Raw genomic sequence first — 115,343 nt, 5'->3', positions numbered from 1 at the left:
ACACAGTGATGATGATGATTCCTATGGAGCTTAAAAAGGGCTTGGAAATTAAGGAATTCCGGGAGCAGAATACGTTGCTCATTTCCGGGGCTTCTCCTCAGGTTGCCGAAGTGGAGGCTTATGTAAAGGAGTTGGACAAACTGGTTCCCATGGTGTTGATGGAGATCACATTGCTGGATGTGAGAAAGGGCCATACAGTGAAAACGGGTATCGAAGCGGGGATCGCAGACTCTACGGTGAGAACCCGTGGACAGGTACTCTCAGGTTTGGACATGACTTTGGGTGCGGGTTCAATCAATGAGTTTTTGGGCAGGATAGGAACCAACCAGACTTTTAACATCGGCAAGGTGACGCCTAATTTTTATATGAAACTGAGCGCGCTAGAAGCAAACAATAATGCCGAGATCAGACAGGTCCCTAAGCTGAGTACGCTGAATGGCCATGCGGCTACACTGAGTATAGGTACAACGAGATATTATGTAACCAAGACGCAGAATGTATTTTCATCTGTGAACACGCAGACGGTATTTACTGAGCAGTTTAATAAAGTGGATGCGAACCTTGCCATTACGGTAAATCCGGTGGTTTCCGGGGATGATCAGGTGACCATGCGCATCAAGGTAGAGATTTCTGACTTCATCGGGACACCCCCGGCCAATGCCCCACCTCCAACCTCGACGAGCAAGTTTGAGAGCATCATCAGGGCACACAACGAGGATATGATCGTGCTTGGTGGGATGGAAAGAATCGAGAAAAGCGAGACTGGAAGCGGTGTTCCATTCTTATCACGGATACCGGTGCTCAAATGGCTTTTCAGTTCCCGGGAACGTACACGCAGCAAGGTGGTTACGCTGGTATTCATTAAACCTACTATCATTTATCAATAATATGAAAAAACTAATCTTTAAAGACCTGTTTCGCTTGCGTCGGCTTATCGTGTTGCAGATCCGGCTGGAAAACGACAGGCTTGCCACGTATCACGTCTATGAGCTAAATCTTTCTGGTGAGAGGCTGCAGGTGACCGACAGAAAGAGTGGCTTTAAAAATATTGCACATTTCCGCCGTCAGTTCAGACCTGGCCCACTGATGCTCTGCCTTTCTGGACGAGGCGTGCTTAGCAAGCAGATCAACGGACATAGTTTAACGGATGAGCAGGTATTTGCTCACGCCTTACCAAACGCAAGATCGGATGATTTTTACACGCAATGGATAGCAGCAGAAGAACTCACCACAGTTTCAGTAGTTAGAAAGGAGGTTGCGGATACTTATATTGAGGAACTGACGGAAAGTGGCTTTAAGGTTCTCGCGTTAAATCTTGGCCCTGAAACGGTAGAACAGCAGGAGAATGCAATAAAGCTGTTGCTCGGTGCGGAAACGGTAAAGGCAGGATATTCGGGATTGCAGGAAAACTATGATCAAGTGGTGGCCAAGGCCAGGTTTCAGGGGATGCTGATGCTTTCCAGCCTGGTGTTATTACTGGTTTTGCTCATCAATTTTATCTTCTTCAGCGTTTATTCTGATAACACTGAAAAGTTAATGCGGCAAAACAATATTACCGGGGCCCAAGTAAAAAAGTATCAGGAGATGGAACAGACACTGCAGCAGAAGACTATGCTGATCAAACATGCGGGCTGGACAGGTGGCTATCCTTGCGCTTGGCTGACCGACAGGTTGATGGAATCTAGGCCTTTTGATATAGGCATTTTGGGCTTTACCATTAATCCTCTACGCTTATCTCCACCATCATCTACTGTCGCTGATGAAGTATACGAAGCGGGAAAGATCAGGATCAACGGTTATAGTGGGGATGCCTCTGCACTGAATAACTGGCTGCACAAGATCAGGGCGATGAACTGGGTTAAGACCTGTGATATAGCAAGCTATGGGTTGAACAGTGATACTAGCAGGAGTGAATTTGTGATCGAAATTAGTATCAGTGATTATGAGGGGAGGAATGCAGATGAAGGTTAAAGGGATCAATTATAAAATGCTGATGAAGTTCAGCCCATTGCTGGCAATCCTGCTCTGTGTTGTGGTTTGGCAGCTGGCCCTGAAAAATACTTGGGAAAGCTACCGGAAATATTTGTTATTGCAAAACGCAGTCACACAGTCCAGTGAGCTGACTATTAGTCCAGGGTATACTGCAGATAGAGCATGGTTTATTGGTAGTGTGTACCATAAGTTTGAAGTAGATACCATGCTATGGAAGAACCGGCTCTGGAACTATTGCGCTACACTGAGCCAGAAAAACAAGCTTTCAGTAAAAGCATTTCCAAGGTGGACAAATGTGCATTTAGGTAATACAAGGGGACTGAATCAGAAGATAGAGTTTACAGGTAATTTCCACGATCTACTCAGGATGCAACGTGAATTGGATACAGTAAGTGCTGTAGGCCGTATTACGAGCCTCAGCTATAAAAGAGCATCTAGAGATACACAGACTACACTTATGTTGATATTAACAGGGATACCTGTGAAGAAAGGACATCACTATGAATAAGAACATTACGTATGGCTGCTGCTTACTGCTTGCAATGACTACTTCCTGTAAGGACTTTATTGAACCTTCATTGGAAAAACGTGAGGTGAAGCTACTTGCGCCTGCAGACGGCACAGAAACCAATAAATATCAAGTAGGCTTTGCCTGGGAGCCCATGGAGGATGCACTGCGTTACCGGTTGCAGATTGCGAGCCCTGATTTTGACAGGCCGGTTTCCATAGCTGCCGATACGCTTATTAGCAAAGGCACACGACTGGAACTTACCCTCGACCCGGGAAACTATCAGTGGCGGTTGCGTGCGGAGAACGGGAGTAGTGCATCTATTTACCGACGCAATTCCTTTATCGTACATCCCTCTAGTCTGGACGAGCAGAAGGTGACGCTGATCGGTCCGGCAAGCGGTTATTTGAGTAATCAGCCTCAGGTATTATTGAACTGGAATGTATTGTTTAGTGCAGAGCAATACCGTTTGCAGATCGATACGCTGAACTTTACAGACGAGGCTAAACTGGTATACGATAACACGATAAGTGGTAATCAGTTTAGCTTTAGCTTCCCCAAAGATCAGAGCTACCGATGGCGCGTTAGGGCAGAGAACCGGACACAGAGTAGCAAGTGGTCTGAAGCCAGGATCATGAACTTTGACAAGACTCCACCAGGGAAGCCAGAAGTGATCGGCCCGGCAAACGGAGCAATACTTCCTTTGCCTGTAATACTATCTTGGAAGCCGGTAAGTACGGCCAGGAAATATAAACTGTATATGTACAGAAGCGACGGTAGCACGCTTTACAATTCTTCTTTTCCGCTGACGTTGAACGGAACGAGCTATTCCTTTGGGCTAGGCCTGGTGCAGGGCGAGGTAATTTTCTGGCGTGTACTTGCGATAGACGAAGTCGGGAATGAAGGATCGCTGACCGATATACGCAATTTTAGCCTGCAATAAGATGAATACTAAAAAGCCACTGGTGTATGTATTGGGGGTTCTGGTGCTAGGCATCTGGGGGCTAGTGCTGTATCAGATCTTTCTTTCAGGAGGTGATTCTGTTGATATGGATGTCGTAGCGCAAAATGACCGCCCTGAAGACAAGACGGTCTTACCAAAATTGTACCCAGATACTTTCAAGTTACTGCCGGAATATTCGGATCCTTTTACAGGAGAGAGGTCAAAGGTGCCAGACACAATAAAAAGGCTGACTACTAGGCAACGGATTGATGTTATCCCTGTGGCACCTTTTTCTGACCCTGCAAAGGAAATGAAATATCTGGGTTTTGTAGCCGACAGCAGGGGAGTCCGCAGAGTCGCTATCATTAGTTACCAGGGACAGGAGAGAATGCTGAAGGAGGGCGATACGATTAACAGGGTCAAAGTAAAAAAGATCGGAAAAGATGCGGTAATGGTCAGCTATATGGGCAAAACCAGACTACTTAAAACAGAATGACATGAAAAGAACTGTACAATTATTATCAATACTACTCTGGCTGGCTTCCTGTAAGCCGGTAGAGTTGAAATACATGGATAACCTGGGGACACACGTTGTAATACAGACCGATACAGTTACCATACAGGCGGAAGTACAGCGTAAGGGACTGCTGGTACTGCCTAAAACGGAAAATACTTATTATTGGTTTGAAAATGGTAGGGTAAATAGCTCGCAGGGTGCCTATTCAGGCAAAGTGCTACATGGGCAGTTCAGGAGCTACAGCATGGAAACCAAAAGACTGCTGCTATCGGGCCGATTTAACAGGGGGCTTAAAAGTGGTAGGTGGCATTTGTGGAATACCTGGGGGCAATTGAAGCAAAGCGAAGTCTATAAAAACGGGCATCTGAATGGGATGGTGATAAAGTATGACAGTCTGGGTAGGCCGATAGATACACTGAAATATAGGAAAGGACTGTTGGTAATGAAAAAGGCCTCAGTAGATACCACGGGGTTGTTTTCAAGAGTTAAGAAATTCTTAAAATTCAGCAAGTAATGATACGTTCTTCAGCTCTTTATATTTCTCTGATTATTTCCATCCTCATCGTACTAGTCTGCGGCTCCTTGCTGCTGATCGGCTATACGTATAAAATGGAGGAACGAAAGTATGAGCGTATGGATCTGCTGAATAGGAACGCAGGTTCAGCTAAACTGATTTTAATGGGGGATGACTTTATAAAGGATTCTGTTCAGCGAACTGACCTTTTTGGAAATGGTCACGACAGTGTATTGCTGGAGAAGAGGCAATGGGGTGCTTACGAATTGGGACTGGTGAAAAGCTATGCGAACACAGATACTGTAAGGAATGCATTTCTGATCGGGGCCTTGCTCACAGATACCTTAAAGGTGCTGTACCTAACTGACGAGGACAGACCTGTGTCCATTAGCGGGAAAAGCAAAATAAGCGGTACTGCATACCTGCCGAAATCAGGGATTAAGGCCGCCTACGTAGATGGAACTGGTTATGAAGATCGAACACTGATTTACGGAGCTATAAAAGATAGCGAAAGGACTATGCCATTGCCGGATAAGACTGTGCTGAAATACCTAAACGCTTTACTGGAAACAGAAAATCTGGTAGAGGAAGTTTTGCCCGACAAGCTTAGCAATTCATTTTTTTATGCTGTAAAAAAGATCCATCAACGCAGGGAAACCGTAATATCGGCGACGTTTAAGGCTCAGGGAAATGTGATCATCTCTTCTGACAGCCTGATTGAGGTAAGCGCAGGCAGTATGCTGGATCAGGTGATCTTGGTAGCGCCTCAGGTAAGGATTGGGGCAGGTTTTAAAGGTCGATTGCAGGTGATCGCATCAGATTCTATTGTAGTTGGAGATTCAGTGAAACTGGCCTATCCTTCAGCGCTGATGGTGCTTAAAAATGATGCTGCGGAGTTTCAGACTGGGATAAAGATTGGAAAGAATACCGAGATAAGGGGGCAACTTTTTGCCTGGGAAAAGGAAAAATCGCTGTTAATGCCACTAATCTCTATGGGTGCAGGTACAATCATTAAGGGAGAAGTTTGGTGTAAGGGATACGTAGCGTTGAGTAAGACTGTCAGAATATATGGTTCGGTATCTGCTATCCGACTGATGGCTAAAGTGTCTTCCGCCATCTATGAAAACTACCTGATCGATGTAATGTTGGATAAAACCCGTCGGTCGAGATACTATTTGAGTTCTAGGCTAATGAATATCGAAACAAAAAGAGGGAGGTTGCTGTGCAAGGTAAACTAAGAGAAGGAATGATCAGGTCTGCAACGATAATTGAAACTGTGGTAGCGATGTTGCTGTTGCTGATCACTTTTTCCGCGGGGATGGTGATCTTTCTTCGGGTAACCAGCACAGGGATAAATGATCAGCGATCAAAGGTGAGGAACCTGGCAGAGCTGGTAGCGGACAGTCTTTCTGCAACGAGAAATAGGGAGGATCTGTGGCTGGAGAGTGCGGGATTGCAATTTCAGATAAGCTATAAAGCCGACCCCCAAAGAAGAGGTTTAATTATTATGAAGGTGAGTTCAACAGGCAGTACAGGTCTTTATGAATATACCAAACTCTTAACCACAGATGAAACAGCGAAGGATTAAGGCATTTACGCTAATTGAAATGGTGCTGGCTATGATACTGGCAGCTATTGTAATGGGCATGGCTTATACGGCATTTACAATTTTTAGTAGGTTATATAGTGATTACAGGCTAAAGAGCCTGGATCATGCCGATGTGCAGCTCATCATGCAGGCGGTGGGTAGGGACATGGAGCGTACTTTTCTGGCGGAACTAGATGAAAATGGATTGCATCTTAAGGACTCATTGGGAAGGGAGGAGGTCAGCTATACGCCCAGGCGGGACTACCTGCTGCGCAGGGTCGGTACAGTGACAGATTCCTTGAAAATGAAGGATTTGATAATGTACTGTTCATTTGAGGGGTCGGAAGTCTCAGAAGGTATTACAGATTATCTGGTATTGAAGTTTATTTACCATAAAAAGCCCATGGTGATCAGCGTACACAGGGATTATTCGTCCGCTGAGCTATTTACTTATCAAGATCCTGATACGGACTATTAAAACAAATATCTTCAGATGGAAACGATAGACATTTCAAAGTATAGAAAGGAAAAGAGGACGGATCGGGTAGAAGCCCGCGTGAGAACTAGAAAACCCTCAAAGCTGATGGAACTGATGTCCAAGGACATCAGTTTCGGATCTTCAGGGTTGAATGATCAGAAGAAGGAACATTTCTTTTTTGAGCTCGGTACGTTGCTGCAATCGGGTATAGACCTGAAGAATAGTCTGGACCTGGTTACGCTGGAAAGTTTGAAAGACAAGCATCTGAGCATTTATCGTGAGATTAAGACCAAGGTGATCTCAGGTGCCGCACTGGCTAAGGCGGTAAGGGGTACCGGGAAGTTTTCTGATTATGATGAGTTCAGTATACAGATCGGAGAAGAGACAGGTAACCTGGCTGAGGTACTGAAAGACCTGGCATTATTCTACAAACGCAAGGTGGAGCAGCGGAGGAAGATATTGGGTGCACTGACCTATCCTGCTGTTGTGCTCTGTACCTCTGCTGGAGCGGTGTTTTTCATGCTCAGGTTTGTAGTCCCGATGTTCAGTGATGTATTTAAAAGGTTCGGTGGTAAGCTGCCCTGGATGACAGAGATGGTGATAAAGGCTTCCTCGTTAATAGGTGTCTTGTTTGTACCATTTGTTCTGATCAGTGCTGTTGTAGTTTGCCTTTTATTCAGATATCGCAAGCATGAGCGTTTTAGGGACATTTCCAGCCGGCTGGTGCTAAGGATTCCCCTGGTTCGGGAACTGGTGGTGAAGATCTATCTGGCCAGGTTCTGCAACACCATGCGACTGCTGATTAGCACCCGAATCCCTTTGCTGAGGGCAATTAGTATGTCCAGAAAGACGATCGGCTTCTATCCGATGGAGGTTTCTCTAAAAAAAGTAGAGCAGGACATTATGGAGGGAAAGTCATTGCATTTGAGCCTATCTGCTTTTCCCATTTATTCCGCGAAGATGATTCAGCTAGTGAAGGTGGGGGAAGAGATCAACAAACTGGATTATTTCTTTGAGAATATCGCCGGCCAGTATCTGCAGGAAGTTGAACATCAGACGGGAACAATCAGTAAGCTCATAGAGCCCCTAATCATTATCTTTTTAGGCTTGGTGGTCGGATTTATACTGATCTCTATGTACCTACCAATGTTCCAAATGAGCAATAGTTTTTGAATTTTTTAATAGTAATATGGAAGATAAAATCTACTTGGAGCTTGCGGAGCTGATCCGCACAAAACGGAGGATAAAGAACCTCACGCAGGATTATATGGCAGCGAAGTTAGGTATTACCCAAACTGGATACTGCAAGATCGAATCGGGTAAAAGCAAATGTTCAGGACATAGATTGTTTCAGATTTTTGAACTGCTTGAATTCAATCCACCTGATTTTTTAAAACCGGATAGAAATTATTAGGTAAAATGAATTGTTTTAGCTCGATTTTTTAAAATATGACTGAAGGTCATATTTTATGACTATTGATCATGCTTTATGACTAGAGGTCATCCTTTTTTACTGGATTGATAAAAGTCTGATGATTAGGTTTGTAATAAGGTGAATGTAAATATCTAAATGATGAAAAAGCTCAAAATTATATTACCGGTAATACTATCGTTATGCACTTTTGCCTGTTTGGGTTTAAGTGCACAAGAGACTGATAAAAGCATGCAAAATTCGCGAGCAAACTTTTTAAGTAAAAAGTTTAGTTTAACTGCAACTGAAGCAATGAGCATAGTTGTATTTATGGATTCCACAACACAGGCTATGAACAAGGTTTTTCACGATTCTACCCTGACTTCTGAAGTGAAAATAATGCGGCTGAAAAATCTGGAAAAAGCCAGAAGAGCCAAAATGAAGCGAATTATCTCCAAAAACCCTGATGCACTTCTCTCTCAGGATCAGAAAAGACGAGGAGATTATTAATAACAATTAAATATCTGAATTAGCTATGAAAGTTTTGAAAAGTCCGTTTCTGAATCTGGCCCTGTTACTCCTGGTTTTGATTTTGTTTTTTAACAGTTTTTTTCAAGGTGAGAAAATTGCCTATGTGGAATCAAACAAGCTCCTTACTGAATATAAAGCATCAGAGCAAGCAAAGAAGGTGTATGAGGAAAAATCCAAGGCCTGGCAATCCAATATCGATACGCTGACTAAGGAGATCCAACAGGAAATAAAGAACTATGAAAAGACTGTGTCTAAAATCTCAAGTGCTGAGAAAGTTAAGTCGAGAAAACTTATTGATGAAAAAAGGAAACAGTTATATCAGTATCAACAGAGTATACAAGGAAATGCTCAGCAGGAATATGCTAAGGCAACGCAGCCCGTGGTCACTAAGATTAATGACTTCCTTTTGAAATATGGTAAAGATCACAATTACACGATGATCCTGATTGCGAATCCTTCCGGCACTATTGCTTATGCAAAAGACCATTTGGATATCACCGATGCAGTTTTAAAAGAAATGAACGATCAATATCAAAAAGATTTAAAGAAATGAAAGGACTGGTGACTTCAAGCCTTATTCTCTTGATGAGTTTCGTAAGTGGCTGTACACAGGATATCCATAGCAGAGAAGGATTCTTTAAGTATGTCAAAGACAAAGATAACGGTTTGTTGCAAGAGGTTAAGAAATTTGATGTTCTTACCTCTGCCACCTATGTTCCTGCTCGAATTATCTACAATAATAATCGGAATCTTCAAAAAAATAGTGATTTGAGCTCAGGCAAATCTTCTAAGATTTGTTTCATTATAAGTTTTTCGAGGAATGGAAAAGAATTATTGAGTCAGCTGGACTTGAATGTTTACAGCGATGTACTTCAAACGTTGTCATTTCAAATGATGCCACTGGTATCCTTAAAAATGGATGACGAACATACTATTTCTCCAGCCGATTGCTTGTTTCAGCAAACTTATGGTCTTTCACCTGCGAACGAACTCCTTCTGGTTTTCGATTCCGATGAAATAAAAGCTTCAAAAAAATATAGTTTAACAATTGAGGACTTCGGTGTAGGATTAGGAGAACTGGAATATAATTTTTTAAGAAGTGACATTGATCGACTTAATAAAGCACTGAAAATTTAAATACATGCGCTATGAAATTTAGGTATAAATCAAAAATAAGCCGGATAGTTTCTCTATCTCTGCTCTTCTGTTTTCTGAACCAGGTGTTTACACCTTCTGTGGTGTATGCGCTTACGTCAGGGCCGACATCACCTGAAGCAACGAGTTTTGAGCCAGTGGACACGACTGATATGGTAAATCCTTTAACTGGCGATTTTGTATATAACCTCCCTTTAATGGAAGTGCCTGGACCTGAAGGAGGGTATCCATTAACATTATCATATCATGGAGGTCTCCAACCAAATGAAGATGCAAGTTGGGTAGGATTAGGATGGTCCTTAAATCCTGGTGCTATAAACAGAAGTGTAAATGGTTTTCCTGATGATTGGCTTGGAGCACAAGCGAGCAGACGTGATTATTGGGTAGGGGGTGTCAAAAAGAAAACTAGCATAGGTGTAAATATACCAATATTCGGCAATATTGGTTCAGCTTCATTTGGTTTGTCATTTTCAAACGATACTTATGCCGGGAGAAGTTGGGGCTGGAACGCTGGAGCCGGCATCGGGTTTGAAGGTTCTCCGTTTTCCATAGGTGCGGGAATAGGTGTTAGTGCTGATAACGGTGATTTTTACGCTTATGGTCAAGTCGGTGCTACAAAAGGGCCCTTTTCATTGGCGATAGGAATAAGTACACAAGGCCCGTATGCCAGTGCATCTTTGACAGCAAGTACAAATGGCAAGGGTTTTAATGTATCAGGTGGATTGAACTTATCTACGAATTTTCAATCTCTAAATGTTGGGATTGGTGCAAATCTGAGCTACAGCACTCAGGACATCTCGAAGTCATCGAATGGTCCGACTCCAAGCATGAATGTTGCAGGTTTTACGGCATCAGTTAACAGTTCGAAACAAGGAAATATCAGGACAAGCACCAGTTCAGTATCAGTTGATCTGCTTTTAGTATCTTATAGCCGAGAGAAAACGCGGTACTGGTCTGACGAACAGCAGGAATCTGAGATTTTTGGCGGCCTGCACCAAGTAACTTCTTCCTATCAAGAGGTGCCGGACAATTATGCCTATGATAACTATTCTTTTGCAGACGAGAATCTAAATGGTATCGATAATCCTGATCCTAATAAAATACAAGGAGGGGCACTACCTAGCTATGATTCATACCAGGTTACTGCTCAAGGTCTCGGTGGTACAATGAGGCCTTATGCCTTTGAAGCTATTACGATTAACCAAAACCGTTGGGAAATGGTTAATCCTACAACAAATGTTCAGACTGTCAAATATTACTCTAATTTTTATGGTGATTACCCGGAATTCAGATTTGATAATGATTTTTCAAATAATTATTTGCAAAGCTATGGAGACTATCCAAACGTGAATAATGAAATCTATATTTGGGACCCTCCTTTTTCTGGACCAACCCCAATAGACGGCGATTGGTACAATGGGGGAGGTTCTAGTAATTTGCTTGCAGGATCCAGAGATATAAATTACTATGTCACCACTCCTAGCGGTACAGTACATAATTATGATAATAAATTTATAACACCAGTTGTAATGGGCTTAAACCGAAGGGCTCACACTTATCAATCTGAATTAAATAATCACATTGCTGGATTTTCTATTACCAATTCCAATGGAATTACTTATCATTATAACTTGCCGGCTTACGCTTACGATGAAGAAATGTATCAAGAAAATACGGCATATTCTCCTGGAGATATGTTCAACCGGCAGAGGAAGCGCGAGGGGTATGCATATACCTGGCATTTAACGGCGATTACGGGCCCGGATTATGTGGACCGGGGTACGATTGGACAGGTTGATGCATCTGATTATGGCTATTGGGTTAGTTTCGAATACGGAAAGTGGTCGGATCAATATTGCTGGAGAAACCCTTCCGAAGGCTATCAAACTGATGACGACAGTCAGTTTAGAACGGTGGGCATGGGCAAAAGAGAAATCTATTATCTCAATACCGTTCGAACAAGATCTCATGTCGCACTATTTGAAAAGGACATCAGAAAGGATGCAAAAGGCGCCTCTTCTGAAATTTTTAATACAAACAGTGACAAAAATTATACGAACAATGGCCTTTATAATATCAATTCCACCATTTCTATGCGGTTGGATAAAATTTATTTACTTAATGCCTCAGACGCTAGTTTTGTCACTACGTCATCTGCTTCCAACAATTATATAACCAATGGACGAACAGTAGCTTGCACCGGGTGCGAATTAGAAAATAATATCTTAGATAGGTATGATGTCGGTGTCGTTGGTCGGGCAAATCTGGAAGCGAAAGCCATCAGGGTTATTGACTTGAACTATGATTATTCGCTCGCAAAGGCTACAGCTAATAGCTTCGAGATGTATTCTACTGGTACCAAAGAGGGGAAACTGACATTAAAGTCGGTAAAATTTAGGGGAAAAGGGGGTGTTAGTTTATTGCCATCAACTGATTTTGACTATGAACTGGATCCTTCTGAAAGCAAATCTTTTACAGGAACACTATCGTCGAATTCATTTACCGGATCCAGTACAGCTTTTAACGTCGGTGACTTATTAGCTAATGCTAGTACTGGGGCATTTTACGGGGTAGTCATAGCTAAAGGTAGTCCAGCTGGGGGGAATTCGACTTATACCTTAAAAAATAGTACCTATAGTGGAGGTGCTATAACTGTTACATTAAAGACTACTAAGAATCCGCCATATAATAAAGAATTTTACGATTTGTGGGGGATGTATAAGGCTGATTATAGCTACACCAACAACAACAATCTAGACAGGTTAACTACACCTGTTTCAAATATGTCTTCCGATGTATGGTCACTTAGGAAAGTCACTACAGGATTGGGAGCAGAAGTGAAAATAAAATATGAAGGAGATACTTACAGTAAGAGCGTACTAAATGAATCGAGGCCATTTCAGATTAGTAATTTCACAAATGTGGGTAGTTATGATTACCAGTTTAATATCACTAATTCGAACATCCCAAATTTAAATGAGCTGTTTAGAATCGGGGATAACATTAGCCTAATAACGATGATGTGGAGTACACCAGGATATTCACCTTTAAATTCAGATGATTATCCTGCTCCTGTTGTTACAGCGATAAATGGTAACCAACTAAGTATAAGGGTTTCTCCTGCGCATCATCAAGCCTTAACTGGCCACACGAGTTTTATTGCGGGTAATGTTGGCTTTTCTGCGATGACCAGGAAGTTCGGTGGTGGTGTCAGGGTTAAGAGTTTAGTAATTGATGATTTGTTTGGTGTCAGGGCCTCTACAAATTACAATTACAATCAAATTAATAATGGGATTGACAGCCAGATATCGTCAGGAGTGACTTCTTATGAGCCAGTTTCTGTCGATAAGACCAGTTCCCTGCCATCGGGAAGCGAGAATAGCTACCGGATAAAACTGTATCAGGACATGAATCGGCTGCTATCCTTGTCCAGAGAAGTTCCAGGTCCTGGAGTAATGTATGAAAATTTAAATGTTGAGACTGAAGTATTTGATAATGCAGGTATTTCAAATGGTAAAATTGCTGGGAGTAAGACAATGGAATTTGAAGTCTTTAGGGATAATATGATTGGAAAGCAGGATGTGACTGCGCCAAGATCTGCAGTCAGGTATCCCGGTGCAAATTATTATACCAGAAATCTTGTTTTGAAAAAACTTGTTTCAGGTATAGGTTCTTTGAAACGTGTTATTAGCTATGATGATAAAGGTCAGAAGATCAATGAAACCATTAATCATTATCTGAGTGACGGATTAGAACATTTAAAACATGCTGATTTTATGAAGGCATATGAGAATAGATTAGTTAACTATAAAAAACAAGGGTTGCTAAAAGAAAGGTATGCTGAGGCAAAGTCAGTTTGGACGGGCAGCGGAGCCAATTATCATGTTAAGGCAACACTTACCGCACGTGAGAATTTTCCGAATGTGCAAACTGGTCAAACTGTTATTGATTACGTTACAGATGTTAGACGTAGCACGGTGAATGAGGAATTTGATTTTTACAGCGGAGCTGGAGTAAAAACAGTAACTACAGATTCCTATGGAAATCGCTATATGGACGAAACAATTCCAGCCTACAAAAAGTATACCGAAATGGGACTCAAAACCTTTGGCGGTACTAATAAACATATGCTTGCACAAGAAACGGCATCCTATAGGTACAAAGTTGATGCAACGAATCAGAAACAGGGGCTGATTGGAGCAAATGTGTCAACCTGGGCAGTAGATGTTCCAGTCCTAGATCCGGTAGGTACGGCAATAGTTCAAAACAATGCATCAACAAATGGTAAAGTCTGGCGGAAGAAGGCGATTTATTCATGGATGCCAGCCGGTCAGTCTGCAAACGGCATTACGCCTATTGGAAGTGTTACGGCCTTTGACTGGACTACGCCGGGTTCTTCAGGTTTAGGGTGGCTGAAGATTTTTGAAAACACCTTGTTTGATGTGTACTCAAAACCACTGGAAGATAAGAACATGAATAATTTATATTCTGCTTTGCGTATGGGATTCAATAATACTAAAATTGTCGCAACTTCAAGTCCGGCAAGTTATTATGAGATGGCTTATTCAGGCGCTGAAGACAGTATGTCTGGATCCGGAATGACAGTAGGCGACGGGTCTATTTCCTCAAGCTTTGCGCATACAGGGACGAAAAGTATTGCGTTGCCTTCTAATGGTGGCCAGATATTTAAATATACAGCGCCTCTTTCTAAGTTGGATCCAGTACGAAGGGATTACTTTATTTCTGCCTGGGTAACGGGTGCAAATATTACTCAAATAGGTAAAGCAAGATTATATTACAGCATTGATGGGGGATCGCCCGTTTATGGCGGCACAACCCTTCAAAAGGTGGCTGCTGGATGGTATCTGATCGAAATGCAGATCCCTGCCTCTATCATCACCACTGGTATGACTAGCATCTCTGTTGGATGTTCCAATTTAACCGGTGGGGGTACATTGTATTTTGATGATTTCAGGTTCCAACCTTTTAATGCGGGAATGGTTTCTTATGTATATGATACATTTAGTGGCGAACTAACGCATATATTGGATAACAACAATCTCTACGTGAAATACGAGTATGACGCTGCAGGAAGATTGATTAAAGTCTATAGAGAAACGCTGGGTAAGGCTGTTGTACCTAAGGTCAAAGATATACAATACAACTACAGAAGAACTAATCTTTAAATATACATGCCATGATATATCTAAAAGCTTTATTGAGCATAGTAATAGTTGGGTTTGCAGTAAATGGCTTCGCTCAAGGGCCAAAAAAGCAAAATCAAACCAAACTCTACCGTACAATGTTACAGATCGATTCTTCTAAGGCTGATACAGTATGGCAAATTCAGGACAGCTATAAAGCTAACTTAAGCTTGATAATGGCGGATACAACTTTACATGGAATAAGGAGAGAAAGGAAAATTCATGCACTTATGAATAGTAGAAATGAAAAGTTAAAAAGGCATTTAAGTGAAGTACAATTAAAAAAGATCATTTCACCTACGGAACGTATCACTGATAACAATAGGTAAGAATTAGTACAGGAAAAATTTAAATCATATGCTATGAAAAGATTAATGCTAAGCATTTCACTAGGATTTGTAATGGCTTTATTAAGCATGTCTTCCCTTGCGCAAACCGGTGCCTCATTGTCGACAGCCATTTATATTGGCAGTTACAACTCTATTGGCGGGCCTACTTTTAGCAATGTTGGGAATAATTTGAGTTATAATGGTATTACATACACGAATAGTATGGGGCAAACGAGCCCTGAAGTGTATTATCGTTTTGTTGTCACGAGTCCGGCTATGCTGGATTTCTCGCTTTGCTCCAGCACCTTCGACACTTACATACATATTCTGAATTCCGTTGGTGGTATCATCACCTATCAGGATGATTCTCCAGATTGCGGCACAAAATCCCATTTGACATATACTTTAAATCCGGGTACTTATTACTTAGTTGTTGAAGGATATGGTAGCTCTACCGGAGATTTCAATTTGGTTGTTAATTCTCTCAACTCGGGTGGAAGTAACTCAGCTCCATCAATTAATTATCCTGCTACAAATATTTTAGCCGTTGGTTCTTTAGCTAGTATTGTTCCTGGTAATACAGGTGGAACTGTTGGAGGAAGTAGTGCAGTTACCTCAACGTTTGCTACAGGCATGTACAATCCATTAAATACTGCCTGTGATGCTTCTGGGAATGTGTATGTTGCTGATGCAGGAAATCATCAGGTGAAGAAGATCAGCTCACTTGGTGTCGTAACTGTATTGGCGGGCGCTGGGTATGCAGGATACGCAGATGGGACAGGTACTTCTGCGGTCTTTCAGCATCCTTCTGCACTAACATTAGATGCTTCTGGAAACGTTTATGTGTCCGATCAGCAAAACCACAGAATTCGTAAAATTACTCCTGCAGGTGTAGTAACAACACTGGCGGGTAGCGGTAGCGCCAGCTTTGCTGATGGCACAGGGACGGCCGCGAGTTTTAGCAGCCCGACAGGTCTGGCATTAGATGGAACAGGCAATTTGTATGTTGCAGACTATTCCAATAACAGAATTAGGAAGATTACGACGGCGGGAGTGGTAACAACATATGCCGGAACTGGTACAGCAGGGATGACCAATGGTGCAGCGCTATCTTCTACATTTAGAAATCCGATGGGACTGGCCTTTGACGCAGCGGGTAATTTATTTGTGGCGGATCGTATAAATCATGTTGTAAGAAAAATCACTACCTCAGGTGCTGTTTCAACTCTTGCGGGTAGTGGTACGGCTGGGTTTGCAGAAGGCACTGGTACTTCAGCCATGTTCAATGAGGCAAATGCTGTGGCGGTTGACGCTGCTGGAAGTGTATACCTCGTGGATCGGATGAATAACCGGATCAGGAAGATTACTTCAGCTGGCGTTGTTACTACCTTGGCTGGAAATGGCACAGCAGGTACAGTAAATGGCTCAGGATCTGTTGTAAGTTTCAATTCACCTTATGGAATTAGCATAGATGCTGCAAAAGCAAATCTATATGTAGCGGAGAACGGCGCAAATGTAATTCGCAAAATATCCTTGTCTGGTGGCGGATATACAATTTCTCCATCGCTACCTGCGGGTTTGTCTTGGAATGCAAGCACAGGGATCGTTAGTGGAATTCCCACTACTGTAACTGCTGCAACTACTTATACCGTGACCGCTACAAATTCGGAGGGTAGCAGTACAGCAACTTTTACTATTCGGGTTGTATCCAGCTTAGACCCGTACATCAACTCTATACAAACAAAATCTTACGATGATGATGGGGTCCAAACAGGTGAGAGTAAATCGTACTTTAGTGATAACGGAAAATCAATCCAATCGCAGGTTAAAAATATCTCAGCCAATCAGGTTCTTGCTTCTGAAGCTTTATATGATGCTTTAGGCCGTTCTACAGGTTCCACACTGGCTGCGCCTATTAACGGTACCCAATTGAGTTACAAATCAAATTTTATCACCAGCACCAATGGTAACAAATATAACTACCGGAATTTTGATGGGAGTAAGACTAATGCTCCCGATGCAGTCGGCAATACAACGACTGGTACATTAGGTTGGTATTACAGCAACAATAATACGTTAGAGCCTTATGTGCCGGCAACCTCATATCCTTATAGTCGGACAACCTTTTACAATGACGGAACAGGTGGTGCCAAAAAGCAGGCTAATGTTGGCGAAGTACATAAAATGGGTACTGGATATCAAAGTTCATCGAATACTACAGGGGTGGTAAATGAACTGGATTTTTACAATCAGTTGCGGATTAAGTTTTTCCCGGAGTCTCAGGTGGGAACCCGAAATTCATTGATCGGTAATGGAATGCTGGAAGTAGCGCAGGACGTAAACGGCGTACAAATAGTTAGTGTTACAGATCTGGAAGGAAGATTGTTAATGACCGCAAAACCAACCACAAACGGCGGATTGATTGTCACCAATACAGTGACGATCTCTAACCAGGCTGGTTACGAATATGAAATCAATTGGAATGAGAATGGGGTTACGCCTTCTTATGCCCCATATATACGTGTAAATGGAGGTTATATCGAGGTTCTTAAAAGTACCAATAACTGGGTTTCTTCGACATCTGTTTATAGTGGCACTGCAGTGGGGTATAACTCGGCAGGCAGTACTCAGGGAAAATACAAGGTTCTATCATCTGCACCATTTAAAGTTACTTTCCAGGTTCCGGCGAATAACATAGAGACCTCTGTTTGTAAAGCATGTAATGCCAAATTGTCGTCTGATACAAAAGATCCGATCCATTATTTCCGATTACTCAATCCTAATACTACGATAAACATATTGGGAACAGGTTGGAAAATTTACAATATGTCTGGTGACGAGCAGGAAGTGGGGACAATGGGTTCCCCAGTATTGCTTCCTTCCGGTTATTATAAGGTAAGTATCCCTGAGACAGGTAATTCTACTATTAGTTATTCTAATGCCTACTCAGATATTAGCTATAATTTTTATAACCAGCTTGGGCAATTGATAGGAAGTATTGCTCCTTCGGGTGTCAATGCGGTTCTAGCCAATGGCGTGAATGGTTATCCTACGTTCGCGAATATTCCTTTTAGTACTACTTATGAATATGATCTAAAAGGGAGACAAATAGCCAACACTCAGACGGATGCCGGCAGAACCGAATTTATTTATAGACAAGATGGCAACATTAGATTTAGTCAAAATACTTTACAGCGTAACGCTAGTCCTAAACGGTTTTCTTATTCTAATTATGATAGATGGGGAAGACCTATAGAATCTGGGGAGTTTGTGGAAACTGCGACCATTACTTTCGCCCTGGCTAAAACAAATGTAACGTTACAGGAAAGCGTTGCTACCGATGGAGGGCTTACTGGTGGTACAAAACAAGGGTGGGTCAAGTCTTACTATGATGTTGCCAATAGTACCCATGGGATTTCGGGATATACACAAAATGTAGCACAATTAAGGGGGGGAGTAAGCTGGACAGAAAATGCCGGGGGTAGTAAAATCTGGTATAACTATGACGGAGAAGGTAGGTTAGCATGGACAATTCGCGCTGTTCCTGGCCTGGGAAATAAGACTATTGATTATAGCTATGATGGCAAAGGAAATGCATCTGTAGTTGATTTTCAGAAAAATACTGCCGCTGAACGATTTACGCATGAATATAGTTACGATGCCGATAACCGACTCATCACTGTTTATACGACCGCTGCGACATCCGGACGAAAACTACAGGCTAAGTATTATTACTATTTGCATGGGCCGTTGAAGCGGGTAGAATTAGGGAATAATCTGCAGGGGATTGATTATGTATACACCGCTCAAGGTCTTTTAAAAAGTATTAACCATTCAACAGAGGCAAACGATCCTGGTAAAGATGGAGTGGTAAACAGTTTCAGTACAGACGTATTTGGCGAAACTTTAGAATACTTTAACGGAGACTATACGCGGAGCAGTACAAACATAACCAGTTTATCAACAGGAGGAACGGCAGATTACAGCAGTAACATTATGGGGCAAAGCTGGCGGAGCCAGAAACCCAATGCAGTTGTAGCTACTTATGGTGCTGCGGTTAATAACCCTGCAATGGCTACCTATGCATATAATGATAAGTATCAGTTTAGTAGCAATAAATTTGGAGCTCCAAATTTCGGGTCGAATAGCTTTACAGAGACGGTTAATGCGAATAAGGAATATGACCTGGCGTATGATGCAAATGGTAACATAACTACATTGAAACGTACTAACTCTGCGGGGACAAATACAGCTAATTATACTTATACTTATCTGACTAACACAAACAAATTGAGTTCTATCGGTGGTTACGCTACCTATACCTATGATGCTTTAGGTCAGATGGCGAGCCAGGTTCGTACGGCCGGTAGTCAGGGCTATTACGTAGATTACGATCTGAGAGGAAAGGTTACGGCGATCTACTCTAATGCAGCCAAGACTACACTTAGGGTATCTTTTGCATATGACGAGTCGGGCAATCGCGTAAGGAAGACAGATCATATTCTAAATCAGATTACTTACTATGTTTATGATGGCGCGGGGAATGTGCTGGCGGTTTATGATAATAAAGGCACTGCTATGCAGCAAAAAGAATTGCCCGTATATGCTGCATCAAGGCTCGGGGTTTATATGAAGGTAGCCAATAATTACCAATACGAGTTCACAGATCATCTGGGGAATGTCAGGGCGGTGATTAACGAGGTGAAACAAGGCAACGGTAAAGCTGATGTTGTTTATTATTCAGATTACTATCCGTACGGTAGCCCGCTTACTTTGGCAAACAATGATTACCGTTATGGATATCAGGGTCAATATGCAGAAGTAGATAAGGAAACTGGCTGGAACAATTTTGACCTAAGGATGTATGACCCTGCGATCGGCAGGTGGATGAGTACGGACCCATACGGGCAATATTATTCTCCCTATTTGGGAATGGGCAATAATCCCGTATCTTCAGTAGACCCGGATGGGGGGTATTCCTTATTTGGAGCAATAACCAGAAAATTTGGTGCGTGGATACGGGGTGAAAATCCTGGTGAAATATATCACAACGGAAATACTTGGGGTTTCCATACGGATGGTGATAAAGGCTTTGTAGGTCACTTTGCTGACGCCAAACCACTAAAGACACAATCGCAGATCGACCGGGCATACAATCTATTGTGGTACAAGAAGATGGGATACCCAATGTATAATGGGCAGCCCAAAGCTTCTGGTAGGGCAGAACCAAATTATTTCTTTGAAGAAATAGCAATTGGAGGAGCTGTTGGACGAGGTGTAGGTGCAGCGTATGAGGGGTTGACAAGCCGAACAATCTACCGTGTTGTAAGTAATGATGAAGCGATAGATATTTTCGCGCACGGATTTAGGCAAGCGCCAATAAGTACAGGCATTTCTGCTTATGAAGGAAAGTTATTTTGGACAAATATTGACGATGCCCGTTGGTTTCATAATTGGGCTGGAGAAGGTAATCAAATACTTAAAATTAAAGTAAATAAAAGTTTTATATTTGAAAACGGGACTGATGTTGGTAGACCATTTTATTTTGTATCGCCCGAAAAGTTGCCGAATTTTAATTCAGCTGTTAGGTCAATAAAATAACAATTTATAATGAATTTAACTAAAGGATATATCATTTGGGAAAGCTCTACAGTTCTTTTAAAAGAGCGCATTTTCTTATTCTGTTTTGGTGATAAATGTATGTCGGGTAAGGTAAGTAACATTGCAAAGTTGGATGGTAGGAATGAGTTTGAAATTGAGGTAGAGTTTATTCAACCGGATTATTTTTCAAATGAACTTATATCTGGAAATACCTTTACTATTAGGGAGGCTTCAAAGATTTTGGGAACAGGTAAAATAAAATGAAAATTGATTTGACATTTAAAAGGACTTATGAACTTGAAGTACTGAATGGGATAGGGTCAGAAGAAAGACATTATTTCCAATGGGATAACTGAAGGGTGGAAAAGATGAGTCGATTTTTAAAATAGTAGCGCATTATTGGAAAACTTGGGTCGGAATTTCGCATTTGGCGAGATTAGTAATAGAAGACTTCTGGAGTTTATACGACTCCAGATCCAGATAAATTTTGCATCGTTTCAAGGGGCAGCGGTTATGTTGTTTCTTTTAGAGACTCAGAGAATTTGTAGTTGGTAGATATAATACTAGTGATGAATATTCATTCAAACTAAGCACAAAATGTTTTGGTTTTTGACAATTTTAAAGGTTTATTGGCCTAGAATAAAAAAACTAATTAAATGATGTACTGAACAATTAACGTGTATATTTCGGAGATGGTGGTTCTTCCCCACTTTTTGGTGGCAAATAAATTTTAACGAAGGCTTTCTCAGAAAATAGACTTCAATAGAATGCTTATACATTGTCTGACGTTACCTAAATTTGTCAATCTCTGGTCTACCGCTGACCTAAGTCCGGGGATCACCCCCCGGACTTAGGTCAGCGGTTTTTCAAAATGAAGTGAGTAATGTAAAATCAATGGATTAAGTGTTCATTAAGGCTTGCTGGTGATTAAAGCCGTAGGATCCACTAATATATAGACAAGAATCTTGATCAATGTTAGCTCTAGCAAAAAACACAAAGGCACTACCGATATAATAAGATTGTATCAATTTAAAATACAGTTGCTTACAACAACAAATTATTTGTCTCTCGTATTTTTTTACCACCAAAAAGTGGGGAAGAACCAGATGGTAGACACTCCATTCCGGGCCAAACTGTGCACCCGAACTTCTGCCTTTAATTTCGGGAGGGATCTTAGCCTTTAGGCCAAATATATTCAAATCCCGAAGATTCAATCCTGCTCACTTCTTGGACAAGCTTTTTTGTTTTTAGCATTTTGATTGACAAGGGATAGCTCTTAAGGCAGTTTTTGTGATCTGAAGGGAGATTGTAACACCAATTTTTGATAAATCTGCTTGTCTGAAGAAGTATTCATATATGTGCTTCAGAATTTTGCAACGAAACGCAATTAGAGGCGCGCTAATTAATTTTGATGATCAAAATGGGATTCGGTCCATATCGGTTTTCGTGAAGTTAAAAACCGCTTAAAATGAGCCGAGAGGCCGTTTTTCAGCGAAATCGACTGATCATTTTGGACCGTAATATGAGCCCACATCCCTGGATATCAGACCCAAACCCATCGGTGGCAAAACTGAAGCACGTTTTATGGTTTTTAAAAGAAAAGAGATAGAAATTAAGTCTCATAAGAAAACACCTGTTTCTTTTTACACTGATACAGCTAATTTCAAAGTACGTTGATGTAATGAGTGGTAATTGTCCAACCGACGTTCGAAAAGTTATAAACTAAAAAGTGGCTTCAATCGTCAATTTAAGCATCCGTGTGTATATATACATCTAAAAAATTTTTCGTGGAGGTTCCCGTAAATGGTATGAAACATAATGATCAGGGCAGGGCTCTTAGAGGCGGGCCTACGCCTTTGCGGGAATTGATTTCAGGTAATGGATAAATTCTGTGTTGTCTGTAAATGCTGAAGGTGACTTCCAGCACTTGGTTTAATTTCCTTATACAAGGAGTAATAAGCTTATTATTTCTTAACCAAGCGGAAATATTGCCCATATAACTTTGCCGGAACAAAAAATCTAAGCGCAAGCAAATATGAATTATTTACTTCTACCATTTCACTTAACGAAAATGTCCAAACAAGAACGAACTTCAAAACTCAGCTCAATTCTAACTTGTTTAGCCTTGTTGCTTTTTACATCAATGTCAGCTTGGGCACAAGGTACCGAAGCTAACATTATAGGAAAAGTAACGGATGCCGACAAGCCGGTCCCTGGAGCATCCGTTTTAGTCAGAAACGAATCGACCGGTTTCAAGGTGAATACCACAACCAATGAAAAAGGGAGTTTTGTTTTTCCGCAGTTACCATTGGGTTCCCCTTATTCCATCACCGTAACTTACGTCGGCTATACCGAGCAAAAGAAAGCTGGCTATACGCTTAACTACGGTGACGAGCTGGTGGTGAACTTTACCCTGACATCGGCTGCAAACGGATTGCAGGAGGTGGTGATCCAGGGCAGTAGTAATTTAAAAAATGCCATTAAAAATCTAGGCGCATCTACATCCGTTACTGCGACAGAACTAACCAAATTGCCCGTAAATGGAAGGAATTTTTCTACGCTGATCGACTTATCGCCCGTAAGTAATGGCAGTAGCCTGGCGGGCCAGCTAGCCTCTTCTACCAACTATACCGTAGATGGAATGACCTCCAGAAGTACCATCGCCGGGGGCAATAGTGGCGGCGCCTATTCCATTTCCATGGAAGCCATCCGCGAGTTTAAAGTCGTAACTAACGAATACGATGTAACCAACGGAAGAAGCGGTGGTGGTAGCATTACCACGGTAACGAAATCCGGTACAAACACCCTCACGGGAAGCGCATTTACTTTTGCACGTACCAACTGGTTGTCGAGCAATTATAACCTGAACGGTACAAAACGCAGCCAGGAATTCTCGACTACGCAATATGGTTTCTCTTTAGGCGGACCGATCATTAAAGATAAAGCGCACTTTTTTGTGGTTTGGGATCACCAGGCCGATTCACGCCCGCTATACATTGCCGACATTCAAAATGCAGTAGATGTGGGCCGGTACAAAGTGACGCAGCAAACCCTGGATGAATTCACCCGGATATCCAGAGAAAAGTATGGATTTAGCGGCAACGCACTATTTGGTGCTTTTGATAAAAAGAAAGCCACGGATGCCGCATTTGCCCGTTTCGACTGGCAAATTAATCCTAAAAACCTGCTTACCATTCGTAACAACTTCATCTATGATCTGGATGATCAGCAGGAAGGTGACAATACCGGCATCAATGCCTTCGAATCTTTTGTGAACCGGAAAAACGTAAACAACAGTCTGATGGCCTCTCTTCGTACTTCCATCAATTCGAAGCTGACTAACGAATTAAAAGTACAGCACTTTTATGAAAGTACGGATGTAATGCACAATGTGGAGGGCATTGGAGCCAATCAAAGTATTCCCCGCGCCATTGTAGAAAACGTGGCGTCGAAAGATGGGGAAAGCACTTACTTCAATTCCATTCAAATGGGTGGTCAGCGTTTTGCCCCGGAATGGTTTAAAGGGAACGTCGTTCAGTTGGTGAATAATATTTACTACAACACGGATAAAGTTAAATACACCCTTGGCGCAGACATCATGTATACGGATATGAACTTCCGTTACGGTAGCGAGATGAATGGCCGTTTTTACTTTGCCGGCTTGGAAAACTATGAAAACAAGACGCCATACCGTTATGCACGGGATGTGTATATGACTGATGAAGAAAATACGAAAGTAAATAACCTGGCTACCGGCTTGTATGGACAAATGGAAACCAGACTGGCCACAGGACTGGATCTGGTCGCGGGTATCCGTCTGGACAATACACGCTATCTTCGGAAAGCAAACTTTAATCAGGTGGTATATGATGAGCTGGGCATTTCTACCGAGAATGGCATCAACACTTTTCAGATTCAGCCACGCGTGCAGTTCAACTGGAATGTAGGTGATCAAGGAAAAAACATCATCCGCTTTGGTGGTGGTATTTTCGGATCGAACCTAAACCCTTACTCCATGTTAAACAACATGTTGTTTGATGGAACACGTATTGCTGGTGTTGATATTACTGACCCGGCACTAATACCGGCTGCTGACTTCGCAAAATTCCGTAATGATCCAACAACCGCACCAGGCCGCGATTTGATCAACAATCCCAACATACAGCAATTGGTAACCATCAATACCAACAGCGCTGATATTAAAGTACCTACTGCTTATAAAGCTAATTTTTCCATCAACCACTTCTTTAGTCCGGCACTACGTGTTGGCATTAGCGCTTATGGCACCTGGGGCCGCAACAACTACATGTATGTCGACAAGAATATGGTGGATGAACCCTATTTCAGAATTGCTGCAGAAGGTAACAGAGGCGTATATGTACCGGCAAGCTCTATAAAAGCCTCTAACGGTGCTGCTAACTGGGTAAATGGACGTAAGACAAATAAGATAGGCCGTGTGCTGGAAATGAACAGCGAGGGCAGGGTGAACTCTTATACATTTGTGGTAGACGGAACCTACCGCTATTACAAGGATGGACAAATTTCCGCTTCGTACACCTGGAACGACACACGCGACAATACTTCCTATAATGGAAATGTGGCCAATTCCGCTACACTGTCACTAATGGTAAAGGATGATCCACGGAATTTAAGCACCATGAGTTATGCAGATAACCAGTTTCGCCATAAAGCAGTATTTTATGGTACGGCACCAAGTTTTTATGGCGTTACGGTTGGGCTTCGCTTCAGTGGTATTGCAGGCACAAGATACTCGCTTGCTGTAGGTGGAAATATGAATGGGGATTTTGTATCTTCCAATGACCTGGCCTATATTTATAATCCTAATGACCCAAATACGCCTGCCTACTTGAGTAATGGCATCAAAGCGATTTTGGATAACCCGGAAGCAGAGCAAAGTGTTAAAGACTATATAAATAATAACTTAGGTAAGGTTGCAGAACGTAATGGTGGTGAGAACAGCTTCTACGGTGTTTTCGACCTGCGCCTGGCTAAGAAATTCAAGATGTACAAATCGCACGGTATTGAAGCTTCTGTTGATATTTTCAACCTGGCCAATATGCTGAAGAAAGATTGGGGTGTTGGTCACAATTTAGGCAAACAAAATATCTATAGCTTGAAAAGCTTCGATCCGCAAGCCTTGCAATACACCTACAACATGAACGCGACTACCGGCGTGTCTAACCTGAATGGTAATCCTTACCAGGTGCAGCTGGGTCTACGTTATTCATTTTAATAACCAAACACTTTAATTGGAATTTTATAATATCAATCAAAATATGAAAAAGGTGCTTATTGCATTAGGTTTATTCATTGCCAGCGTATCTGCTTCACAGGCACAGCAGGCGCATGTCGTATTAATCACTGTAGACGGGTTTCGCCCCGAATTCTATAAGGACCCCTCCTGGGGAATGGTACACTTGCGCCAGGCGATGGCTAATGGAAGTTATAGCGACGGTGTACGTGGCGTATTTCCTTCAGTAACTTACCCATCCCATACCACCATTGTAACCGGTGTAAAACCAATTAAACATGGTATTTACTATAATACACCGCCTGAGCCTCAAGGAACTACGGGCCGTTGGAATTGGGAATATGATTCCGTAAAAGTGCCTTCGATCTGGAGCGCAGCAAAGGCTGCCGGACTGAGCACTGCCTGCGTGATGTGGCCGGTAACAGTAAACGGCCCCATAACCTACCGGATTCCGGAATACTGGTTTTTACCGAAAGAAAAAGGGGGTAAAAATGACTATGCAGGCGGCATGGCAAAAGAGGCTTTTCCTGCTGGTTTGTATGAGGAGATACAAGAAAATGTTGGTGGGAAAATGGCCAACGATTACTTCAGTTCAGATGTAAACAACGCAAGGATGACCGCTTACCTGCTTATGAAATACAAACCAAGCTTTACCGCAGTACACCTTGCCGATGTAGACCACTATGAACATGAACAGGGCCGGGATGGTGATAAGGTTCGCTCAGCAGTAGCATTGGCAGATCAGGCCATAAAGACCATCCTTGACGCTGTAGAAAAGGCCGGAATTAGTGAGAGCACGACAGTTATTGTAACCGGTGATCATGGCTTTGTAGACATCCACACGCAACTAAATCCAAATGTATTGCTGGCGAAAGCAGGCTTACAGGACAATGCCAATAAAGCAAACTGGAAAGCATTTTTTCATAGCAGTGGAGGTTCTACCTTTTTACACCTAAAGGACAAAAATGACAAACAAAGTTTGGCTAAGGTAAGAGCGGCATTAAAAGCTATGCCAGAAGGACAACAGAAACTCTTCAGAATCGTGGACCGCGCGGAACTGGATGAAGTAGGTGCCGATCCGACAGTGGCGCTCGCGCTTGCTCCGGTGCAGGGCGTAACCTTTGGTGGCAGTACTGAAGGAGAAGTGATGCGCGCAGTAAAAGGTGGCACACATGGTTATTTTCCGGATTTTAAGGAGATTGAAACAGGTTTTGTGGCTTTTGGAAAAGGCATTCAGAAAAATGTGGTCATACGCCAAATGGGGTTGGAAGATATAGCACCGCTTATTGCGCATTTATTAAAGATCAAATTTCCTTCGGCTGATGGGGTTCTTTACCCAGGGTTATTGGAAAAAGAGTAATAGTTGTTTTTTTAAAAGAGGCGATCACACGTGAACGCCTCTTTTTTAAGGATTAATATATCACCTTTTGCAACAGCCACAACTGATTTTACAAAAATAATACAGAAAGTTTGGCCTGAAAGCAGCTCCTAACCTAAAAACTGCCCCTTTGCCCGAAATCAAGGGGCAGTTTGGTGTGGAATAAGGTGTTAGTTTAAGGAAGATTGAAAAAGGATTACATCAGGCGTTGCACCATATCCTTTTATGCATTAACGAATAAACAGAATATTAATGAAATAAAAATTGCATTTTTGCAACCAGAAATGCAAGTGAAAAAAGAGACAAAAATCATAAAAAAAGAGACAAAATGTATCTTTTAGAAAAGATTTTGGAATTTACAAAAGCCATTTAGGTGTATTTTAACGCGGTTTTTTCTTTTTTTATTGCCTTTTTAAGATAAGCATTTTTGCTAAGTTACAATTTATTGCAAGAGGTTGAATACAGAATATTTCATAGCAGGGCGCATAGCAGTAAAATCTGAGCGCACATTCTCAAAACTAATAGTTCGTATTGCTATAGCAGGGGTAATGCTCAGTCTTGCTGTAATGATGCTTTCTGTTGCGATTATTAAAGGCTTTAAAAGCGAGATACAGGAAAAAGTAAGAGGTTACATTGGCGATGTAAGGATCTTTAAGTTCGATCTTAACAATTCATTTGAGCTGTCGCCCTTTGTACCTGAACCAGAAACTATAGCCAAGCTCAAAAGCAATCCCGATATCGAATATTTTCAAGCCTATGCTACAAAACCAGCCATCATTTCTGCTAATGATGAAGTTGAAGGCATAAACTTTAAAGGCATAGATAAAACCTTTAACTGGGATTATATACGTAAACATCTGGTAAGCGGAACAGTTATAAACTTTGCCGATAGTGCAGCCGCCACAAAGCAGATCATGATATCTCAATTTACTGCCAATCGCCTTAAACTAAAAACAGGTGACGACTTTATCATGCACTTTGTACAGGATCCTCCCCGCAGGCGACCATTTAAAATAGTAGGAATTTATGATATCGGTGTAGAAGAGATCGACAAAGGCTTTGTAATGGGCGACCTTAATCTGATCCGCCGTTTAAACAATTGGAAACCTAATGAAATAGGAGGGATAGAGATCCGAATTAAGAATTTTGCCAATCTAAAAACCGTTTCAACAAACATTTACACAGAACTGGAAACAAAGCTGAAGTCAGAATCCGTTCAAGACTATTTTCCGGCAATTTTTACCTGGCTATCCCTATTAGATGTAAACACAAAAATTATCCTTGCATTAATGATGGTAGTAGGCGTAATCAATATGATTACCGCTTTATTGATCATGATACTGGAACGGACCAATATGATCGGTATGCTAAAAACTTTCGGTATGACTGATTTTAGTGTGATGAAAATATTCCTCTATAATGCCCTTTACCTGGTAGGAATCGGGGTTATACTGGGCAATGTTCTGGGGCTGGGCTTAGCTTATCTGCAAACCCATACTCATATTTTTAAATTAGATCAAACGTCTTATTACCTCGCATATGTGCCAATTGAAATACAATTTACCGATGTGCTGCTACTAAACATCTCTACAATTGTAATCTGCTTTGTGGTACTTATTATACCATCATTGTTGGTGAGCAGGATAAGTCCATTAAAAGCAATCAGGTTTAAATAGAAACGATTACTTCCAGCCTAGCCGCTTTTTTAACTCTGTAATATGAGCAAGATGATGACGGCAATGCCAGTCATACAAACCGGTATTTTCGTTGATTTTTATACTTCTGCCTCGTTCAGGATGTATAAAATCCCTTTCCAGTTCTTCTGCACTAAGTGAATTCAGTAGAAACACCCACCGCTGATGCAGCCCTTCTAATATCCTCAGGCTCGATTCAATCGACAACCCCTCGCTATCTGCAAGTTCAGCCCATCTTTCTTCATAATAGGCTTTAATTAAAGGACTATCTTCCGTCAAAGCCCATTTAAGTCTTATCTGGCTGTTCATATGGCTGTCGGCACAATGATGAACCACCTGCCTGACAGTCCAGCCTCCGGGTCTGTAAGGAGTGTCTAGCTGTGCATCGGTAAAATGAGCTACCTCTTTCCTTAAAACTTCAGGAAACGAAGCAATAGTAGCAATATAGCCATCCAATAAAGCTTTAGTGATTTGAGCAGGTAGCTCAAACTTTCCAATCGGGTAACGTAGTTTTTCTAACTCAGTTGAAGTCATTTTTGTGGTCTATTTATATCTAATGCAAATCATTCACTACTGTCGGTAAACTTAACAAATCTGTCTACCGCTTTCTTAACGGCCTCTGATTTTACTTTACTTAATTCCCTAAAAAGATACGTCTCAACAATTACAGATTTGCCTTTTATAGTCCTTTTCCACGTTCCCTCAATTATGCCATCAACAATAACCATTCTGTCGAACACAGGGTTATTCTTCCTAAACTCAGTGGTTAACTTTATCGGATTAAATATCGCAGCGCGATCAATGTATCCTATACCATACTCATCGTAATCGGGCATAAGGAAACTCTTTTGAACCTTTTTGGCTAAGGAAGTATCCAAGGCTAGTTCTAATGTTTCCCTTTTTAGCAGGTATTCATTACTATGAAATACCTCTTTGATAAATACTTTACTATCTAGCATGGCACCAGCCTTTTTCGCATCGGTAATGGTTAGGCCAGACCACACTGAGAAATCTTTAAGCGTTGCAGGCCCTCTGCTTGTAAAGTATCGTTCGGCTAGCAATAATAAAGCCTCATCTTTATCTATAGATATCGCGGTTGATGCTCTTTCATCAAACAAAGCATAAGTAAATTGTTTGCCTTCCCGCCTGCCGCTACATACCAAACAGTCCATTTCTGCATTCATCATTACGTGGCCCATTTGTCTTCCATTTAAACTGATCTCATTATTTTGAAGCAGATCACTTAATGCAAGCCGGGTAAGCTGATGGCCACCGGTTAATGCCTTACCAATAATATCATTGCATCTGTTAAAAAGTTTACCGTCAAGTTCAAGCTCCCTTTCGTAATAAGCCATGGCTTTACGAATTCTGGGGGCAGTAAGCTCAAGCAACCATCTAATGTCTTCTGGAGTTGCAAAATGCCAGGTAGGTCGAAGCAAATGAGTTCTTAATATCTGGCCATCATTAAAGGCTTTTTCTACGTCCGCATCAGTAACATTGTTTAACCGCAAACCGATTGCCCATTTCGACATCGCATATTCCTGCGCCTGCATGGCCACCATCCAGCTTACAATTTCCTGAGGAGTAGTAAACGAAGTTTTGGCAATCTGCTGATTAAAGAGCCGGTAATTAATAATATCAGAAACATTCATATAGTGACGTGTACGATGTTAATTCTCGCAGGCCAATAAATTAGATTGCCCTAAACGCTGACAACCCCTGCTTGCAGGCACGGCAACCATACCAACAGGCATATAATTTACAGTTGCAATTGTTTTAGGAACATAGATAACCACTTCCGTTCTGGTATAAGAATGAGGCAGGTATTTAATATAATAACCATCAGGATGCAAACCCCATATCCCTCTCGGGAAATCTGTATCTGGAACAGCACTACCACTAAGCATGGCCAATTGTTCAATCTGATCGTACGATGAATTGGCTTGATATAACAACCCTCTCATCTTATTCTCAATCTCTACAATAGTTTTGGCAGGCTCAGGTAGGTTGGCAGTTATTTTTAGCATCGCTTCGCTTGATAAATAGTCCATTATGCTGCTGCTTAAGCCCGACAATTCATTTTTGTTAAGCAATTTAGCCGCTACCAGCTGAAGATCAGGCGAGAGCTTGCTGAAGTTAGTTTTTGCAATTATCGCCCATAAAAGCAATTGCACTTTGCTTTGTTCAATTTCAGGGTGCTGCTCCCAATTTGCGATAAGGGTTCTGGCAATCGTTTCTTTTGGGCCCGCCAAAGGTGCATACAAATAGCCATCTCCATTACCCGGGCCATGAGTACCCGCTTTTAAGCAAAAGCTTTTAAAAGTTCCGGTATAAAAGCCCGGTTTTAAAGTAAAGCCCTGTGCCGATGTATAGCTTGAGGTTAAGTCACAAAGTTTCTTTTTTACAGAGTCGGTGCCAAAGTCTACAGGCATTGTTTCCTTCTTGTTGCAGTCGTCAAAGTTGGTGGTTATAGGATCGCTTTGAAGTAGCTTAAGTTGTTTGTTATTAAGGATGTTACCTGCGGCGTTGTTTAACGCATCTTTTAATTTGCCGAATTGCGCATTGGCATTAACACAACAAACCAGCAATAGCAAGGTCAGGATTGGAGAGGTCTTTTTCATATAGATGTAATTTAAGATAGATGGTAAATCTACTATCAAATTTAACAACTATTTCTTGCCACCCAAACTTAATTTCAGGTTCAGACCAGCAGTATTTATTTTGATGTTTTTGTCGCCATAACCGCGCAGCGAGGGTTTAAAGAAAGGCTCAAAAGTTAACGTAGTGCTTTTTCCAAGCGACTGATTAATCCCTATGGCAAAAATGGCACTATTAGCAAAGTCAAATCCCTTAAAATTGCTTTCTTCAGTTTTTCCTTTAAAGTCTGAATAACTATTTGAATAAGGGTTAAAGCCACTTATGGAACTGGAATATTTCTGATTGAGGTAGGTGCTTGAATTTAGGCCTGTAGAAAGATAGTACTTGCCGCTTTTTCCGGGGTAAAATTTAACAGCCACAGGAATATCTATATTTAGAAATCGTGCGTCTAATTTAGTACCATTTGCCCCCACTACATAACCGTTCATAAGGGCAGCATCTGCTGCACCGCTCGACAAGTTAGATAATGATGAGGGCACGGAGCTCTGATAAGTAATGTTGGTTTCACTAATGCCGGCGCCCATAGAAACGTATACATTCTTATTGATCCGAATGTTAGCATTGAAACCCGCACCTGCATTTACTTTTACCGGATTATCTGCGTAATAATTTAAAAACGTAGCTGTATAAACATCAAACAATGCATTTTTTTTATCTTCTCTGGCTTTTTTACCAGCCGATGCTAGTACAGATTTGTTTTCTTTTTCGTTCTCTTTTTGTAAAAACTCAAGTATTGTAGGTTTAGTGTTTTTTACACTATCGGGCTTAGCGCTAACAACATTTGCAAGCAGATTGATGCTGTCTCTGTCAGGCTCCTTGCTGTTTAGGGTTGTATCGGTAATCTTAACAGGTATTAGCTGTTTTTCCTCCAAGCTGACTGGTGCAATTCCTTTAACAATTTTTGCAGATACAATGCTTTTATCAAAAGAATTAATCTCCTTATTGGCGGCCGTATCTAAATTGCTGTCGGGTTTTTGAGGTGCTACAGGATTGGCTTTTGTGATATTGTTTTGCTCCGTAACATCCTTTACAGAATCATTATTATAAGTGTTAAATAATAACATCCCAGCTATCAATAAAGATGCAGCGATACCCGATAACCAAAGGTAAAGCGGTTTATGGCTGCTTTTTGGAGGGAAATCTTTTCTAAGTTCAGCCCAGCCATAATCTGCCCCTTCAGTATCAAATTCTTCGAAAACTGCCTTAATATGATTGCTGAATTTATCGTCTAACGTGTTCATATTTTTATAAGGTCACTTTGTATTAATTTTTGCAATGCCTGTTTCGCCCGGGTAAGGTAAGTTCTCGATGAGCTTTCGGGTATATTTAGCATCAGACCAATCTCTTTATGTGAATAGCCATCAATTTCATACAGGTTAAAAACTACATGATGCGTTTCCGGAAGTTGTTTCATTAAGTTCAAAATGTCAGCTGCCGAGAGTTTTTCAATGGCAGATGGATACATAGTTTGCTGAAACACCTCTGGGATTTCGCTATCATGAATGTATTTTAAGTTCTTTCTTTTACTATCGAGAGCGGTATTAACCAATATTTTTCTAAACCAAGGTTTAAATTCTAAATCATCTTTAAAAGTATAGAGCGCGTTAAATGCTTTAATAAAAGCGTCATTTACCACCACCAAAGCATCATCTTTATTAATAAGGTAGCGCATGGCAACGCCCATTGCATAGGCGTAAAAGCGCTTATACAACATTTCCTGGTGCTTTAGGTCGCCCTTTTTACACTCCTTAATTAACTCAGCATCTGAGGCGTTATGTTTGATAGACATTTATTATTTCATTCGCTTTAATCTATATTGATTTTTGTAACTAATAGTGTTTGTTAAGGTGTAGTGGTGTTCTGTAGAAGGAGATATCTTATCTAAGATCAAACTGTCGCCTTTAATCACATAGCTATAATCACCATTCAAAACTTTGTTACCCACATAATCCATTGATGCTATGTAAGCCATAGAAAATTTAATCTTTGATGAATTATCAACTTTAAATATACCAGTACCATTTGTAGCTTCATACCCGTCGCCACTAAACTTAACTTCTGTGTTAACAGATACAAGCTGATTGATTGGCCCTTCAATAAATTTTCCTGTATATGTGCCGCTAAAAACTACTTTGTCATTACTTTTTTTACAGCTCATAAATAAGCATAAGCTTAATGCAATTGGTAGTATTTGTTTGATAGACATAATAGTTGGTTTATATCTTACTATTACGCAGGGGCGATGAGAAACGCTACAAGACTACAGATATTTTTTTGATTTCTATTGGAAACAATTGAGAAATACCGAAGAAAGACTTGAAAAACACTTGAACTTAAATATGTTATAGAGATGTTTAAGCAATGTTTAAGAGATCGTTGAAATATCCTCATACATATTTCAACGATCTTCCAACCCAAGTGTTTCTCAAGCATTTCTCAATACTTTTTCAAGTGTTTTTTATGGTACTCGTCATCTCGATAGGAGAGATCTCTTGAACTTGCACAACCAAGAGATCTCTCCTATCGAGATGACGAGGGAGGTAAAGATGAAGGGGTGATGGGTTATTAAACCAAATGGCCCATTAGCGGATCGGTAAAGCTTTCTTTTAAATGTTCTGCATGCCCGGCAAATTGCTGACTATAACCCACATGTTTTTCTGAAGTTACAGTCAAATCATACCAGCTATGGCTTGATTTCAGGTCAATAGGGATAAAAATCTCTTCCTGATTTTTCTTTAAAACCGCTTTAACAGGTACTTTTTTGTAGCTGTTGTCTTTTACAGTTAAGCTAACTTGCTCACCACTGGTTATACGTTTAACGTTTAACAATACATTGCCATTCCCCCTGCTGCCATCTTTTTTACTTTGGTACATTAAAGAAACCGCAATTTTAGGATCGTTGGCACTGCCTTTATATCTGCGGTAAAAACCGTTAGCACTGTACACTTTTAAATCATAAATATCATTGTTTAATGGCCAGTTATAGTCTATAGTATCACCTGCATCAACAGTAAAGTTCCAGTTGTTATCATTAGCATATACTATAAAACCGGCACCTTTTGCCTTGTCGCCAAAGAATTTCTTCCCTGCAGTAAAGCCAATTTTAAACTGATTGTTTGCTGGGTCTAATGCGCCATGGGCATACAGCTCATATGGGATTGCGTTTGCAGGTTTAATTCCAGGTTCCTGCTTAGGTAAGTTAGGGTTGCCTTTAGGGTTTTTAATGATGCCTGCAATGGCAAGTTGATCCAGGTTTTTGAAGTTATCAGGTAGTTTGGCGAATTTCGCTTTATGGATGCTTTCGAGAAAAGGTAATCTTTCGACTGCTTTTGGCAATGGAATTTTCTCTCCATTGTATGGTCTAAATACGGAAGTTAAATCGCCGCATAGGCTTCTTCTCCACGAACTGATGTTGTCTTCGTATATCTTCTGACCGGTCTTGTGGCTTAAAAACTGCTCTAAAAACTGAATAGAAGAGGTATGGTCAAATACTTGTGAGTTTACATAACCACCTCTTGACCATGGCGAAACCACTACCATTGGAACTCTAAAGCCTAAACCTAAAGAACTTTCTCTCTCACTGTTTTTACCTTTGTAAAGATACTCAGAGCTGTTGTCTAATGATTTTGAAACAACTCCAGTTTCGGGGTTCTTTGGATCCGGAGATACAAATGGAGGCAGGTGATCAAAATATCCATCGTTTTCATCGTAAGTAAGAATAAAGATGGTCTTTTTCCATACTTCGGGGTTCTTGGTTAAAATGTCTATGGCTTCTGAAAGATACCAGGCGCCATACCAAGGCGCTCCGGGATGATCAGAGAAGTTGCTTGGTGCAACTAGCCAGGAAACGGTGGGTAATTTGCCATCGTCAACATCTTTTCGGAATTGATGCAGTACATCTCCTTTAGGGATTTGGGCAGTTCTTTTAGTGCCTTTATCATCGTAAGCGATGGTTTCAAGACTATGGAAGTCTGGATCATTTCGATTGGTTACAAATGCTCTTTTATGTAAGTCTTGCTGCTCAGGAGTTAATTTGTCAAGAGTGTTTACTTCTAAAAACTCAATTTCCTTGGTTACAAAATCAAGCTTCTTTTTTAGTTTTTCGTCTGGTTTGTCTTTTAATTTAGCTTCCAATTCGGTTTTCGCTTTACGAAGGTAAATCAGGTGTTCTGGATGTCTTTTTACATGATATTGTTTAAAAAACTCCATATCATTATCTGTGAAATTAGCCAGCCAATCGTCTTCTTCATTTTCCAGACCAACACCTACACTTAGCTCGTTTTGGTATATTTTCCAGTCTACATTGTGTTTAGACAAACGCTCCGGGAATGTGCTCCATGAAACATTTTCAGAACCGTCGATATATCCGTTAGAGTGGTGTGCGGTAGAGGTTGCGTTTTGTTCTTCACGGACTTTGCCTGTCCAGAAGAAGCAGCGGTTTGGGCTGGTTCCTGTTAGTATAGAGCAGAAATTATGGTCGCAAACTGTAAATGCATCGGCCAGGGAATAGTAGAAGGGGATGTCCTCACGATTGTAATAACCCATGGTTAATGGCATATCAGCATATTCTTTATTGCCTGATCTTTTGGCTTCCAGCCACCCGTCGTATTTGCCGTTGTTACGGGCATCTACCTGGTTTTCCCAGGAGTGTGGAAGAGCGCTCATCCAGGTTGCTTTTGTATCTTTAATGTTTAATCTGAATGGGGCATAGGTTTGGCCTTTTTTATTGCTTTGCAACCATACAGGGTATTGGTTAGGCAGGGCAATGGCTCTGGGATCGTTAAAGCCCCTAACACCTTTAAGTGTGCCAAATGCATGGTCAAAAGACCTGTTCTCTTGCATCAAAAATACCACATGTTCTGCATCTAAAAAGGTACTGCCCACTTTAGGGTCTATTGCCATAGCTCTTTGTATTGATGGCGGTAAGATGCCAGCTATGCCTAGCGCACCGGTTAGTAAGGTTGCTTTCTTGATAAAGTCTCTTCTGGTTTCCATTTTAGTGTGTTATAATAAAAGGATTGGTTAGCCTAAACTAATCAATCCTTTGAATAAATTATAAAGAATATGAGCTTATTTTACCCACCAAACTTGTTGGTTAATCTTATCGTTTCCGGCACCAAACTGGGTTTCAATTGCTTTTGAAACATTGTCTCTGTTGTTGTCGTATTCCGATTGAGGATAAATCCAACGGTAAGGAACGGTAACACCAGCAGGGCGACGGAATTCAGGATATCCTGTTCTAAGGTTGTCGTAAAATGCACTCCATCCCGATTGGAAAAACGTTCTTAAATACTTTTGAGTAATTATCTGCTCCATTTTCTGGGCAGTTGTGGTGCTCAATGCAAAGTTGTTTACCGGCAATGCTAAGTATTCATTTGCTTTTTCTTCTGTTAAGTAAGCTTCGTAGCCTTTAACATAGGTTTGGTAGAATTTAAAGGATGCCTTTACGCCATTTTTATAATGTTGGTTGGCATCGCCCGAAATCCAGTTTCTTACAATTCCTTCGGCAATAATAAATTCCTGTTCCGAGTAGCCCATTAGTACTAATGGCTCATTTGTAGGATTGCTTGGAAAGCGGTCGTTCACTTTAGATACCTTGCCTGCTGCGGCTTTTATACTGGTTTCTGCATATGGCGCTGCAGGATCTCCGCCTTCGTATGAAGTAAAATCATTAATTGGTTTACCCGCCTCTTTACCAATTTTTGTTTGCGTACAATACAAGAATAAGCGCGGGTCTTTTCTGTTCTGCAAGTGCTCTATAAAAGTAGATGCCATGAACATACCAGATCCGAATCCGCTTGAGTTGAACTCTGGATAGCGGTTTCCTTCCTGATCTAAAAAGATCAGTTGGCCATCGCCATCGGCTTCAGTATTGCCTAAAATAGGCTCGCTTTGTACAATCTGAGCAAAGGTTTCCTTAACTTTCAGGTCGTTGTCGCTTTCTTTTTTCGATAAGGTCATTAACACCTTTAATCTGAAAGAGTTAACTAGTCTGCGCCATTTAGCCGCATCGCCTTTGTAAATGATATCGCCGGCAATGATCACGTTTAAGCCTTTAAGCATGTTGTTTGCCTCATCAAGTTCCTTAAGGATACCTTGAAACACGGTTTTCTGGCTGTCGTAAACAGGTGGCATATAACCTGCCTGATCTTCTCCTTTCAGGGCTTGATTGTAAGGGATATCACCGAAAGTAAGGGTCAGGTTGTAAAAGTAGTAAGCTCTAAAAAATTTGGCTAAGGCGATGTAAGAGTTGTCGTTAATACGACCGGCTTCTTCTATCATCTTGGTCACATTTCTAAGAGAGGAGTAGGGTGCAAAATCACCTCTTCCCCATTTAAAATACTGGCCTTCACTTTCGCCGTCTGTTTGCACAAGCATACGGGTTGCGTACAAAGGCGAGGTACCGCTGTAGGCACGGAAGGTATCCCATTCAATTTTGGTAAGCAAAAGCTGCGGGTGGGTTTGGGTAGGTTTGTTAGGATCTATGTTCATCAAATCCTGGTCCTTGCAGGATGAGAGAAGGATTGCCCCAGCTATTAAACTATATATTAATTTTTTCATTGTTCTGTTGTTTTAAAGATGTTTGCTGTTAAAGTTTTACGCTTAATGAGAAACCGATAAATCTTGCAGATGGATCTTGCAGGTTATCGTCATTACCGTAATCAGGATCTAGTAATGGCATTTTCTTCCACATTAAAGGGTTGTAGCTGTAGGCCGATACGTGAACTGATTTTAAGCTGCCCATTTTTATAACCTTTGCAAGGTCGTAGCCTACAGATATTCTTCTTAACTTGAAGAATGAGCGATCAAAAACGTTAGCAAATTTCTTGTTCTCTTCTTCAGTAACTCGAGCCTGGTATGGATAGATCTGACTCCAGGTTTGCCAGTTTACCGCAGTTGTGTTTTTCTTATAAGTACGTGTATCAGAAAGTACATTTCCGTTTACGTCTCTTTTAAGCTCTCCACCAGTAATTACTACACCTTCGGGGATGTAGATTGCTTTTCCGGCTGCGTATTCTGCATCTCTGAATTCAACAGAGCTTGGATGTTTACCACCCCACCACATTTTTTCGATGGTTACAGAGCGCATAACTCCGCCCCATGCTCCATCGATATCGATGTTTACATCAAAACCTTTTATCATGAACTTGTTTTGTAAGCCCAGACGCCAGCTCGGATCGCTATGGCCAAGGTTTACGTTGAAGTTATCTCTGGTAGGCAAACCAGTATTTGGATCAAGAATTACCTCGCCTGTGGCGCTTTTTTGCCATACTGTTCCGTAGAAGCTATCTGCTCTTTCGTTTAATTTCAGATCGCCAAACTTAGCCTGGTTGTTATAGATTTCCGTTAATTTCTTTACAGAAGTACTCCAGTTTGCGGCAATATCCCAGCTAAAGTTCTGGCTTTTTACAGCGCTATAATTAGCCATTATTTCCAAACCCTGAGTTTTGTATTTGTTGCCGTTTACCTTACGTGTTTTAAAGCCGGATGCCTCTGATGTACTTAAATCTATAATCTGGTTTTCATCAATCACATTATAGTAAGTAAATTCTAAGCCTATTTTTTTTACCAGTGAGGTTGATAGACCAACTTCGTAAGATGTAGATTTTTCTGGATTGATATTAGGGTTGATGATCCCGTTAGGGTAAGTAACTGATGGTGTTGATCCGTAGGTTACGTCTTTTGTGTAAGTAGAGCTGACGCTATACGGAGCAAGATCGTTTGATACTTTGGCCCATGAGGTATAAAGTTTAAGATAATCTAAGGCTTTAGGCATTTTAATATAATCCGAAACCATAGTACTTAAAGATGCAGATGGGTAGAAGTATGATCTGTTTTCTTTTGCAAGGGTTGATGACCAGTCATTTCTGCCGGTTACGTTTAAGTAAACCGCATTAAACAAATCGAAATTTGCTGATCCGTATACACTTCGGATAGATTTCTTTTCGAGGTAGTTTGTTGCTTGTACGGGGCCCTGGGTATTGTTTAAGCTATAAACAAAAGGTACAATTAAACCATCACTTGATGCGTATTCTTGTTGTATGTCTCTATTGAAAGTGGATGCACCCGCATTTAAAGTGAAGTTTAGATCTTTAGAGATCTCTTTATTATATGAGGCAAGGAAATCCAGATCGACATTCATTTGTGAATTGTTCCACATTTTGTAATCGCCATTTCTTGAATCGCCGTAGTTCATGTACGATTTAGGGCTTTTCATGTTATCGAACGATTTGTTTTCACGGCCCGAAGCTCTTGCCTGCAAACTCAACTCAGGCGTTACCTGCCATCTAAGTTTTGCCTGTGCATTTAATACATTTCTATCTGTTGCTTGTGTAAGTTCTTCTGAAGCAAAATATGGGTTGTTGTACCAGGCGTAGTTATAGTTTGCCTGTCTGTAACCTTCCATGCCTGGAACATACATATGGTCTCTAAGGTCTTTGCCGTTTACGTCGTCGCCCATCCATATCAAAATGGTGTACATATGGTTTTTAGGTCCGTATCCGTAACGTGGGTAGTTTGGAGAGCTAACTGTGTTGTAAGATAGGGTAGCGTCTAATTGAAGATTACTGGTAAGGTTAAATGAAGAGTTAAAGTTCATACCACCTGTTGTAAGTGAGGTATTTGGCACCTGACCTCTTTGATATGAATATTTACCTGAGGCATAAAATTGTGCTTTGGCACCTTTATAGGCTACCGAGAAATCGTTATTGGTTACTATACCGGGTCTAAGAAAATCGTTTAGGTTGTCGTGTCTAACCCAATCGGTAGGTACTCTTTCGTATTTAGATTTATCGTCATAAATAGTTCCTTTAACATTTCCGTACCATTGTATGGTTTCTCCGGTTTGCTTGTTTCTGATAGGGCTGTTCCATTGTGCTATTTTAACCCCTGGTTGAAATTTAGGCCCCCAAATCATATCACCATCAGAGATACCGCCATCTTCACCATCCCAGAATTCGTATTTACCGTTAGAGCCGTTTCCGTATTCGGTTTGTGTTTTCGGGAATACAGTGAAACCAGCAGTAACCATATTGTTGGTGTTGATGTTGATTTCAAGCCCGTCTTTTTCAGCATTTTTAGTAGTGATTAAGATCGCACCATTTTTACCTCTGGAACCGTACAAAGCTGATGCAGTGGTACCTTTTAATACGTTTATATTGGCAATGTTATCACCAGAAACATCAAAAAAGTCTGTTTCGACAGGGACGCCATTAATTACAATAAGTGGGTTTTTACCTCTTAAAGAAAAGCCTGGTGCCTGGAACATCCCCGTAGGGTTATTTACCGTTAAACCGGCAACTTGTCCGGATAGGGCATTACCGATGTTCATTGTTTTTGATTCTGACAATACATCTAATTTTACCTCCTGCGTGGCATAACCAATTTTTTTCTTTTGTTGCTTAATACCAATTGCAGTTACTACTACCTCGCCAAGTGTTTTAGAATCTTCCTGTAAGGTAATATCGAGCTGAGTTTTACCTGCTACATCCGCGTTTTGAGAAATATAGCCGAGGTAAGTAAAAATAAGTGTAGCATCGGCAGCTGCCGGAATGCTGTATTTCCCTTCGAAATCTGTAACTGTTGCTTTTTTTGTATTTGCTACACTTACACTAACGCCTGGTATGCCTACGCCCCTGGTGTCTTTTACGACCCCCTTAATTAAATTTTGTGCTATGGCTGCCTGAGCGAAGAAGAGGCATATAACACTAAATAAAAGTAGTTTTCTTTTCATGTTTGAGTTTGATTTTTACAGCGCAAAGCTAGATCAGTGCTGTAAAATCAATATGAAAATGGGATTATGGTTTTGTGATTTTGATATGCAGGAGATGCGTTGCTTATAACTTAAAGATTATGGATTAAACTAATTGTTAACTATGTATTAGCTTTCTGTTTTCTATGAATAGCGATGTTGTTTTATTTCCGTAAATTTGCGCCATTATAATTTAATATTAGGAAACTGTGTCGTTAGATAAATTAAAACTAAGCAAGTCGCTGGTAACAGCAATGAATGATGCCGGATATATATCTGCTAAAGAAATTCAGGCAAAAACGATGTCCAGGATAATTGGCGGACAAGATATTATTGCTGTTGGACCTGAAGGCTGTGGCAAAACCACAACCTACGTGCTTGGCGTTTTAATGCGTTTAAAATACAGTACTGATGAGGCTCCTAAGGTATTGATTCTGGTTCCGGATCAGGAACGTGTGCTTGCAGTAATTGAAGAGTTCAGGCTTTTAAGCAAAAACCGTAATCTGCGTATTATTGGTTTGTACGGTACAGGGGGCATGGATGAGGTGATTCAGGAACTGCTTGATGGTATTGACATTGTTGTTGCCACCCCTACCAGAGCACGTGCGGTATATTTAAAACTTGGCCTTAACTTAAACAGGTTACAGATGCTGATAGTTGATGATGCTGAAGTGATTGTAAAGCAAGGCATGCAATTGCCGGTTTGTGAATTGGCAAGAAGTGCGGGTAAAGTTCAGCATTTGATTTTTACTACAGTAGTTCACGATAAATTAAACCTGATGATTGATCAGTTTATGAATTTTCCTACTACTTTGGAGGTTGAAGATCTAGGAGAGAGTAAGGCAATAACGCATGAGCTTTTGCTATATCAGGTGCCTAATTTTAAAACCAAGGTGAACTTACTGAACCTGTTGTTGCGTGATGATGAGGTGTTTGATAAGGTTGTAGTTTTTGTGAATTCGAGATTAACGGCACAGAAACTGGGTAAAACTTTACACTCGGCCAAACCAGGTGAGGTTTCTGTATTGAATCCGTTGTTTTTTGATGAAGAGGGTTTTGATCATATAGAAGATTTTAAAGAAACCCCTGAGGCAAGGGTTTTAGTTATAGCAAATGAGGGATCTGCAAATGTAGACTTATCGGGCATTCCATTTTTATTCCACTTTGAGGTTCCTGAACAAAAGGAATTGTTTTTAAGTAGGGTTGTAAAATCGGGACCGGAAGAGATTGTGGCCATTACTTTTGCTACTGATATGGAACTGGTAGATTTAAGGAAGATTGAGCAGTCGTTAGGAGCTAAAATTCCGGTTATGGATTTGCCTGAAGATTTGGTGATTGATAAAGTTGCTAAAGCCTCTACTAAAATTAAAACAGTAAAAGAAACCGTTGAAGCTCCCAAAGGTGGTGGTGCTTTTCATGATAAAAAAGAAAGCAACACGAAAGATTACAACTACGGAATAGGGCAGAAAGCTAAAATGACAATGAAAAAGAAACACGGTTAATTATACCGTGTTATTCTATATAGGGTGCTAACTTTTCTTTAGGTATAAACTCTACACGATAAGGCATAATACTACTTTTGAGCATCCAAAGGAAAGTTCCTTTAAAGTTGGTAAGTACTACAGTATGTCTTTTTGAGGTACATTGTAAAATTGTAGTATCAGCTATCAGGTAAGAGCTTCCCATGCGATCGTTATAGATTTCCTGTGGAAGTTTTGTTTCGGTAACCAGTTGAGCTGTCTTATTGCCTTCGTTTAACTTAAATATCAGTGTTCGGGATAGTTTTTTACTGGTGCCATTATCGAACAGCATCAGGTTACCCTGATTGTTCATGTGAACGGAATGACCCTGGTCAAAGGTGCTTCCTTCAGGCATTTTAAAGTCGCCATCTTTACCGAATTTCCAGATCACTTTACCGGTTTTGGCGTCTATTTTCCAGATTTGTCCATTGTTATAAAAGGAGATGATGTAATTGCCATCCTTATCGAAGTTTAAGCTGTTTGCATGCATCCAGTCTTTCCTATCTCTCATTAAATTTTTGTCCTTTAAAGGATCAAGCTCGTCAAATACTTTCCAGCTCCATACTTTCTTGCCATTCCTGTCCAGTACTAAAATACCATCGCTCTTAACGGTATCTTGTTTACTGCCACCATATTTACTAAGGTCCATTATCTTTTGTTCTACACACAAGGTAACTACCTGATTTTGCTTGTTTAATATAATTTCGTGATGTATGGTTTGCTTAAAATCCTTTTCACCTTTTTTGAGATGAAGCAGGGTATCGCCATTTAAAGATACCTCCAGTATTTCATTGCCATAACTGGTTGGGTACTCATCATTACCAAGAATAGAAAGCAGGGTTTTGTTTCGGGTAAAATGAGTGGTTTTAAAGCCTGTTCCATCTACCTGATGGTACCATTTTATTGTGCCTTTGGCATCTATGATGAAAATGATGCCGGGTATTTCTCTTCTGTAAATGAGCATATAGCCTTCTTTGAAAGAGGTAGGGATTACTTTAGGATCAGGGGCGTAAACTTTAAAGAAGTCCTGTATCCACATTGGGAAGTCCGTTGTTTTAAAGTCGTAGGTTTTGCTTTTGGCTTCGCATTTACTGGCCTGTGTAATTACACGATATTGATATTCTTGTTTGGGATTTAAGTTGGTCATCACGATGCGATGATGCTTTTTGTTGACCGAAACAGGAGTTCTTGTTATTTGCTTTTCTTTTCCCTTTGGCCAATATTCGATGGAAACATTTAAAGAGGTTTTGAGTTCTACATCGGCATGTACCTTTAAGCTATTCCTATCTGGAGCGCTGAGTTTTATCTCTATAATTTGTTGCTCGCACTGGTTAGAACAGGCACTTAACAGAAATAAAAAGAATAGGGGAATCAGTCTCTTTATGAATTGCATATGAATAGTTTTTTAGCTGTAGTACAAGGTAATATGAAAATGTATAGAAACAAAAAACGGGATACAATACCGCGTAGGTTGCTGTATCCCGATTAAATTTATTAATTATTAAAGTCTTCCTGCATTGTTCAGGTTCGGATTTAAATCGACCTGAGTTTGAGGATAAGGGAAATATTTGTGTTTGGCAATATCTATAGAAGCTGGTTTGCCAACTGATTTCAGATAAGAATTAACTACTTCCTGATATTTGCCCATACGGATTAAATCTGCTCTGCGTTTGCACTCAAAGAAGAATTCCCAACCGCGCTCCTGTAAGATCTTGTCGCGAAGGCTATCTTTAGTATAAGTGCCCGGGGCGCCAAGTAGGGTTGCTTTTGAACGTGCTTTTACAGAGTTAATCAAGTCAATACTTGCCTGTGTAGGCCCGTTTACTTCGTTTAATGCTTCTGCTTTGCAAAGTACAATATCTGCGTAACGCAGAATTGGAATACCGTGACCATCATAATAGGTTTTAGAGCCAGCCGGATCTGCATATTTTTTAGTAGCAACATCTGGTAAGTAGTATTTGCCTTCTGGCGGGGTAGTTTGGCCGGCAGGTGCTTGCATATACTGTAAGCCGTCAGTGCCTTTATAGCTATAAAAGAACATTTCACGACGCTCATCATTTGGTGCATACGAGTTCCAGAAACTCCAGCTTACAGCATAGTACTGCCAGCGATCTGTTACAAGCGGATTGTTTAAAGGACCAAAGTGGTTCATTAACTCTGTTCCATCATTCAGGGCATCAGCTAGTGCACTAAAAATAGATTCTTTACACCATTTGTTGCTTTCTGCAAAAAGCCCTGCATAGGTTGGATATAACTCGTACTGGTGTAAGTCTTCTATCTTTTGAATGGTTTCTAAAGCTTTTTGCCACTGATGCTCGCGCATGTACAGTTTGGTAAGTAAAGAAAGGGCCGCACCTTTAGTAACACGACCCACATCATTAGTAGGGTAAATTGCTTTTCCTTCGTAATTTACAGGCAGGTTTGCCGCTGCGCTTTCTAAGTCGTTTATTAAGAGTGTGTTGATGGCTTCCAGACTTGCCGGTGTTGTTTTAGCAGAATAGTCAGGATTTTTCATTTCTTCCTCTGTTATAAGAATAACAGGGCCAAATTCATCAGTTAAATCAATATAAGCCAGGGCCCTTAGAAACTTAATCTCTGAAAAATATTGATTTGTTTCTGCCTCAGTTAGTGTTTTGATCTTAGGGATATTAACTAAGGCGTTATTTGCGTCAGCAATCAGTTTGTATTGATGCTGGTAAGCAAAGTTCAGATACTTGTTGTTAGTAGACCATTGTGCATCTGAAAGTTGTGAAATATCTCCAGATTGAAAAGAGTGACCAATATCTGTTGTAAAGTCTGTAATGGCCATTTGGAAGCCAGCGTAGTATTGGTATGAGTCACTAATTCCACTTGGCTGTTTCAGCCTGGCGTAAACTCCGTTTACAGCAGCTACTGCATCTGCTTTTGTTTGAAAAGCATTAACTTCTGTAAGTATGCTATATACGTTAGGCTCTGCAGTGTTTTTACATGAAGCAAGACCTATTAAACAAGCTGATAATAAAATTATAGTACGTTTCATAATTGACAATTGTAATAGGTTAGAAATTTAATTTAAGACCAAGAGTAAATGATCGGTAAGCAGGGTAGGCATTGAAATCTAGACCAGCTCTTAAGTTTGAGTTACCAGCGTCGTTAGTGCTTACTTCTGGGTCAGGACCAGAGTAATTGGTGATCGTAAATATGTCCTGAGCTGTGAAATAGATTTTAGCTTTACTAACCCCTTTTAAGAACCCGATTTTTGAAGTAGGGATGTTATAACCGATAGTTAGGTTTTTTAACTTAACATACGAAGCATCTTCAACAAATCTGGAGTTGATATAACCACCATATTTTGAAGTAAAGTATCCGTTTCTTGGAATATCAGTATTGTTGTTTTGAGGAGTCCAGCGCTGTAACGCATCTGTACCTGTGTAGGTTTCCAATAACAATCGATTCATGTTGTAAAGATCGGCACCAAAAGCTCCCTGGAAGAATACACCTAATTCAAATCCTTTGTAAGTGAAACTGTTGTTGAAACCCAATACATAGTGAGGGTATGCATTACCTAAGATCTGACGGTCATCGGCAGTAATGGCTCCGTCGCCATTTAGATCTTTATATTTAGGATCACCTGGTTTAGAAAGTGGCTGTGGAGCATAAACTTCACCGGTTTTAATAACACCATCATAAACATAGCCATACAGTTCACTCAATTCTCTTCCTACTACCAATTTTGTGAAATCAGCTGCAGGAACGCTCCCATCTGGATTAGATGTTTGTGAAATGATATAAGGTCTGCCAAATAAGTCTGTAGCTTTTTGTTTGTTATAAGCAATGTTTAAAGTAGTATTCCAGGTCATGTTATCAGTCTCAACATTTCTGGTGTTTATTGAGAGTTCCACACCTTGATTCTGTAACTCGCCGGCATTTACTGTTTGAACTGTAAATCCAAACTCCTGCGGAACTGGAATATCCAATAAAAGATCTGTTGTTGTTTTGTGATAGTAATCTGCGGTAACATTGATACGGTCATTTAAAAAGCCCATGTCTATACCAGCATCAAACTGGTAATTACTTTCCCATTTTAAATCTGGATTTGGTAAACGTGTAGCTACTAAACCACCATATAGGTCACTTTCTTCGCTAAGTGATACTCCGGTAGGCCCATATGTACTCATGTAAATATAGTTTGCAATCCTGTCGTTACCAGTTACACCGTAACCTGCTCTAACTTTTAAGTTAGAGAATACGGTATTATTTTTCATAAATTCTTCGTCGCTAACTCTCCATGCCAATGATCCGGAAGGGAAATAACCCACTCTGTTTTTTGTAGGGAATTTTGAAGATGCATCCTGACGTAAAGTGAAAGTAGCAAGGTACTTGTCTTTTAGTGCGTAGTTTAAGCGACCAAAATAAGAGTATCTGATCTCTTCTTCTTTGTTAGTGATTGCGCCAATTCTTTCGGAGCCGGCAGAAAGATTGTTATAAAGATATTTATCGGTAGTGAAATTTTGTACCTGCGTGTAGTGTCTTTCGTTTTGGTCAAATTGATATGAAAAACCAGCAAGGGCAGCAAACGAATGGATGCCATTAAATACCTTCTTATAATTAAGATAAGTTTCGATCAGGTTACGGGTTGCATTTAGTTCGTTAACTGAGGCTTGTCCTTTTACTTTTTCACCCGAAACAAGTGTAGTAGGCAAATAAGTTCCTTCTTTGGTAGCTGAAAACTCTGTGCCTGCATTTACACGCAAGTTAAGGCCATCAATGATTTGAAGTTCACCAAAAATGTTGGCTGTCATTTTATTGTTGTAACGATCGTTTGTTGGTTCAAGTAACCATGCCAACGGATTATCTCTTCCGTTTCTACGTGCATAAGTTCCATCAGCATTATATGGAGCAATAGCCGGGGAAGAAAAAAGGACACCGTATAAAACGTTAGAAGGTACTATATTCCCATCGTAAGTTTTGAACTCTGAGAATGATCTGGCTGCATAAATATTAGCTCCGGTAGTAAATCTCTTGCCAACTTTGTGATCGATATTGAAACGACCTGAGTAACGGTTGAAATCTGTTTTCTTTAAGGCTCCCACTTGTCCGAAGTAATTTCCTGAAATGGAAATCCTTGTGTCTTCATTACCACCGGTTATGCTTAAGTTATGGCTTTGCACACTTGCATTTCTTGTAGCAAGGCTAAACCAATCAGTATTGGTATTGCTTGCAAGATCAGCAGCAGTATACTCAGGTGGATTGCCCTGTTCTATTGCTTTGGCATTAGTAATAGCCTTGTAATCGGTAGCATTCATCAATTCTGGCTTTTCTTTAATTCTTTGAGTTCCATAGTAGCTTTCTAATTCTACTACAGATTTGCCAGCCTTACCTCTTTTTGTGGTAATCATTACTACACCGTTTGCTCCCCTTGAACCATAAATAGCGGTTGCAGAGGCATCTTTAAGGATTTGAATGTCTTCAATATCACTTGGTGCAATATCTTTACCATTATCCGTAATGAAACCATCTACTACATATAGCGGTTCGTTTGTAGATTTAATGGAGTTACCACCCCTGATACGGATAAGGGTAGAACCGCCCGGAGCGGAACTTGCCTGGCTTACCTGTACACCCGAAGCACGACCCTGAATGGCTTGTGCAACGTTTGAAGTAACACCCCCTAAGTTTAAACTCTCTTTTGAAATAGAGCTAATTGCACCGGTTAGGTCTTTCTTTTTTGATGTACCGTAACCCACTACAACAACCTGTTCCAGGTCATTTTGGGATTCTTTTAGCGTAACATTTATTTGTGTTTTAGATCCAACAGCAAATTCCTGAGAATCGAAACCGATAAACGAGAATTGCAGAATGCTTTGTGCATCTGGTGCGGTAAGGGCATAATTACCGGAACCATCGGTAAGGGCACCTACTTTGCCACCTTTTACTTTGACACTAACTCCCGGGATGCCTTCTCCTTTGGCATCCGAAACTTTTCCGCTTACTTTAATCCCGGTTTGGGCATAACCCTCTATAGAGAGGAGAAATGTTATTAATAATGAAAATAGTAGAAATTTAGATTTCATATTTATTGGTTTATATGTTTATTGTTTTAGTTTTAAAAGAAAGAGGACAGATGTTAGGTATGTTCTTGTTAAAAAACAAGGCGCAACAAGATTTTTGCACGGGTAGAAATGAAAAAAGTCAATAAGGAGAGCCCTATGAAATTTCATTATCATTTTAGTTTTGTTTAGTTTTTCCCAATCAGATTTACGCTTGTGAGAACACAAACTGATTTAAAGTATTAAGAGTGAAGGTAGAGCTAAAAACAGTTAGGAACTGTTCAATTGTAACGTAAAAATTGCGCAAACGTTTGTTCTGGGAATTTTTTACTGATTTACTATCGAAATTTAATAAGTGATTAATTTAACGTTAAATTAATCACTTTCTGTAAACAGTTATGTTGTCTGAATATTAAGGCTTTTTTTAAGTTTTAACGCTAAATAGGAGGTTTTATCTCTTTTTTAAAAGAGAAATAGGTGCTTAAACTGAGGTTAGGTCTATTCGATTTTTATATTTCCTATAAGTGTCAGTATGTCAGATTGTTAGTTTGAGTGCAAACGATTGATATGCTTTTTTAGTAAAATGAAATTGTTATTTTAAGCTCTTGGCCTCATTCCAATAAATATCCATTTCTGCCAATGTCATATCATTAAGTGCCTTGCCATTTTCTTTGGCTTTGCCTTCCAAATATTGGAAGCGTTTTATGAATTTCTTATTGGTTTTTTCTAATGCGTTCTCAGGATTGATGTTAATGAAACGAGCGTAATTAATTAAGGAGAACAGTAGGTCGCCAAATTCACTTTCTGCTTTTTCTATATCTATAGCGGCACCATCCACTACGTTATACTCATTTTTAAATTCCTGTAATTCTTCTTCAACCTTTTCCCAAACCTGTTCCTTGTTGTCCCAGTCAAAGCCAACACCTCTTGCTTTTTCCTGAATGCGACTTGCTTTTACTAAAGAAGGCAGGCCAGCGGGTACTCCGGATAAAACAGATTTGTTTCCTTCTTTAAGCTTGAGTTGCTCCCAGTTGCGTTTTACATCGTGCTCATCCTGCACCTCAACATCTCCATAGATGTGCGGGTGCCTGCTAATTAATTTATCACATACACTGTTCAGTACATCAATTATGGTAAAGTCATTCGTTTCTGAAGCTATGCGCGCGTAAAAAACAAGGTGCATCATTACATCTCCCAGTTCTTTTTTTACCTCATCCAAGTCTCCTTCAAGTATAGCGTCAGATAGCTCATAGGTTTCCTCAATGGTTAAATGTCGCAGGGTTTCCATGGTTTGCTTTTTATCCCATGGGCATTGTGTGCGTAATGTATCTAACACAGTAAGTAGTCGTTGAAATGCGGAGGCAGGATCGTTTGCAGTAACAGGAGGTATATTATTAGGCATTGGGTGTTTATTTTATGACGTTAAAGGTAACCATCATTGTGGTTAAAAAAAGAACAACAAGACCTAATAAAAATATAATATCGGCAGCCCGCTCTAAAGGATAGTTCGAAGGACCTCTTCTTTTCATGGAGAGAAATGATAGAATGCAGGCCGTCATAAATAATATAATTGCAAGCGCTGTTGTTTCATCAATGATCGTTCTGTCGCTCATTTTTGCGACCTTAAGAGATGTCAATACAATAAAGCACAAACCCAGTAAGGTTGCAGAGGTATTAAGGATATGTGGCGTTCTATTTTCGGGCATTTATCATGCTATTAAATTTATTTTATTCTTGTTCTTCGAGCTTAATATTCTTGGTGATTCGATATATCTTGCGCTTTTTATGTGGTCTTTCTTCTCCGCCAAGTAATACTCCCCATGGCTTTAAAGAATCTACACGATCAAATATAATTTTTAGCATTGCCATGTATGGAATACATAGGAACATACCTGATATGCCCCATATCATTTCACCTACTACTATACCTATAAAGGCAAATAAGGCATTTATTTTTACTTTTGAACCTACAACTAAAGGCATTAATACATTGCCGTCGAGCGCATGAACACCTGCGTATGCAACTACTACAAGTAGCATTTTTGCTGCACCTGCGGTAGCAAAGGTGATCAGTGCGCTGATCAATAAGGCGGTAAAGATGCCTATATAAGGAATGATGTTAAAAATACCTGCAATTAGACCAAGTAAAATCGCATACTTTACATTTAATATCCAAAGAACTAAGATCATTAATAAGGTAACAATAAGCATTTGCAGAAATAATCCTGTGATATATTTTTTGATGATGTATTGTATACGCCTTACAATTTCTCCTACTTTATCCGCATGTTGTTCTTCAAACACAGCGGTTAAAAAGGTGAAAAGTACTTTGCGATAATTTAAGATGAAGAAGGTAAAAAGTAGTAGGAAAGATAGAAAAAGCAGGGTTGAGGATAGGGTAAGTAATGTAGCACCTAAAACAGTTGCACTGGTGGAAAGTGCAGCACTGGTACTATCTCTTAAATAATCTATTTGTTTTTTTGTATTGATGTTAAAGGTATTGGAAATCCAGTTCTGGATGTCGTGAAAAGAAGTCTCCCCCTGCTTTTTAAGTGCAGGCCAGTCTTGCCAAAGATCAGTAAGTTGGTTTGCCAGAAAATACAATACGCTTGATATAAAAGCAATCATAAGTATCACAGATACGATTGAAGCTAGGCTCCTTTTAAAGCGCCATTTTTGTTCCAGGAAATTAGAAAGTGGCAGTAACAGTAATGCCAGCAAGAATGAGGTTAGTAACGGCGCAAGTAGTGTTTGCCCTAAAATGGCGAGGTACCCTAAACAGATGATTGCAAATAGTACCAAAGCAAGTTTAGCGTAAAAAGGGAGCGTGATGTTTCTCATAGATGATTTATTAAGGCAGTTGGAAAAATTTAACATAGGAAAATTAACTAAAAACAAACGCCCTGCCAAATATTTAGCAGGGCGTTTGTTTTTATTAAAGAATTAAGGTTATTCCCAGGCACTGGCTTCGTCAAGGATCGCGATATCCTCTACATTTAGTTTTAATGTTGCGGCTTTTTTAAGGTCTGCCAGTTGGTCTAAACTGGTTACACTTGCAATTGGTGCAGTTATGGATGGACGGGCAATAAGCCAGGCCAGCGCTATACTTGCTTGATCTGCGCTATATTGTTCTGATACATCATCAAGAGCCTTTAAAATTTTAAACCCTCTTTCATTCAAATAATTTTTAACTGCGCCACCTCGCTGACTTTTGTTAAGGTCTGCTTCTGAACGGTATTTTCCTGTTAAGAAACCGCTTGCCAGAGCATAGTAGTTAATTGTACCCAAATTGTTATCCTGTACAATTTGTTCGAAGTTTTTTTCGTAACCCTCACGTTGGTATAAGTTGTATTCTGGTTGTAAGGTTTGATATTTAGGCAGATTGAATTTTTTTGCTATTTCCAGTGATTCAGTTAAGCGTTCTGGCGATAGGTTGGAAGCGCCAATCCACCGAACCTTGCCTTCTTTTATTAATTGATGATACGCCTCAAGTGTTTCCTGAATTGGTGTGTCAAGATCATCGTAATGAGATTGATAAAGATCTATGTAGTCTGTTTTTAATCTTTTTAAAGAATCTTCTACCGCCTGAAAGATATACTTTTTAGATAAGCCCTTTTTATCGGGACCCATTGGGGCACCAACTTTTGTGGCAAGTATAATTTTATCTCTGTTATTTCTCTGCGACATCCAGTTTCCGACTATTGTCTCAGATTCGCCACCAGTGTTTCCGGGTACCCAGGCAGAATATACATCTGCCGTGTCTATAAAGTTAAAGCCTGCATCGGTAAAGCCATCAAGTATTTCGAATGATTTCTTTTCATCCGCGGTCCAGCCAAATACGTTTCCCCCAAAGGCTATTGGGTAAACAAACAAATCGGAGTTTCCTAATTTTCTTTTTTTCATTGCTGTAATTTCTTGTTGTTACTTACTTAACAAATTTAACAGCATGGTGTTTCTAATAGAGTCGGTGATTTGTAATTTATAATAATTATTTAGGTGCAATTGCTTTAGTTGCTCTTAGCATTTCTCGCTTTCCTGGTGCCCCAGGTAGCTTTTCTATCGTAAAACCTACTGATTTGAGTGCGCGTTTAAGTTTTCCGGTAATTGCATACGTAACGAATATGCCTCCTGGTTTTAAAAACTGGCAAGTATGTGCAATGATTTCGTCTGTCCACATTTCGGGTTGATGCTGAACAGAAAAAGCATCAAAGTAAATGAGGTCAAATCTTTGCTCGGTCTGGAACCTATGAAGATATGTTTGTACGATTTTAAGCTGTTGATCTGGAAGCATGGTTACTGCCTGCAATAATGCTTTCCCATAATTGTCAATCAAACTGTTCCAAATAGTATCGGGCACGTATGCGGCATAGCCTGTTGATTCTAATTCTTCAATCCTTAAGGGGAAAGCCTCCAAACCTGTATATTTAAGCCTTATCTGATGTTCTGCACAATGAGAAATGCTCATTAAAAAGTTAAGTCCTGTGCCAAAGCCAACCTCCAAAATAGATATTTCTTTATCCGGAAAGCTGGCTATTGCATGCTTTAAACCGGCATCAATAAATACATGTTTGCTTTCCTGTAAAGCACCGTGTTTGGAATGATAGTTTTCTCCAATACTTTCATTGTATAGAGTGTTTGAACCATCAGCGGTTTGGATAAGTTTATTCATCGGTACAAACTTAGATAAAATAGTTTTTAACTTTAGACCTTAATTGCTTGCTATGAATATTGAAACATTTAGAGATTATTGCCTGAGCCTAAAGGGAACTACTGAAGGTATGAAGTGGGATCACCTGTGTTTTATGATTGAAGAAAAGATCTATGTAATTATGTCTCTTGAAGAGGGAAGGTTATCTATTAAATGTGATCCGGATGAGTTTGATATGTTGGTAGCCAGACCGGGTATTCAGCAAGCTTACCATATGGCAAAACGCCAGTGGATATCTTTAGATAGTTTGGAAGTATTGCCCGATCCTGAATTGAAAAGACGTGTTGCAGAGTCCCGAACCTTTGTACTAAGAAAGCTCAGTAAAAAGGTTCAGGAGAAATATGATTAGTGGTTATTTGCCTGATTTAACCCTACGGCCTTCTGACTCGGAACTGCCTGAGCGTTGACGGGCGGCTTTAATATCGTTACTTCCAAATCGGTATGTACATGTTAAGCGGAATACCTGACTTTCCCATCTTTCATTAACTACATAGTTTTGTGAAGACAGGGCACTTGTAATTACACTCTTTTGCATTTTAAACAGATCATTTGCGGCAAGTTTGATGCTCAATTTTTTATCCAGGAAAGATTTATTTATACCGAGGTCAATACCATACTGAGGGTCTATTAATATTGTTCCGTAAACTTGTTTAGATTGATAAAAGCCAGACCACTCTATATTTAATGACGGATTTACCGTAATGGTTTGAGTTGTATTAAAGTTAAATGCAACTCTTCCACTTTGAAATGGTTGGCCTAAAAGATCTGGTGTTTTAAAATTGTTGTAGAAACCTGTGAAATTGTTGTTGCTGCTCCACCACTTTGTTATTTGTATCGGGTAACTAATGTTCAGGTTGTATGCATCTTGCGTAGCAAGGTTCTGATTAGAGATGAAGATTGTTTTTTTAGCCGTATCTGTTAATAGAACATCAGACATTACATCAGTGGTATGGCTATAACCAAATGTTACGTTTAATGTTTTTTTGTAAGAATAAGATAGTTCAAAAGCATTAGTATACTGAGGTTTTAAGAATGGATTCCCAAACCTGTAAGTATACAAATCAAGGTAATAGATAAATGGATTTAATGATCCGTAATCTGGACGGTCAATTCTTCTGCTGTAAGAAATGCCCATTTCATGATCTTTTGATAGTTCCTGATTTATAAAAATGCTTGGGAAAAGGTTAAGATAGTGCCTGTTTACTACTTTCGACTCCGTAACAGAATTTCCTTTTGAGTTGGTTTGTTCAGCTCTCAGGCCTAGTTGTACAGATGTAGTTTTAAATTTTTTATTAAGGTTGGCATAGGCAGCATTGATGTTTTCATCATATAGGAACTGATTACTGCGTTTAGTATCATTTTGCCATTGGCTGCCTTCGTAATTCTCAAAAATGAAGTTATTGTCTGTTTCTACAAAACTTGATTTTAAACCTACTTCAAGTTTCATTTCTTTATTAATAGGGTAGGTATAATCCGTTTTTCCTGCCCATATTTTTGTTGTGGATGGCGTAGCATTCCTAAAAATGTAATCGGGTTTAGCGGGTTGGCCTAAATTGTTTAAATATTTGTTGTTGAAGTTGTTGTCTTGTCTTCCAATATGTTCAGAGTAATCAGCATCTATGCTTATTTCCTGCCCAAGGCTGTCTATTGTTCCTTTATAGTTTAAGTTGTAAGACATGCCGGTGTATTTATATCTGTTAGGGTTTTGCGCTACTACTGATGAATCTGTTTTGGAAGGTTGATCGCCTATCAATGTAAGCACATCTGATGCGTTTTTTCCGTTTGCATTATATCCATTAAAAGCAAAACCAATTGTATTTTTATCATTAATAAAGTAATCTATACCACCTTTATAATTGCTGTTGTTTCTGCGTCTGATGTTACTGTTGGTTTGATCAAAATAGGTTTTATCAGTTTCCGTATCGTTAACCCTGACAATATCTGTGCTGCCAAACCCTTTGTTGCGACCGTAATCATAATTCCCAAAAACATTGATTTTCTTTTCACGGTGATTTAGGTTTAAACCACCATTTGCTTTGTAATATCTGCCATAACCAACACCTCCAAGTATAGAGCCATTGGTGCCATAATTCCTGTTCTTTTTCAGTTTAATATTGATGATCCCCGAGTTACCGGCGGCATCATATTTTGCAGATGGATTCGTAATTAATTCGATAGATTGGATTGCATTTCCCTCTGTAGATCGAAGTAGGTTGGCCAATTGTTCTGCGGATAGGTAGGTAGGTTTGCCATCGAGCATTACGGTAACACCCTGTTTACCCTTTAAGCTAATCTTGCCATCTTTGTCGACAGTAACTCCAGGCGATTTCTGTAAAATATCCAGAGCGGTATTACCAGCTGCCAGGGCGCTATTCTCTACATTTATTACAGTTTTATCAATCTGTCTTTCTATCAAGGGTTTTTGTTTAACAATCTCAACGCCTTTTAACTGTTTAGCATCGGTTGCTAGTTGGACATTGCCCAGATCATGAGTTTTTTTGTCAGAACTTATAGAGTAGGGTCCCTTAAATACCTTTTTGTAACCAACTACATAGATGGCAATCAGATAATTGCCTTGTTTAATTTCTTTTAACTGGTAAGTCCCATTGTCGGAGGTAAGCGTACCCTTTACTGTTGTAGAATCTTTGGCATTTAACAGGCTAATGGTAGCATAAGGAAATGCTTTTTGTTGTTCGTCTAACACCTTACCGGATATTTCTCCGTTTGTATTGTCTGATTGCGCATTCGCGACTGAAAAAGTCAGCATAGAGGCAAATATGGCGAGAAGTAGAATGTATTTATTAGGTTTCATAATGACATACTTTTTCCACATACGCTTTTAAGCATATTAATCGAATATGTGAAGGGTTTTTGTGATTCTTATTAGTTGTTTATAAGATGCAGGAATAGTGCAAAAGGTTACAACCAATATTAAAAAAAAATGAAATATGCCCTTATAGGATTAATTACGAACTTCCTTTAAATAAAAATGACCCGAAATTCCTTCCTGGTCATTTGAATTGTTGAGCGTTGGGTTAATATTTTGATTTCTTCTTTATTAGTCGGATTTAATGATTAATTCTTCGGTTTTATTAAAATTCCAGACTTGTCTTTGCTCCATTCTATCTATAACTAACGAGAAAGAGTCTTCATTTTCAATGATTTCGAGGAGGGTGCCCAGATTGACTATAATGTCTCCTGCAGCCAGGTTCGAAATACTAATGGCTTTTAGATCTGGTAAAGATTCAGGTACGTAATTCATAATGAGAGATGATTAATTTAAGCTATTTGGTATATAAAACTTTCTCAAAAATAGTTGTTAGAATTTTGCAAAGTGGTGACATACACATTTTTTTTCTTATTTTTAGCCCATGGAGAAACCCAGAAAACGTATTGCAGGCGCAATCAGAGATAAGGAAAGAACTATGCTTAAACTGATTGCTGCAGTAGGTGAAATCATTAAAAATGAGGGGTATACGGCATTAGGTGTTAACAATATCGCTAAAAAAGCTGAGGTCAATAAGAAGCTGATTTATAGGTACTTTGATAACAATGTAAATAATTTGATAGAAACCTACGTAAAGACAAAAGATTATTGGATTGGCTTATCTGGAGACATGGAAAGACTTATGGCCGAATCTCAAATTGATGGTGGCCGGCCTATGGTTAAAACAATTTTAAAAACCCATCTTAGCTTTTTTTACACGGAAGAGGAAATGCAGAAGATCGTTATCTGGGAAACAAGTGAAAAAAGTAAACTGATGAAGGAGGTTGGTTTAAAACGAGAAGCTTTTGGTGAAGAGGTTTTTAAACTACTTCTTCCGAATTTCGAAAAATCAGGTGTTGACTTTCGTGCGATAATGGCACTGCAGGTAGCAGGTATAATTTTTATGGTATTGCAGTCTAAGGCTAGCGGAAATCCATTTTGTGGTATTGATATTAATAATCCGAATGATATGGATCGAATATTAAAATCACTCGATCAACTCACTGATTTGGTATACGATAAAGCAAAAAACTAAACTAATGGCGCTTTTGCAAGCGCCATTATATATTTACCACATTCTAATTCTGTCTTCAGGTTTCTTATATAATTTATCACCCGGTTTAACATCAAATGCCTCATACCACGCATCCATATTTACAGGTGCTCCAATGGTTCTGTAAGGCCCTGGCGAGTGTGGATCTGTTTTAATCAGCTGCGCTGCACTTTCAGGTAAAATGTTACCTCTCCAAACCTGTGCCCATGAGAGGAAGAAACGCTGATCTGGTGTAAAACCATCAATCTTTTCATTCGATTGACCCTGTTTAGTTAACTTAAATGCGGTATATGCAGCATTAAGACCGCCAAGGTCACCTATATTTTCGCCCATCGTCAGTTTTCCTATTACGTGGATGGTATCTAATACCGTATAGGCATCAAATTGCTCCCCTAAAGCCTTGGTTTTTGCATCAAATTTACTCTTATCTTCATCAGTCCACCAGTTACGCAGATTACCATCTTTATCATACTGGCTTCCTGAATCATCAAATCCGTGAGACATTTCATGTCCAATTACAGCACCAATACCACCATAATTAACGGCATCATCAGCATTTGGATCAAAGAACGGGAACTGAAGAATTCCGGCAGGGAATACAATCTCATTCATTGTTGGACTGTAGTAGGCGTTAACTGTTGGTGGGGTCATTCCGAAACGCGTACGGTCTACAGGTTTGCCTAATTGATCTATTGATTCTTTATATCCCCATGCACCTGCGTTTCTTAAGTTCTGGAAATAGGTAGCACGGCTTATAACTAGGCCATCATAGTTTTTCCACTTGTCCGGATATCCAATTTTAGGAACAAATGCATTTAGTTTGGCAAGTGCTTTTTCTTTTGTTGGAGCACTCATCCAATCCAGATTTTTAATCCTGATCTCAAATGCTTTTCTAAGGTTACTGATAAGTTCCGCCATACGGAGTTTTGCATCCGGTTTAAAATACTTAGCAACATATAGCTGGCCTAATAATTCTCCAATAGTGCCATCTGTTAATTGCGACATTCTTTGCCATCTTGGAGTCTGAACTTTTTGTCCGCTTTGTACCTGATTAAAAGCAAAGTTTGCTGCCACAAAAGGCGAACTTAGGTTAGGAGCAGCATTTTTTAGCACATTCCATTCCAGGTACGTTTTCCAATCTTTTAAAGAAACACTCTTTAGCATTTCGTCAAAAGTCACAAAGAATTTAGGAGCAGAAACAAGTATGGTGTCCTGACCGTTTACTTTTAGTTTAAGCAGCATTTTTGCCCAGTCTACAAATGGAGTGCTTTTACTAAAGTCTGCAACGGTAAACTTATTATAGGTTTTATATGGATCGCGCATTTCTACACGAGACATTTGTGCATCTGCAAATTTCTTTTCTATTGACATTACCGCTGCTGCTTTTTGCTGAGCTTCGGTGTTCTTGTAGCCAACTAAACCAAAAAGGGTAGTCATATAGATTGTATATGCCTCACGAATTTTTACACTCCTGCTGTCATCCTTCAAATAGTAATCGCGATCAGGAAGCGTAGTGCCACCTTGTCCAAGCTGAGGAAGGTATTTTGTTACGTTTTTCCTGTCCTGCCCAACACCAAACCCAAACATAGGTGAAGCAAGTCCGCTTACACGCATATATATCGTTTGGTCCAAAACATCTTGAACAGTTTTAAGTTGTTTAACTTTTTCCAGATCGGCTTTAATTGGACTATAGCCCAATTTTTCAATTGCTATACTGTCCATTGCAGCAGCAAAGAAATCACCTACACGTTTTTTTACCGATCCTACCGGAGCTGTTTTATCCGTAGCAGCATCTTCTACAAGTCCTTTTACAGCATTGATATTAAAATCTCTTAATACATTGAAACTGCCCCAACGTGTTTCTTTTGCAGGAACAGGATTGTTTTTAATCCATGTGCCGCTGGCGTAGATGTAAAAATCATCTCCAGGTTTTACGCTGAGATCCATGTTGGCTGGGTCAATAAATTTTGTGGGAGATTGAGCACTAGCTGTATAGCCGGTCGCAAGAATTCCTAAGGCAGCAATATGCCTGGTTAGTTTTAAAATATTCATAAAGTTAGTCAACAGATTTTATAACACTTTATCTATGCAGGAGAATCCCTGCGACATGTGGTGTTTATAATAACATCAATGAGGTAAAAGTAATAAATACTGCTCAACAAGCATTTTGTCTATTCAAAATATTACTTGTTAAACCAGTAGTAGATTTTAGTTAGGCTGAACCGCCTAAGCAAGGAACCTGAAAAGAAAAATAGTTTTATTGCTTTCATGACTAAGTCAGTTATACCTATTTAACATATTTTAACATATTTTATTGTGTAAGGGGTATAAAATATGTCCTATTGTTTGGTTAGGTATAATCTGCTTACTGCTTAATAATGTTTCTGCTTAATTTTTTTCTCTGGCCAAGATATAATCCGAAAACAACAAGCAAAGTACCTGCAACTGTGTACAGGGTAATAGGCTCGTCCATTAACCACCAGGCATAAAAGAAGCCGAAAAGCGGACATAGGAACAACCATAGTGAGGCTTTAACCGTGTCTATTTTTAATAAGTAGAACCAACATATAAGCCCTATTACAGACACTGCAAGGCTAAGCCATAAAGCAGAAAATATAAGCCTGTTGTCCATTTGTATCGATGAAAAGTCGCTAAAGAAAAAGGTAAAAGGGAGCAGAAATATTCCCCCTAATGCCACCTGCCATCCATTGATCAAAATGTTGGGAAGCTTCCATTTTACTCTCGCGTAGTATACACTGGCAAAAGATACACAGACCATACTTAACATCAATAAGCTTATTCCCATTAGCGTTGTACTGCTATCTTTTAACAATGGATAGGTGGCAATTCCGATACCTGCCATGCCTATTATAATACTAAATATTTCTTCTTTTGACGGTTTACGACCAATTAGCCAGGAAGACAATAGTACAATTAATAGTGGGTTTGTTGATGTTGCTAAACTACCTATACCTGCAGCAGTATATTTCATTGCACATACGTATAAGCCCAGATAAACGGTGGTATTTAAAAGCCCAAATATTGCAAGATGCTTCCATTCTTCGGCATTAGGTAATTTATAGGATTTATTAAATACATATCCAAATGAGAGCAATACAAGCCCCGCCAGGAAAAAACGAATATTTGCCAGGACCAATGGAGGCGCAGATAAAATGCCAAATTTTGTAGCTACAGATGCTGAAGCCCACAACATAGCGAACATTAAACCTATAAAGATGTTTTTCACACATCAAAGGTAATCAAGCCAACGATGTAATTTGCGATATTTTGTATAAGTTTGGCACCAACTTATTATTCATACGATGAAACCATCATGTGCTGCATCATATAAACCGAAATGAATAATATCGGGCAGCGCATGATAGCTTCATCATCTTTTAAGACAACTGATGAAAAAACTGATTTTATGCATTCAATTGCTGTCTATTGCTTTTTATGGCATAGCCCAGAATAAACAATTGACCATTCAGGATGCAATGAGTAATGCACGCACTACTTTGGCTCCCGAAAATCTTTCTCAAATTCAATTTATTTATGGCACAGAAAATTATGTGTATGCCAAAAAAGTAGGGAATGAGCCTGTATGGATGAGTGGTGATTTTAAGCGTCAGCAGGAACAGCAGTTCTTATCATTGGCCCAGTTAAATCAGAAATTAAAATCACTTCAAAAGGATACGTTAAAGTCGATGCCTGTTATTCAATTTAATCAGGGACCTGATTGGATATTAACTGTTAACGGAAGTAAGGTTGCGCTCAATCCCGTAAAGAATACCTATAAGGTGCTTATAGATCAATCTATTGCCGGTAAAACTAATGTTGAACAAGGTACAGCTGGTTACATCGCTTATCTGGATAACTTCAATTTGTTTGTAGCAAATGGTACTGATCAGAACCAGGTAACTAAAGATGGCAGCAAAGATATTGTGTATGCCTCGTCAGTACATCGTGATGAATTTGGGATAACTAAAGGAACGTTCTGGAGCAATAGTGGTAAGCTGCTTGCTTTTTATAGAATGGATCAGAGCATGGTTTCTGATTATCCGATCATAGATTGGACGACCAGGCCTGCAAAAAATGTAAATATTAAATACCCTATGGCAGGCGATAAGAGCCATGAGGTAACTGTAGGGGTTTATAATGCAGATACCAAAGCTGTGGTGCACCTTAAAACAGGTGAACCTGTTGAGCAGTATCTTACTAATATTGCATGGAGTCCGGATGATAAATACATATACATTGCCGTTTTAAATCGCGGACAGAATCACATGAAGCTAAATCAATATGATGCTGCTACCGGTGATTTTGTGAAAACATTATTTGAAGAAAAGGATGAAAAATATGTTGAGCCGTTAGTGCCTATGCTATTCCTTAAAAATGATCCTTCTAGGTTCATCTGGCAAAGTAACCGTGATGGATGGAATCATTTATATCTATACGATTTAAATGGAAAAGTATTGAAACAGTTGACAAAAGGAAACTGGGAGGTACTTGATGTAAAAGGATTTAATACAAAAGGTGATCAGTTGTTTTATGTTTCTACCGAAGAGTCTCCAATCACCCGTAATTTGTATAAGCTTAATGTAAAGTCGGGTAAATCGAATAGAATTACACAAGGTCGTGCTGTACACAATGCACAGGTAAGCACTTCTGGAAACACGGTGATTGATAATTACAGTAGTCCGGAACAACCTCGAGTAATTCAGTTAATAGAAACTGCAACGGCTAAAACAAAAACATTATTAAAAGCACCCAATCCTTTAGCTGCATTTGTTACAGAAAACTCCTCGATCTTTACCATAAAAAGTAACAGTGGAGACGATTTGTATTGCAGCTTATATAAACCAGTTGGTTACGACAGCACAAAAAAGTACCCGGTTATTGTGTATTGGTATGGCGGTTCACATGCTCAGCTTATCTTAAACTCGTGGAATGCAGGTGCTGGAGATTATTGGTTCAGGTATATGGCTGAACGTGGTTATGTGGTATTAACAATCGATACAAGAGGAAGTGATAATAGAGGTAAAGCTTTTGAACAGTCTATGTTCCGCAGAGCGGGGGACGTGCAGATGGAAGATATGATGAAGGCAGTAGATTACCTGAAGGGCCTTCCTTATGTTGATTCTGCTAATATGGGCCTGTTTGGCTGGAGTTTTGGTGGTTTCGGTACGATTGATTTTATGGTTACACATCCTGGTATTTTTAAAGCCGCTGTTGCAGGCGGCCCGGTAATAAACTGGAAGTTTTATGAGGTGATGTATACTGAACGCTATATGGATACTCCGCAGGAAAATCCTGAAGGCTATGCGGCCACTGACTTGAGTAGTAAGGTTGATCAGCTAAAAGGAAAACTGATGTTAATCCATGGCCTGCAGGATCCTGTTGTAGTACAGCAACACTCTGTCGATTTCGTTAAAAAAGCTGTTGATAAGGGTATTCAGGTAGATTATATGATCTACCCTGGTCATGAGCATAACGTAATTGGTAAAGACAGAGCGCATTTGTATCAAAAGGTTACTGATTACTTTATGCAAAACTTGAAGTAAAGAAACTAAGGTTAAAAAAGATCAATGTACTTTGAGGACATTGATCTTTTTCCCCATTTTTCTATTTCCTTTTCCAAAAAAAGTCAGTGTTATGAGCTGACATGCAAAATCTTCCCTTCAAGATTTTGAGGAAGCGAATAGCATCTGTCTTTTTTATTCTTATTTTTACAGCCAAATCTGATACTTTTTCAAAATAATGAGCATTTCTACAAAATACGACCCGGCGGCAACCGAAGACAAATGGTACAGCTACTGGATAGAGAAGAACTTTTTTCATTCTGAGCCTGACGAACGTGAGCCTTATACCATTGTAATCCCTCCTCCAAATGTGACTGGGGTTTTGCATATGGGGCATATGCTGAATAATACAATTCAGGATGTACTGATCCGTAGAGCACGTATGCAAGGTAAAAATGCTTGCTGGGTACCTGGAACAGATCATGCATCAATTGCTACTGAAGCAAAAGTTGTTGCCATGCTTAAAGAAAGAGGGATCAGCAAAAAAGATCTTACCAGAGAAGAATTTCTGAAATATGCATGGGAATGGAAAGATAAATACGGCGGTATTATTCTTGATCAGCTGAAAAAGTTAGGCGCGAGCTGCGACTGGGAGCGTACACGCTTTACTATGGAAGAGGATCTTTCAGAAGCAGTAATCGATAGTTTTATCCATTTGTATAAAAAAGGAAGAATCTATCGTGGTGTGCGTATGGTGAACTGGGATCCGGCAGGCAAAACTGCGGTTTCTGATGAAGAAGTGATCCGTAAAGAGGTAAATCAAAAGTTATATTATATAAAATATTCGATATCCGGAACCAATGATTTCTTAACCATTGCAACCACCCGTCCGGAAACAATTATGGCAGATGCCGCCATTTGTGTTAACCCTAACGACGAGCGTTACCAGCACTTGAAAGGAAAAAAAGTTTTTATACCGCTAATCAATCGTGAAATACCTGTTATTCAGGATGAGTATGTAACAATGGATTTTGGAACCGGATGCTTAAAGGTTACTCCTGCCCATGATTTGAATGATTATGAATTGGGTGTTAAACATAAGCTGCCTGTAATAGATATCTTAAATGAAGATGGTACATTAAACGAACTTGCTGTTGTACTTGTTGGTGAAGACCGCTTTGTGGCAAGAAAAAAGATTGCTGTTTTATTAGACGAAGCTGGCCATTTAGATAAAGTTGAGGACTATAAATCGCAAGTAGGTTTTTCTGAACGTACCAATGCAGCTATTGAACCTAAACTATCTATGCAATGGTTCTGCAAAATGGATGAAATGGCCAAGCCAGCATTGAAAGATGTATTGGAAGGTGATGTTAAGTTAATCCCTGAAAAGTTCGTAAACACCTATCGTCATTGGATGGAGAATGTGAGGGACTGGAATATCAGTAGACAACTGTGGTGGGGACAACAAATACCTGCATGGTACGATGATAAAGGCAATTGGGTTGTAGCAAAAACTAAAGAAGAAGCGCTTGATGAGTTTTTAAAACTTAAAGATATTGACGGGCTATTTACGGAAACTGAAATCCATGGTTTTAAACATCAGCTGGCACCTTTTGTAACTCAGGATCCTGATGTAATGGATACCTGGTTTTCGTCATGGTTATGGCCGATCTCTGTGTTTAATGGTTTTAAAGATCCTGACAATAAAGATATTAACTATTACTATCCTACCAATGATCTGGTTACTGCCCCTGAGATCTTATTTTTCTGGGTAGCACGTATGATTATGGCAGGCCATGAGTTCAGAGGTCAAAAGCCTTTTACAAATGTTTATTTAACAGGTATTGTAAGAGATAAATTGGGCCGTAAAATGTCTAAATCATTAGGTAACTCTCCTGATCCTATTGGCTTAATTGAAAAATATGGCGCAGATGGAGTAAGGGTAGGGATGCTATTGTGCTCTCCTGCCGGAAACGATTTGATGTTCGATGAAAGTTACTGTGAGCAAGGCCGTAATTTTGCCAACAAAATATGGAATGCTTTTAGGTTAGTTAAAGGCTGGGAGGTTGATCAAAATCTTGAAAATCCTAATCAGCAAGCTATATTGTGGTTCGAAAACCGCTTTAATGAGGCGCTCGCAGAGATTGAAGATAACTTTAAACAATACCGTTTATCAGAAGCTTTAATGGCTTGTTATAAATTGGTATGGGATGATTTCTGCGCCTGGTACCTTGAAATGGTTAAGCCAGCCTATCAACATCCAATAGATACTGAAACTTTAAAAGTAACTATCGGTTTCTTCGAGAAAATCCTAACACTATTACATCCGTTTATGCCTTTCTTAACAGAAGAATTATGGCATGATGAACTCTTCGGAGAGAAAGGTGAACTTGATTGCTGTATCGTAGCAAGCTATCCTGTCGTTGGTAAAGCGGATGCACAATTACTTAAAGAAGTGGAGGTTATTAAAGGCTTGGTAGCTGAGATCAGGAACGTTAGAAATACAAAACAGATCTCGCCTAAAGAAGCGCTTCCTCTGGCTATAAAGGTAAACTCTTCTTTAGATTTTGAAAAATGGTTAAATATTGTATTCAAGCTCGCTAACATTAATCAGGTTGAGTTTGTAAACGATAAGATTCCAGGTGCTGTAAATTTTATGGTGGGTAACGATGAGTTCTTTATTCATCTAAATGAAGCTATTGATATTGACGTTGAGATAGAGCGCTTAAAGGGAGAGCTGGTTTATTTACAAGGCTTTTTAAAAGCTGTAGATGCTAAACTAAGTAACGAAAGGTTTGTGCAAAATGCAAAACCTGAGATCATTCAAAACGAACGTAATAAAAAAGCAGATGCTGAATCGAAGATCAATACTATCGAAGAAAGTCTTGCTGCTTTAAAAGGATAATTTTAATGAGCATTCTTCAGTAACCGGCTGGAGAATGCTCTATTTTAACTAGCCTTCTTTAATGTTATTCGGTAGGCGCACCTTCTGTCGCCTGCAATAATATGATTTACCCGTATTATATCTATGTCCTCGCCCAATACAGACTTAAAAGTGTTAAGTTCTGAGGCACAGAAACCTTGACAAACCTGTGCTGCTGCACAAATTGGGCAGTGGTTCTCTATCAATAAATAGCCTTGTTCATCTTTACTATATTCAGCCATGTATCCTTCCCTTGTACGGATATCTGCAAGCTGAGAGATACGACCTTCAAGATCTGTAATAGATTGTAATTCATTTGAATATTTTTCTTTACCAACTTGTTCACCTGCCGCTATCACTTTATCAAGAGCTTCGTTGCCCAGCGTAGTTTTCATAAGCTGTATCAACTTAACGGTAAGTTCGGCATGCGTATCAGGAAAACCAGCATTTCCTTCTTCTGTTAAACTAAAATACACAGTAGGTCTGCCAACCCCTTTTGATTCGTTGGTCGATTTGATTAATCCCTCCTCACTTAATTTAATGAGTTGTAAGCGTGCACCCTCACTTGTAATCCCAAGTTCCTTTGAAATTTCCCCTGCAGTTAGCGCACCGCGGGTTTTTAATAGCATTAAGAATCGATTTGTCTTCATAATCTAATAAAACAAGTATTTAGTTGTTTTATTCACAAAAGTACTAACTTTGCTTAACTTTTTAATGAAATAAAGAATTATAATGAAATTACCGTGATACTCCGTACTTAATTAATAACCCAACACTTAGTTCGGGCGATAAATAATCGCTGTTAATCTTAGCTGCCAAAAAAGAGATTTTTAGGAGATGAGGAATACTTATGCCAAAAAAGAAAAATTACATTTATGAAAACAATACAATTACTCTCATTATTAGGCGGAATGCTGCTGTTTGAAGCTTGCAGTCCAACACAAAGCCAAACACAGGAAGAAACTATTCAGGAATATCCGGTTTCAACAGTACAACCTAAAGATGCTGTTCTTAATACAGATTACACCGCAACTATCCAGGGCCAGCAGAACATAGAGATCAGGCCAAAAGTAGATGGATTTGTTGAAGAGATACTTGTTGATGAAGGTGCGGTTGTTAAAAAAGGTCAGTTACTTTTTAAAATAAATGCCCCTCAGTACGAACAGGAAGTCAAAACGGCTACAGCTGCGATAAAAAATGCTGAAGCTGATGTAAGCACAGCAAAAATGCAGGTCGAGAAAACCTCGCCTCTAGTAAAAGAAGAGATCATTAGTAATTATGAACTTAAGCAGGCAAATTTTAATCTGCACGCGAAAGAGGCTGCGCTTGCACAGGCAAAAGCCAGTTTAGTAAATGCCCGCACTAATCTTGGCTATACTCGTATAAATAGTCCTGCTGATGGAGTGGTAGGAAACTTACCCTATAGAACAGGCAGTCTGGTTAGCAGTTCATCACCACAGCCGCTAACAACAGTTTCAAATATCGCAAGTGTTTTTGCCTACTTCTCCTTCAATGAAAAGCAGTTTCTGGATTTCACAGAAAACAACAAAGGGAAAACCATAAAGGATAAGCTAATGAATATTCCTCCGGTAACACTTTTGTTGGCCAATGGAACAGAATATTCAAAAAAGGGCAAGCTGGAAACTTTAAGTGGGTTAATCAATACAGAAACAGGTTCAGTTAATCTTAGAGCAAGTTTCCCTAACCCCGACGGATTAATCAGGAGTGGTGCCAGTGCACTTATTCGCATCCCGTTAACAGTAAGTAGCGCACTATTGGTTCCTGCTAAAGCAACCTTCGAAATGCAGGAAAAAACGATGATCTACACGGTTAAAAACGGTGCGGTTAAAAGTACTGAGATAGAGATAATGGACATCCCTTCAGGTGAATTTTATGTGGTAACAAAAGGATTGAACCCTGGCGAACAGATTGTGACAGAAGGAATGGGGAGCTTGAAAGATGGAATGAAAATCAAAGCAAAACACTAAAATATTATGTTAAAGAAATTTATAGATAACCCGGTCTTATCTACAGTTATATCGGTTATCATTGTTATAATGGGGTTACTAGGCCTATATTCATTGCCTATTTCCCAGTATCCAGACATTGCTCCACCCGCCGTTGAAGTAAGTACCTCATATCAGGGAGCAAGTGCAGATGTGGTCATGAAAAGCGTAATAGTCCCCCTCGAAGAAGAGATTAACGGAGTAGAACACATGACCTATATGACCTCTAAGGCAAGTAATGACGGTAGTGCCAGTATTACCATTAACTTTAAGCAAGGTACAGATCCGGATATGGCTGCAATTAATGTGCAGAACAGAATCACCAAAGCTGCAAGTCTGCTGCCTGCCGAAGTAATCAAAGTTGGTATTACGACCAGTAAGCGGTTGAATAGTGAAGTATTTAGTTTTCTGTTGTACAGCGAGGATGGAAAGTATGATCAAAAATTCCTCGACAACTATTTAAAAATTAATGTGATGCCTCAAATCAAAAGGGTTGAGGGGGTAGGGAATGCCGCTGTATATGGAGGCATGGATTACAGTATGAGAATCTGGCTTAAGCCAGATGTTATGGCTGCTTATGGATTAATCCCATCTGACATAACAGAAGCGCTTGCAGAGCAAAACATAGAAGCCGCACCGGGTAAAGTTGGAGAAAACAGTGGTCAGCCATTCCAATATACCTTAAAATATACCGGTCGACTTGAAAAGCCTGCGCAATTTGAAAACATCATACTCAAATCTGTAGGTAATGGTCAGGTATTGAAATTAAAAGACATTGCTGAGGTGAATATGGGCTCTTTTACTTATTCGAGTACCATCATGGCGCAAGGTCATGAATCGCCATATGTTGCAATCAACCAAACTTCTGGTTCCAATGCCAATGAGATTATAAAGAAGTGTATAAAAATATTGGACGATGCTTCATTAACCTTTCCAAAAGGAGTTAAGTATAGCGTATTCGCCAATGCAAATGAGTTTTTGGATGCTTCAATTTCTAAGCTTATAGTTACAATTATTGAAGCATTTATATTGGTATTCATTGTAGTATTTATCTTTCTGCAGGATTTCCGTTCTACCTTAATTCCTGCCATTGCAGTTCCGGTAGCTATCATAGGTACATTCTTTTTCCTTAAACTTTTTGGATTTACTATTAACCTGCTTACACTTTTTGCCCTGGTTCTGGCCATTGGTATTGTGGTAGATGATGCCATTGTAGTAGTAGAGGCGGTTCATGCTAAGTTAGATCAGGGTGTCAAATCAGCAAAAAAAGCAACTATACATGCCATGAGCGAAATTAGTGGGGCTATTATCTCTATAACCCTTATTATGGCTGCGGTATTTGTTCCGGTAACTTTTGTTACGGGGTCGGTTGGGGTATTTTACAAGCAATTTGGATTAACTCTCGCTGTAGCCATTATCATATCTGCAGTAAACGCACTTACTTTAAGCCCGGCACTTTGCGCATTGTTGCTAAAGCCACATGGCGAGAATCATGAACAGAAAACCGGCTTTTTACAGCGGTTTTACGCGGGGTTTAATGCTTCGTTTAGCACCATTACCAACCGTTATAAGAAATCGGTTGTTTTCCTGATCGGGAAAAAATGGATTGCATTTGCGATAATCATTGTGTTTAGTCTTTTATTCTGGTTTTTAGTTAAAACCACTCCAACCGGATTTGTGCCTAATGAGGATAGTGGTTCTATATACGGTAATGTTATTTTACCTCCGGCAACTTCTTTGGAACGTACTGAGTTCATTGCAAATAAAATAGATAGTATTGCCAGGTCTATTCCTGAGATTGAATTGTCATCGAGAGTTGCCGGCATGGATTTAATGAGCGGTACCGGGAGCTCATATGCGGCTATATTTATCAGGCTAAAGCCATGGAAGGAACGAACAAAAAAAGGGCAGGATATTAAAAGTATTGTTGGTCAGTTGTTCACGAAAACTGCAGAAATTAAAGGAGCCAATATCATCTTCTTTGCCGCACCAACATTACAGGGGTTTGGGAATAATGATGGTTTCGAATTTCAGTTGCAGGATAAAACAGGCGGTAGCTACAAAGCCTTTGATGCAGTAATTGGCAAGTTTATGGGAGCACTAAACCAGCGCCCCGAAATTATGTATGCGGCTACGTCATACAACACAAGTTTCCCCCAATACGAGGTTAATGTAAACGTTGCGAAATGTAAAGAAGCAGGGATTCCTGTTAATCGTGTACTTGGAACGCTGCAAGGCTATCTGGGCGGTATTTACGCGTCAGACTTTAATCGCTTTGGTAAGCAATACCGTGTAATGATTCAGGCTGAAGCTGAACAGAGAACCAATAAGGAAGCTATCAATAGAATATTTGTTAGGAATGATAAGGGCGCCATGGCTCCAATATCAGAGTTTATCACGCTTAAAAAAATCTATGGCCCGGAATTTATAAACCGTTTTAATCTGTTTACGGCTGGCGCTGTAAATGGCGCACCCAAGCCGGGCTACAGTTCTGGTGATGCAATAAAAGCAATTCAGGAAGTAGCGGTCCAAATTTTACCACAAGGTTATACTTATGAATTCTCCGGTCTAACACTAGAAGAGTTGTCTAGTGGGAGTCAAACCCTATTGATCTTTATCCTTAGCTTGCTGTTCATTTATTTCTTGTTAAGTGCACAGTATAAAAGTTATATTCTGCCCTTCTCAGTGTTGCTTTCTTTGCCCATAGGACTGGCTGGAGCATTCTTGTTTGCGCGATTATTTGGGCTTGATAATAACATCTTTCTGCAAATAAGTCTAATTATGCTCATCGGTTTACTTGCAAAAAATGCGATTCTTATTGTGGAGTTCGCATTGATGCACCGTCTTAGTGGGTTGAGCTTAATCCAGTCGGCAATTTCAGGTGCTACGGCCAGGTTAAGACCAATTTTAATGACCTCATTTGCTTTTATTTTCGGTCTGCTTCCGTTGATGATTGCTACCGGAGCAGGGGCTTTAAGTAACCGCTCAATAGGTACAGCTGCGGTTGGTGGGATGCTTGTAGGCACAGTATTCGGGGTGTTTGTAATCCCTGCATTGTTTGTAGTTTTTCAATCTCTGCAAGAGAAAATATCAGGAGTACGCAAAGACAATGAAGTTTTATAATTCGTAAGAAATGAATATAATGAGAAAATATATAGGGCTAATGATTTTGCTGACCGTGTTGGTGTCGTGCCAGGTATCAAAGAAATATAAAAGGCCAGCAATAGATACAAAGAATCTTTACAGGGATCAGCACGACACAGATACGGTTACCATTGCCACTATGCCATGGCAAAAATTGTTTAACGATCCGCTGTTAATTGAATTGATAACAGAAGGATTACAGCAAAATCTTGATCTGAAAATAGCTGTAGAACATATAAATGCAGCCAGAGCTAATTTTAAGCAAAGTAAAGCTGCTTTTTTACCGGACTTAAATGGTAATGCAGCAATAACTCAATCAAAACTAGCCTACCCCCAGGGGTTTGGTCTTGTCAGCTCATCCACCCAGTACGACGTGGGGTTAACAGCCAGCTGGGAAGCAGATATTTGGGGTAAGCTCAGAAGTAGTAAGCGTAGTGCGCTGGCTGGGTTGCTGCAAACGGAAGAAGCAAGAAAGGCTGTGCAAACACAACTGATCTCAGAAATCGCAAATAACTATTTTACGCTTTTGGCTTTGGATGAACAGCTAATTGTTTTAGAGAAAACTGTTGCCAACAGGAAAACGGATGTGAGTACAATGAAATCTTTAAAAGCAGCCAATATAGTAACAGGAGCCGCTGAGGTTCAGAGCGAAGCCAATCAATATGCAGCAGAAGTTGCTATACCCCGTTTAAAAAGGCAAATAAGAGAAACGGAAAATGCTATGAATGTTTTACTTGTTCGTCAGGCTGGTTCAGTAAACAGGGAATCATTAGAATCACAACGATTACTTTTTGATCTTAATATCGGTATTCCTGCTCAGCTGCTCCAAAACCGACCTGATGTTAAACAAGCAGAATATGCTTTTATGAAAGCTTTTGAAACAACTAATGTTGCCCAACAACTGTTTTACCCATCACTCTACATCACAGCTTCAAGTGGTTTTACCAGTTTTAGTTTCAAAGACTGGATTACACCCTCAGGTTTGTTTGCAAATGTTGCAGCAAGAATAACACAGCCTATCTTTAATAGGGGGGCAAACAAGGCTAGAATAACAACTGCCAGGGCTGCTCAACAGGAATCAGCTTATCTTTTTCAGAAATCTTTATTAAAGGCAGGAGAGGAGGTTTCTAATGCGATTTTCTCTTACCAAACCGCAATTGAACAGCAAAGTATAAGGACTAAACAATTGCAATCGCTGCAGAAATCGGTAGATTTTACTAAAAAACTGTTGCGTTATAGTTCTGCTACAAATTATACAGATGTACTAACTTCTGAACAGAACTTGCTGTCGGCACAACTCGATAATATTGGTGATAAATTACAGCAATGGCAGGCAGTCATTAGCCTTTATCGCGCTCTTGGAGGTGGTTGGCAATAAAAAATACTGCAAAAACGGTTTGTTTTTATAAGGATTGATACTCGGGAAGATCTTTTATAAAGACAAACTGTTCCTCTTTGTGGTCTATTGTTGCATAGCAATGCATTAATCCGTTGGTTACTACCAGCCATTTGGTTTTATGAACAGAGTTGTACCTGGCGGCCTGATCAAAAGTAGCCTGACTTATCTTAACAGAAGGCGCTTTACATTCAATAACCATTATTCGTTCTCCATGGGTACTGAATATTACAATATCTGTTCTCTTTTGAAGTCTGTTTAAGTTAAGTCCGCCTTCTATTTGAATAAGTGATTTTGGAAATTTCTTTTCCAGTATCAGAAACTGGATAAAATGTTGTCTAACCCATTCTTCGGGTGTTAGTACCAGATGTTTTTTTCTTACTTCGTCAAAGATAAAATAACGCGACTCCTTTAGTGTAATCTTGAAAGGATATTGCGGTAGGTTAAGTGCTGTTGGTGTAAATGACATTTTTGTAAAAATAGGCAAAAAAAATTATCTAAGTTTCCTCTGTGTATCTATTGATTTTTTGATGGTATCGGAGAGATCGATATAATTGTTTTAGAGCACAATTATATCTAATTTTGGTCTATCATATGAGTGCTGCAGATATAATCAAAGACATTAAAGCCAGAAAGTTTAAGCCTGTTTATTTACTACACGGCGAGGAACCTTATTACATTGATCAGATCATCCATTACATGGAAAATAATGTGTTGAATGATATGGAAAGAGGATTTAATCAAACTGTTTTGTATGGGAAAGATACAGACATGGCTACCATTATGAACGCTTCAAAGCGCTATCCTATGATGTCTGACTATCAGTTGATCATTGTGAAAGAGGCCCAGGATTTGAAGTGGGCTAAAGAGACAGAAGGGAGTAGTAAAGAGGCGGAGTTTGTACTCAATTACTTTGAGAAACCCATGCCTACCACCATTCTGGTATTAGGTTATAAGTATGCTAATTTCGATAAGCGTAAGAAGATTTATAAAGCCATAGATAAGAGTGGTGTTATATTTCAATCTGAACTGGTAAGGGACTATAAATTAGCAGGATGGATAGATGATCTTGTAAAAGAGAAAGGTTATAAAATTGCTCCGCAAGCATCTGCCCTCATGGCGGAATACTTGGGGACTGACCTTTCCAAAATTGCTAATGAAATAGAAAAGCTGCTTTTAAATATTACTAAAGAAACAACAATTGACACTGATCTTGTTCAAAGAAATATAGGGATAAGTAAAGAGTACAATGTTTTTGAGCTGCAAAAAGCACTGGCAGTAAAGAATATTTTAAAATGTAATCAGATCATTAATTACTTTGCCGATAATCCAAAAGCCAATCCAATGGTTATGGTTATGGCCAATCTGAATTCTTATTTCTCAAAGATTTTAAAATACCACTATCTGCAGAATAAAGGCGATGCTGCCAAAGAACTGGGCGTAAACCCATATTTTGTTAAAGATTACGAAGCTGCTGCGCGTAGCTATACCCTAAATAAAACCTTTGATATCATTAGCTTGTTAAGGGAATACGACTTAAAGAGTAAAGGTGTAGACAGTACCGGTAACACCACCGATGGCGAGTTGTTAAAAGAGCTGTTGTTTAAAATGACCCATTAATAGTTTGAAGCGGATTTCCTGACTTTATTTCAGGATGTTTGAATTGTATAATAAATGCTTTGAAATGTGTAGTTAATTTTGCGCTGACTGATGTAGATTTGTTTTATTATAAAATATAAATTAGCTATGATACAAGCCAAAGGATATGCAGCACAAAATGCTGAAACAGATTTAGCGCCCTGGGACTTTGAACACCGGGAAGTAGGTCCGCACGACGTTCAACTTGAAATATTATATTGTGGTGTTTGTCACTCGGATCTTCATCAAATAAAGAATGACTGGTTTCCAGGAGTATTTCCAATGGTGCCAGGTCATGAGATTGTTGGTAAGGTAATTAAGGTGGGCGACCATGTAAAAAGGTTTAAAAAAGATGATCTTGCTGGTGTTGGATGTATGGTTGACTCTTGCCAGACTTGTGAAAACTGCAAGGAAGGATTAGAACAATATTGCCTTGAAGGAAGTACCCAAACCTATAACAACAACGGAAGAGATGGTGTGCCTACCTACGGAGGTTATTCCAATACTATTGTAGTTCGCGAAGAATTTGTACTCCATATTTCTGACAAATTACCACTTGCAGCTACAGCGCCACTGCTTTGTGCAGGTATCACTACTTATTCACCTCTACGTCACTGGAAAGTTGGTAAGGGTCATAAATTAGCCGTTTTAGGTCTTGGTGGTTTAGGACATATGGGAGTGAAATTTGGTGTAGCTTTTGGTGCTGAAGTAACTGTCTTGAGTACATCACCTTCAAAAGAAGAAGCTGCTAAAGCTTTAGGTGCACATCATTTTGTGGTTACATCTGATCCTGCTCAAGTTGACGCTGTAAGAGGCTCATTTGATTTTATTCTTGATACTGTTTCTGCAGAGCACGATATGGATATGTACCTGTCATTGTTAAGAACAAGTGGGACACAGATTTGCGTTGGTGTTCCATCTCAGCCTTATGCAATTCAGCCGTTTTCACTTTTAGGTGGCCGTAAAAGCATTGCTGGCTCTGGCATAGGTGGCATACCTGAAACTCAGGAAATGCTTGACTTCTGTGCTGAGCACAATATCGTTTCTGATATTGAAATGATTGACATCAAAGATATAACTGCTTCGTATACAAGAATGCTAAAAGGAGATGTTCGCTACAGATTTGTAATTGATATGGCTACGCTTTAATATTCTAGCCGCATACTTTCTAATCACTGGTTAGTGAAATGCTACCCAGTCTTTTTGATAAAAAAAACACCTTTATATATGTTTAGAGGTGTTTTTTCATTAACAACTAAAGCGAATGTCTCTTGATAACTTTCGTGGGATTCCTTTTAGTAATGATTTTTTCTTCCAAAATAGCCTGGGCAACAGTTTTGCCCATTGCCTCAAAATCAGTTGAAATGACAGTAATGCCTTCTTCAAGGACTTCTTTCACAAGTGTATCATTGTAAGAGATAAGGCCAATGTCTTTACCTAGTTTAAGTTTCTTTTTTCGGGCCAGCTTAATTAGCATGACATCATCGGTGTCATATCTGCTAAAGGTTACGTATGCATTGCCTTTTTGGAAAGACTTTTCATCAATTTCAGATTGTATCAGGTAAGGGTGCTCAATTTCTGTGCAGTAATGCAAAAATCCTTCAATTACTAGTCCGGCATGTACAGCTTCCGGATGGGCAACCAGTATCAGGCGATCGTATTTTTTCAATTCATCCTTTAGTTTATGAAGGCTATTATAAATGTCATAACCGTAATCCTGGTATATACTGCTGTAATTACCAGATAAGCCCTGTTCGTTTAAATCAATAATTATTCTTTTTTTATCCGGAATTAAATTCAGAAGGGGAGCGACATCCTCTTTTAAAAAAGTTGCAATAACATAATGTGTATATGTTCCCAGGTTTTCTTTGATCAATTTTTCGAATACCTGGTAATTATGATGGTGAAAGTAAATGTCTATATCAGCCCGCGCTTCCAGTTGATTAAAAAGAGTCCGATAAAACTGCTCACGCAGAATATTCATTTTATCTAGTAGCAAAAAAACACGGAAGGAGTGATCGGTAGTCGTTCTACGTACGTAATAGCCCTTCCTGTAAACAGATTCTACAATACCTCTTTCAACAAGTTCATTAAGCCCTTTTAGTAATGTCTCTTTACTCATTTTTAATTGCTGTTGCAGCTGTTTGAGAGAAGGAAGTTGATCTCCGATATTAAGCTGATCAATTTCAATCAACGACATAATGTGATCAGCAAGCTGCTGATATTTCATTTTGCCTTGAGAGCCTTTTTGAATGTTTTCAGGTATCATAGGATAATTATTTATGCAAATGTAGTTAATAGACCATACAAACCAAACCAGCCTACCCTTCAAATTTCAATAAATGCCTATTTTGAGTTCCTGAGTCACTTTTATGATTTTTTATTTTATTAATAGAAATAAAATATATTATATTTGATTAGTAAACCAGTCCAGACCAGACTTGAAACGTAAAGATGTTTATTTTTAATTGTGTGGGTGTTTGTCTAGCTGCTCTGTTTGCAGGATGTGTGTGTAATTCCAGAAAGAAAAGGAGGCTGGGATTTTTACTAAGAACAATGATGCGGATAAAGCGTGAAGCGCTTTTTCGGTTCATTTAAAAAAAATAAACGGAAGATTTATTAAGATCTGCCGAATGAAAGCAACCAAATATAAATGATGAATATGAAACCAAACCTACTCTTTACGATGTTATTGGTTCTGGGTATTCCGTTGGCCAGTCTGGCCCAAACGGTAAAAACCATTACCGGGACTGTTATCGACGAAAACGGGAAGCCTCTGCAGAGCGCGAAAGTGATCATTCAGGGAAAGACTGTTTCTGGTATAACAGATGCTCAGGGCCGCTTTAGTTTTTCCAATACCAAGGAAAGTGACATGCTGGTAGTCTCCATGATTGGCTATACTAGCAAAACAGTTGTTATAACCAGTCAAAACCAGTATAAAATCCAGCTGGATCCCAGTTCCCAGGCCTTGAATGATGTGGTGATTATTGGTTATGGCGAAGTAAAACGAAAAGATGTTACCGGTGCAGTCGGTTCTGTCAATATGAAAGATGTAGAAAAAGCACCAGTGGTCTCTTTTGAGGATGCTTTGGCAGGCAGGGTAGCTGGTGTGCAGGTAGGTTCTAGTGATGGGCAGCCAGGAAGTGTTAGCAATATCACCATTCGGGGAGGGAATTCCATTACCCAATCAAATTCACCATTGTATGTGATTGATGGGTTCCCCTTGGAAAATCCAGATAACAATACTATTAACCCCGATGATATTGAATCCATAGAAGTACTAAAAGATGCATCCTCTACAGCTATTTATGGGGCAAGGGGAGCTAATGGAGTAATTATTATCAAAACTAAACAGGGCAAAGCGGGGCCACCTGTAGTAGCGTACAACAACTGGTTGGGCTATCAATACCCGGCAAAACAGATGGAGGTGATGAGCGCTTATGAGTTTGTTAAATATCAGCTGGAGCTTAATAAAACAAGCGCTGAACGCCTGTATTTACAGGATGGAAAAACCCTGGACACTTACAAGGATGAAAAAGGTGTGAACTGGCAGGACCATGTATTGCAGAATGCCTTTATGCAAAACCATAATTTCTCTTTAAGGGGAGGAACGGCAGCTACAAAATACTCGGTTAGCGGCTCGTACACCGATCAGGCTGGAATAGTTATTAATGGGGGCTATACACGATATCAGGGCCGTTTTCAGATCGATCAGCGCGTTGGTGAAAATTTCAAGGTTGGTCTAAATACAAATTATACCTACGGGGTTAAAAAAGGCCAGATTGCTAACTTGACCAGCGATAATCTTAACAGCAGTTCTGCGGGAAATGCCAGTTCATACCTTATGTACAGTACATGGGGTTACCGCCCAGTAACAGGAAAAGGAGATGAAGATGATTTCATTGATCAGCCTTTTGATGATGATGTCGCTTCTAATACAGATTTAAGGATAAATCCTGTGGTAAACTCCAATAATATGTATATGGGCGCTTTTAATAAGTCATTATTTACAAATGCTTTTATAGAATATTCTTTTCTGAAATATTTCAAATTCAGGATAAATGGCGGTATGACAGACACCCGTTTGACATTTGAACGTTTCAACAACTCTAAAACGGCAGCCGGAAATCCGCGTACCGTTTACGGGGCAACTTACGGGATTAATGGTTCAATTGATAACCTGAATACCCGTGACCTGCTGAACGAAAACCTGCTTACCTTTAATAGAACATTTAATGAAAAGCATCGCCTTGATGTAGTCGGAGGGTTTACCATGCAGAGAAGTAGTAGCGAGGGGGATGGCTATGTATCTATTTTACTTCCCAACGAAGTACTGGGTATCAGAGGGCTTGATCAGGGAACTGTACTTTCAAAAAACATGTCAGGTTCTTATGCAACATTGGTGTCGTTTCTTGGCCGTATTAATTATACTTTCAATTCCCGGTATCTGTTTACCGCATCTTTTCGCAGTGATGGATCTTCAAAGTTTGCTCCAAAAAATAGATGGGGATATTTCCCTTCCGGAGCATTTGCATGGAACATAGGGGAAGAAAAGTTTCTAAAGAACATTAAGGCTGTTTCTGCTGCCAAGCTAAGACTGTCATACGGCATAACTGGAAATAACCGGGTTTCAGATTTTGCTTACCTGAGTGTTTTAGACCAGGAAGTGGGGGCTAACACGGGGAATACCAGAAGTGGCTACTATTTTAATGGAGTATATATTAAAGGAACAGTGCCTGTTATGGTGGGAAATGATAACCTTAAATGGGAGCGTACGGGTAACCTGGATCTGGGGTTGGATTTTAGTTTGTTCAATGAACGGTTGAGTGTAACAACAGATTATTATTATAAAAGAACCACGGATTTATTGCTGAACGCCTCATTGGCAACATCAACGGGATACCTGAATGCGTATAAAAACATAGGTGTTGTTGTGAATAAGGGACTTGAGTTTACCCTTAATACGGTTAACGTTAATACAAAAAGGTTTAACTGGACATCCAATTTCAACATTGCATTCAACATTAATAAGATCGAAGAGCTGAATGGAGATCAACCGAGCTTGATTACACGTGTTACAAACTGGAACGCCAATTTTAACAACTCCTTGCCCTACATTGCACTACCAGGACGCCAGGTAGCCTTGTTCTATGGCTATGTTTTCGATGGACTGTATCCCTTAAGTGATTTTAATGTATTGTCTAATGGTGGCTATGAGCTGAAGCCAGAGGTTCCTAATAATGGTAGTGCCCGGTCGGTCATTAAGCCAGGGTTCATCAAATACAAAGACATTAATGGAGATGGAGTGGTAGATGCAAACGATCAGACTATCATCGGAAACCCTAATCCTAAGCACATCGGAGGCTTTTCCAATAATTTCCGATACGGACAATTTGACCTAAACGTTTTTTTACAATGGTCGTATGGAAATGATCTTTTAAATGCGAACCGTATTGTTTTGGAAGGTGCCGAGGCAAGGCCAAGTCTGAATATGTTTAAAACCTACGAAAACAGGTGGTCATTTGATAATCAGAACAGCATATTGCCGGTGGCTGGGGGGTATGGACCGAATGTGTTCTCGAGCAGGAATATTGAGGACGGGTCTTTTCTTCGCTTAAAGACAGTTTCACTTGGATATAATCTTTCTTCAGAATTGATGAAAAAACTGAAAATACAATCGGCCCGGATTCATGTCTCGGCACAAAACCTGGGAACCTGGACTAACTATTCCGGTATGGACCCTGAGGTTTCAGTACGACATTCGGCACTTACACCTGGCTTCGACTGGAGCGCGTATCCAAGGGCACGCACCATCACCCTTGGCATGAACCTAACTTTTTAACGATAAATGTTTTTACAATGAAAACGACTTTAATTTATATCGCTATAATGCTGGCAGTGGTGGGCACTTCCTGCAAAAAGATACTGGAAACAACCCCTCGTGATTTTGTGTCACCAGTAAATTATTACAATACAGAAAAGGAACTTGAATCGGCATTGGCCGGAGTGTACGACCGCATGGGGGATAATCGGGTTTATGCGCAGGGAATGGCCTGTTACATGGTCTTCAGCGACGAATTCTTTATGAAAAATCAGACATCCGGAATGAATGCTAATATTGTTGATGCTTCTACCCTGGAGCTTAACAGGCATTGGGAAGCGCTTTACACAGGTATTGAAAGGGCAAATATGCTTCTGGATAACATAGATAAGGCACTTCAAGTGAGTGAAGCAAAACGCAATGAAATAAAGGGGCAGGCATTATTTCTAAGGGCTTACTATTACTTTTTGCTCACGGATGAATTTGGGCCGGTTCCCTTAAAACTTAAATCTACCAAAACGCCTGAGGAAGAACCTCTTCCTGGAACTCCGATAAAGGATATTTACGAATATATCGTTACTGATATGAAACAGGCAGAAGGCCTGGTAAAGTCAGTTTCTGATTATGGCTATAACACCCGTATTACAAAAACAACAGTGCAGGGAATATTGGCAAGGGTTTATCTAACCATGGCAGGATTCCCATTAAAAGATGTTGAAAAATACGCTGATGCGAGAAGCTATGCCAGCAAGGTAATGCAATCTGGATTACACGATCTGAATCCTGATTTCAAACAGATTTACATTAACCACGTTAAGGAATTTTTTGATACGAGGGAGAATTTGTGGGAAGTAGAGTTTAAAGGAGTGAACCAGGGTGAAATACAGGAGGGCGGTATGATTGGTAGTTATAACGGTATCACTTGTGGAAATATTGAAATAGGCTATGGGTATGATTATGTTCATGCTACTGCCAAACTCTATAACGCTTATGCGGATGGTGACCAGAGGAGAGACTGGACCGTTGCGCCTTACAGGTATGTAACTACAGGACAAACGGCAGTGCAGACCAATTGGGCAGCAGACCAGATATACGAACGGAGCAACGGAAAATGGAGGCGCGAGTATGAACTTCTTTTACCAAGAAATCAAAACTATACCAGTACAAACTGGCCGTTGTTAAGGTATGCCGATATATTGCTGATGTTTGCAGAGGCTGACAATTATATCAATAATGGCCCCTCTACAGATGCTTACAAAGCCATCAATATGGTGAGGAGAAGAGGGTACGGAAAAGATCTGCTGATGCCAGATGTGCAGGCAGATGCTACTGTCGGTTTATCGCAGCAAGACTTTCTGGATCTGATCAGGAATGAGCGGTTGCGTGAACTTGCTTTCGAAGGTCTTCGGAAACATGATCTCGTAAGATGGGGAGTTTATCCGTCTGTTATGCAGACCCAGGTCAGGGAGTACCAGGCCAGTATGCCGGTGGCTTTAAAAGACGCGGCTATCGCACAGGCACAGCGAGTAACAGACCGGGCTGTGCTATTTCCTATTCCTAACAGTGAACTCGCTGTTAACCCTAATATCAAACAAAATTCAGGATGGTAACAACAAAATCGTATAAGATGAATAAGCTATTAATTGCATCTGTCATATTATTTTTCCTGGCTTCCTGCCAGAAGACCTATGAGTTGTCCCCACAAGGTGATTTTTCTGTTGAGCTGGAAAAATCCAACTATAAGGTCGGAGAGCCGGTTAGGTTTATTTTTAAAGGTAAACCCGATAATATTGTGTTCTGGTCGGGTCAGGCGGGGCGTAAATATGAGTTCAGAAAAAGAACTGTTGTGGAGGGGAATTCCATCTCGCTCAATTTTAAAAGCTTTGCTCAGTTTGGACTCATGCCCATTGATAAATCAGTGATAAAGCTTTATGTGTCGACTGATTTTAATGGAAAATATGAAGCCGAAAGTGTAAAATCGGCCACCTGGGAAGACATTACAGATAATGCTGTGTTTTCTTCTGGTCTGGACCAAACACCCTCTGGAAATATCAACCTCGATAGTTTTGCTAGCCGTAATAAAAGTTTAGCGCTGGCTTTGGTCTATAAGACCAGTATTGTAATGTCTGAGGCAGAGCAAAACCGTTGGGTAATTCGTTCCTTTGATCTTAAGAGTACCAACCCGGAGGGAGAAGAAATTGTGCTGGCCAATATGGCTACTGCAGGTTGGACTGCCTTTAATTTTAGTGGCCCTGCAACCAATTGGAGTATTACATCCGCCCAGTTGCTTACAGTAAGGAATAATACCGATCTTGATGATGACTGGGTGATAACCAAGCAATTCAATCCCAATAGTGCCTTGCCGGATATCGGTGAACCCATCAAGAATATTTCCCAGAAACTAACAGATTATAGCAGAGTATACACCACACCAGGTGTATATAGAGTTGCATTTGTAGCAACTAACGCCAATTTAGAGCAATCAGCTACAGTTGTAAAGGAAATAGAATTAAATATTACTCAATGAAATTGAACTATATAATTATGCTGCTGCTGCTTGCATTTGCGAACAGCAGCCATAGCCAACCGGCTCCCAATACCGCATTGACAAATAATGTAATCCGTCTGAATTGGGAAGATACCGGCAATGGATATAAAATAAAGCAGCTGTCGGTAAAAGGTCAAAACGGATGGCGCTCATTGTCTGGTACTTTGGGTCAATATACCCTGCTTTACAGTACAGACCAACCTAAGATGGATTCGGAAGCTAAGGACAAGAACGGGAGGGAAATCCAGTTTCCTGAACCGGAATACCGCTATATCATCCCTACCTGGAAAGCAAATACGTCTGCGGTTTCTTTAAATAAAGAAGGTCGATCCATTTTATTTTATCCTCAACAGTATAAAAAGGTAGGTAATACGTTCGTGTTTCACCAAAAAACAGATGTTGCTACTGTTGAAGCGACTTGGCAACTAGATCCTGTTTACAAAAATGATCTTCTGGTTTCTATCCGGTTAACAGCCGATAAGGATGGGTATTATTCAATAGCGAGCCCGGCACTTAGCGTAAACGACAAAAATCGGTTTGAATGGGGCTGTATCCCAGGGGTTTTCCAGGGTAGCACAATCAACAGCGATTTTACTGATGCCTATGCTTACGGCCACGGAATTCCGGACAGACCTGTCGTAGTAAGGGAAAGAACAGCTGCGGCACTTACGGCCATACTCACCAATAAAGAAGGGATTACACTGGCGGTAACAGCGGAGCCCGGGACAGCCCGAGACCCATGGGAATATGATAAATCTACCCAGTCTCAATGGCTGCTTGGTCTGTCGCTTATCAATCGTCAGGAACAACTGAGCCCAACCTTGTATCATCCGGTTCTGGGGCAGAAAAAATCATTTTTAAAAAAAGGAGAAAGTATTTCGTTTGATTTCAGATATACAATCAAGACATCAAACTGGTACCAGGTATATCAGCATGTGGTGAATGATGTTTACCGCTTCGATGAGCTATTGCATTTAAAACAAACCAGCGAGTCTTTATCTGATCGTTTGGAACAGCTTCTAGACTATGTTAAAAAAGATAGCACTTCCCGATGGCGGACCTTTGATTATCAGGGTCGCACCATTGGTGCCCAGGAATATTTGGGGGGCGTATATGGATCGGAAAAGGATGCCGTAAAAAATGCAGATTATGGAGCCATGTGGATGCTGGCCAATATAACAAAGGACCAGGTTCTTGTTCAGAAACGCCTTAAAGATGCATTGAATTTTAAACTGGCACAGCAAAATACAACTGAGGGGTTCTTTAAAGGAGCTGCCGCAGGTCAATATTTCCTTTACAATTCCAAACGTTTCACTGAAGAATGGGGCGACTATACAGAGCCGATAGCAACCACTTATTATATGCTGCTAGACATGGGGAATGTATGTTTATTTGAGCCAGATAATCAGCAGCTTAAAGGAGGAATACGTTTGGCGGCCGACTGGCTACTTACTAAAATGAAATCGGAAGGTTATTGGGAAGTAGCTTATAACAACAATACACAAAAACCTATGTTTGAGGACCTGAAAGATTACAGGCCTACTTTTTACGGACTGCTGGTTGCATACCAGATCCTCGGGGATAAAAAATATTTGGACGCGGCCGTGAAAGCAGCAGACTGGTACATTAAAAACGCCATAGAGAAAGGGTACTTTTTAGGTGTTTGCGGCGATGCCAGGTTTGCACCTGATTTTGCAACGGGACAAAGTGCCCAGGCCATGCTTGACCTGTATGAGATTACAAAGGAAGCAAGATTTAAACAGGCTGCTATTAAAACTGCACAGTTCTACACAACCTCCATCTATTCTCATCCTATTCCAGACCGGAAAATCAAAAAAAGCGGGTCGAGACAACTTGAGGACTGGCAGCTTAGCCAGGTGGGACTAAGTTTTGAACATGGGGGGATTTTAGGATCTGCCAATAGCAGTGGCCCTATATTACTTGCAAGTCATGCCGGTATGTTTGTAAGGTTATTTCAACTGACAAAAGACTCCCTGTACCTTAAAATGGCAAGAACTGCAGCTTTGAGTAAGGATGCTTTTGTAGACCCGGCCACAGGGGTGGCATCTTATTATTGGAACGCTATGAACAAGGGCGCAGGGCCTTTTCCTCATCATGCATGGTGGCAGGTAGGATGGATCACCGATTACCTGATGGCAGAACTTTCATTGCGTTCGCAGGGCCGGATTGATTTTCCTTCAGGCTTTATTACACCTAAAGTTGGCCCTCACAAAACATTTGGATTTCGGCAGGGAAAAATATTTGATAAGCAGGGAGATTTGACATTAATGGAAAAACTGGTTTCATTAAGCAACCCCAATATGGACTATGTATGTGCTGTAAATAAACAGGATAAAGTGTTTTACCTGTTTGTATTGAACAATGATGACGAAACACAGGAGGGTGCTCTTCAGATTGATCCATCCCGTTTTATTCCTGGGCACAGCCTGGATCCAAAAACTGTAGAATGCTTTTCTGCATCGGGCGGGCGGATTTCTTTTTCTTCCGGAGATAAAATCAAAATAGCGCCTTATGCCCTGCAGGTTTACACATTTAAATACAAGTAAATTTTAAAAAAAATGCATCAGAAAACCAGGCTATGTATTAGGCTAACATCATTGCTGGGAACAGCTTTATTGATGTCTGCTACCGTATTTTCTCAAACCAGGCTCGATAATGATAAAATTGCGGCCTCTCAGGCAGGCGCTTCATCTATTTCTTTTAATATTTCCGATTTTAATATCCCTTTAATTGAACCGGGTAATTTTAATAGCGAGCTGGAATGTAATGTGAGGGCAGGCCTTTCTGGCTTCTTTGAAAAAGTAAATCAGGGTAAAAAGGTAGTGGTCGCTTTTATCGGAGGCAGCATCACTCAGGCAAATTTTGGCTACCGACTTCAAACAGCCCGGTACCTGGAGCAGACTTATCCTCGGGCTCGCTTTCAATGGATCAACGCAGGTGTATCCGGTACTGGAACGGAGCTGGGTGCATTTAGGCTCGGGGAGCAGGTACTCAATCACCAACCCGATCTTATTTTTATAGAATTTGCCGTTAACGGTGCTTATGCCGCGGCAATGGAGGGGATGATCCGTCAAACCATCAAGAAGAATCCCAATACAGCTATTTGTTTGCTGTATACCATTTTAAACGGACAAACTGCCTTTTATCAAAAAAACGAGCTGCCACCAAATATTAAAGGGCTTGAGCAGATTGCCGCATACTACCACCTGCCTGCTGTGAATTTAGGCATAGAAGCAGCAAATCTGGAAGCAGAAGGGAAGCTGATCTGGAAAGGGAACCGGGCTGACAAGGAGCAAATTTTGTTTTCTGAAGATGGAATCCATCCAACAACAGCAGGAGGAAACCTCTATGCGGCAGCCATTGCCCGTGCCTTCAAAAAAATAGAGGTAGTAAAGCACTTAAAAAAGAAGGGATTGCCAAAGCCTTTAATTACCGATGCATGGGACAAGGCAACGATGGTAGATCCATCAGTTTTTCAGGTTCTGGAGAACGGCTGGCAGCCGATGGCAACAGGTACCAATACAAACCTTAAAAAATTCAGTCCTTGGTTTTCTAATGTACTTACAGCAAGCAAGCCCGGAGCCACGTTTAGTTTTCGTTTTAAGGGAGATATGCTGGGGGTGTTTGATATTGGCGGACCGGAGGTCGGGCAATTGGAGTGGATTATAGACGGAAAACCAATAAAACTAAACAGACAAAAAGAAGAAAACTTTACTTATTACCTGGCAGGCGATACAACTACTACGGATGTATTGAACCGGTTCAATAGCTATTGTAATGACCGTTACCGGGGTCAGTTTGATGTAATTCAAATACCTCGGGGCAGCCATTTGGTCAAGATAATCTTGTCCGGCCGGAAGGCTGATAAACTCATGATACTCCCGGAGGATAAGAGAGCGGACATAGTTAAGCATCCTGAAAAATACAATCAGACAGTGATCTACTTAGGGCGGATCTTATTAAGAGGGACATTAATGAAATGAATCACCCCCCCCTATGGGAGTTAGACCATTTGAAATCAAGAGATAAACAGTGTTTTATGAAAATAGTAAGAAGTAAGATAACTAAGTATATTAAATTCATTTGCTTTTCAATTGCTTGTTGTTTGTGTCTGCAGGTGAATGGGCAAAGGGTAATGGACAGTGAGGGATTTAAAATGATCTCAAAAGGTAAAACTTACCTGTTTAAGCCTGATTTTGTAGTGATCTGCAACCAAAAGGATCCTGAGCTGGCATTAAAACCATCTGGATTAAAAAAAGCTGCCTACAATATTCCCACCTGGAAAACATCTGATAGTAGCCTTGCTGATTATCATCAGCAGTCTGTTAGTGCCAGTGTCGCCGGAGATGGATTTGACGACAAAATATTGAGAAGTGCGAAGCAAGACAGAACCGCCAATGTTTACAATTCAGGAACAACACATTTTCTTACTGCAATTAAAACGGTAAGTGTCGGAGATTCCATCTGCTTTATCTTTCCTGAAAATGCCATGTTTAGGCTAAAAGCATGGATAATTAAAGGCAGTCTGCCTTATCCCAGAATGGAATTTTTGTTTACACCTAGAAAGGACGGCTTTTATAGTGTGGGATACATCGGGGCACCATCTTTTGAAAGTGATCATGTTGATGAACTATGGCAACCACTGATCTGGACAGAAAAGCGGATTCCCCAGGAACCCTACCTTACGCCATCGTTTATGGCAACAATACCCACTACACTGGTGAATGACGGATACAATTCAATAGGCGTACTGGCAGGTTCCAGGTATTTACCTTTTCAACCTTTACCACTGCTAAACAACAGCCAGTTTGGTATTGCCCTGCTAAATAATAAATCACAATTACAACCCCAGGTTTTTGCGCCAATGCCAGGAGGTAAGAATTCTCAGATGACGGCAGGTCATTCCTTTGAATTTTCAATGGACCTTGTTGTTGAACCATTGAGCGTCACTAAAACATATGAGCAAATTGCAACCACGGTATTTGGATTTAAGGATTACCGGACTAATGCTACTGTTTCTATGAATACAACCCTGGATAACTTGATTGATTATTCGAGGACCCGCTACGCCTGGTTTATTGATAGCTTAAAAGGTTTTGCTTACGCTACGGATGTGCCAGGGGCAGTGAAAAATGTTTCAAGCTTGAATCCGCTTGAATTGTCTATTGTAAGGGATGATAAGGAAATGTTTGATAAAAGGGCATATCCTTTAATGGAGTTTATGCTATCGCGCGAGAAATTCCTATTTGCGATTGACAGCAATCAGAAGATTCAATCCCCCTCCAGAAAGTTGAGAGGCCCTATTGCTCCACTATCAGAATTACAGGTTTTGTCTGATGTTTTTGGTAAGAACAACTCTTTTTATGCCTCAATGGCCAAAAAAGAGTTCGGGACTGCTCGGATCAGAAATCTTGATGAAGAAGAAAAAGGCCGAAACTGGGTAAATGCAATGTTTATGTTTAAGCTCACATCTGATTCATCCTATTTACATTTAAGTAAGACGCTGGCAGATACATATCTGAAAGAAAGAGTAAATACACGGTTGAAGCAGTTTGGCGATCCCCTGTTTAGTTCCAATTTCTTCTGGCCAACATTTACCAATAACTGGTCAGCTCTTTTAGAGTTATACGAACTTACAGGCGAGCATAGGTATCTGGAAGCAGCACAGGATGGGGCCAGGCATTATACATTGTTTACCTGGATGACTCCTGAAATACCGAATAATCTGGTTACTGTAAATAAAGGTGGAAAAACACCCATGTACTGGTACCTCAAATCAAAAGGACATCGTCAGATGTATTATCCCGAAGAAAAGGTTCCTGCATGGCGACTTTCTGAAATGGGACTTACACCCGAATCATCAGGGACATCAACAGGTCACAGAGGTATTTTTATGTCTACTTATGCACCTTGGTTGTTAAGGATAGGCTATCATACAAAAGATCCTTTTTTGATGAATGTGGCCAAAGCTTCTATTGTGGGCCGTTCAGAAAGTTTTCCGGGCTATCATATCAATACCGAAAGAACTACAGCTTATGAAAAGGCTGATTTTCCGCTTCATGAGCATAAAGACCAGAGTGTAAACTCCTTTCATTACAATCATATACTGCCAATGGCTTCTATGTTTCTCGATTATCTGGTTTCAGATGCTTATGTAAAAAGCAAGGGTAGAGTTGATTTTCCAAGTGACTATATAGAAGGTTATGCTTATCTGCAGAATAAGTTTTACGGGGCTAAAAAAGGGAAATTCTTTCAGTTTAAAGAGGTGCAGCTGTGGATGCCATCCCGGTTATTAAGTATAGATAATATAGCTTTAAACTATATAAGTGCAAAAAAAGGGGATACCCTTCTGCTGGCTTTTATGAACCAATCGCAGGAGCAGGTAAGCACACAGGTTGCTGTAGATGCTTCCCGGGTTAATTTCTCAGGCAACAGCGGGATCCAGAGCTTATATACTTCTGATCAGCTTTCGCTTTCAAATGGCGGGTCTTTCCGTATCACTGTTCCTGCTGGCGGCATTGCAGTTATGGCTATCACTGGTGTAAAAATCAGCAGCAGCTTTCAGGATCAAATCCTGAATGTGAAAAAAGATGAAAGAAGTGATTATATACATATCCTGGAAGGAGATACAAAAGCATTATTGTTTAAGCTTGGTGCGTACGCACAAAAGCTATTTGTATTTCTTCAGGAAGATGATACAAAATGGAAGAAGGCCAGAATAATATATAAGATCAAAGGGAAAGCGGAAAAGGTAATTGATAAAAATGAATACCCATTTGAATTTACCGTGCCGGTTGATAAAGATAAATCGGTTCGTTTTTATCTGGAATTAACAGATAAAAAGGGAAAATTGATCAGATCCAAAGCAGCAGAATTAGGCAGATAACTAAAAAACAAAATAATGATACGTAAAGAGGTAGAAGAAAGTCGAAGTTTAAAAATAGAAAAGTGCAACACAGATTTTGTCGTAATTGGTGGTGGTATGTCTGGTGTATGCGCTGCAATAACGGCTGCCAGACAGGGTTTAAGAGTAGTACTGGTACAGGACAGGCCTGTTTTGGGGGGCAATGCATCCAGTGAAGTCAGATTGTGGATATTGGGTGCTACTTCACACATGGGCAATAATAACCGCTGGAGCAGGGAAGGGGGTGTAATAGACGAGCTGCTTGTAGAAAACACATATAGAAATCCTGAAGGGAATCCTGTTATATTAGACATGATCATTCTGGATAAAGTGAAACAGGAGGCTAATATTACTTTGTTATTAAACACCGCTGTTTATGAAGTAAACAAAAGTAAATCAGATCAGATCGAAAGCGTCAAAGCTTTCTGCAGTCAGAACGCTACAGAATACATAATTAACGCACCATTATTTTGCGACGCATCTGGAGATGGCATTGTAGCCTTCCTTTCAGGTGCAGCATTTAGAATGGGCGCCGAGTCATCTGAAGAATTTAATGAACCCATGGCTCCAGATGCCGGCTATGGGGAATTGCTGGGGCATTCTCTTTATTTTTATACAAAAGATGTAGGAAAACCAGTGCGCTTTACCGCTCCAGCATTTGCAATGGATGTTCAAAAAGAAATACCAAGATATAAAAGTTTTAATGCAAGGGAACATGGCTGTAAACTGTGGTGGGTGGAGCATGGTGGCAGAATGGATACTGTGCACGATACAGAACAAATCAAATGGGAATTATGGAAAGTTATTTACGGAGTGTGGGATTACATCAAAAACTCTGGTAATTTCCCTGAGGCAGAGAATTTCACTTTGGAATGGGTAGGAATGATACCTGGCAAACGCGAAAGCCGCAGGTTTGAAGGGGATTATATCCTTTCCCAATCTGATTTAATTGAACAAAAAGTGCACAACGATGGGGTTGCCTACGGCGGATGGTCTATTGATCTTCACCCTGCCGATGGGGTATTTAGCGATCGCTCGCCTTGTAATCAATGGCACAGCAAAGGCATTTTCCAGATACCCTACCGATGCCTCTACAGCAGGAATATAAAGAATCTGTTCCTTGCAGGGCGCATTATTAGCGTTAGCCATGTGGCCTTCGGTGGTACTCGGGTAATGGCCACTTGTGCTTATGCTGCACAGGCCGTAGCCGTAGCTGCATCGTTATGTTTGAAATATATAAAGCTACCTGCCGAATTGTACCAAGAAAATTATGTGTCGCTTTTGCAGAAAGAATTGCTGAAAACCGGGCAATATATTCCGGATGTAGCTTTTGAGGATAAAGAAGATCTGGTACAACATGCGCATATACAGGCCAGTTCAAATCTCGAGTTTAAAGGTTTTAATAGAGAAAACTACATATTTAAAGTACTTTCAGTTGCCGCTGCACAAATGTTACCTGTTCAACCTGCCGTGTTTCCCTCCTTTACTGCTTTGCTTAAGGCTGATGCAGCAACCACATTAAATGTAGAGTTAAGGATCAGCAGCAAACCCGGTGGTTTTACACCCGATACCATACTTGCTGTAAAGCAATTGGAACTGCGGCCTGGAGAACAAGAGGTAAATATTGATTTTGAGGTTATTCCTGATAAGCAGCAATATGTTTTTGTTTGTTTTTTAATCAACGATAAAGTGCAGTTGGCTTATTCCAATGAAAGAATAACCGGTATGCTTTCCGTATTCAATGGAGTAAATAAAGCCGTTTCCAATAACGGGAAACAGGTTGCCCCTGAAGGATCTGGAGTCGAGAGTTTTGAGTTCTGGTGTCCGCAAAGAAGACCTGAAGGTCAGAACATCGCTTTGTTGTTCTCACAAACCATTCATAGCTTTACAGAAGATCATATTAGAAACGGGGCAGATCGTCCTACAATACAACCCAATGCCTGGGTAGCTAATCTGGCTGACCCGGCGCCTGCAGTTGAAGTGTCATGGAACGAAGAAAAATCTATTAGTAAAATTGATCTTGTGTTTGACACCGATACAGATCATCCGATGGAGTCGGTACTGATGACGCATCCTGAAACCGTAATGCCCTTTTGCGTAAGGAATTATCACATCGAGGATGAACATGGGAGGGTGGTTTATCGTAAGGAAGATAATTATCACACACGGAATGAAGTCATATTCGATTCTCCTTTAGAAACAAAAAAGCTAAAGGTTATATTGGAACATCCATCAGCCAATGTGCCGGCGTCGTTGTTCGCTTTAAGATGTTATTCATTAAATCAAATTTAAGCCATGATAGATACCATAGTTGTAGTAGTCTTTTCTGTTTTCATTATGTTGGTTGGAATCAGCTTTTCTAAAACAGGAAGAAATCTGAAATCCTTTTTTGCAGGTGGTGAGTCGGTTCCGTGGTTCATTGGAGGTCTGTCGTTATTTATGAGTTTTTTCTCTGCAGGTACTTTTGTTGTCTGGGGGGCTATAGCCTATCAACATGGATGGGTGGCCATTACCATTCAATGGACGATGTGCATTGGGGCAATAATAACGGGGCTTTATCTGGCACCCCTTTGGAAGGCTACGGGTAACCTAACAGCAGCCGAGTTTATAAAGGCAAGGTTGGGTAGTAGCGTTCAGAAAAGCTACATCTATATATTTACAATAGTATCCTTATTCATAAAGGGCTCGGTTTTATATTCTGTAGCTATACTGGTTTCGGCCTCATTGGGTTATCCTCTAGTACCTGTTACGATTGTTCTGGGGATTTTAATGATCTCTTATACGGCTGTTGGCGGTTTATGGGCGGTAATGGTTACAGATATTTTGCAGTTTGTAGTGCTTACTGCAGCGATAATTATTATTCTACCTTTGGTATTTAAGGAGGTGGGTGGTCTGCAGGCTTTTATAGATAAAGTTCCTGACGATTTTTTTAGCCTGGTTCATGGAGAGTATACCTGGGGGTTCATCTTTGCCTTCGCTATCTATCATATTTTTTATATCGGAGGTAACTGGACATTTGTACAGCGCTATACCAGTGTAGATACCCCTAAAAGCGCCTCAAAAGTAGCGTATCTTTTTGCCGGTCTATACATTTTAAGTCCAGTCCTTTGGATGTTGCCGCCTATGGCATATAGAATTATTAATCCATCACTTTCAGGACTGGATGCAGAGAACGCTTACATTATGGTATGTAAGCAGGTTCTCCCCGCGGGCCTTTTGGGCTTGATGCTGACAGGAATGTACTTTTCCACTTCGGCATCTGCCAACACGGCGCTCAATGTGGTATCTGCGGTTTTTACCAACGACATTTACAAAGAATCTATAAATCCTGGTGCCGATGATAAGAAACTAATGTTTGTGGCCCGTGCTTCCTCCTGGTTTTTTGGCTTGTTGATGATCCTGATTGCACTGGGAGTCCCCTATATAGGTGGTATTGTTCAATTTACTTTGAGTGTAGCAGCCATAACAGGTGGTCCCTTATTGCTGCCACCAATCTGGTCACTGTTTTCAAAGCGCTTATCCGGAAAAGCAACCATTTATATCACATTGATATCTCTTTCTGTGAATCTGGTGTTTAAAATTATTATGCCTTTAATTGACGGGGATAAGTTATCCAGAGCCAATGAAATGTTACTAGGGGTTTTACTGCCATTTTTAATGTTATTGCTTTATGAGATCCTTATAAGAAGAAGGATCGGTTTAAGCGCTGATTATGAACACTACCTGGTGTATAAAGCCGACAAAAAACGGGCAGCCGCAACTATCGATGATGAAGAGAAGGAGATGATCCAAAAGCAAAATGTGTTTGGTCTGAAAATGATCAGTTTTTCCTTACTATTTATGTCTGTTTTACTGTTATTGCTGGCTTTCATTACGTCGAAAGGAAGCGGATTGGTTATTGCGATCGCCATTGTCATTATGCTTGGCGCAGCAATTCCATGGCGGGCTTCCAGGCGTAAAGCGATGGATCGCATATAAAAATAAGGAATAAAAAGTATATTTTTGTCAGCGGTTTTGTCAACGAATGTATCAAAAAAACTTTTTAAACTATGAAGAACACACAATATTGGTTAGTGAAGTCAGAACCTTTTAAATACAGCTGGGAAAAATTTAACAAAGACGGCAGAACCTTTTGGGATGGTGTGCGCAATTATCAGGCGCGTAATAACCTGAAAGAGATGAAAGAAGGAGAGCTGGTTTTATTCTACCATAGTAATGAAGGTAAAAATGTAGTTGGGATCGCAAAAGTGGTAAAAGAGTTTTATCAGGATCCAACTACCAGTGATCCTAACTGGGTTGTAGTAGATCTGGCTCCGGTTGAAGCACTTAAAAATCCTGTTAGTCTGGAACAGATTAAAGCCGAAGAAAGCCTTAAAGACGTTTCATTGGTTAGACAGGGCCGGTTATCTGTAATGCCACTTAAAGCCGAAGAATTTGATAAAATATTAGAGATGGGAAGCTAGTGCATCCCTGAATAAGGTTCTGCTCTTACATACTTTTTTGTTAAGAGCAGGCCTATACTCATTATCAGACTCGACCCTAATACCACAACAAATAAGAAAGAAGTCCCCACTTCTGGTATTTTAAGCGCATGAGGTAAATTAAAATACAATAGGATACTAATCAGCCCTCTAGGCGCAATAAAAGCCTCAGCTCCACTATTTTCTCTTCTAAAGATTTTAAGGTAGGCAAACCTGATCACAAAGATAGAGGCAAGCATAATCAACCCATTTACAAGAACAATTTGATCATTAAGCTGATAAATGTTCATTGTAAATCCGAATATTACAAAGAAAAACGTTCTTAAAATAAATGCACTTTCAGCAGATAACTGACGTAGTTGTGTTAAATCGTTAGATAGATTCTTGTAAATAAAAATACTTCTAAACCAGGCGTACTTGATGGTGTCTGCATTGTTTAAAAACAAACCGAAAGAGAGTATTAAGACAAGAGCCGATAAGTGGTATGACTGCCCAATGGCATACACCATTATCAGTATAGAGATGATCAGGAAAAACTTTATGTGATGCGATATCTTTCCCATTACATAAAGCAAAACGATACAGGAAATAGCAGATAGGATAACTATCAGTATCGTATTTAGTCCTAAGCCCGTAAATGAAGAAGTAGAGATATGAGGATTAGATATTGCGAAATTAAAGAGTATGATCCCCAGAATATCAGAAAAAGAAGATTCATAAATGATAAACTCTTTCCCTTTTTTAGATAGTGCTGCGGCAGATGGAATAGCTATTGCAGAGCTAACCACACTAAAAGGAATTGCATTACTAAAGCACGTATAAAGATCGCGACCGGTAATCTCGTATATAATAAAAGTGATCACAGAAACCGAGGCTATCAGTATTACAAGTGCCGATAGAAAAGCACCCTTAATGATTTTATTTTTATCCCGATCGTATTTCAGTTCAAGTGATCCTTCAAAAACGATCATAATCAAACCCACGGTACCAAGTGCAGGTAAGATCTTTAGAAAATCGAAGGTTTCTATCTTAAGGTTATCTACAAGTACACGCAAGCCTATTCCTAAAAGCAATAGCAGCAATACAGAAGGTAGTTTAGTTTTACTGGCAACAAGGTCAAATAAATAAGAGAAGATGACCAGGCCGCTTAAAATAATCAGTGTAGTGTAGGTCGTCATTTTTCCTATTTATTTAATAACAGCATTCCCGCTGTTATTGTTTACTCCTTAAAAAAAAGGGCTTTCAACTCAATAGCGTCATTTGGCAACATCTTTCCACTCAATATTAAACGCAATTGTCTTCTTCTTAAAGCCCCGGCAAATAATTCGATTTCTTCCTCAGTCTCAGGTTTTAATTCCGGAACAGGAATAGTTCTTCCACTTTGGTCAACAGCTACAAAAGTATAGTAAGCCTCATTTGATTTTACCCTGCTTCCCGAAGGAATATTTTCTGCCCAAACATCCAGTCTAACCTCAACAGAAGTATTAAATGAACGCGTAACCTTAGCTTCAATCGTAATTACATCACCAAGTTTTATAGGTTGTTTAAATGATACATTATCTACAGAAGCTGTAACCACAATTCTATTGCAGTGTTTTTGAGCAGATATTGCTGCCGCAATATCCATCCAGTGCAATAATCTACCACCCATTAAGTTATTAAGGGTGTTAGTATCGTTGGGCAGTACCAACTCATTCATTATGGTGAAGGATTCCTTCGGATTTTTTACTTTTGTAGTCATCTCAGGCAAAAGTAAACAAAATTCAACATAATCACTTTTACCAGATAAAAGGAGTTAACTAAGCTTTGGGTTTCTTGATGATTTTGTATCTTAGTTGTACGGCATGAAAAATCAAACGCTGATACAATATTTTCACTGGTATTATCAAGAAGACGTTAAGCTATGGGTTAGGGTTGCCGAAGAGGTGCCAACATTTGTTGAGCTCGGAATTACAGGCCTTTGGTTACCCCCGGCTTATAAAGCAACCTCAGGAGATACTTCTGTAGGTTACGATTCCTATGATCTGTTCGACCTTGGTGAGTTTGATCAGAAAGATTGTGTAGCTACCAGATACGGAACTAAGGACGAATACCTAAATGCAATTAACGCACTAAAAGCAAGCAGTATAGCAACCATTGCCGATGTGGTACTTAATCATAAAGCAGGTGGAGATGAGCTGGAAAAGATAAAAGTGCGGAAAGTAAACGACCAGAATCGTAAAGAATTTATTTCGCCTGTTATAGAAATTGAAGCATGGACTAAATTTACATTTCCAGGCCGACAAGGCAAGTATTCAAGTTTTATCTGGGATTACCGTTGTTTCAGCGGGCTCGATTTTGCTGCTAACTTGCAAGAAGGAGGGATTTTTTCAATTCAGAACGAATTTGGAGAGGGCTGGGAAGATGTTCCTTCTAAGGAACACGGCAATTACGATTACCTGATGTTTAACGATATAGAATCAAGAAACCCCGCCGTGAGGCAAGAACTCAAGGAATGGGGCGAGTGGTACTATAACACCTGCGGAATGGATGGTTTTAGAATGGACGCCGTTAAACACATCTCCCATAAATTTTTAAATGAGTGGATCGATCATATGAAGAATACCTTTAAAAGGGATTTCTTCATAGTAGGCGAGAACTGGGTGGTTGATAATGTAGAAGACCTTAAATCTTATATTGAGCTTACTGAAGGCAGGATGAAGCTCTTTGATTCCGTATTGCACCAAAACTTGTATGTTGCCAGTCAGCAGCAGGAGGCGTACGACCTTAGTAATATTTTTGAAGGAACACTTACGCTGATAAACCCATACTTGTCAATCACGTTTGTTGATAACCACGATTCACAGCCTTTGCAGGCATTGGAATCATTTGTGGCGCCTTGGTTCCGCCCTTTGGCATATGCGCTTATTCTTTTACGTGAGCAGGGGATGCCCTGCTTATTCTATCCCGATCTTTATGGCAGTGCATATAAAGATAAAGACCACAATGGGAACGAAGTAGAAATAGAGCTTTCCGCGGTGTTCGAATTACCAAAGCTGTGTACGGTTCGTAAAGATCTTTCTTATGGTGTTCAGCGCGATTATCTGGATCATCCAAATTGCATAGGGTGGACAAGAGAAGGCGAAGATGAAAACCCTGGTTCTGGTATTGCTGTGCTTATGAGTAACAGTGGTGCAGGAATTAAAAACATGGAAATGGGGGTTAAACACGCCAATAAAATCTTTAAAGATGCACTCGGTAATGTAACTGAGGAAGTGATAGTAAATGAAGAGGGATGGGCAGCATTTCTATGTGCCGAGAAAAGTGTTTCAGTTTGGGTATTAAAAACCGATTAACGTTTTACGTTGCCGACATTGGCGTATCCAATTAATTCTTCCCAACGCATGCCCGGTTTTTTATAATAGGCAAATACCTGGTAAGTATTTAAAGTTTCAAAGAATGAACCTTCAAAAATTGCCTGGTCAATTTTTCCAGTATCCTTATTTAACCAAACATATTTATAATCATAAAGCCCTTGTTTAACCAATATATTTCCATAAAAACGCTTACGCGAAGAATCAAAGTTAAGCTTACTGGCCTCGTTTAAAACGTAATTGTTAAACCTGCCAACAACATAAACATCGCCATTGGGAGTAGGAGGTACCGCATTTAAGGTAAACATCACACTTGCGTAATCACCTTCTGTTGGGTCATCGCTACCTTCTTTATTTCTGATGAAGAAGCTTCCATTCTCATCAACCAAATTGCTGTATTTCGCTTTGCTGGTATTGATGTCCTGAAAAAGTACCACGCTGGTGGTTGTGTCCTTTATAATTTCCTGCACATTATCGCCTTTATACCGTAAGCTGCGGATATCAAACTTTCTAAACTCATTGCCTGCCGGGAAATCGTTGCTGTTTACCTCGTTGTAAACCAATGAGCCAGGCTTAATAAAGTTCGGTTTTGTATTTATAATTGCCGTCTGCGGATTTCCATTCTGCATCACTATCGCTTTCAGATCCGTATAGGGGTTCTGAATAGGCATTTGATGTAAAATAGTAAAATTGACCTTCTGGTTGCTAAAACGTAGCGACACCTGTGAACTGGCTACTACATCTACACCAATATTTACCACATTATCTACCACATAAAATTGCTGAGAAATAACCGGTTTTTGCTGGTTACCTTCTTCATACACCTTTAAAATATAGTTGCCCGAAATTTTAGGTCTGATCTGAGTATTCGGTAAAGTCAGTTGGTAATGGGTGTACTTTTGGATGGTGCCAAATGAGTATTTATAATCAGTTATCCTATCCTCGCTTAAGCTTTCCAGATAATCTATGGTCGATAAGCGTGATGATTTCCAATCTGAAGTGCAATGTTCAACCGTATACCAGTAATTTTTGCTTCCTGCATTAAGATCGTCAAACGAAAACACCAATCGTTCATTTGATTTTAGAGCAATTACCGGTAGAGATTGTTCTTTTTGCGAGTTGTAACATTGTACCGTCTTTATTGTAGGTTGGTACACCTTGTTTTCATATACAAATTGCTGATTTTGTGCAACAGCAATTTGTATACTTAACAACAGCAAAAAAAATAATCCTGCGGGTTTTATCATTTACTTTCTAGTTCCATTATTTCAGAAGCGAGGTCTTCCCAGGTATTTTGGGCAGTATCAAGCTTATGCTTGGCGGCTAAATATTTTTTATTTGTTTCAGCAAGTTTGCCTGCGTTCGAATAAATTGCTTCATCAGCAATCTCAGCTTCTATAGATTTAACATCTGATTCAAAAGTTGCAATCTCAACTTCAATCTTTTTCAATTGATCGTTTAGCTTTTTAAGCTGTTGCAAACTGTTTGGAGTAGCCGGTTGTTTTTCTTCTAACGCTTTTTTAACTTCTTTTACCTCTTTATCAGGCCTTACAGGAACACTGGAAGGTTTTGCAGGAGGTCTTTTGCTATTCCACTCTTCGTATTCAGCATAGGTACCTGGATATTCTTTAATGTCCTTGTCTTCTATGAACCAAATTTTATTGGCAACATTGTCTAAGAAATACCTATCGTGAGATACTGCGATAAAAGTACCTTCATACTGCTGTAATGCCTGAATCAGGATGTTTACAGATTGTATGTCAAGGTGGTTGGTTGGCTCATCCAGGATCAGGAAGTTCGAGTCAGTTGTTAGCGATTTAGCTAATGCAACCCTCGATTTTTCACCTCCGGACAATACACGGATCTTTTTAAACACATCATCACCAGTGAAAAGGAAACACCCTAATATACCACGCAATTCTGTGTCGGTATGTTTAGGTGCAAAAGCCTGTAACTCTTCAAGAATGGTATTTCCAAGGTGTAACGACTCCAGTTGATGCTGCGCAAAAAATGTAGTAGTAACGTTATGACCAGTCTCACATCTACCTGTAAAACCTTCAGCACCCGCAATAATTCTTAATAAGGTCGATTTACCTTTACCGTTCGCACCAATCAAGGCAATTTTATCACCTTTCTCAATGATACCTTCAGCATTTTCAAGAATATCGACATTAGGGTAGCTCTTTGTAGCACCTTCAATTGTAACTACGTGACGGCCTGATGGCTTAGAGAACTTAAACTGGAAGTTTACAGTAGGATTATCATCATCCACATCTTCCACACGCTCCATTTTATCCAAAGCTTTCATCCTCGACTGGGCCATTTTAGCTTTAGAAGCTTTCGCTCTAAAACGCTCAATTAAGCGTTCTTCCTGCTTAATTTTGGCTTGCTGATTTTTGAATTCTCCTTTTTGAATCTCACCACGCAATGCTTTTTCTTCAAGGTAGAAACTGTAATTACCGGCATAAGAAGTTAGTTTTCCTTTGCGCGATTCAACAGTTTTGTTTACTACCTTGTCTAAAAAGTACCTATCGTGAGAAACGATTACAATAGCACCCTCAAAAGTTAAAAGATAAGTTTCTAACCATTTAATAGACGGTAAATCCATGTGGTTGGTAGGCTCATCCAGCAACAAAATATCAGGTGTTTGCAATAGAATTTTGGCAAGCATAACACGCATGCGCCAGCCTCCTGAAAAGGTATTAAGTGGTCTTAACTGATCCTGAGTACTAAAACCCAGACCTGCTAAAATCTCATTAGCTCTATATTCTATATTATACCCATCTAAGGCTTCAAATTCCTGTTGCTTATCGCTCAGTTTATTCAAAACTTCCTCAGAATAATCTGTTTCTATTTTTTTAAGCAGTACCTCAATTTCATCATGCAATTGGTTTTGGCGTTCAAAAGCCTCCATTGCAACGTGTAATATACTATGGTGAGAGTCGTAAGAAAGTAAATCCTGGTTTAAGTAACCTATTTTTAAGTCTTTAGACATAGAAATAGTACCCGAAGAAGGAGCATACTCACCTACTATTATTTTTAAAAGTGTAGATTTTCCTGTTCCATTGGCACCAATTAGCCCAACCCGGTCGCCCGGTTTAATGTGCCAGTTTGCCTCATCATATAAGGCTCTGGAGCCTATCAGGAATGTTAAGTCGTTTATCGAAATCATGTGGCTGCAAAAATACAAACAAATTCCTATCTTCGTCCCATGTACCGTTTAATTAAGCCTATATTTTTTCAATTTGACCCCGAAAAAGTGCATTATTTCGTCGTTAAGCGACTGAAATGGTTTCATGAACACTTCCCACTTGGCGAAACTATCCTTAGAGGAAGCTTTGATGTGAATATTAAAGGCCTTGAACGCGAAGTTTTTGGCATCAAATTTAAGAATCCTGTAGGCTTAGCTGCCGGCTTCGATAAAAACGGTGAGTACATTGAGGCGCTAAGCGACCTTGGTTTTGGCTTTATTGAAGTAGGTACTGTAACGCCTTTACCACAACCCGGTAATGATAAGCCTAGAATGTTCCGCCTGGAAGAGGATAGTGCAATCATTAACCGCATGGGTTTTAACAACAAAGGTGTGGATACCCTTGCTGAAAGGCTGAGGTTGTTAAAAAGTAAGGATAGCGATATTGTTGTTGGCGGTAACATCGGTAAAAATAAAAATACACCTAATGAGGATGCGATAAGCGATTATATAAAATGCTTTGACCGCTTATTTGACGTAGTCGATTATTTTGTAGTGAATGTAAGTTCTCCAAATACTCCAGGATTAAGGGCGTTACAGGAAAAAGAACCATTGATGGAGCTGTTAAATACGTTACAGCAGCGCAATAATAAGAATAACATCAGCAGACCAATTCTGCTTAAAATAGCACCCGATCTAACCAATGAACAATTGGACGATATTGTTGAGATTGTAATGACAACTGGCATTGCAGGCGTAATTGCTACCAACACAACTATAGATAGAAGCAGTCTGCAAAGTCCGGAGCCACTTAAGAGCGAAATGGGCGGTTTAAGTGGTAAGCCACTAGCGCGTCGTTCTGTTGAGGTGGTTAGGTATTTATCTGCCAGGTCAAACAAAGCGTTTCCAATAATTGGAGTAGGAGGGATTCATTCTCCTGAAGATGCACAAGATATGCTTGATGCTGGGGCTTCATTAGTACAATTATATACCGGTTTCATCTATGAAGGTCCAGGGTTAATCAAAAGAATCTGCAAAGAGCTGGTAAAAAAAGATTAAATCATTTCTTGAAATAACAGGAAGTCTGGTGTCAATTGATTCCAGGATTGAATGTTTGCGCGTTGCTTGATCCTTAAGGCTAAAGTAAGTCCACGTATTTATCAGAAAAACATGGACTGACCATGGACTTTGAAGGTTTCGTACTTAAACTTTGTCTTATCCGTATATCGCTATACACTTGAGCAAAATAGGCATAAAAAAAGCATCTCTGCCAAACAGAGATGCTCTAATTTCTTTTAGAAAGAAACTTATGCTTTAGCAGTAAGTTTTAATAAGACCGCGTTGTTTTTAGCTAACTGATCTGTTGTAGATTGACGTGAACGGCTACCCAATTCGATGTTAGTAGCAAGTTTTAAGTTTTTCACATCTAACTTTGCGAAAGTTTTATTTCTTCTGTCTTTTCTTTTTAATCTGGTAACTGCCATGTTAATCTTTTTTTATTTATTATAAATCTTGAGGTCGAGAGCGGATTCGAACCGCTGTAGGAGGTTTTGCAGACCTCTGCCTAGCCACTCGGCCACTCGACCCTACTGAAATTCAGGCTGCAAAAATAGTAAATAATACTTATTATGCAATTTATTTCTGCAAATTTCTATTAATATCTGCACAAAGAATTGCTGCCGATATTGCAACGTTCAATGACTCAGCCTCTCCAACCCGTGGTATTGTTACCGGATTGGTAATTAAATTTATGATTTCGGGCGTTATCCCTTGTCCTTCATTGCCCAAAATCACGATGCCCTCATTTCCCCATTTTGTTTCATAGATACTCGTTCCGTTCAGAACCGCACCAAAAACTGGTACTTTAATATCTTTTAAAAATCCAGAAAGCTCTTCGTAATAAACGTTTACCCTACTCAAAGATCCCATTGTGGCCTGTACTGTTTTTGGGTTATAAATTTCAACTGTGTTGTTAGAACATATAATCTGTTTAAATCCAAACCAATCGGCTGTGCGAATAATTGTACCCAAATTACCCGGATCCTGAACTCCATCAAGCACCAGAGTAAATGACCCTTTTAGACTACTAATGTCCAAACTACGACTTTTAGGAATGTGTACAAGCGCCAGTATACCTTGCGGAGTTTGTAAAGTACTAATCTTATCCAGTTCGGCGTTGTTTATTTCAAATAACTTTATATTTGCAGGCAAATTGGGCAGTAAGGACTGATATTGAGCCAGATAATAAATGCTATGTATTTGGTATGAAGATTGAATAAACTCTACAATAGATTTTATACCTTCAATAATAAATATCCCATTTTCTTTACGGTACTTTTTTTGATGTAACGATTTTATAAACCCTATCTGAGATTTTGAAAGCATACGATAATAATAAAAGGAATGTCCATTTTGATGCAATATTACTATTTATTCTTGTTTTTGTTACGGGATGTTCCTCAACAAAATATATTGCGGACGACCAATCTATTGTTAAAAATGTAAAAATAGACAGCATAGATAAAGCTTTTGAGGAAGAAGCACTCAATTATATTCAAAAAGATATCAGGCCCACATCAACAATTGGTATCAATGTTATTATTTATAACATGTTCAATACCAAAGATGGTCGTTATAAAACTTCCAATATAAAGCCGCTTGGTACGCCTCCTCCAATTCTTGATAGTACATTAGTAGAGATTTCCCGCGGCCAGATTGAAAGATTTCTGATGAGCAAAGGGTATTTTATGGCAAAAGTAAAATCGGAAATAAAGGTTAAGAGAAAAAGGGCCGACGTTTTTTTTAAGGCACAGCCCGGACCTGTATTTCGTGTCAATAAAATAAAGTATGAAATCGCTGATGAACTTGTTAATAAATTCTACATGGAAAGTAGGGCTGCTGAGACTTTTCTGAAAGAGGGAATGAGGTATGATGATGATTCTTTAGCCCATGAACGTGATCGGATCTATACGGTGATGAAGGAGAAAGGCTATTTCGATTTCGCAAGGCCTTACGTAAAATACGAGGTCGATTCGAACTTAAGTTCCAGCAAAGCTAATGTTACTTTAATTATTGATAACCCTCAGGATAAACCCAGGCATGAGCAATTCTATATTGGTGAGGCCAACGTAATTATTGCCCCAAATGCAGATGGTTTTCCTGATACACTTACCATGAACGATAAGGTTTTTAGGGGTTTAAGATATACCGATCTCTCTAAAAAGTTTAGAAGAAATCCTATAGTACGGTATAACTTTCTTCATCAGGGTGAGATTTATAATATCTACAATGAGAACCTTACCTACGATAGAATGTATGAACTTAACGTTTTTAAAAATGTTAAGATAGATTATAACAGACCAAAAGATAGTATCAATAAAGTGTTCCCGGTTATCCAGTTAATTCCTCAAAAAATAATGAGTAACCGGGTAGAGGGGGAGGTGCCTTTTAATGCCGGAACTGTTGGTTTTACTTTATCAAATACCTACACTAACAACAACATGTTCCGCGGGGCCGAACGATTTGAATTTCAGGTTAAAGGAGGACTGCAATCCAGAATTGGGCAGGGGAATTCGATATTCCGGGATATTTATCAGCGCGATTTTTCAATTAGTGCTAATCTGACCGTTCCCAGATTAATGTTGCCGTTTATTACTGCCAGACCGGGCAGAAGAGGTGGTATGCCACATACTATATTCTCTACCAGTTATGTATATGCACAGCAAAAAAGTTTTTTTGAACGCCATGTATTTCTTAGTTCGCTAACTTATGAGTTTGTGGAATCGAAATCTAAATACCATTCTGTGACCCCTTTAAACTTTGAATATAGATTTGGAGGACTTCTTTTTGATGCTGAAGATCCAAATAATAAAGGAGAGTTACTTAAGAATTTTTATAATCTTTTATTGTTAGACAGAAGGGACATCACCCTGGGTATTAAATATACGTATTCCTTAAATGCAGATAAACTGCTAACAAACGAAAGCTTTATTTATTTTAGAGGGAGCATGGATTTAGCCGGTAATATGTTACAACTGGCAACAAGTATTACTGGTAATAAAGCTAATCTGAAAGATAGTGTATATGCTACAATATTTGGATTGCCGTTTAACCAATATATGCGGCCAGAGATAGATTTGCGCTGGTATAAAAACCTTGGGGGAGAAAAACAGTTTGTTGCCCGTTTAAACAGCGGAATTGGCTATGCTTATGGTAACTCTAATTCGGTTCCGTTCGAGAAATTGTTCTTCGCAGGAGGTTCAAGTGGCATTAGGGCTTGGCAGGCCAGAACCCTGGGCCCTGGAAATTATGATAGGGGAAAGGCGCTTGATACTGATACCTTAAGAAGAGCATTATATGGCCTAGATCAGCTTGGAGAGCTTCATATTGAGGCGAATTTAGAATACAGATATAAACTTTTGAATAAGTTCTTTGGAGCCAAATTGAAAGGTGCCGTATTTTTAGATGCCGGTAATGTATGGAATGTGACCAGAACCGGTACTCCATCTACCTATTTTGATTTCAAAAAACTGGGCAGCCAAATTGCCCTGGGCACAGGTATGGGGTTCAGGTACGATGTGCAGTACTTTGTATTTAGGTTTGATATAGGTTTAAAACTTAAGGACCCGCAGTTTGAAGGTTCCGATCAATGGATGTTCAAACGGTTCTTTACCGGGAACAAGAAGTTTAAAGACGATTATTACCTTACTCATAGTCCGGAAAGGTATCGCTTTGTGCAATACAATTTTGGTATAGGAATGCCTTTTTAAGTGCTGTGCTTAAAACATTCGCTTTAAGCCGTCAAATATAGTCTCGAAGAAAGTAGATAGGTTTAAGCCGTTGCTGTGATTAAAATAGATGAATATTAAAAGGATAATCACAGCAGCAATAATAAACTTCCTAAATGCGAAAGCCAAAAAGATGATCAGTGCGGGAAATAATACCAGCCACATACTGTTGATCACATAAGGAGTTAAGGTGCCTTCCTTTTTATGAACATATAAAAGTTTGCTGTGAGTGCCTGTGTCGTTCTGATGTTTTATATACACAAAGGTCGAGCGTTCCAATTGTAATGGCAGCACACCAACACCTCCATTAAATTTAATGGGCTGAGTAAATCCGCTTACACTAAAAGTATAAGTGCCATTAATCTTTTCTATGGGTATATCTAAAGAATCAGCTGCTATAATGGCAAGCTTGCTGTTTTTGAGCAGGCTCTCTTTAACTATAAAATTATTGATGTCTGCTTTTTGGGCAAAGCCGGAAACACACATTACCAACAGCAATATCAACAAATATATTCTTCTCATTCTATAGATCGTTTATTGTAAATCAGATACCCCAAATGTAGTAAAACCCCGTTTCTTTTTATCGGGTCATCATATAAATTGTAACTAAAACTTATAGGCCCAACTGGGGTATGGTACACGAGCCCTGCAGTGGCAGCATATTGCCATTTGGTAAGTGGTTTCATGCGGTCTATTCCCTGAAAGCCTATCTTCTCAAACTTCTGATAAGGCAAAAACACATAGCCTTCAACTCTTAAGTCAAGATTTCTTTTAATACTGTATACATTTTTAATTCCTCCCGCAAAGTAACTGGTAGCCCTAAAGTTTTCTAAAAATACAGATCTGCTGTCTTGCAATGGATAAAATGCAGGTGAAGCAAGTATGGTAGAGTAGTAGTTAGAAAATAAAGGCTGGTTTGAAATCACCGCTTCGAGTAGATAGCCTAAAGAATATTTGCGTTTTGCGAAGAAGTAGTTTTCATCGCTAACCTTTAAATTGAACCATTGCCGGTATTTTCTGTCTACTTCGGTTTTACTTGCCACAAGCTCTGCAGATTCTGTTAAACCGTCGGTAATGTTGCCGGGTGTGTAGCTTTCTCTTCCTGCAAAATAATTTAGACTTAACAGGAAGTTACGGCCTTTATTGGCGTATTGCTTACGATTAAAGGTATACTGTTCAAAAGCAAAGGTAGATCTGGAAGCATTGAATACGGTTTTGTCTAATTTATTGCCTATCTCAAAAGTATTATTCGGACTATATCCATCGTAATTGTTAATAAAGGCAGTATTCAATGTTATCTTGGTATTCCGGTTTAGCGGAAAGCCAATCTTTAAATCTATTTTTCTATCTGTCTGTTCAATATATATAGGATGAGGGTTTTCGATAAAAATGGAACTGGTTTTATAATAATCAAAGTGATTATAGGTCATTTCCATAGCAAGGAATAATGGTAAACGAGAAGGATAATCGACCCTTCCATTTACTTGTATAGATTCATAAAACCGCCCCGAATACAAATTAGTGCCAAATGTATACGATTTCTGGTTTAGGTAGTTGTACTGCATTCCAAGAAATACATTACTGATTGGTCGGCTTGATATGTTCCCTCCAAAGTCAATTTTAAAGCTTTTTTGTGGTTTGGCTACAATTTCAAAGTTATAGCTGTCGGAAACCGGATTGTAGGTTATCTTTGGGTAAATGGTTTCAAAGGTTTCATCTGCTACGAGCTTGTAATAGCCTTGCTTAATATCATCAAGATCAAAGGTGTTCTGATCTCTTTTGAAAAGACGCTCGATGTATTTTTTTTGCTGAGCATTTACTCCGGATACGGTTACACCACTAAAAAGCAGGTTGGGTTTTTTAGTGTTGAACTGAGTTCTTTTAATCATCAGATCTCCGGTGGTTACCCGTCTGCTTATCTTTTTCTTGATCTGGTCCATGTCGGCTATTGTTGCATCATAGCCTTGTTTTATCAGTTGCTCTACCGGGTTGAAATTGGTTGAAGAATACCCCCTTAGGTTTGGCTGGATATAAATGCCATTTGGGCCAATAAGGGTAGAGTCTGATTTAGAAAGAAACATAAAAACCATCAGGCGGTTCATTAACCGCTCATCATTGTTTTTAGGGTATTCATTGAAGTTCTTGGAGGATACATTAGAACCAATAATTACATCAGGATTAAAAGTATCCTTCATTACATCGGCCGGAAAATTATTATATAGACCGCCATCAAAAACATACTTGTCGTCTAGTTTTATAGGTCGGTAAATCAAAGGAACGGTCATGGTTGCTCTAACGGCATCAGCTAAACTGCCTTTTTTTACGGTTATGCTGTTTTGCGACAAGACATCTGATACCATGCAGCGGTAAGGGACAAACAGATTGTCGAAGTTATCTTTTGAAATGGCTGATGCCTGAGCAAAAAGCTCTAATAGGGCGAAGTTTAAGGGGATGTCATTTACCAGATTAGATCTGAAATTGAACCTTAAATTAGAGTCGACAGAGAGCTTTGCTGTAATTATTGAGGGGTTAATGTTTTTCTTCTGAAAGAAGAAACTATAATCACTCTTGTATCTTCCGCTTACCCAATCCTGAAAATTGCTACTTAAGGCTATTTTCTCTATTTGCGTTGGCGAATAACCGGCTGCATACATTGCACCAACAATACCACCCATAGAAGTTCCGGTAATGTAGTCAATAGGGATATTGTTTTCTTCCAGTGCTTTTAATATGCCTATGTGGGCAAGCCCCTTGGCTCCTCCGCCACTCAATACCAAGCCTACCTTTTGCGCATTTACATTTAATGCGGTTATAAATAGAAAAAGGAAGAGTAATCTTTTTATAAGCATGGCTCATAAAAATAGGAGTTTTATTTCATAAAGGCGATCTGAATAATCAGTTTAACGAAAATATGCTGTACGTTAAAATTGTAGCAAATCCGACCCATAAAATATATGGGATGAATAGTAAACCTGCAGTTTTGTCAATTTTATAGAATACCATTGTGTTTATGATGATGACAAGCAGCAGGGCAACGATTTCAAAAAGTGCCAGTCCAATTTCGTGTGCATAAAAGAACAGGAACGACCACATTACATTTAAAACAAGTTGTATGAGGTATATGGCAACTGTACGTGTGAAATATTGAACTTCCTTTCTTTTTAACCAAACCAGATAGGCAGCAATTCCCATTAAAATAAAAAGGGTAGTCCATACGGGGGCAAATACCCAGTTCGGAGGATTAAAGGATGGTTTATTTAGGGTTACGTACCAAGTTTTAACATATTGAGAAGTAAACCATGCACCGATAGCACCCATGGCTAAAGGAATAGCAATATTAATAATAAAGGCAAATGGTTTAAATCTCATGTTCTGTTAAAAATCGTTGTGCAATGTTACAAGTTAATTTTCTTTAACAACAATCATCCAGCCTTTGTTTTTTGTTACCGGGATCTCATCAGTGGTGGCAAAAGTTTTTGAGGGTTGAAAGTTCTTAATCTCCGGGGCAGTTATTGTAGCCTTTGCCGGGTCAATTCCCAATGCTTTCCAGTCTATGTTCAGTTTTATTTTTGTATCCTCTTTAGCCCAGCTTGCAAGTGCTATCAGTACACTTTTATCTTTCCTGTAAATGGTTGCAATTACATCAGGATTGTTGGTTTTAACCGGATTGTTTTCTACCCAATAGCCAATCATTTTAGTGCCTTGCATTCCAAAATCATCCCATGCTTTCCATATCGCACGAGGGTCTGCGCCATCGCTCCATGGCATACGGTTAGTCATTCCGTAAACCATTCCCCGCCATGCATTACCTCCGTCTTGCAGCATTTCTCCCATTAGTCCGAAAGGTATACCCGAAGATTCTGTTAAAAAGAAATCAGGAGTACTTTTTTCGTAGTCAAAATACTCACCAAACCATAAACGGTTTAGATAAGGGAAATGCTCCATGTATAGGTTTGCACTGTTGTTAAAGCCGTCACTTTTATTGTATTGGTTTGCCGAATGCAGGTCTATAATGCCCGGGTGCCCATTTTGAGTAAGTACACTCTTTACGCGTTTCATTGTAGTTCTGTCGAAAGCTACATCATCCAGATAAAGCCCGTCTATACCTACATTGTTAACCAGCCAGTTCATGCCTTCAACATAATAGTTGTGCCAGCGGCTCATTCCGCTGTTCACAACAGCTGCATCTTTTATTTCGGGTACATACCATGCCGCTATGTAATCTTCGCCAAGGTGTTCCTGTAACCAGGAATAGCCACCGCCTTTACCGGGCGAGTAAATTTCGTGACCTAAGCTGCGCAATGGAAATGTCTCGTAAGCACTGTTCGATAATTCGCGAACGGTATTATAGATTTTAACCTTAAGCCCCTTTGAATGTGCCTCATCAATATAGGTTTTCATTTCCTTGTGGGCAATAAAAGGGTAATTGATGAATGGATTAATTGGCGTGGCGTGGTGTATGTTTATTAGTGTTGCACCTGTTGCTTTAATGGTATCCAGGTTATTGTATTTATGATAAAAGCGGTTGCTCCACTGAAAATCAGTATTGATTGGGTGGAAAGGGGTAATTAACAATGTGAAGTTGTAATATAAAGTATCGCCCTTTTTCATCAGGCGTTCTCCGCTGTAATTATCGGCCAGAATTGCCTGCCCTTTTTTCGCGATCTTAATGCCGCCTTTACCTTCGTTGCCCCATGATGTTGGCAGTAATAAAGGCTTCTGTAAATAGAAGTTTGTATTTAAAGGACGAACATAATGATTGTCTCTTAATGAATATTGTAAACCTGCATTTACATCGCCTATCCAGGCACCATCCTGGTTTTTGTTGGCAACATCCCATTTCCAGTTTAAGGAATCCGGGCGATAACCACCTTTCTGACCAAGACCCATCATGTATTTAGCAGCGATTGGAGTGAAGGGAAGGTGTAAGCTGATGTTGTTCAGTTTAATGTCATTTACCGCGATGAATTTAATTGTGTATGATACAAAACCATCAAACTCAAGTGAGGCATTTACCTCCATATTTAAACTGTCGGATGTACTTTTTGAAGTCCACTTTGCAATGCCCGGTTGTTTATCTGTAAAGGTGATTTCGGAAGTTTTAAATTTAATATCCTTATGGTTGGGTCTTGTTACATGAAAATGAACGGGCTCGGTAAGAATGTTTTTTGGAGTGGCCGATAATTCTGTCATCTCCGGCGTAAAAAATGTTTGTATCTGAGCAGGTAAACCGTCCTGATTTATGGTGAACTTTCTGCCCAGCAGAGAAATGGTTTTGTGGTTTATAACAAGAGGAATGTAAGGGGCAATAACCTCATTTTTCTCTGCCATTGTTGAGTTTAACCATTTAAGTCGGGTTTGTTTTTGCGGTTCATTTATACCTCCATCTGCCAGAACAGTGTTGTTTACGGTTAACGTAATCTGGATGATTGTGCTGGCTGAGCCTTTGGTGCTAACGGTTGCAGTACCTGTATAAGTGCCTGCATTAATGTCTTTAGGGATATCAGCAAGTATCCACAATGCCTGTACTTTGTTTTTGGCTACGTTTACAGTTTTATGTAACGGGCTGCCATCCCAGTTAACGCCATCGGTATTTAAACATGAAAAAGCTTTTGCAAAAATGGTTTTGCCTGCTTTATTTTTTAGATCGCTGAAAGTAACTTTAACATCATTAATATCTTTTTTTATCGGGTAAATACCAAGCTGATAGGTGTAGTTTTCTCCTTTAGACGCTGTTCCGGAGAAAGAGTTCTTTAATCCTTTTGTGATCCATAACTGAGGCAGATCGTTCTGCATTTTTATAGGATTCACTCTATCTTCAGTAAAAACAAGGTAGTCTTTTTGCGGATGTTGTTTAATCAGGTTTTTATTTTCTGCTGCGGTTGCAATTACTTCCATAGGGTAGAAACTGCTCATTGCATTAATGGCCTCTATACGTACAAGCTTGGCAGGTACAGCATTTGCGGTTGATTTTGGCCACTGGCTCTCGGTTGTCGGAGCTTTTCTATACTGAGCATTTGGGTAATTTGAGCGCCCTTCTACCTGATATGGCATGTAGTAAACATAATAAGTGCCAGCTCCGGAGGTTGGTTCGAAATAGATGGTCCCTTGTTCTCTGCTGATGTTTGCAGCTTTTACATTTGTGATTTTGCTGTTGGTTTTTGCATCAACCACCCAGATGTCTTTAAGCTCGGGATGGGCGTCTCTTCTTCGCCATTCGATAGTTGTTTTTGCTACATTTCCAGCTGCGCCTACCGTTAGCACAGCTCTATGGTTCCCCAGAGAGTCCGGATTCCAACTGTCGTTTCCAGTAGCGTATTTAATTTGCTGAGCGCTAACTCCCGCTATCAGGAATAAGATGAAAATAAGTACTAAAGATGGTTTCATTATGTGTTTATATTTAATGGTAAAAGTAACCATTCTGTTAATAGACTGGTAATATTTCAGATTTCCTATGCAAAACGTCTTTTTTTTAAAATAAAAAATGGAAGTTTGTTTTCTTGAATAAATTAAGTTTAAATGAGCGATAAAAAAGGATTTACAACCACCATACTTCATTCAGACCGTCTTTTGAAACCAGAATTCGGTGCATTACATCAACCTGTTCATAACGCAGTAACCTGGGGATACGATGATGTCCAGGGACTGGTAAATGTTTTTCAAAACAAAACAAAGGGTTATGCTTATTCCCGTCAGGGCAATCCAACAACAACCGCGCTTGAACATAAAGTAACACAAATGGAACAGGGTCTTGCCACTGTTTCTTTTGCTACAGGAATGGCTGCCATTTCTTCTACAATACTGGCTTTAATAAAAGCAGGAGACCATATTATTGCAAGTTCATACCTTTTTGGTAATACCAGAAGTATTATGCAGACTTATATGGACATGGGCCTGAGCATCTCTTTTGTTGATGCAACGGATGTTCAGAACATTAAAAATGCCTCTCAGGAAAATACCAGAATGGTGTTTGTTGAAACCATTGCAAACCCTGCTACTCAAATATCAGATCTAGGTGCTATTGGCGATTTTTGCGAAGACAAAAAATTGATCTATGTAGTAGATAATACAATGACATCGCCTTACTTGTTCCGTCCGGTTGCAGTAAAGGCTAGTCTTATCATCAACTCTTTAACAAAATATATTGGTGGTCATGGTAATGCATTAGGTGGCAGTGTAACTGACACGGGCTTATTCGATTGGCTTAGCTTCCCTAACATTGCACCAATAATCCGCGAGCAGATTCGTCCGGAAATGCAGGGAATGACGCAAATAAGAAAAAGAGGCCTACGTGATGGTGGTGGTACGCTTGCTCCTGAAGCAGCGCACAGTATTTCTGTGGGTTCTGAAACTATTGCTTTAAGACTTGATCGTGCCTGCAGTAACGCGGCTACACTTGCAACGTTTCTTGAAAACCACCCTTTAATCAGTAAAGTTTATTATCCCGGACTGAAAAGCCACCCTCAGCATGAGCTTGCTTCAAGTTTATTTCATCGCTATGGCGGATTATTGAGTTTTGCACTTGTTGATGGTATCGATTGCTTTAAGTTTCTGAATGAGCTTAAACTGGTTATTAAATCAAGTAACCTGGGCGATACCCGCACACTTGCTATTCCTGTTGCTCATACCATATTCTTCGAATTAGGTAAAGAAAGACGTGATGAAATGGGAATTCCTGATTCTATGGTTAGATTGTCTGTAGGTATTGAAGATACAGAAGATCTTATTCGGGATTTCAGCGCTGCTTTTGAGGCTGTTTCCAATTAAGTAAATGTACAAGAAATAGAATGAATAGAATAATAGCATGCTTGTGTTTAAGCATTTTCATCTGTTTTGCAGCGAATGCACAACAGCATAAGATTTCAGGAACGGTTAAAGACGCTAAAGGAGTTCCTGTTGATGCAGTAACAGTACAGGTATTAAATACAAATTTAAGTACAGTTACAGATTTGACCGGTGCTTTTGAGCTTGTTAATGTTCCTTCGGGTAAAGTAAGTTTAAGATTCAGCGCCGTGGGTTATGCAGCAATAAATAAACTGGTAGCCGATGATAACAAGAGCCTGAATATTACTTTGGAAGACGCGGGGTTGAGATTGGATGAAGTAATTGTTTCTGCACAGAAAACAGAAGAAAATGTTCAGAATATACCCTCCAGTATATCTGTTTTTTCATCAGCAAAAGTGAATGATTACAAGATACAGAATACAAGAGATTTGTCAGCTATTGTTCCAAATCTTTATAGCAGTAACCCCGGTGATGGAAGGAATGTAACCTCAATAAGGGGGATTACTACAACTTCTTACGATCCGGCTGTAGCCACTTATATTGATGGTGTAAATCAATTTGGATTGGATACATATATTTCCTCTCTGTTTGATGTTGAAAGGATAGAAGTATTGCGTGGCCCTCAGGGCACTTTGTATGGGAGAAATGCAATGGGTGGGGTAATTAACATTATTACCAAAAAGCCCGCAAATTATACATCCGGTTTTGCAGGTGTTGATATCGGGAATTATGGTCAGCAGCGTTATAGCGCAGGTATCAGAACAGCCCTAATTAAGGATAAGTTATTTTTTGGTGCTGCAGGACTGGTTAACAGACAAAGTGGATTTTTTACCAATGAGTTTAATAATAAAAAGTATGATCGTTTACATGGCTACCTGGGCAATTATTATCTGAAATTTCAGGGCAGCTCAAAGTTTGATTTAACTTTAAATGTAAAGCATAATGAGAACCGTAATGATGGAACATTTCCATTAGTGGCTTCTGTTGAGGAGGCATTAAGTAGCCCTTTTAAAGTAAATCAGAATACGTTGACTACGATGTTTGATAATCTGTTTAACGCTTCATTGTCTGCAAACTACGCTGGTGATGCCTTTAATTTTACCTCTCAAAGTGCTTACCAGTCTAACTATAGGTATTATGATAAACCGATAGACAGTGATTTTTCGCCGATCGATGGAATTTCTCTTATCAATAACTATGGTAAGGACTGGAATAAGATACAGATTTTAACTCAGGAGTTTAAGTTTAGTTCTCCTTCGGCATCTAATTCAAGGCTTAAATGGGTAGGAGGTGTGTATGGCTTCTATCAGAAAAATCCGGTAAAACAGGGCTTGTTTTTTGGCGAAGATGCGGAAATGGTGGGATCTGTACCTGGCCTTAGTATTTTAAGTGTTAACAATGGAAAAAGTTTTGGCTTAGCTGCCTTTGGTCAGGTTAGCTATGCAATCACAGATGAGTTGTCGGCAACTGCAGGTTTACGTTACGACTATGAACATAAAAAACAAGGTATATATGGAGAGATGTTGATGCCTGGGGAAACTCAACCTATAGTTGAACAAAAAGATACCAGTGCCACAGCTAGTTTTAAGGCGTTATCTCCTAAAGTTAGTCTTGCTTATTTGTTTGTGCCTGACCATAGTTTTTATGCAACTTACAGCCGAGGTTTCCGTGCTGGCGGTCTTACACAGATCGGCTCTGACAGAACTGCAAAACCTTTAGTAGCCTACAAACCAGAATATGGTAATAATCTAGAGTTTGGATCAAAAAATACGTTTTTCGATCAGCGCTTAAGTGTTAATGTTGCCGCTTTTTATGTTAGACTTACAGATGCACAAATTCCTGTGCTGATCTTGCCGGATGCGATAACAATAACCAGAAATGCGGGAAAATTAAGTAGTAAAGGTGTTGAGGTTGAGCTTTCAGCCAGACCTGTTAAAGGCCTGAGCGTTGATTATAACTTCGGCTATACTGACGCAAAATATAAATCATTGAGTTTGCCGGTA

79 protein-coding genes and 1 tRNA gene (2 of these 80 cut by a window edge) are annotated in these 115,343 nt (G+C 39.8%); 45 read left to right on the top strand and 35 right to left on the bottom strand.

The genetic code is table 11. From position 1 onward, the window contains the following. From AC6CH7_RS08420 to AC6CH7_RS08320, 21 genes are all read left to right on the top strand, one after another. A protein-coding gene (locus AC6CH7_RS08420) for a type II secretion system protein GspD (RefSeq protein WP_498262256.1) crosses the window boundary here: on the top strand, window positions 1-887 show its 3' end. It extends 1,117 nt beyond the left edge of the window; the window shows 887 of its 2,004 coding nt (coding positions 1,118-2,004); its start codon lies off the left edge, out of view; its stop codon occupies window positions 885-887. Between the two features lies 1 nt (window position 888). Continuing rightward, window positions 889-1,971, top strand: a complete 1,083-nt coding sequence (locus tag AC6CH7_RS08415; RefSeq protein WP_498262255.1) for a hypothetical protein — start codon at window positions 889-891, stop codon at window positions 1,969-1,971. Continuing rightward, on the top strand, window positions 1,943-2,500 hold the full coding sequence (locus AC6CH7_RS08410; protein WP_498262254.1) for a hypothetical protein: 558 nt from the start codon (window positions 1,943-1,945) through the stop codon (window positions 2,498-2,500). Before AC6CH7_RS08415 ends, AC6CH7_RS08410 begins: the two co-directional genes overlap by 29 nt. Further along, entirely contained in the window at window positions 2,493-3,443 is a 951-nt protein-coding gene (locus tag AC6CH7_RS08405; RefSeq protein WP_498262253.1) for a hypothetical protein, read from the top strand. The genes AC6CH7_RS08410 and AC6CH7_RS08405 overlap by 8 nt, the downstream gene beginning before the upstream one ends. 1 nt (window position 3,444) lies before the next feature. Beyond that, complete coding sequence (locus AC6CH7_RS08400) at window positions 3,445-3,939, top strand: hypothetical protein (RefSeq protein ID WP_498262252.1); 495 nt, start codon at window positions 3,445-3,447, stop codon at window positions 3,937-3,939. Window position 3,940: 1 nt separating this feature from the next. Next, window positions 3,941-4,474, top strand: coding sequence for a toxin-antitoxin system YwqK family antitoxin (locus AC6CH7_RS08395; RefSeq protein WP_498262251.1), 534 nt, complete (start codon window positions 3,941-3,943; stop codon window positions 4,472-4,474). Then, the gene (locus tag AC6CH7_RS08390; RefSeq protein WP_498262250.1) at window positions 4,474-5,712 is read left to right on the top strand and encodes a hypothetical protein; all 1,239 of its coding nucleotides are present in this window, start codon (window positions 4,474-4,476) and stop codon (window positions 5,710-5,712) included. Before AC6CH7_RS08395 ends, AC6CH7_RS08390 begins: the two co-directional genes overlap by 1 nt. Continuing rightward, window positions 5,697-6,062, top strand: coding sequence for a hypothetical protein (locus tag AC6CH7_RS08385; RefSeq protein ID WP_498262249.1), 366 nt, complete (start codon window positions 5,697-5,699; stop codon window positions 6,060-6,062). The genes AC6CH7_RS08390 and AC6CH7_RS08385 overlap by 16 nt, the downstream gene beginning before the upstream one ends. Further along, a complete protein-coding gene (locus tag AC6CH7_RS08380; RefSeq protein WP_498262248.1) occupies window positions 6,043-6,540 on the top strand; it encodes a PulJ/GspJ family protein in 498 nt (165 codons plus the stop codon). Before AC6CH7_RS08385 ends, AC6CH7_RS08380 begins: the two co-directional genes overlap by 20 nt. 15 nt (window positions 6,541-6,555) lie before the next feature. Further along, a complete protein-coding gene (locus AC6CH7_RS08375) occupies window positions 6,556-7,713 on the top strand; it encodes a type II secretion system F family protein (RefSeq protein WP_498262247.1) in 1,158 nt (385 codons plus the stop codon). A gap of 16 nt (window positions 7,714-7,729) precedes the next feature. Next, window positions 7,730-7,954 carry a helix-turn-helix domain-containing protein gene (locus AC6CH7_RS08370; RefSeq protein WP_498262246.1) on the top strand — a complete coding sequence of 75 codons (225 nt, stop codon included), beginning with the start codon at window positions 7,730-7,732 and terminating at the stop codon, window positions 7,952-7,954. Window positions 7,955-8,113: 159 nt separating this feature from the next. Continuing rightward, window positions 8,114-8,461, top strand: a complete 348-nt coding sequence (locus tag AC6CH7_RS08365) for a hypothetical protein (RefSeq protein ID WP_498262245.1) — start codon at window positions 8,114-8,116, stop codon at window positions 8,459-8,461. A gap of 25 nt (window positions 8,462-8,486) precedes the next feature. Then, window positions 8,487-9,035: an OmpH/Skp family outer membrane protein gene (locus AC6CH7_RS08360; protein ID WP_498262244.1), complete on the top strand. Its 549-nt coding sequence runs from the start codon at window positions 8,487-8,489 to the stop codon at window positions 9,033-9,035. After that, window positions 9,032-9,619, top strand: coding sequence for a hypothetical protein (locus tag AC6CH7_RS08355; RefSeq protein WP_498262243.1), 588 nt, complete (start codon window positions 9,032-9,034; stop codon window positions 9,617-9,619). The genes AC6CH7_RS08360 and AC6CH7_RS08355 overlap by 4 nt, the downstream gene beginning before the upstream one ends. Before the next feature lie 11 nt (window positions 9,620-9,630). Next, window positions 9,631-14,823, top strand: a complete 5,193-nt coding sequence (locus tag AC6CH7_RS08350; protein WP_498262242.1) for a hypothetical protein — start codon at window positions 9,631-9,633, stop codon at window positions 14,821-14,823. An 11-nt stretch (window positions 14,824-14,834) separates the two neighbouring features. Next, complete coding sequence (locus AC6CH7_RS08345; RefSeq protein WP_498262241.1) at window positions 14,835-15,170, top strand: hypothetical protein; 336 nt, start codon at window positions 14,835-14,837, stop codon at window positions 15,168-15,170. A 33-nt stretch (window positions 15,171-15,203) separates the two neighbouring features. Beyond that, the gene (locus AC6CH7_RS08340) at window positions 15,204-20,771 is read left to right on the top strand and encodes an RHS repeat-associated core domain-containing protein (protein WP_498262240.1); all 5,568 of its coding nucleotides are present in this window, start codon (window positions 15,204-15,206) and stop codon (window positions 20,769-20,771) included. 9 nt (window positions 20,772-20,780) lie between these two features. Continuing rightward, on the top strand, window positions 20,781-21,035 hold the full coding sequence (locus AC6CH7_RS08335) for a hypothetical protein (RefSeq protein WP_498262239.1): 255 nt from the start codon (window positions 20,781-20,783) through the stop codon (window positions 21,033-21,035). 1,879 nt (window positions 21,036-22,914) lie between these two features. After that, window positions 22,915-26,025, top strand: coding sequence for a TonB-dependent receptor (locus AC6CH7_RS08330; RefSeq protein WP_498262238.1), 3,111 nt, complete (start codon window positions 22,915-22,917; stop codon window positions 26,023-26,025). Window positions 26,026-26,068: 43 nt separating this feature from the next. Further along, a complete protein-coding gene (locus AC6CH7_RS08325) occupies window positions 26,069-27,403 on the top strand; it encodes an alkaline phosphatase family protein (protein WP_498262237.1) in 1,335 nt (444 codons plus the stop codon). 473 nt (window positions 27,404-27,876) lie between these two features. After that, entirely contained in the window at window positions 27,877-29,097 is a 1,221-nt protein-coding gene (locus tag AC6CH7_RS08320; RefSeq protein WP_498262236.1) for an ABC transporter permease, read from the top strand. Between the two features lie 6 nt (window positions 29,098-29,103). Here AC6CH7_RS08320 and AC6CH7_RS08315 read toward each other — a convergent pair whose 3' ends face one another. The 9 genes from AC6CH7_RS08315 to AC6CH7_RS08275 all read right to left on the bottom strand — a co-directional run bounded on the left by AC6CH7_RS08315 (window position 29,104) and on the right by AC6CH7_RS08275 (window position 41,506). Further along, window positions 29,104-29,649, bottom strand: coding sequence for a YfiT family bacillithiol transferase (locus AC6CH7_RS08315; RefSeq protein WP_498262235.1), 546 nt, complete (start codon window positions 29,647-29,649; stop codon window positions 29,104-29,106). Window positions 29,650-29,678: 29 nt separating this feature from the next. Next, window positions 29,679-30,767 carry a winged helix DNA-binding domain-containing protein gene (locus AC6CH7_RS08310; RefSeq protein ID WP_498262234.1) on the bottom strand — a complete coding sequence of 363 codons (1,089 nt, stop codon included), beginning with the start codon at window positions 30,765-30,767 and terminating at the stop codon, window positions 29,679-29,681. An 18-nt stretch (window positions 30,768-30,785) separates the two neighbouring features. After that, entirely contained in the window at window positions 30,786-31,736 is a 951-nt protein-coding gene (locus AC6CH7_RS08305; protein ID WP_498262233.1) for a hypothetical protein, read from the bottom strand. A gap of 48 nt (window positions 31,737-31,784) precedes the next feature. Beyond that, a complete protein-coding gene (locus tag AC6CH7_RS08300) occupies window positions 31,785-33,014 on the bottom strand; it encodes a hypothetical protein (protein ID WP_498262232.1) in 1,230 nt (409 codons plus the stop codon). Further along, window positions 33,011-33,562 (bottom strand): RNA polymerase sigma factor, encoded by a 552-nt coding sequence (locus tag AC6CH7_RS08295; protein WP_498262231.1) that lies wholly within the window; start codon window positions 33,560-33,562, stop codon window positions 33,011-33,013. The genes AC6CH7_RS08300 and AC6CH7_RS08295 overlap by 4 nt, the downstream gene beginning before the upstream one ends. Window positions 33,563-33,565: 3 nt before the next feature. Beyond that, entirely contained in the window at window positions 33,566-33,931 is a 366-nt protein-coding gene (locus tag AC6CH7_RS08290) for a hypothetical protein (RefSeq protein WP_498262230.1), read from the bottom strand. A gap of 407 nt (window positions 33,932-34,338) precedes the next feature. Continuing rightward, entirely contained in the window at window positions 34,339-36,768 is a 2,430-nt protein-coding gene (locus AC6CH7_RS08285) for a phosphocholine-specific phospholipase C (protein ID WP_498262229.1), read from the bottom strand. Between the two features lie 75 nt (window positions 36,769-36,843). After that, window positions 36,844-38,334 carry a SusD/RagB family nutrient-binding outer membrane lipoprotein gene (locus tag AC6CH7_RS08280; RefSeq protein WP_498262228.1) on the bottom strand — a complete coding sequence of 497 codons (1,491 nt, stop codon included), beginning with the start codon at window positions 38,332-38,334 and terminating at the stop codon, window positions 36,844-36,846. Between the two features lie 28 nt (window positions 38,335-38,362). Further along, window positions 38,363-41,506, bottom strand: coding sequence for a SusC/RagA family TonB-linked outer membrane protein (locus AC6CH7_RS08275; RefSeq protein WP_498262227.1), 3,144 nt, complete (start codon window positions 41,504-41,506; stop codon window positions 38,363-38,365). 227 nt (window positions 41,507-41,733) lie between these two features. On the opposite strand from AC6CH7_RS08275, the gene AC6CH7_RS08270 reads away from it, so the two are divergent. After that, complete coding sequence (locus AC6CH7_RS08270) at window positions 41,734-43,026, top strand: DEAD/DEAH box helicase (RefSeq protein WP_498262226.1); 1,293 nt, start codon at window positions 41,734-41,736, stop codon at window positions 43,024-43,026. A gap of 10 nt (window positions 43,027-43,036) precedes the next feature. Here the strand turns inward: AC6CH7_RS08270 and AC6CH7_RS08265 are convergent, their stop codons facing one another. The 8 genes from AC6CH7_RS08265 to mnmC2 form a co-directional block, all read right to left on the bottom strand. Beyond that, on the bottom strand, window positions 43,037-44,437 hold the full coding sequence (locus AC6CH7_RS08265; protein ID WP_498262225.1) for an aryl-sulfate sulfotransferase: 1,401 nt from the start codon (window positions 44,435-44,437) through the stop codon (window positions 43,037-43,039). A gap of 108 nt (window positions 44,438-44,545) precedes the next feature. Further along, complete coding sequence (locus AC6CH7_RS08260) at window positions 44,546-46,063, bottom strand: RagB/SusD family nutrient uptake outer membrane protein (RefSeq protein ID WP_498262224.1); 1,518 nt, start codon at window positions 46,061-46,063, stop codon at window positions 44,546-44,548. Window positions 46,064-46,082: 19 nt separating this feature from the next. After that, on the bottom strand, window positions 46,083-49,097 hold the full coding sequence (locus tag AC6CH7_RS08255) for a SusC/RagA family TonB-linked outer membrane protein (protein WP_498262223.1): 3,015 nt from the start codon (window positions 49,095-49,097) through the stop codon (window positions 46,083-46,085). 568 nt (window positions 49,098-49,665) lie between these two features. Beyond that, window positions 49,666-50,475, bottom strand: coding sequence for a nucleoside triphosphate pyrophosphohydrolase (mazG, locus tag AC6CH7_RS08250; protein WP_498262222.1), 810 nt, complete (start codon window positions 50,473-50,475; stop codon window positions 49,666-49,668). A 7-nt stretch (window positions 50,476-50,482) separates the two neighbouring features. Then, window positions 50,483-50,779 (bottom strand): hypothetical protein, encoded by a 297-nt coding sequence (locus AC6CH7_RS08245; RefSeq protein ID WP_498262221.1) that lies wholly within the window; start codon window positions 50,777-50,779, stop codon window positions 50,483-50,485. A 22-nt stretch (window positions 50,780-50,801) separates the two neighbouring features. After that, complete coding sequence (locus AC6CH7_RS08240) at window positions 50,802-51,914, bottom strand: AI-2E family transporter (protein WP_498262220.1); 1,113 nt, start codon at window positions 51,912-51,914, stop codon at window positions 50,802-50,804. A gap of 108 nt (window positions 51,915-52,022) precedes the next feature. Next, on the bottom strand, window positions 52,023-52,976 hold the full coding sequence (locus tag AC6CH7_RS08235; protein ID WP_498262219.1) for an aldo/keto reductase: 954 nt from the start codon (window positions 52,974-52,976) through the stop codon (window positions 52,023-52,025). An 85-nt stretch (window positions 52,977-53,061) separates the two neighbouring features. Continuing rightward, window positions 53,062-53,742 (bottom strand): tRNA (5-methylaminomethyl-2-thiouridine)(34)-methyltransferase MnmC2, encoded by a 681-nt coding sequence (mnmC2, locus tag AC6CH7_RS08230; RefSeq protein WP_498262218.1) that lies wholly within the window; start codon window positions 53,740-53,742, stop codon window positions 53,062-53,064. Window positions 53,743-53,794: 52 nt separating this feature from the next. On the opposite strand from mnmC2, the gene AC6CH7_RS08225 reads away from it, so the two are divergent. Beyond that, window positions 53,795-54,130: an MmcQ/YjbR family DNA-binding protein gene (locus AC6CH7_RS08225; protein ID WP_498262217.1), complete on the top strand. Its 336-nt coding sequence runs from the start codon at window positions 53,795-53,797 to the stop codon at window positions 54,128-54,130. 3 nt (window positions 54,131-54,133) lie between these two features. On the opposite strand, the gene AC6CH7_RS08220 is transcribed toward AC6CH7_RS08225, so the two are convergent. Both AC6CH7_RS08220 and AC6CH7_RS08215 read right to left on the bottom strand, forming a co-directional pair. Continuing rightward, the gene (locus tag AC6CH7_RS08220) at window positions 54,134-56,593 is read right to left on the bottom strand and encodes a TonB-dependent receptor (RefSeq protein ID WP_498262216.1); all 2,460 of its coding nucleotides are present in this window, start codon (window positions 56,591-56,593) and stop codon (window positions 54,134-54,136) included. A 246-nt stretch (window positions 56,594-56,839) separates the two neighbouring features. Then, the gene (locus AC6CH7_RS08215; protein ID WP_498262215.1) at window positions 56,840-57,043 is read right to left on the bottom strand and encodes a hypothetical protein; all 204 of its coding nucleotides are present in this window, start codon (window positions 57,041-57,043) and stop codon (window positions 56,840-56,842) included. Window positions 57,044-57,152: 109 nt separating this feature from the next. Here AC6CH7_RS08215 and AC6CH7_RS08210 point away from each other — a divergent pair, with 109 nt between their 5' ends. Beyond that, complete coding sequence (locus AC6CH7_RS08210; RefSeq protein ID WP_172659486.1) at window positions 57,153-57,803, top strand: TetR/AcrR family transcriptional regulator; 651 nt, start codon at window positions 57,153-57,155, stop codon at window positions 57,801-57,803. 33 nt (window positions 57,804-57,836) lie between these two features. On the opposite strand, the gene AC6CH7_RS08205 is transcribed toward AC6CH7_RS08210, so the two are convergent. Continuing rightward, window positions 57,837-59,873 (bottom strand): M13 family metallopeptidase, encoded by a 2,037-nt coding sequence (locus AC6CH7_RS08205; protein WP_498262214.1) that lies wholly within the window; start codon window positions 59,871-59,873, stop codon window positions 57,837-57,839. A gap of 313 nt (window positions 59,874-60,186) precedes the next feature. Continuing rightward, the gene (locus AC6CH7_RS08200) at window positions 60,187-61,068 is read right to left on the bottom strand and encodes a DMT family transporter (RefSeq protein WP_498262213.1); all 882 of its coding nucleotides are present in this window, start codon (window positions 61,066-61,068) and stop codon (window positions 60,187-60,189) included. 163 nt (window positions 61,069-61,231) lie between these two features. Here AC6CH7_RS08200 and AC6CH7_RS08195 point away from each other — a divergent pair, with 163 nt between their 5' ends. After that, on the top strand, window positions 61,232-63,385 hold the full coding sequence (locus tag AC6CH7_RS08195) for a S9 family peptidase (RefSeq protein WP_498262212.1): 2,154 nt from the start codon (window positions 61,232-61,234) through the stop codon (window positions 63,383-63,385). Between the two features lie 196 nt (window positions 63,386-63,581). Further along, window positions 63,582-66,248, top strand: coding sequence for a valine--tRNA ligase (locus tag AC6CH7_RS08190; protein ID WP_498262211.1), 2,667 nt, complete (start codon window positions 63,582-63,584; stop codon window positions 66,246-66,248). Between the two features lie 44 nt (window positions 66,249-66,292). On the opposite strand, the gene AC6CH7_RS08185 is transcribed toward AC6CH7_RS08190, so the two are convergent. After that, window positions 66,293-66,895 (bottom strand): helix-turn-helix transcriptional regulator, encoded by a 603-nt coding sequence (locus AC6CH7_RS08185; protein ID WP_498262210.1) that lies wholly within the window; start codon window positions 66,893-66,895, stop codon window positions 66,293-66,295. 246 nt (window positions 66,896-67,141) lie between these two features. Here AC6CH7_RS08185 and AC6CH7_RS08180 point away from each other — a divergent pair, with 246 nt between their 5' ends. The 3 genes from AC6CH7_RS08180 to AC6CH7_RS08170 are packed head-to-tail and all read left to right on the top strand — an operon-like array spanning window position 67,142 to window position 72,794. Further along, window positions 67,142-68,254: an efflux RND transporter periplasmic adaptor subunit gene (locus tag AC6CH7_RS08180; RefSeq protein WP_498262209.1), complete on the top strand. Its 1,113-nt coding sequence runs from the start codon at window positions 67,142-67,144 to the stop codon at window positions 68,252-68,254. A gap of 6 nt (window positions 68,255-68,260) precedes the next feature. Beyond that, window positions 68,261-71,395, top strand: a complete 3,135-nt coding sequence (locus AC6CH7_RS08175; RefSeq protein WP_498262208.1) for an efflux RND transporter permease subunit — start codon at window positions 68,261-68,263, stop codon at window positions 71,393-71,395. Window positions 71,396-71,414: 19 nt separating this feature from the next. Next, window positions 71,415-72,794, top strand: coding sequence for an efflux transporter outer membrane subunit (locus tag AC6CH7_RS08170; protein ID WP_498262207.1), 1,380 nt, complete (start codon window positions 71,415-71,417; stop codon window positions 72,792-72,794). A 25-nt stretch (window positions 72,795-72,819) separates the two neighbouring features. On the opposite strand, the gene AC6CH7_RS08165 is transcribed toward AC6CH7_RS08170, so the two are convergent. After that, window positions 72,820-73,281: a type I restriction enzyme HsdR N-terminal domain-containing protein gene (locus tag AC6CH7_RS08165; RefSeq protein ID WP_498262206.1), complete on the bottom strand. Its 462-nt coding sequence runs from the start codon at window positions 73,279-73,281 to the stop codon at window positions 72,820-72,822. Window positions 73,282-73,406: 125 nt separating this feature from the next. On the opposite strand from AC6CH7_RS08165, the gene holA reads away from it, so the two are divergent. Then, entirely contained in the window at window positions 73,407-74,432 is a 1,026-nt protein-coding gene (gene holA, locus AC6CH7_RS08160; RefSeq protein WP_498262205.1) for a DNA polymerase III subunit delta, read from the top strand. A gap of 126 nt (window positions 74,433-74,558) precedes the next feature. Then, window positions 74,559-75,599, top strand: a complete 1,041-nt coding sequence (locus AC6CH7_RS08155; RefSeq protein ID WP_498262204.1) for an NAD(P)-dependent alcohol dehydrogenase — start codon at window positions 74,559-74,561, stop codon at window positions 75,597-75,599. 106 nt (window positions 75,600-75,705) lie between these two features. Here the strand turns inward: AC6CH7_RS08155 and AC6CH7_RS08150 are convergent, their stop codons facing one another. Further along, entirely contained in the window at window positions 75,706-76,719 is a 1,014-nt protein-coding gene (locus AC6CH7_RS08150) for a GntR family transcriptional regulator (RefSeq protein ID WP_498262203.1), read from the bottom strand. A 393-nt stretch (window positions 76,720-77,112) separates the two neighbouring features. Between AC6CH7_RS08150 and AC6CH7_RS08145 the strand changes: the two genes are divergently transcribed. From AC6CH7_RS08145 to AC6CH7_RS08105, 9 genes are all read left to right on the top strand, one after another. After that, on the top strand, window positions 77,113-80,292 hold the full coding sequence (locus AC6CH7_RS08145; RefSeq protein WP_498262202.1) for a SusC/RagA family TonB-linked outer membrane protein: 3,180 nt from the start codon (window positions 77,113-77,115) through the stop codon (window positions 80,290-80,292). A gap of 17 nt (window positions 80,293-80,309) precedes the next feature. Beyond that, on the top strand, window positions 80,310-81,881 hold the full coding sequence (locus AC6CH7_RS08140) for a RagB/SusD family nutrient uptake outer membrane protein (RefSeq protein WP_498262201.1): 1,572 nt from the start codon (window positions 80,310-80,312) through the stop codon (window positions 81,879-81,881). Window positions 81,882-81,898: 17 nt separating this feature from the next. Next, a complete protein-coding gene (locus tag AC6CH7_RS08135; protein ID WP_498262200.1) occupies window positions 81,899-82,798 on the top strand; it encodes a DUF5017 domain-containing protein in 900 nt (299 codons plus the stop codon). Then, complete coding sequence (locus tag AC6CH7_RS08130; RefSeq protein ID WP_498262199.1) at window positions 82,795-85,386, top strand: glycerophosphoryl diester phosphodiesterase; 2,592 nt, start codon at window positions 82,795-82,797, stop codon at window positions 85,384-85,386. The genes AC6CH7_RS08135 and AC6CH7_RS08130 overlap by 4 nt, the downstream gene beginning before the upstream one ends. Window positions 85,387-85,398: 12 nt before the next feature. Beyond that, window positions 85,399-86,823: an SGNH/GDSL hydrolase family protein gene (locus AC6CH7_RS08125; protein WP_498262198.1), complete on the top strand. Its 1,425-nt coding sequence runs from the start codon at window positions 85,399-85,401 to the stop codon at window positions 86,821-86,823. A 56-nt stretch (window positions 86,824-86,879) separates the two neighbouring features. Then, window positions 86,880-89,726, top strand: coding sequence for a hypothetical protein (locus AC6CH7_RS08120; protein WP_498262197.1), 2,847 nt, complete (start codon window positions 86,880-86,882; stop codon window positions 89,724-89,726). A 15-nt stretch (window positions 89,727-89,741) separates the two neighbouring features. Beyond that, window positions 89,742-92,036: an FAD-dependent oxidoreductase gene (locus AC6CH7_RS08115; RefSeq protein WP_498262196.1), complete on the top strand. Its 2,295-nt coding sequence runs from the start codon at window positions 89,742-89,744 to the stop codon at window positions 92,034-92,036. 3 nt (window positions 92,037-92,039) lie between these two features. Beyond that, on the top strand, window positions 92,040-93,722 hold the full coding sequence (locus AC6CH7_RS08110; RefSeq protein ID WP_498262195.1) for a sodium:solute symporter family protein: 1,683 nt from the start codon (window positions 92,040-92,042) through the stop codon (window positions 93,720-93,722). Between the two features lie 71 nt (window positions 93,723-93,793). After that, window positions 93,794-94,207 carry an EVE domain-containing protein gene (locus tag AC6CH7_RS08105; RefSeq protein ID WP_498262194.1) on the top strand — a complete coding sequence of 138 codons (414 nt, stop codon included), beginning with the start codon at window positions 93,794-93,796 and terminating at the stop codon, window positions 94,205-94,207. Here the strand turns inward: AC6CH7_RS08105 and AC6CH7_RS08100 are convergent. Together AC6CH7_RS08100 and AC6CH7_RS08095 are read right to left on the bottom strand one after the other, a co-directional pair. Next, window positions 94,204-95,403, bottom strand: a complete 1,200-nt coding sequence (locus tag AC6CH7_RS08100; protein WP_498262193.1) for a cation:proton antiporter — start codon at window positions 95,401-95,403, stop codon at window positions 94,204-94,206. The two genes, AC6CH7_RS08105 and AC6CH7_RS08100, sit on opposite strands and share 4 nt — an antisense overlap. 41 nt (window positions 95,404-95,444) lie before the next feature. Then, entirely contained in the window at window positions 95,445-95,966 is a 522-nt protein-coding gene (locus AC6CH7_RS08095; protein ID WP_498262192.1) for an acyl-CoA thioesterase, read from the bottom strand. Window positions 95,967-96,069: 103 nt separating this feature from the next. On the opposite strand from AC6CH7_RS08095, the gene AC6CH7_RS08090 reads away from it, so the two are divergent. Then, window positions 96,070-97,560 carry an alpha-amylase gene (locus AC6CH7_RS08090; RefSeq protein WP_498262191.1) on the top strand — a complete coding sequence of 497 codons (1,491 nt, stop codon included), beginning with the start codon at window positions 96,070-96,072 and terminating at the stop codon, window positions 97,558-97,560. On the opposite strand, the gene AC6CH7_RS08085 is transcribed toward AC6CH7_RS08090, so the two are convergent. Both AC6CH7_RS08085 and AC6CH7_RS08080 read right to left on the bottom strand, forming a co-directional pair. Further along, window positions 97,557-98,825, bottom strand: a complete 1,269-nt coding sequence (locus AC6CH7_RS08085) for a type IX secretion system plug protein (protein ID WP_498262190.1) — start codon at window positions 98,823-98,825, stop codon at window positions 97,557-97,559. The genes AC6CH7_RS08090 and AC6CH7_RS08085 overlap by 4 nt on opposite strands. After that, window positions 98,822-100,750, bottom strand: coding sequence for an ABC-F family ATP-binding cassette domain-containing protein (locus AC6CH7_RS08080; protein ID WP_498262189.1), 1,929 nt, complete (start codon window positions 100,748-100,750; stop codon window positions 98,822-98,824). Before AC6CH7_RS08080 ends, AC6CH7_RS08085 begins: the two co-directional genes overlap by 4 nt. A gap of 39 nt (window positions 100,751-100,789) precedes the next feature. Between AC6CH7_RS08080 and AC6CH7_RS08075 the strand changes: the two genes are divergently transcribed. Beyond that, window positions 100,790-101,827, top strand: coding sequence for a quinone-dependent dihydroorotate dehydrogenase (locus AC6CH7_RS08075; protein ID WP_498262188.1), 1,038 nt, complete (start codon window positions 100,790-100,792; stop codon window positions 101,825-101,827). Window positions 101,828-102,075: 248 nt separating this feature from the next. Here AC6CH7_RS08075 and AC6CH7_RS08070 read toward each other — a convergent pair whose 3' ends face one another. The 3 genes from AC6CH7_RS08070 to AC6CH7_RS08060 all read right to left on the bottom strand — a co-directional run bounded on the left by AC6CH7_RS08070 (window position 102,076) and on the right by AC6CH7_RS08060 (window position 103,153). After that, entirely contained in the window at window positions 102,076-102,252 is a 177-nt protein-coding gene (locus tag AC6CH7_RS08070; protein ID WP_048907043.1) for a hypothetical protein, read from the bottom strand. A gap of 31 nt (window positions 102,253-102,283) precedes the next feature. Then, window positions 102,284-102,354, bottom strand: a tRNA-Cys gene (locus tag AC6CH7_RS08065). 49 nt (window positions 102,355-102,403) lie between these two features. Further along, the gene (locus AC6CH7_RS08060) at window positions 102,404-103,153 is read right to left on the bottom strand and encodes a TrmH family RNA methyltransferase (protein WP_498262187.1); all 750 of its coding nucleotides are present in this window, start codon (window positions 103,151-103,153) and stop codon (window positions 102,404-102,406) included. Between AC6CH7_RS08060 and tamL the strand changes: the two genes are divergently transcribed. Beyond that, window positions 103,144-105,537, top strand: coding sequence for a translocation and assembly module lipoprotein TamL (gene tamL / locus AC6CH7_RS08055; protein WP_498262186.1), 2,394 nt, complete (start codon window positions 103,144-103,146; stop codon window positions 105,535-105,537). The two genes, AC6CH7_RS08060 and tamL, sit on opposite strands and share 10 nt — an antisense overlap. Before the next feature lie 9 nt (window positions 105,538-105,546). Here the strand turns inward: tamL and AC6CH7_RS08050 are convergent, their stop codons facing one another. From AC6CH7_RS08050 to AC6CH7_RS08035, 4 genes are read right to left on the bottom strand one after another with little or no spacing between them, the layout of a single operon-like run. Next, on the bottom strand, window positions 105,547-106,077 hold the full coding sequence (locus AC6CH7_RS08050) for a hypothetical protein (RefSeq protein ID WP_498262185.1): 531 nt from the start codon (window positions 106,075-106,077) through the stop codon (window positions 105,547-105,549). Beyond that, window positions 106,074-108,404 carry a patatin-like phospholipase family protein gene (locus tag AC6CH7_RS08045; RefSeq protein ID WP_498262184.1) on the bottom strand — a complete coding sequence of 777 codons (2,331 nt, stop codon included), beginning with the start codon at window positions 108,402-108,404 and terminating at the stop codon, window positions 106,074-106,076. Before AC6CH7_RS08045 ends, AC6CH7_RS08050 begins: the two co-directional genes overlap by 4 nt. 46 nt (window positions 108,405-108,450) lie before the next feature. Then, window positions 108,451-108,924 (bottom strand): TspO/MBR family protein, encoded by a 474-nt coding sequence (locus tag AC6CH7_RS08040; RefSeq protein WP_498262183.1) that lies wholly within the window; start codon window positions 108,922-108,924, stop codon window positions 108,451-108,453. 33 nt (window positions 108,925-108,957) lie between these two features. Further along, window positions 108,958-111,942, bottom strand: coding sequence for a glycoside hydrolase domain-containing protein (locus AC6CH7_RS08035; RefSeq protein WP_498262182.1), 2,985 nt, complete (start codon window positions 111,940-111,942; stop codon window positions 108,958-108,960). Between the two features lie 132 nt (window positions 111,943-112,074). Here AC6CH7_RS08035 and AC6CH7_RS08030 point away from each other — a divergent pair, with 132 nt between their 5' ends. Both AC6CH7_RS08030 and AC6CH7_RS08025 read left to right on the top strand, forming a co-directional pair. Next, complete coding sequence (locus tag AC6CH7_RS08030) at window positions 112,075-113,322, top strand: cystathionine gamma-synthase family protein (RefSeq protein WP_498262181.1); 1,248 nt, start codon at window positions 112,075-112,077, stop codon at window positions 113,320-113,322. Window positions 113,323-113,342: 20 nt separating this feature from the next. Further along, window positions 113,343-115,343: the 5' portion of a TonB-dependent receptor gene (locus AC6CH7_RS08025; protein WP_498262180.1), read on the top strand. It continues 354 nt past the right edge of the window; only the first 2,001 of its 2,355 coding nucleotides appear in the window; it begins with the start codon at window positions 113,343-113,345; the stop codon falls past the right edge of the window.

The organism is Pedobacter sp. GQ55, from assembly GCF_059758925.1.
The sequence above is the reverse complement of the archived record's forward strand: the minus strand, read 5'-3'. Positions and strand labels throughout refer to the sequence as shown.

Coding starts and splice junctions, on each gene's coding strand:
- AC6CH7_RS08130 (WP_498262199.1), top strand. CDS start 82,795: ATGAAATTGAACTATATAATTATGCTGCTGCTGCTTGCATTTGCGAAC.
- AC6CH7_RS08405 (WP_498262253.1), top strand. CDS start 2,493: ATGAATAAGAACATTACGTATGGCTGCTGCTTACTGCTTGCAATGACT.
- AC6CH7_RS08180 (WP_498262209.1), top strand. CDS start 67,142: ATGAAAACAATACAATTACTCTCATTATTAGGCGGAATGCTGCTGTTT.
- AC6CH7_RS08310 (WP_498262234.1), bottom strand. CDS start 30,767: ATGAATGTTTCTGATATTATTAATTACCGGCTCTTTAATCAGCAGATT.
- AC6CH7_RS08265 (WP_498262225.1), bottom strand. CDS start 44,437: ATGCAATTCATAAAGAGACTGATTCCCCTATTCTTTTTATTTCTGTTA.
- AC6CH7_RS08375 (WP_498262247.1), top strand. CDS start 6,556: ATGGAAACGATAGACATTTCAAAGTATAGAAAGGAAAAGAGGACGGAT.
- AC6CH7_RS08295 (WP_498262231.1), bottom strand. CDS start 33,562: ATGTCTATCAAACATAACGCCTCAGATGCTGAGTTAATTAAGGAGTGT.
- mnmC2 (WP_498262218.1), bottom strand. CDS start 53,742: ATGAATAAACTTATCCAAACCGCTGATGGTTCAAACACTCTATACAAT.
- AC6CH7_RS08150 (WP_498262203.1), bottom strand. CDS start 76,719: ATGATACCTGAAAACATTCAAAAAGGCTCTCAAGGCAAAATGAAATAT.
- AC6CH7_RS08110 (WP_498262195.1), top strand. CDS start 92,040: ATGATAGATACCATAGTTGTAGTAGTCTTTTCTGTTTTCATTATGTTG.
- AC6CH7_RS08245 (WP_498262221.1), bottom strand. CDS start 50,779: ATGCCCGAAAATAGAACGCCACATATCCTTAATACCTCTGCAACCTTA.
- AC6CH7_RS08035 (WP_498262182.1), bottom strand. CDS start 111,942: ATGAAACCATCTTTAGTACTTATTTTCATCTTATTCCTGATAGCGGGA.
- AC6CH7_RS08080 (WP_498262189.1), bottom strand. CDS start 100,750: ATGATTTCGATAAACGACTTAACATTCCTGATAGGCTCCAGAGCCTTA.
- AC6CH7_RS08050 (WP_498262185.1), bottom strand. CDS start 106,077: ATGAGAAGAATATATTTGTTGATATTGCTGTTGGTAATGTGTGTTTCC.
- AC6CH7_RS08215 (WP_498262215.1), bottom strand. CDS start 57,043: ATGAATTACGTACCTGAATCTTTACCAGATCTAAAAGCCATTAGTATT.
- AC6CH7_RS08145 (WP_498262202.1), top strand. CDS start 77,113: ATGAAACCAAACCTACTCTTTACGATGTTATTGGTTCTGGGTATTCCG.
- AC6CH7_RS08390 (WP_498262250.1), top strand. CDS start 4,474: ATGATACGTTCTTCAGCTCTTTATATTTCTCTGATTATTTCCATCCTC.
- AC6CH7_RS08175 (WP_498262208.1), top strand. CDS start 68,261: ATGTTAAAGAAATTTATAGATAACCCGGTCTTATCTACAGTTATATCG.
- AC6CH7_RS08170 (WP_498262207.1), top strand. CDS start 71,415: ATGAGAAAATATATAGGGCTAATGATTTTGCTGACCGTGTTGGTGTCG.
- AC6CH7_RS08240 (WP_498262220.1), bottom strand. CDS start 51,914: ATGAGAAACATCACGCTCCCTTTTTACGCTAAACTTGCTTTGGTACTA.
- AC6CH7_RS08395 (WP_498262251.1), top strand. CDS start 3,941: ATGAAAAGAACTGTACAATTATTATCAATACTACTCTGGCTGGCTTCC.
- AC6CH7_RS08325 (WP_498262237.1), top strand. CDS start 26,069: ATGAAAAAGGTGCTTATTGCATTAGGTTTATTCATTGCCAGCGTATCT.
- holA (WP_498262205.1), top strand. CDS start 73,407: ATGAGTGCTGCAGATATAATCAAAGACATTAAAGCCAGAAAGTTTAAG.
- AC6CH7_RS08095 (WP_498262192.1), bottom strand. CDS start 95,966: ATGACTACAAAAGTAAAAAATCCGAAGGAATCCTTCACCATAATGAAT.
- AC6CH7_RS08400 (WP_498262252.1), top strand. CDS start 3,445: ATGAATACTAAAAAGCCACTGGTGTATGTATTGGGGGTTCTGGTGCTA.
- AC6CH7_RS08220 (WP_498262216.1), bottom strand. CDS start 56,593: ATGAAACCTAATAAATACATTCTACTTCTCGCCATATTTGCCTCTATG.
- AC6CH7_RS08355 (WP_498262243.1), top strand. CDS start 9,032: ATGAAAGGACTGGTGACTTCAAGCCTTATTCTCTTGATGAGTTTCGTA.
- AC6CH7_RS08185 (WP_498262210.1), bottom strand. CDS start 66,895: ATGCTATTAAAAACCCGCGGTGCGCTAACTGCAGGGGAAATTTCAAAG.
- AC6CH7_RS08070 (WP_048907043.1), bottom strand. CDS start 102,252: ATGGCAGTTACCAGATTAAAAAGAAAAGACAGAAGAAATAAAACTTTC.
- mazG (WP_498262222.1), bottom strand. CDS start 50,475: ATGCCTAATAATATACCTCCTGTTACTGCAAACGATCCTGCCTCCGCA.
- AC6CH7_RS08105 (WP_498262194.1), top strand. CDS start 93,794: ATGAAGAACACACAATATTGGTTAGTGAAGTCAGAACCTTTTAAATAC.
- AC6CH7_RS08260 (WP_498262224.1), bottom strand. CDS start 46,063: ATGAAACGTACTATAATTTTATTATCAGCTTGTTTAATAGGTCTTGCT.
- AC6CH7_RS08350 (WP_498262242.1), top strand. CDS start 9,631: ATGAAATTTAGGTATAAATCAAAAATAAGCCGGATAGTTTCTCTATCT.
- AC6CH7_RS08090 (WP_498262191.1), top strand. CDS start 96,070: ATGAAAAATCAAACGCTGATACAATATTTTCACTGGTATTATCAAGAA.
- AC6CH7_RS08100 (WP_498262193.1), bottom strand. CDS start 95,403: ATGACGACCTACACTACACTGATTATTTTAAGCGGCCTGGTCATCTTC.
- AC6CH7_RS08165 (WP_498262206.1), bottom strand. CDS start 73,281: ATGTCATTTACACCAACAGCACTTAACCTACCGCAATATCCTTTCAAG.
- AC6CH7_RS08365 (WP_498262245.1), top strand. CDS start 8,114: ATGAAAAAGCTCAAAATTATATTACCGGTAATACTATCGTTATGCACT.
- AC6CH7_RS08040 (WP_498262183.1), bottom strand. CDS start 108,924: ATGAGATTTAAACCATTTGCCTTTATTATTAATATTGCTATTCCTTTA.
- AC6CH7_RS08410 (WP_498262254.1), top strand. CDS start 1,943: ATGAGGGGAGGAATGCAGATGAAGGTTAAAGGGATCAATTATAAAATG.
- AC6CH7_RS08075 (WP_498262188.1), top strand. CDS start 100,790: ATGTACCGTTTAATTAAGCCTATATTTTTTCAATTTGACCCCGAAAAA.
- AC6CH7_RS08085 (WP_498262190.1), bottom strand. CDS start 98,825: ATGATAAAACCCGCAGGATTATTTTTTTTGCTGTTGTTAAGTATACAA.
- AC6CH7_RS08195 (WP_498262212.1), top strand. CDS start 61,232: ATGAAAAAACTGATTTTATGCATTCAATTGCTGTCTATTGCTTTTTAT.
- AC6CH7_RS08415 (WP_498262255.1), top strand. CDS start 889: ATGAAAAAACTAATCTTTAAAGACCTGTTTCGCTTGCGTCGGCTTATC.
- AC6CH7_RS08340 (WP_498262240.1), top strand. CDS start 15,204: ATGAAAAGATTAATGCTAAGCATTTCACTAGGATTTGTAATGGCTTTA.
- AC6CH7_RS08235 (WP_498262219.1), bottom strand. CDS start 52,976: ATGAAAAAAAGAAAATTAGGAAACTCCGATTTGTTTGTTTACCCAATA.
- AC6CH7_RS08155 (WP_498262204.1), top strand. CDS start 74,559: ATGATACAAGCCAAAGGATATGCAGCACAAAATGCTGAAACAGATTTA.
- AC6CH7_RS08225 (WP_498262217.1), top strand. CDS start 53,795: ATGAATATTGAAACATTTAGAGATTATTGCCTGAGCCTAAAGGGAACT.
- AC6CH7_RS08370 (WP_498262246.1), top strand. CDS start 7,730: ATGGAAGATAAAATCTACTTGGAGCTTGCGGAGCTGATCCGCACAAAA.
- AC6CH7_RS08275 (WP_498262227.1), bottom strand. CDS start 41,506: ATGAAAAGAAAACTACTTTTATTTAGTGTTATATGCCTCTTCTTCGCT.
- AC6CH7_RS08315 (WP_498262235.1), bottom strand. CDS start 29,649: ATGACTTCAACTGAGTTAGAAAAACTACGTTACCCGATTGGAAAGTTT.
- AC6CH7_RS08120 (WP_498262197.1), top strand. CDS start 86,880: ATGAAAATAGTAAGAAGTAAGATAACTAAGTATATTAAATTCATTTGC.
- AC6CH7_RS08190 (WP_498262211.1), top strand. CDS start 63,582: ATGAGCATTTCTACAAAATACGACCCGGCGGCAACCGAAGACAAATGG.
- AC6CH7_RS08330 (WP_498262238.1), top strand. CDS start 22,915: ATGTCAGCTTGGGCACAAGGTACCGAAGCTAACATTATAGGAAAAGTA.
- AC6CH7_RS08300 (WP_498262232.1), bottom strand. CDS start 33,014: ATGAACACGTTAGACGATAAATTCAGCAATCATATTAAGGCAGTTTTC.
- AC6CH7_RS08345 (WP_498262241.1), top strand. CDS start 14,835: ATGATATATCTAAAAGCTTTATTGAGCATAGTAATAGTTGGGTTTGCA.
- AC6CH7_RS08285 (WP_498262229.1), bottom strand. CDS start 36,768: ATGGAAACCAGAAGAGACTTTATCAAGAAAGCAACCTTACTAACCGGT.
- AC6CH7_RS08305 (WP_498262233.1), bottom strand. CDS start 31,736: ATGAAAAAGACCTCTCCAATCCTGACCTTGCTATTGCTGGTTTGTTGT.
- AC6CH7_RS08205 (WP_498262214.1), bottom strand. CDS start 59,873: ATGAATATTTTAAAACTAACCAGGCATATTGCTGCCTTAGGAATTCTT.
- AC6CH7_RS08135 (WP_498262200.1), top strand. CDS start 81,899: ATGAATAAGCTATTAATTGCATCTGTCATATTATTTTTCCTGGCTTCC.
- AC6CH7_RS08280 (WP_498262228.1), bottom strand. CDS start 38,334: ATGAAAAAATTAATATATAGTTTAATAGCTGGGGCAATCCTTCTCTCA.
- AC6CH7_RS08210 (WP_172659486.1), top strand. CDS start 57,153: ATGGAGAAACCCAGAAAACGTATTGCAGGCGCAATCAGAGATAAGGAA.
- AC6CH7_RS08030 (WP_498262181.1), top strand. CDS start 112,075: ATGAGCGATAAAAAAGGATTTACAACCACCATACTTCATTCAGACCGT.
- AC6CH7_RS08290 (WP_498262230.1), bottom strand. CDS start 33,931: ATGAGCTGTAAAAAAAGTAATGACAAAGTAGTTTTTAGCGGCACATAT.
- AC6CH7_RS08255 (WP_498262223.1), bottom strand. CDS start 49,097: ATGAAATCTAAATTTCTACTATTTTCATTATTAATAACATTTCTCCTC.
- AC6CH7_RS08335 (WP_498262239.1), top strand. CDS start 20,781: ATGAATTTAACTAAAGGATATATCATTTGGGAAAGCTCTACAGTTCTT.
- AC6CH7_RS08140 (WP_498262201.1), top strand. CDS start 80,310: ATGAAAACGACTTTAATTTATATCGCTATAATGCTGGCAGTGGTGGGC.
- AC6CH7_RS08125 (WP_498262198.1), top strand. CDS start 85,399: ATGCATCAGAAAACCAGGCTATGTATTAGGCTAACATCATTGCTGGGA.
- AC6CH7_RS08060 (WP_498262187.1), bottom strand. CDS start 103,153: ATGCTTTCAAAATCTCAGATAGGGTTTATAAAATCGTTACATCAAAAA.
- AC6CH7_RS08045 (WP_498262184.1), bottom strand. CDS start 108,404: ATGCTTATAAAAAGATTACTCTTCCTTTTTCTATTTATAACCGCATTA.
- AC6CH7_RS08360 (WP_498262244.1), top strand. CDS start 8,487: ATGAAAGTTTTGAAAAGTCCGTTTCTGAATCTGGCCCTGTTACTCCTG.
- AC6CH7_RS08115 (WP_498262196.1), top strand. CDS start 89,742: ATGATACGTAAAGAGGTAGAAGAAAGTCGAAGTTTAAAAATAGAAAAG.
- AC6CH7_RS08380 (WP_498262248.1), top strand. CDS start 6,043: ATGAAACAGCGAAGGATTAAGGCATTTACGCTAATTGAAATGGTGCTG.